Origin of the sequence: Microbacterium sp. (assembly GCF_051860965.1) — a bacterium.
In the GTDB taxonomy this organism is placed as follows: domain Bacteria; phylum Actinomycetota; class Actinomycetes; order Actinomycetales; family Microbacteriaceae; genus Microbacterium.
On record NZ_JBIMKU010000007.1, the window covers coordinates 1 to 111098 of the forward strand.

110 protein-coding genes and 1 tRNA gene (1 of these 111 running past the window's edge) are annotated in these 111098 nt (G+C 69.8%); 54 read left to right on the plus strand and 57 right to left on the minus strand.

Translation table 11 applies throughout. The features are described from left to right. Positions 1 to 1259: FAD-dependent oxidoreductase (locus ACTIFV_RS13805; RefSeq protein WP_439593368.1), on the minus strand; the 1259-nt coding region annotated here is incomplete at its 3' end. An 86-nt stretch (positions 1260 to 1345) separates the two neighbouring features. On the opposite strand from ACTIFV_RS13805, the gene ACTIFV_RS13810 reads away from it, so the two are divergent. The 3 genes from ACTIFV_RS13810 to ACTIFV_RS13820 all read left to right on the plus strand — a co-directional run bounded on the left by ACTIFV_RS13810 (position 1346) and on the right by ACTIFV_RS13820 (position 4221). Continuing rightward, positions 1346 to 1696: a metalloregulator ArsR/SmtB family transcription factor gene (locus ACTIFV_RS13810; RefSeq protein WP_439593369.1), complete on the plus strand. Its 351-nt coding sequence runs from the start codon at positions 1346 to 1348 to the stop codon at positions 1694 to 1696. A gap of 133 nt (positions 1697 to 1829) precedes the next feature. Next, the gene (locus ACTIFV_RS13815) at positions 1830 to 2603 is read left to right on the plus strand and encodes a hypothetical protein (RefSeq protein WP_439593370.1); all 774 of its coding nucleotides are present in this window, start codon (positions 1830 to 1832) and stop codon (positions 2601 to 2603) included. 73 nt (positions 2604 to 2676) lie between these two features. Then, entirely contained in the window at positions 2677 to 4221 is a 1545-nt protein-coding gene (locus tag ACTIFV_RS13820) for a molybdopterin-dependent oxidoreductase (RefSeq protein ID WP_439593371.1), read from the plus strand. Between the two features lie 7 nt (positions 4222 to 4228). Here ACTIFV_RS13820 and ACTIFV_RS13825 read toward each other — a convergent pair whose 3' ends face one another. Then, a complete protein-coding gene (locus ACTIFV_RS13825) occupies positions 4229 to 4936 on the minus strand; it encodes a hypothetical protein (protein ID WP_439593372.1) in 708 nt (235 codons plus the stop codon). A gap of 36 nt (positions 4937 to 4972) precedes the next feature. Next, entirely contained in the window at positions 4973 to 5701 is a 729-nt protein-coding gene (locus ACTIFV_RS13830; RefSeq protein ID WP_439593373.1) for a VIT1/CCC1 transporter family protein, read from the minus strand. Between the two features lie 147 nt (positions 5702 to 5848). Between ACTIFV_RS13830 and ACTIFV_RS13835 the strand changes: the two genes are divergently transcribed. Genes ACTIFV_RS13835 through ACTIFV_RS13845 form a run of 3 tightly spaced genes read left to right on the plus strand, consistent with a single transcriptional unit; the run spans position 5849 to position 8618 of the window. Next, positions 5849 to 7285, plus strand: coding sequence for a ferredoxin reductase family protein (locus tag ACTIFV_RS13835; RefSeq protein WP_439593374.1), 1437 nt, complete (start codon positions 5849 to 5851; stop codon positions 7283 to 7285). Between the two features lie 14 nt (positions 7286 to 7299). Next, positions 7300 to 7818, plus strand: a complete 519-nt coding sequence (locus tag ACTIFV_RS13840; protein WP_439593375.1) for an FMN-binding protein — start codon at positions 7300 to 7302, stop codon at positions 7816 to 7818. Beyond that, positions 7818 to 8618, plus strand: coding sequence for an FAD:protein FMN transferase (locus ACTIFV_RS13845; RefSeq protein ID WP_439593376.1), 801 nt, complete (start codon positions 7818 to 7820; stop codon positions 8616 to 8618). The genes ACTIFV_RS13840 and ACTIFV_RS13845 overlap by 1 nt, the downstream gene beginning before the upstream one ends. Before the next feature lies 1 nt (position 8619). Here ACTIFV_RS13845 and ACTIFV_RS13850 read toward each other — a convergent pair whose 3' ends face one another. Both ACTIFV_RS13850 and ACTIFV_RS13855 read right to left on the minus strand, forming a co-directional pair. After that, positions 8620 to 9594 (minus strand): sensor histidine kinase, encoded by a 975-nt coding sequence (locus ACTIFV_RS13850; protein ID WP_439593377.1) that lies wholly within the window; start codon positions 9592 to 9594, stop codon positions 8620 to 8622. Beyond that, entirely contained in the window at positions 9591 to 10271 is a 681-nt protein-coding gene (locus ACTIFV_RS13855) for a response regulator transcription factor (protein ID WP_439593378.1), read from the minus strand. The genes ACTIFV_RS13850 and ACTIFV_RS13855 overlap by 4 nt, the downstream gene beginning before the upstream one ends. Positions 10272 to 10451: 180 nt before the next feature. Here ACTIFV_RS13855 and ACTIFV_RS13860 point away from each other — a divergent pair, with 180 nt between their 5' ends. Beyond that, complete coding sequence (locus ACTIFV_RS13860) at positions 10452 to 11789, plus strand: D-alanyl-D-alanine carboxypeptidase family protein (RefSeq protein ID WP_439593379.1); 1338 nt, start codon at positions 10452 to 10454, stop codon at positions 11787 to 11789. On the opposite strand, the gene ACTIFV_RS13865 is transcribed toward ACTIFV_RS13860, so the two are convergent. Beyond that, positions 11786 to 13183: an alanine--tRNA ligase-related protein gene (locus tag ACTIFV_RS13865; protein WP_439593380.1), complete on the minus strand. Its 1398-nt coding sequence runs from the start codon at positions 13181 to 13183 to the stop codon at positions 11786 to 11788. The genes ACTIFV_RS13860 and ACTIFV_RS13865 overlap by 4 nt on opposite strands. 184 nt (positions 13184 to 13367) lie before the next feature. Here ACTIFV_RS13865 and ACTIFV_RS13870 point away from each other — a divergent pair, with 184 nt between their 5' ends. Next, on the plus strand, positions 13368 to 13847 hold the full coding sequence (locus ACTIFV_RS13870) for a hypothetical protein (protein ID WP_439593381.1): 480 nt from the start codon (positions 13368 to 13370) through the stop codon (positions 13845 to 13847). Here ACTIFV_RS13870 and ACTIFV_RS13875 read toward each other — a convergent pair whose 3' ends face one another. Further along, a complete protein-coding gene (locus ACTIFV_RS13875; RefSeq protein ID WP_439593382.1) occupies positions 13848 to 14684 on the minus strand; it encodes a serine protein kinase RIO in 837 nt (278 codons plus the stop codon). 230 nt (positions 14685 to 14914) lie between these two features. On the opposite strand from ACTIFV_RS13875, the gene ACTIFV_RS13880 reads away from it, so the two are divergent. The 5 genes from ACTIFV_RS13880 (at position 14915) to ACTIFV_RS13900 (ending at position 18433) form a co-directional block, all read left to right on the plus strand. Beyond that, positions 14915 to 15940, plus strand: coding sequence for an LLM class flavin-dependent oxidoreductase (locus ACTIFV_RS13880; protein ID WP_439593383.1), 1026 nt, complete (start codon positions 14915 to 14917; stop codon positions 15938 to 15940). A gap of 88 nt (positions 15941 to 16028) precedes the next feature. Then, on the plus strand, positions 16029 to 16316 hold the full coding sequence (locus tag ACTIFV_RS13885) for a DUF6412 domain-containing protein (RefSeq protein ID WP_439593384.1): 288 nt from the start codon (positions 16029 to 16031) through the stop codon (positions 16314 to 16316). 90 nt (positions 16317 to 16406) lie between these two features. After that, positions 16407 to 17162, plus strand: coding sequence for a YidC/Oxa1 family membrane protein insertase (locus ACTIFV_RS13890; RefSeq protein ID WP_439593385.1), 756 nt, complete (start codon positions 16407 to 16409; stop codon positions 17160 to 17162). Positions 17163 to 17294: 132 nt separating this feature from the next. Next, on the plus strand, positions 17295 to 17783 hold the full coding sequence (locus ACTIFV_RS13895) for an FBP domain-containing protein (protein ID WP_439593386.1): 489 nt from the start codon (positions 17295 to 17297) through the stop codon (positions 17781 to 17783). A 23-nt stretch (positions 17784 to 17806) separates the two neighbouring features. After that, positions 17807 to 18433, plus strand: coding sequence for a M23 family metallopeptidase (locus ACTIFV_RS13900; RefSeq protein ID WP_439593387.1), 627 nt, complete (start codon positions 17807 to 17809; stop codon positions 18431 to 18433). Between the two features lie 3 nt (positions 18434 to 18436). Here ACTIFV_RS13900 and ACTIFV_RS13905 read toward each other — a convergent pair whose 3' ends face one another. Further along, on the minus strand, positions 18437 to 18661 hold the full coding sequence (locus ACTIFV_RS13905) for a hypothetical protein (RefSeq protein WP_439593388.1): 225 nt from the start codon (positions 18659 to 18661) through the stop codon (positions 18437 to 18439). A 53-nt stretch (positions 18662 to 18714) separates the two neighbouring features. Continuing rightward, complete coding sequence (locus tag ACTIFV_RS13910; protein ID WP_439593389.1) at positions 18715 to 19404, minus strand: NUDIX hydrolase; 690 nt, start codon at positions 19402 to 19404, stop codon at positions 18715 to 18717. Between the two features lie 268 nt (positions 19405 to 19672). Between ACTIFV_RS13910 and ACTIFV_RS13915 the strand changes: the two genes are divergently transcribed. Then, entirely contained in the window at positions 19673 to 20605 is a 933-nt protein-coding gene (locus tag ACTIFV_RS13915; protein WP_439593390.1) for a lytic transglycosylase domain-containing protein, read from the plus strand. Positions 20606 to 20619: 14 nt separating this feature from the next. Here ACTIFV_RS13915 and ACTIFV_RS13920 read toward each other — a convergent pair whose 3' ends face one another. Continuing rightward, complete coding sequence (locus ACTIFV_RS13920) at positions 20620 to 21195, minus strand: helix-turn-helix domain-containing protein (RefSeq protein WP_439593391.1); 576 nt, start codon at positions 21193 to 21195, stop codon at positions 20620 to 20622. A 29-nt stretch (positions 21196 to 21224) separates the two neighbouring features. On the opposite strand from ACTIFV_RS13920, the gene ACTIFV_RS13925 reads away from it, so the two are divergent. Both ACTIFV_RS13925 and ACTIFV_RS13930 read left to right on the plus strand, forming a co-directional pair. Further along, a complete protein-coding gene (locus tag ACTIFV_RS13925; RefSeq protein WP_439593392.1) occupies positions 21225 to 22142 on the plus strand; it encodes an NAD(P)/FAD-dependent oxidoreductase in 918 nt (305 codons plus the stop codon). 56 nt (positions 22143 to 22198) lie between these two features. Then, positions 22199 to 23401 (plus strand): MFS transporter, encoded by a 1203-nt coding sequence (locus tag ACTIFV_RS13930; RefSeq protein ID WP_439593393.1) that lies wholly within the window; start codon positions 22199 to 22201, stop codon positions 23399 to 23401. On the opposite strand, the gene ACTIFV_RS13935 is transcribed toward ACTIFV_RS13930, so the two are convergent. The 3 genes from ACTIFV_RS13935 to ACTIFV_RS13945 all read right to left on the minus strand — a co-directional run bounded on the left by ACTIFV_RS13935 (position 23402) and on the right by ACTIFV_RS13945 (position 26685). Next, positions 23402 to 25069, minus strand: coding sequence for an ABC1 kinase family protein (locus ACTIFV_RS13935; protein WP_439593394.1), 1668 nt, complete (start codon positions 25067 to 25069; stop codon positions 23402 to 23404). It lies immediately after the preceding gene. 120 nt (positions 25070 to 25189) lie between these two features. Continuing rightward, the gene (locus tag ACTIFV_RS13940) at positions 25190 to 25774 is read right to left on the minus strand and encodes a PadR family transcriptional regulator (protein WP_439593395.1); all 585 of its coding nucleotides are present in this window, start codon (positions 25772 to 25774) and stop codon (positions 25190 to 25192) included. A gap of 89 nt (positions 25775 to 25863) precedes the next feature. Beyond that, entirely contained in the window at positions 25864 to 26685 is an 822-nt protein-coding gene (locus tag ACTIFV_RS13945) for an SDR family NAD(P)-dependent oxidoreductase (protein ID WP_439593396.1), read from the minus strand. A gap of 61 nt (positions 26686 to 26746) precedes the next feature. On the opposite strand from ACTIFV_RS13945, the gene ACTIFV_RS13950 reads away from it, so the two are divergent. Continuing rightward, the gene (locus tag ACTIFV_RS13950) at positions 26747 to 27814 is read left to right on the plus strand and encodes a DNA polymerase IV (protein WP_439593397.1); all 1068 of its coding nucleotides are present in this window, start codon (positions 26747 to 26749) and stop codon (positions 27812 to 27814) included. 3 nt (positions 27815 to 27817) lie between these two features. On the opposite strand, the gene ACTIFV_RS13955 is transcribed toward ACTIFV_RS13950, so the two are convergent. Continuing rightward, positions 27818 to 28312, minus strand: coding sequence for a DUF427 domain-containing protein (locus ACTIFV_RS13955; protein ID WP_439593398.1), 495 nt, complete (start codon positions 28310 to 28312; stop codon positions 27818 to 27820). A gap of 90 nt (positions 28313 to 28402) precedes the next feature. Between ACTIFV_RS13955 and ACTIFV_RS13960 the strand changes: the two genes are divergently transcribed. After that, positions 28403 to 29104: an LON peptidase substrate-binding domain-containing protein gene (locus tag ACTIFV_RS13960; protein WP_439593399.1), complete on the plus strand. Its 702-nt coding sequence runs from the start codon at positions 28403 to 28405 to the stop codon at positions 29102 to 29104. Positions 29105 to 29111: 7 nt separating this feature from the next. Here ACTIFV_RS13960 and ACTIFV_RS13965 read toward each other — a convergent pair whose 3' ends face one another. Together ACTIFV_RS13965 and ACTIFV_RS13970 are read right to left on the minus strand one after the other, a co-directional pair. Then, a complete protein-coding gene (locus ACTIFV_RS13965; protein WP_439593400.1) occupies positions 29112 to 30203 on the minus strand; it encodes a DNA glycosylase AlkZ-like family protein in 1092 nt (363 codons plus the stop codon). A gap of 10 nt (positions 30204 to 30213) precedes the next feature. Further along, complete coding sequence (locus ACTIFV_RS13970; RefSeq protein ID WP_439593401.1) at positions 30214 to 31629, minus strand: dihydrolipoyl dehydrogenase family protein; 1416 nt, start codon at positions 31627 to 31629, stop codon at positions 30214 to 30216. 143 nt (positions 31630 to 31772) lie between these two features. Here ACTIFV_RS13970 and ACTIFV_RS13975 point away from each other — a divergent pair, with 143 nt between their 5' ends. The 5 genes from ACTIFV_RS13975 to ACTIFV_RS13995 are packed head-to-tail and all read left to right on the plus strand — an operon-like array spanning position 31773 to position 35295. Continuing rightward, positions 31773 to 32597, plus strand: coding sequence for an ABC transporter ATP-binding protein (locus ACTIFV_RS13975; protein ID WP_439593402.1), 825 nt, complete (start codon positions 31773 to 31775; stop codon positions 32595 to 32597). 13 nt (positions 32598 to 32610) lie between these two features. Beyond that, on the plus strand, positions 32611 to 33282 hold the full coding sequence (locus ACTIFV_RS13980; protein WP_439593403.1) for an ABC transporter permease: 672 nt from the start codon (positions 32611 to 32613) through the stop codon (positions 33280 to 33282). After that, positions 33279 to 34007, plus strand: a complete 729-nt coding sequence (locus ACTIFV_RS13985; protein WP_439593404.1) for an ABC transporter permease — start codon at positions 33279 to 33281, stop codon at positions 34005 to 34007. Before ACTIFV_RS13980 ends, ACTIFV_RS13985 begins: the two co-directional genes overlap by 4 nt. Before the next feature lie 37 nt (positions 34008 to 34044). Beyond that, positions 34045 to 34959 (plus strand): ABC transporter substrate-binding protein, encoded by a 915-nt coding sequence (locus ACTIFV_RS13990; RefSeq protein WP_439593405.1) that lies wholly within the window; start codon positions 34045 to 34047, stop codon positions 34957 to 34959. 33 nt (positions 34960 to 34992) lie between these two features. Further along, entirely contained in the window at positions 34993 to 35295 is a 303-nt protein-coding gene (locus ACTIFV_RS13995; protein ID WP_439593406.1) for a DUF427 domain-containing protein, read from the plus strand. 157 nt (positions 35296 to 35452) lie between these two features. On the opposite strand, the gene fdhD is transcribed toward ACTIFV_RS13995, so the two are convergent. Further along, positions 35453 to 36304: a formate dehydrogenase accessory sulfurtransferase FdhD gene (fdhD, locus tag ACTIFV_RS14000; protein WP_439593407.1), complete on the minus strand. Its 852-nt coding sequence runs from the start codon at positions 36302 to 36304 to the stop codon at positions 35453 to 35455. A gap of 1 nt (position 36305) precedes the next feature. Then, positions 36306 to 37367, minus strand: a complete 1062-nt coding sequence (gene moaA, locus ACTIFV_RS14005) for a GTP 3',8-cyclase MoaA (protein ID WP_439593408.1) — start codon at positions 37365 to 37367, stop codon at positions 36306 to 36308. 216 nt (positions 37368 to 37583) lie between these two features. On the opposite strand from moaA, the gene ACTIFV_RS14010 reads away from it, so the two are divergent. The 4 genes from ACTIFV_RS14010 (at position 37584) to cydC (ending at position 43514) form a co-directional block, all read left to right on the plus strand. Next, positions 37584 to 39029, plus strand: a complete 1446-nt coding sequence (locus ACTIFV_RS14010) for a cytochrome ubiquinol oxidase subunit I (protein WP_439593409.1) — start codon at positions 37584 to 37586, stop codon at positions 39027 to 39029. Positions 39030 to 39039: 10 nt separating this feature from the next. Continuing rightward, on the plus strand, positions 39040 to 40077 hold the full coding sequence (gene cydB / locus ACTIFV_RS14015; RefSeq protein WP_439593410.1) for a cytochrome d ubiquinol oxidase subunit II: 1038 nt from the start codon (positions 39040 to 39042) through the stop codon (positions 40075 to 40077). A gap of 69 nt (positions 40078 to 40146) precedes the next feature. Beyond that, positions 40147 to 41826, plus strand: a complete 1680-nt coding sequence (cydD, locus tag ACTIFV_RS14020; RefSeq protein WP_439593411.1) for a thiol reductant ABC exporter subunit CydD — start codon at positions 40147 to 40149, stop codon at positions 41824 to 41826. 32 nt (positions 41827 to 41858) lie between these two features. Next, entirely contained in the window at positions 41859 to 43514 is a 1656-nt protein-coding gene (gene cydC / locus ACTIFV_RS14025) for a thiol reductant ABC exporter subunit CydC (RefSeq protein WP_439593614.1), read from the plus strand. On the opposite strand, the gene ACTIFV_RS14030 is transcribed toward cydC, so the two are convergent. The 5 genes from ACTIFV_RS14030 to ACTIFV_RS14050 form a co-directional block, all read right to left on the minus strand. Continuing rightward, a complete protein-coding gene (locus tag ACTIFV_RS14030; protein WP_439593412.1) occupies positions 43511 to 44107 on the minus strand; it encodes a GNAT family N-acetyltransferase in 597 nt (198 codons plus the stop codon). The genes cydC and ACTIFV_RS14030 overlap by 4 nt on opposite strands. 9 nt (positions 44108 to 44116) lie before the next feature. Next, positions 44117 to 46429, minus strand: coding sequence for an FdhF/YdeP family oxidoreductase (locus ACTIFV_RS14035; RefSeq protein WP_439593413.1), 2313 nt, complete (start codon positions 46427 to 46429; stop codon positions 44117 to 44119). Between the two features lie 9 nt (positions 46430 to 46438). Continuing rightward, on the minus strand, positions 46439 to 48013 hold the full coding sequence (locus ACTIFV_RS14040) for an SDR family oxidoreductase (RefSeq protein WP_439593414.1): 1575 nt from the start codon (positions 48011 to 48013) through the stop codon (positions 46439 to 46441). A gap of 47 nt (positions 48014 to 48060) precedes the next feature. Continuing rightward, complete coding sequence (locus tag ACTIFV_RS14045; RefSeq protein WP_439593415.1) at positions 48061 to 50004, minus strand: helicase HerA-like domain-containing protein; 1944 nt, start codon at positions 50002 to 50004, stop codon at positions 48061 to 48063. An 87-nt stretch (positions 50005 to 50091) separates the two neighbouring features. Continuing rightward, positions 50092 to 50766 carry a phosphatase PAP2 family protein gene (locus tag ACTIFV_RS14050; RefSeq protein ID WP_439593416.1) on the minus strand — a complete coding sequence of 225 codons (675 nt, stop codon included), beginning with the start codon at positions 50764 to 50766 and terminating at the stop codon, positions 50092 to 50094. 40 nt (positions 50767 to 50806) lie between these two features. Here ACTIFV_RS14050 and ACTIFV_RS14055 point away from each other — a divergent pair, with 40 nt between their 5' ends. Beyond that, the gene (locus tag ACTIFV_RS14055) at positions 50807 to 51295 is read left to right on the plus strand and encodes a nitroreductase family deazaflavin-dependent oxidoreductase (protein WP_439593417.1); all 489 of its coding nucleotides are present in this window, start codon (positions 50807 to 50809) and stop codon (positions 51293 to 51295) included. Continuing rightward, positions 51295 to 51768 (plus strand): nitroreductase family deazaflavin-dependent oxidoreductase, encoded by a 474-nt coding sequence (locus ACTIFV_RS14060; RefSeq protein WP_439593418.1) that lies wholly within the window; start codon positions 51295 to 51297, stop codon positions 51766 to 51768. The genes ACTIFV_RS14055 and ACTIFV_RS14060 overlap by 1 nt, the downstream gene beginning before the upstream one ends. A 3-nt stretch (positions 51769 to 51771) precedes the next feature. Here ACTIFV_RS14060 and ACTIFV_RS14065 read toward each other — a convergent pair whose 3' ends face one another. After that, the gene (locus tag ACTIFV_RS14065; RefSeq protein ID WP_439593419.1) at positions 51772 to 53136 is read right to left on the minus strand and encodes a multidrug effflux MFS transporter; all 1365 of its coding nucleotides are present in this window, start codon (positions 53134 to 53136) and stop codon (positions 51772 to 51774) included. A 265-nt stretch (positions 53137 to 53401) separates the two neighbouring features. On the opposite strand from ACTIFV_RS14065, the gene ACTIFV_RS14070 reads away from it, so the two are divergent. Genes ACTIFV_RS14070 through ACTIFV_RS14080 form a run of 3 tightly spaced genes read left to right on the plus strand, consistent with a single transcriptional unit; the run spans position 53402 to position 55253 of the window. Then, positions 53402 to 54124 carry a DUF3105 domain-containing protein gene (locus tag ACTIFV_RS14070; protein WP_439593420.1) on the plus strand — a complete coding sequence of 241 codons (723 nt, stop codon included), beginning with the start codon at positions 53402 to 53404 and terminating at the stop codon, positions 54122 to 54124. 9 nt (positions 54125 to 54133) lie between these two features. Beyond that, the gene (locus ACTIFV_RS14075; RefSeq protein ID WP_439593421.1) at positions 54134 to 54817 is read left to right on the plus strand and encodes a DUF305 domain-containing protein; all 684 of its coding nucleotides are present in this window, start codon (positions 54134 to 54136) and stop codon (positions 54815 to 54817) included. A gap of 16 nt (positions 54818 to 54833) precedes the next feature. After that, on the plus strand, positions 54834 to 55253 hold the full coding sequence (locus ACTIFV_RS14080) for a hypothetical protein (RefSeq protein WP_439593422.1): 420 nt from the start codon (positions 54834 to 54836) through the stop codon (positions 55251 to 55253). A gap of 118 nt (positions 55254 to 55371) precedes the next feature. Here the strand turns inward: ACTIFV_RS14080 and ACTIFV_RS14085 are convergent, their stop codons facing one another. Further along, positions 55372 to 57807, minus strand: a complete 2436-nt coding sequence (locus ACTIFV_RS14085) for an HAD-IC family P-type ATPase (protein WP_439593423.1) — start codon at positions 57805 to 57807, stop codon at positions 55372 to 55374. An 82-nt stretch (positions 57808 to 57889) separates the two neighbouring features. On the opposite strand from ACTIFV_RS14085, the gene ACTIFV_RS14090 reads away from it, so the two are divergent. Then, positions 57890 to 60133 carry an alpha-galactosidase gene (locus ACTIFV_RS14090; protein ID WP_439593424.1) on the plus strand — a complete coding sequence of 748 codons (2244 nt, stop codon included), beginning with the start codon at positions 57890 to 57892 and terminating at the stop codon, positions 60131 to 60133. A gap of 57 nt (positions 60134 to 60190) precedes the next feature. Here ACTIFV_RS14090 and ACTIFV_RS14095 read toward each other — a convergent pair whose 3' ends face one another. From ACTIFV_RS14095 to ACTIFV_RS14105, 3 genes are all read right to left on the minus strand, one after another. Beyond that, positions 60191 to 61141 (minus strand): carbohydrate ABC transporter permease, encoded by a 951-nt coding sequence (locus ACTIFV_RS14095; RefSeq protein ID WP_439593425.1) that lies wholly within the window; start codon positions 61139 to 61141, stop codon positions 60191 to 60193. Continuing rightward, the gene (locus ACTIFV_RS14100) at positions 61138 to 62133 is read right to left on the minus strand and encodes a carbohydrate ABC transporter permease (protein ID WP_439593426.1); all 996 of its coding nucleotides are present in this window, start codon (positions 62131 to 62133) and stop codon (positions 61138 to 61140) included. The genes ACTIFV_RS14095 and ACTIFV_RS14100 overlap by 4 nt, the downstream gene beginning before the upstream one ends. 94 nt (positions 62134 to 62227) lie before the next feature. After that, the gene (locus tag ACTIFV_RS14105) at positions 62228 to 63559 is read right to left on the minus strand and encodes an ABC transporter substrate-binding protein (protein WP_439593427.1); all 1332 of its coding nucleotides are present in this window, start codon (positions 63557 to 63559) and stop codon (positions 62228 to 62230) included. Between the two features lie 243 nt (positions 63560 to 63802). Here ACTIFV_RS14105 and ACTIFV_RS14110 point away from each other — a divergent pair, with 243 nt between their 5' ends. Beyond that, positions 63803 to 64861 carry a LacI family DNA-binding transcriptional regulator gene (locus ACTIFV_RS14110; protein WP_439593428.1) on the plus strand — a complete coding sequence of 353 codons (1059 nt, stop codon included), beginning with the start codon at positions 63803 to 63805 and terminating at the stop codon, positions 64859 to 64861. Positions 64862 to 64869: 8 nt separating this feature from the next. Beyond that, on the plus strand, positions 64870 to 65826 hold the full coding sequence (locus tag ACTIFV_RS14115) for a glycosyl hydrolase family 32 (protein WP_439593429.1): 957 nt from the start codon (positions 64870 to 64872) through the stop codon (positions 65824 to 65826). A 58-nt stretch (positions 65827 to 65884) separates the two neighbouring features. Here the strand turns inward: ACTIFV_RS14115 and rplL are convergent, their stop codons facing one another. From rplL to ACTIFV_RS14130, 3 genes are all read right to left on the minus strand, one after another. Continuing rightward, positions 65885 to 66271 carry a 50S ribosomal protein L7/L12 gene (rplL, locus tag ACTIFV_RS14120; protein WP_248152840.1) on the minus strand — a complete coding sequence of 129 codons (387 nt, stop codon included), beginning with the start codon at positions 66269 to 66271 and terminating at the stop codon, positions 65885 to 65887. A gap of 45 nt (positions 66272 to 66316) precedes the next feature. Next, the gene (gene rplJ / locus ACTIFV_RS14125; protein ID WP_439593430.1) at positions 66317 to 66832 is read right to left on the minus strand and encodes a 50S ribosomal protein L10; all 516 of its coding nucleotides are present in this window, start codon (positions 66830 to 66832) and stop codon (positions 66317 to 66319) included. 407 nt (positions 66833 to 67239) lie between these two features. After that, positions 67240 to 68235: a hypothetical protein gene (locus ACTIFV_RS14130; RefSeq protein WP_439593431.1), complete on the minus strand. Its 996-nt coding sequence runs from the start codon at positions 68233 to 68235 to the stop codon at positions 67240 to 67242. A gap of 288 nt (positions 68236 to 68523) precedes the next feature. On the opposite strand from ACTIFV_RS14130, the gene ACTIFV_RS14135 reads away from it, so the two are divergent. The 5 genes from ACTIFV_RS14135 to ACTIFV_RS14155 all read left to right on the plus strand — a co-directional run bounded on the left by ACTIFV_RS14135 (position 68524) and on the right by ACTIFV_RS14155 (position 72972). After that, positions 68524 to 69198 carry a YqaJ viral recombinase family protein gene (locus tag ACTIFV_RS14135; RefSeq protein ID WP_439593432.1) on the plus strand — a complete coding sequence of 225 codons (675 nt, stop codon included), beginning with the start codon at positions 68524 to 68526 and terminating at the stop codon, positions 69196 to 69198. A 9-nt stretch (positions 69199 to 69207) separates the two neighbouring features. Continuing rightward, positions 69208 to 69576, plus strand: coding sequence for a barstar family protein (locus tag ACTIFV_RS14140; RefSeq protein WP_439593433.1), 369 nt, complete (start codon positions 69208 to 69210; stop codon positions 69574 to 69576). An 89-nt stretch (positions 69577 to 69665) separates the two neighbouring features. After that, on the plus strand, positions 69666 to 71351 hold the full coding sequence (locus ACTIFV_RS14145; protein WP_439593434.1) for an MDR family MFS transporter: 1686 nt from the start codon (positions 69666 to 69668) through the stop codon (positions 71349 to 71351). An 11-nt stretch (positions 71352 to 71362) separates the two neighbouring features. Next, on the plus strand, positions 71363 to 71827 hold the full coding sequence (locus ACTIFV_RS14150) for a MarR family winged helix-turn-helix transcriptional regulator (protein ID WP_439593435.1): 465 nt from the start codon (positions 71363 to 71365) through the stop codon (positions 71825 to 71827). Between the two features lie 167 nt (positions 71828 to 71994). Then, positions 71995 to 72972, plus strand: a complete 978-nt coding sequence (locus ACTIFV_RS14155) for an NADP-dependent oxidoreductase (protein ID WP_439593436.1) — start codon at positions 71995 to 71997, stop codon at positions 72970 to 72972. Here the strand turns inward: ACTIFV_RS14155 and ACTIFV_RS14160 are convergent. Continuing rightward, positions 72959 to 73849, minus strand: a complete 891-nt coding sequence (locus ACTIFV_RS14160; RefSeq protein WP_439593437.1) for a LysR family transcriptional regulator ArgP — start codon at positions 73847 to 73849, stop codon at positions 72959 to 72961. The genes ACTIFV_RS14155 and ACTIFV_RS14160 overlap by 14 nt on opposite strands. Before the next feature lie 71 nt (positions 73850 to 73920). Between ACTIFV_RS14160 and ACTIFV_RS14165 the strand changes: the two genes are divergently transcribed. Next, positions 73921 to 74556 carry a LysE/ArgO family amino acid transporter gene (locus ACTIFV_RS14165; protein ID WP_439593438.1) on the plus strand — a complete coding sequence of 212 codons (636 nt, stop codon included), beginning with the start codon at positions 73921 to 73923 and terminating at the stop codon, positions 74554 to 74556. Here the strand turns inward: ACTIFV_RS14165 and ACTIFV_RS14170 are convergent, their stop codons facing one another. Further along, positions 74557 to 74910: an iron chaperone gene (locus ACTIFV_RS14170; RefSeq protein ID WP_439593439.1), complete on the minus strand. Its 354-nt coding sequence runs from the start codon at positions 74908 to 74910 to the stop codon at positions 74557 to 74559. Positions 74911 to 74935: 25 nt separating this feature from the next. On the opposite strand from ACTIFV_RS14170, the gene ACTIFV_RS14175 reads away from it, so the two are divergent. Continuing rightward, a complete protein-coding gene (locus ACTIFV_RS14175; protein WP_439593440.1) occupies positions 74936 to 75211 on the plus strand; it encodes an acylphosphatase in 276 nt (91 codons plus the stop codon). 11 nt (positions 75212 to 75222) lie between these two features. Here ACTIFV_RS14175 and ACTIFV_RS14180 read toward each other — a convergent pair whose 3' ends face one another. From ACTIFV_RS14180 to ACTIFV_RS14215, 8 genes are all read right to left on the minus strand, one after another. After that, the gene (locus ACTIFV_RS14180; protein WP_439593441.1) at positions 75223 to 76026 is read right to left on the minus strand and encodes an amino acid ABC transporter ATP-binding protein; all 804 of its coding nucleotides are present in this window, start codon (positions 76024 to 76026) and stop codon (positions 75223 to 75225) included. Continuing rightward, positions 76013 to 76675: an amino acid ABC transporter permease gene (locus ACTIFV_RS14185; protein WP_439593442.1), complete on the minus strand. Its 663-nt coding sequence runs from the start codon at positions 76673 to 76675 to the stop codon at positions 76013 to 76015. Before ACTIFV_RS14185 ends, ACTIFV_RS14180 begins: the two co-directional genes overlap by 14 nt. 21 nt (positions 76676 to 76696) lie before the next feature. Beyond that, entirely contained in the window at positions 76697 to 77509 is an 813-nt protein-coding gene (locus tag ACTIFV_RS14190; protein WP_439593443.1) for an amino acid ABC transporter substrate-binding protein, read from the minus strand. A 193-nt stretch (positions 77510 to 77702) separates the two neighbouring features. Continuing rightward, a complete protein-coding gene (rplA, locus tag ACTIFV_RS14195; protein ID WP_439593444.1) occupies positions 77703 to 78392 on the minus strand; it encodes a 50S ribosomal protein L1 in 690 nt (229 codons plus the stop codon). 14 nt (positions 78393 to 78406) lie between these two features. Beyond that, positions 78407 to 78838 (minus strand): 50S ribosomal protein L11, encoded by a 432-nt coding sequence (gene rplK / locus ACTIFV_RS14200; RefSeq protein WP_243074110.1) that lies wholly within the window; start codon positions 78836 to 78838, stop codon positions 78407 to 78409. Positions 78839 to 79033: 195 nt separating this feature from the next. After that, positions 79034 to 80185, minus strand: a complete 1152-nt coding sequence (gene nusG / locus ACTIFV_RS14205; protein WP_439593445.1) for a transcription termination/antitermination protein NusG — start codon at positions 80183 to 80185, stop codon at positions 79034 to 79036. Positions 80186 to 80244: 59 nt separating this feature from the next. Next, positions 80245 to 80508, minus strand: coding sequence for a preprotein translocase subunit SecE (gene secE / locus ACTIFV_RS14210; RefSeq protein WP_439593615.1), 264 nt, complete (start codon positions 80506 to 80508; stop codon positions 80245 to 80247). A 64-nt stretch (positions 80509 to 80572) separates the two neighbouring features. Further along, positions 80573 to 80645: transfer RNA gene (locus ACTIFV_RS14215), tRNA-Trp, on the minus strand. Positions 80646 to 80844: 199 nt separating this feature from the next. Between ACTIFV_RS14215 and ACTIFV_RS14220 the strand changes: the two genes are divergently transcribed. The 4 genes from ACTIFV_RS14220 (at position 80845) to ACTIFV_RS14235 (ending at position 84169) form a co-directional block, all read left to right on the plus strand. After that, complete coding sequence (locus tag ACTIFV_RS14220; RefSeq protein WP_439593446.1) at positions 80845 to 81462, plus strand: hypothetical protein; 618 nt, start codon at positions 80845 to 80847, stop codon at positions 81460 to 81462. 114 nt (positions 81463 to 81576) lie between these two features. Beyond that, entirely contained in the window at positions 81577 to 82341 is a 765-nt protein-coding gene (locus ACTIFV_RS14225; protein ID WP_439593447.1) for a 3-oxoacid CoA-transferase subunit A, read from the plus strand. Next, complete coding sequence (locus ACTIFV_RS14230) at positions 82338 to 82997, plus strand: 3-oxoacid CoA-transferase subunit B (protein ID WP_439593448.1); 660 nt, start codon at positions 82338 to 82340, stop codon at positions 82995 to 82997. Before ACTIFV_RS14225 ends, ACTIFV_RS14230 begins: the two co-directional genes overlap by 4 nt. Then, entirely contained in the window at positions 82994 to 84169 is a 1176-nt protein-coding gene (locus ACTIFV_RS14235; RefSeq protein WP_439593449.1) for a thiolase family protein, read from the plus strand. The genes ACTIFV_RS14230 and ACTIFV_RS14235 overlap by 4 nt, the downstream gene beginning before the upstream one ends. On the opposite strand, the gene ACTIFV_RS14240 is transcribed toward ACTIFV_RS14235, so the two are convergent. From ACTIFV_RS14240 to ACTIFV_RS14260, 5 genes are read right to left on the minus strand one after another with little or no spacing between them, the layout of a single operon-like run. After that, positions 84166 to 84657, minus strand: coding sequence for a nuclear transport factor 2 family protein (locus ACTIFV_RS14240; RefSeq protein ID WP_439593450.1), 492 nt, complete (start codon positions 84655 to 84657; stop codon positions 84166 to 84168). The two genes, ACTIFV_RS14235 and ACTIFV_RS14240, sit on opposite strands and share 4 nt — an antisense overlap. Continuing rightward, positions 84621 to 86147 (minus strand): aminomethyl-transferring glycine dehydrogenase subunit GcvPB, encoded by a 1527-nt coding sequence (gene gcvPB / locus ACTIFV_RS14245; RefSeq protein WP_439593451.1) that lies wholly within the window; start codon positions 86145 to 86147, stop codon positions 84621 to 84623. The genes ACTIFV_RS14240 and gcvPB overlap by 37 nt, the downstream gene beginning before the upstream one ends. After that, positions 86144 to 87544, minus strand: coding sequence for an aminomethyl-transferring glycine dehydrogenase subunit GcvPA (gcvPA, locus tag ACTIFV_RS14250; protein WP_439593452.1), 1401 nt, complete (start codon positions 87542 to 87544; stop codon positions 86144 to 86146). The genes gcvPB and gcvPA overlap by 4 nt, the downstream gene beginning before the upstream one ends. Before the next feature lie 37 nt (positions 87545 to 87581). Beyond that, entirely contained in the window at positions 87582 to 88697 is a 1116-nt protein-coding gene (locus ACTIFV_RS14255; protein WP_439593453.1) for an ATP-NAD kinase family protein, read from the minus strand. 8 nt (positions 88698 to 88705) lie between these two features. Then, on the minus strand, positions 88706 to 90076 hold the full coding sequence (locus ACTIFV_RS14260; protein WP_439593454.1) for an aminotransferase: 1371 nt from the start codon (positions 90074 to 90076) through the stop codon (positions 88706 to 88708). Positions 90077 to 90196: 120 nt separating this feature from the next. On the opposite strand from ACTIFV_RS14260, the gene ACTIFV_RS14265 reads away from it, so the two are divergent. From ACTIFV_RS14265 to ACTIFV_RS14275, 3 genes are read left to right on the plus strand one after another with little or no spacing between them, the layout of a single operon-like run. Further along, the gene (locus ACTIFV_RS14265; RefSeq protein WP_439593455.1) at positions 90197 to 91666 is read left to right on the plus strand and encodes an NAD-dependent succinate-semialdehyde dehydrogenase; all 1470 of its coding nucleotides are present in this window, start codon (positions 90197 to 90199) and stop codon (positions 91664 to 91666) included. Positions 91667 to 91700: 34 nt separating this feature from the next. Then, a complete protein-coding gene (locus ACTIFV_RS14270) occupies positions 91701 to 92498 on the plus strand; it encodes an IclR family transcriptional regulator domain-containing protein (protein ID WP_439593456.1) in 798 nt (265 codons plus the stop codon). 30 nt (positions 92499 to 92528) lie between these two features. Then, positions 92529 to 93611 (plus strand): NADH:flavin oxidoreductase/NADH oxidase, encoded by a 1083-nt coding sequence (locus tag ACTIFV_RS14275; protein ID WP_439593457.1) that lies wholly within the window; start codon positions 92529 to 92531, stop codon positions 93609 to 93611. 48 nt (positions 93612 to 93659) lie between these two features. Here ACTIFV_RS14275 and ACTIFV_RS14280 read toward each other — a convergent pair whose 3' ends face one another. The 7 genes from ACTIFV_RS14280 to ACTIFV_RS14310 form a co-directional block, all read right to left on the minus strand. Beyond that, a complete protein-coding gene (locus ACTIFV_RS14280) occupies positions 93660 to 93989 on the minus strand; it encodes a (2Fe-2S)-binding protein (protein WP_439593458.1) in 330 nt (109 codons plus the stop codon). Continuing rightward, positions 93986 to 94930 (minus strand): dihydrodipicolinate synthase family protein, encoded by a 945-nt coding sequence (locus ACTIFV_RS14285; protein WP_439593459.1) that lies wholly within the window; start codon positions 94928 to 94930, stop codon positions 93986 to 93988. The genes ACTIFV_RS14280 and ACTIFV_RS14285 overlap by 4 nt, the downstream gene beginning before the upstream one ends. A gap of 37 nt (positions 94931 to 94967) precedes the next feature. After that, positions 94968 to 97664: an FAD-dependent oxidoreductase gene (locus tag ACTIFV_RS14290; protein WP_439593460.1), complete on the minus strand. Its 2697-nt coding sequence runs from the start codon at positions 97662 to 97664 to the stop codon at positions 94968 to 94970. A 3-nt stretch (positions 97665 to 97667) separates the two neighbouring features. Further along, a complete protein-coding gene (locus ACTIFV_RS14295; protein WP_439593461.1) occupies positions 97668 to 98504 on the minus strand; it encodes a transporter substrate-binding domain-containing protein in 837 nt (278 codons plus the stop codon). An 88-nt stretch (positions 98505 to 98592) separates the two neighbouring features. Beyond that, positions 98593 to 99369 carry an amino acid ABC transporter permease gene (locus ACTIFV_RS14300; RefSeq protein WP_439593462.1) on the minus strand — a complete coding sequence of 259 codons (777 nt, stop codon included), beginning with the start codon at positions 99367 to 99369 and terminating at the stop codon, positions 98593 to 98595. Then, the gene (locus tag ACTIFV_RS14305; RefSeq protein ID WP_439593463.1) at positions 99369 to 100172 is read right to left on the minus strand and encodes an amino acid ABC transporter ATP-binding protein; all 804 of its coding nucleotides are present in this window, start codon (positions 100170 to 100172) and stop codon (positions 99369 to 99371) included. The genes ACTIFV_RS14300 and ACTIFV_RS14305 overlap by 1 nt, the downstream gene beginning before the upstream one ends. Next, positions 100169 to 101131: a VOC family protein gene (locus tag ACTIFV_RS14310; protein WP_439593464.1), complete on the minus strand. Its 963-nt coding sequence runs from the start codon at positions 101129 to 101131 to the stop codon at positions 100169 to 100171. The genes ACTIFV_RS14305 and ACTIFV_RS14310 overlap by 4 nt, the downstream gene beginning before the upstream one ends. Before the next feature lie 179 nt (positions 101132 to 101310). Between ACTIFV_RS14310 and ACTIFV_RS14315 the strand changes: the two genes are divergently transcribed. Genes ACTIFV_RS14315 through ACTIFV_RS14335 form a run of 5 tightly spaced genes read left to right on the plus strand, consistent with a single transcriptional unit; the run spans position 101311 to position 106425 of the window. Further along, positions 101311 to 102096: an SDR family NAD(P)-dependent oxidoreductase gene (locus ACTIFV_RS14315; RefSeq protein WP_439593465.1), complete on the plus strand. Its 786-nt coding sequence runs from the start codon at positions 101311 to 101313 to the stop codon at positions 102094 to 102096. A gap of 10 nt (positions 102097 to 102106) precedes the next feature. After that, the gene (locus ACTIFV_RS14320) at positions 102107 to 102865 is read left to right on the plus strand and encodes an SDR family NAD(P)-dependent oxidoreductase (protein ID WP_439593466.1); all 759 of its coding nucleotides are present in this window, start codon (positions 102107 to 102109) and stop codon (positions 102863 to 102865) included. 49 nt (positions 102866 to 102914) lie between these two features. After that, positions 102915 to 103931, plus strand: a complete 1017-nt coding sequence (locus tag ACTIFV_RS14325; RefSeq protein ID WP_439593467.1) for a 3-hydroxyacyl-CoA dehydrogenase — start codon at positions 102915 to 102917, stop codon at positions 103929 to 103931. A gap of 59 nt (positions 103932 to 103990) precedes the next feature. Then, complete coding sequence (locus tag ACTIFV_RS14330) at positions 103991 to 104752, plus strand: HpcH/HpaI aldolase family protein (protein ID WP_439593468.1); 762 nt, start codon at positions 103991 to 103993, stop codon at positions 104750 to 104752. Next, on the plus strand, positions 104749 to 106425 hold the full coding sequence (locus tag ACTIFV_RS14335; RefSeq protein ID WP_439593469.1) for a DUF885 domain-containing protein: 1677 nt from the start codon (positions 104749 to 104751) through the stop codon (positions 106423 to 106425). The genes ACTIFV_RS14330 and ACTIFV_RS14335 overlap by 4 nt, the downstream gene beginning before the upstream one ends. A gap of 1 nt (position 106426) precedes the next feature. On the opposite strand, the gene ACTIFV_RS14340 is transcribed toward ACTIFV_RS14335, so the two are convergent. The 4 genes in view from ACTIFV_RS14340 to ACTIFV_RS14355 are tightly spaced (at most 27 nt apart) and all read right to left on the minus strand, a layout consistent with a single transcriptional unit that may run on beyond the window. After that, positions 106427 to 107455 (minus strand): ABC transporter ATP-binding protein, encoded by a 1029-nt coding sequence (locus ACTIFV_RS14340; protein WP_439593470.1) that lies wholly within the window; start codon positions 107453 to 107455, stop codon positions 106427 to 106429. Further along, a complete protein-coding gene (locus ACTIFV_RS14345; RefSeq protein ID WP_439593471.1) occupies positions 107452 to 109017 on the minus strand; it encodes an ABC transporter permease in 1566 nt (521 codons plus the stop codon). Before ACTIFV_RS14345 ends, ACTIFV_RS14340 begins: the two co-directional genes overlap by 4 nt. Before the next feature lie 8 nt (positions 109018 to 109025). Further along, the gene (locus tag ACTIFV_RS14350; protein ID WP_439593472.1) at positions 109026 to 110072 is read right to left on the minus strand and encodes an extracellular solute-binding protein; all 1047 of its coding nucleotides are present in this window, start codon (positions 110070 to 110072) and stop codon (positions 109026 to 109028) included. Positions 110073 to 110099: 27 nt separating this feature from the next. Further along, positions 110100 to 111098, minus strand: the 3' end of a protein-coding gene (locus ACTIFV_RS14355; protein ID WP_439593473.1) for a hypothetical protein. The gene runs 2172 nt beyond the window's last position; the window shows 999 of its 3171 coding nt (coding positions 2173–3171); its start codon lies off the right edge, out of view — the gene reads right to left on this strand; the stop codon is at positions 110100 to 110102.

Consider the following 111098-nt stretch of genomic DNA (forward strand, 5'->3'; position numbering starts at 1 on the left):
AGCACGAGATCCACCTTCGACGCGGAGGCCATGTCGCCCGCGAGCCACGCCGTCACGGAGCGGACCTGCTCGTAGCCGGTCGCCAGCAGGAAGGTGGGCGCCCGGCCGTAGGACTTCATGCCGACGATGAAGAAGCCCGGCTCGGGGTGGGTGAGCTCACGGAACCCGTGGGGTTCGACCGTGCCGCACGAGTGCAGGTTCGGGTCGATGAGCGGGGCGAGCCGCTTGGGGGCCTCGACGATCTCGTCGAGCTCGAGCCGGATCTCACGGAGCATCCCGAGGTCGGGGCGGAAGCCGGTCGCGTTCACCACGACGTCGGTCTGGTGGGTGATGACCTCGCCGCGCCGCTGCCCGACGAGTTCGACGCCGCCTGTCGTGCGGTGGCCGCGGATGATCTCGAATCCGTCGACGAGGGCGATGGTGCCGGATGCGACGGCCTGATCGACCCGTCCGCCGAGTCGTGCGCGATCGGCGAGCTCGTCGTCGGCCGAGGACGACACCCGCACGGCCTGTGCATTCCGGATGAGCCAGGTGACGCTCGTGCCGGGCTCCTCGCGCAGCAGTTGAACCAGCGCGAGCAGCGTGTTCGCTGCGGAGTGTCCAGCGCCGACGACGGTCACGCGACGACCCGCGAAGACATCGCGGTCGCGCCCGAGAACGTCCGGCAGGGCGGGAGTGACGCGGTCGGCGATATCGCTCATCCCGAGCAGCTCGAGACCGCTCGACGACAGCGAGTTCGGCGACAGGTAGGTGCCCGATGCATCGATCACGGCGCGCGCCGCGACATCCTCAACGGATCCGTTGGCCGTCCGCACGCGGACGCTGAACGGCGTCGCCGCGCGTCCGGCGGTGCGGGTGCGATCCATGCCCTCGCGCGTCACGGCCTCGACGTGCACGCCCGTGCGGATGCGGGATGCGATCGCATCGACGGCGGCGAGCGGCGCGACGTAATCCTCCATGAGCTCCGCGCCCGTCGGAGCGCGCTCCGGCTCTGGCAGTTCCCAGCCCTGCGCCTCCAACAGCCGACGAGACGCCGGATCGACCAGGTGCTTCCACGGCGAGAACAGTCGCGTGTGCCCCCACGACCGAACGCTCGCTGCGACCTCCGCACCCGACTCGAACACGATGAAGTCGATACCGCGCTCCACGAGGTTCGCCGCGGCAGCCAGTCCGATGGGGCCGGCCCCGATGATCACGACCGGCAGTGTCGCGATCCGCGCGCTGGTGGTGACACGGGGCGTCAGGCCGAGAAGTGTCACTGCATCCTCCCGCAGATATCGATGAACGTCGATGCCCGATTCTGCTCGATCTATCGACAACTGTCAATATCGACTACTGTCGATGTATGCCCCTTGCGCTCGAGGTGACGGATGTCACGGCCGGAACGTGCTGCGCGCCGCTCGTGCGCGAGCCCCTCACCGCCGTAGAGGCGGAACGGCTCGCGGCGACGATGAAGGCCCTCGCGGATCCCACACGCCTGCGGCTGCTGTCGATCGTCGCCGCGTCGGAAGGATCCGAAGCCTGCGTGTGCGACCTGATCGAGCCTGTCGGGCTCAGCCAGCCGACCGTCTCGCATCACTTGAAGATCCTCACGACAGCGGGGTTCCTCACGCGCAGCAAGCGCGGCACCTGGGCGTACTACACGCTCGTCCCCGGCGCTCTCGACCGCGTCTCGCAGCTCCTCGTCGCGCACTGAATTCGCACGCGCACCGCGGCGGTCGTCGGCCGCGTGCGGGCCCGCTCGGCGCGTTCGCCGGACGCGCCGACAGTCGAGCACACGCGCGTGCATACGTTAGGACCCCCGCTCCGGCATGAGACGATGCGTCACGATGCACCACACCGACGACGCCACTCAGGATGAACTCCGCGCGCTCCGGGTACGCGCATACGGCCCGGCCGCCGACATCCATCGAGATCCCTCCGCCGCCGAGCGACTTCGCGAACTCGAGTCGCGAGCGGCAGCGGCGGTCGCGGTCGAGGTGCCTGTGCAGGAAGCGATGGATGCCACGCCCCCCGCACAGCCGGCGGACTCCCCGCCGTCCACGCCGGTCGCCGAGCCTGATGCGACACCCGCGGTGACCGATCCCGCGCCTGCGCGCACCCCCCGCCTGACTCGCGTGCTCTGGGCGCTCTCGGTGGTGCTCGCCGCCGCCGTCGCTGCGGCGATCACGTTCTCGCTGACCTTCGTCGCACCTGTCTCGGACTCCGGCGGCGCGACGCAGATCGCGTCGCTCGAACCGACGGCGACGGCGGTCGTACCGGTCGGATACATGGGAGCGGGACCCAGTTCTCGATCGTTCGAGTTCTACGGCTACACGATCTTCGAGACGGCGGGCGGCTTCTCGTATCTCGGCTCACAGGGATCGAACTGCTTCGCCATGGTCCCGACCGACCGCATCCCCGAGGACTACGACGACCAGCAGGGCTACTCGATCGACTTCACCGTCTACTCGGGGTGCGGGGCGGGCGCGTTCCCCGCCATCGCGCAGTTCACGGTCGGCGCCTCCTCCACCGAGGAGCTGCGCGCGCAGTTCCCCGACGACGCCGCGCTGCGGATCGCGTTCGACGGCGACCGCGTCGGAGTCTTCCTCGCGCAGGAGTAGTCGGTCGGAGCCGGCATCCATCCGTTCCGCCATCGCCTCCGAATAGATCGTGACCCGACGGCAGGAGACCCTCGTGACCACGAAGCGCAGCCGCTGGAAGTTCCTCAGCCTTGCGGCGATCGCCGGCATCGTGAGCGGGGCGGTGTTCCTCGCGACCGCCGAGCTCCTCGCCCTGCTCGTCGCGAGGGACGCCAGTCCGGTGCTCGCCGTCGGCTCGTTCGTCATCGACATCGTGCCGCAGCCGTTCAAGGAGTTCGCGATCGCGACCTTCGGCGAGTACGACAAGATCGCCCTGCTCGCCGGGCTCGGGCTGGCGGTCGTCATCGCCTCGGCGATCGCCGGCGTCCTGCAGTTCGTGAGACCGCCGCTCGGCGTCATCGCGCTGGGGATCGCAGGCGTGCTCTCGATCGCCGCGATCGTGACCCGGGCCGGCGTCACGCCGCTGTCGTTCCTGCCGCCCGTGGTCGGGACGGTCGCGGGATCCGTCATCCTGATCCTCCTCAGCCGTCGCCTGCACGGGTGGCGAGACGAGGGGGCGTCGGACACGAAGATCGATCGCCGACGCTTCTTCGTCGTCGCGGGGATCGCGGGCGCCTCGGCGATCATCGTCGGCGTCACGGCCCGTGCGATCAGCATGGCGACGTCGTCCGTCGACGCGGTGCGTCGGGCGCTCGACCTGCCCGCTCCGCGATCGACGGTGACGGTGCCGGATAGAGCCGAACTGGACATCGAGGGCATCAGCCCCCTGTTCACGCCCAACGCCGACTTCTATCGCGTCGACACGGCGCTCACGGTGCCGTCCATCGATCCCGCCACCTGGCGGCTCGTCATCGACGGGATGGTCGATCAGCGCGTCGAGCTGAGCTTCGACGACCTGGTCGCGATGGGACTCGACGAGTATGCGATCACCCTCACCTGCGTCTCGAACGAGGTGGGCGGCGAGCTCGTGGGCAACGCGAAGTGGCTCGGTGTGCCGATCCGCGACATCCTGAGCATGGCCGGTCCGCAGTCGGGTGCAGACATGGTGCTCTCGCGGAGCGTCGACGGATACACCGCGAGCACTCCGCTGTCGGCCCTCACGGATGACGGACTCGACGCGATCCTCGCCGTCGCCATGAACGGCGAGCCGCTCCCCCTCGAGCACGGCTTCCCGGTGCGCATGGTGGTGCCCGGACTCTACGGCTACGTCTCGGCGACGAAGTGGCTCACCGAGCTGAAGGTCACGACCTTCGCGCAGGACGAGGCGTACTGGACGCCGCGGGGCTACAGTGCCGAGGCGCCCATCAAGTTCTCGTCACGCGTGGACACTCCCAAGATCGGCAAGCCCGTGGCCGCCGGACGCATCCCGATCGCGGGCGTCGCGTGGGCGCAGTCGGTGGGCATCGAGCGCGTCGAGGTGCGCATCGACGAGGGCGAATGGATGCCGGCCACCCTCTCGACCCCGATCAACGAGGACACCTGGGTGCAGTGGGTCATGGAGTGGGATGCCACGCCCGGCACCCACTACGTCGCCGTGCGCGCGGTGAACAAAAACGGCGACCTGCAGATCGAGGAGCGTGCGCCCATCGCGCCGAACGGCTCGTCGGGGTGGCAGAGGTCACTCATCTCAGTGACGTGACCGGCCGTCAGTCGGCGTCGGAGAAGACCCCGAGGCGTTCGCCGTCGAGGACGAACTCCAGCGCCGTGCCGACCGGGAACCGCACGATGAGCTCCGTCGGCATCCCGGCCTGGATGAGCACGGGCACCCGCGGTGGGAAGGCCCCCGCCCCGCAGCCGTAGAACGACGGCCCCTCGTACGAATCGGTCGGCGAGCGCAGCGGACCGGTCTCGAAGATCATGACGCACTCCGTGTCGCCCTGTCCGAAGACGCTGCCGCCCTGCCGGAGTGCGGTGAGGCCGTAGAAGTCCTCGTAGACGACCGAGTCGCTCTGGGGCTCACCGAACATCGGTGGCCACCCGGCGGATTCGTCGATCTCGATCGTGCCCACGAGGCGCGCGTCCGGCGGCCGGGGCACGCTGATGATCGGTGTGGTCGCGGCGGTGACGGCGACGGCGACGGCCGCGGTCGCGACGAGGGATGCCACCCACAGCGCCCGCGTGCGCAGGCCGTCGCGCGCGGGCGGGGACGGCTCGGGGGGCGCATCGGGCTCCTGCACGCGCGGCTCATCGACCGTCGAGACCTCTGGGTCCTCTGCCTCGCCCACCGAGACGGGCGAGGGTTTCTCGGTCCGCTGCGACGTGCGCGCGAGCTCCTCGAGCTCGCTCAGCCGACTCAGCGCCGCGGGATCCTCGTGGATGTCGGACGACGGCCCGAACGCCCGGGCCCGCAGCATCCGGAGCTCGTCACGCTGGTCCGCGTCCATGCTCAGCTAGACCACCCCCGACGCGCCCAGAAGAGACCCGATCCCGTAGGTCGCGACGAGCGCCGCCGCACCCCCGATCACGACGCGCAGGATCGCCTTGCGCTTCGAACTGCCGCCGATCCACGCCGAGATCCAGCCCGTGAGGGCGAGCGCGACGAGGACGGCGACGAAGGTCACGGGGACCCGCCATCCCGCAGGCGGAAGCAGGATCGCCAGCATCGGCAGGATCGCGCCGACGGTGAAGGCGAGGGCGGACGCGCCGGCGGCATGCCAGGCGCTGACCACGTCGTTCTCGTCGATGTTGAGCTCGGCCGACAGGTGGGCGGCGACCGCGTCATGCGCCGTGAGCTCGATGGCGACCTGACGGGCCGTCGCGGGCTGGAGTCCTTTCGCCTCGTACAGCCCTGCGAGCTCGTCGAGCTCCTGCTCGGGCATCTCCTGCAGCTCGCGTTTCTCCTTCGCGATGAGCGCGTGCTCGCTGTCGCTCTGGCTGCTCACCGAGACGTACTCGCCGAGCGCCATCGAGATCGCTCCGCCGACGAGACCCGCGACGCCCGCCGTCAGGATGGGGGCGAGCTCGCTCGTCGCACCGGCGACACCCACCACGATGGCCGCGACCGAGACGATCCCGTCGTTGGCGCCCAGCACGCCTGCGCGCAGCCAGTTCAGACGTTGGGCGAGTCCCTGCTGGTGGGGTTCGCCGGCATGCGGACCGGGCACGGGCAGCGTCGACATGAACACACCCAATCACGCGACGACCATTGCGGCCAGCGCTCCGCCGACCGGCGCGGAAACCCGCGGCGACCTACGCGTCAGCTATGAGGTCGCTGTGGGCGGCCGTTTCTTAGATCTCTCTCAGAACGACGCCTCGACCATGGCGACATGACCACCGTGGCCGCTCGCTCCGCAGCATCCCCCGCGCCGGCATCATCCGCGCCGGCACCCTCGGCGCTCGCGCCCCGACACCCCCGTACGGCGCTGTGGCGCGCAGGGGCGACGACGGTGATCTGGCTGACGAGCCTGTTCGTCGTCGCGCTGTGGGTGTCGGGAGGCGGCGTCACCGCCGCCCTCGGCTTCACACCCGAGACGCTGACGACCCTGGGCCGCCTCACCGGGCTCATCTCGGCGAATCTGCTGCTGTATCAGGTGCTGCTCATGGCGCGCATCCCGCTCTTCGAGCACGGCTTCGGGCGCGAAGGGATCACGCGGATGCATCGGTTCGTCGGCTTCTGGTCGTTCTGGCTGCTGCTGGCCCACATCGCCCTGCTGGTCGCCGGGTATGCGGCATCCGCCGGGATCAACCCGCTCGTGCAGCTGTGGCAGTTCATCTGGGACTACCCGGGGATGCTGCTCGCGACCGTCGGCACGCTGCTCATCGTCCTCGTCGTCGTGTCGTCCATCCGCCGGGCGCGCCGGCGCCTGCGCTACGAGTCGTGGCACCTGCTGCACCTGTACGCCTACCTCGGTGTCGGGCTCGCGCTCCCCCACCAGCTGTGGACCGGTGCGGACTTCCTATCGTCGCCCGCGGCCACGGTGTACTGGTGGACGCTGTGGGCTGTCGCCGCGGCATCCATCGTCGTCTTCCGCATCGCCGTGCCGCTCATCCGGTCGTCCCGCCACGTGGTGCGGGTCTCGCGGATCGAAGCCGATGGAACGAAGGGCGTCACCGTCCACATGCGCGGACGAGCTCTTCACCGCCTCGGCGCACGTGCCGGACAGTTCTTCGTCTGGCGGTTCCTCGACGGGCCGGGCTGGACCCGCGGAAACCCCTTCTCGCTCTCGAGCGCACCGAGCGCCGACGGACTGTCGATCACGGCCCGGTTCGCCGGTGAGGGCACCCAGCGCCTCGCGCGCCTGCGTCCGGGGACGAAGGTGCTCATCGAGGGGCCGTTCGGCCACATGACGGGAGCCGCTCGGACAGGCGCCAAGCTGCTGATGATCGGAGCGGGAGCCGGCGTCGCTCCGCTCGTGGCCCTGCTCGAGGCGGAGCCCTACGCGCCGGGAGGCGCGACCCTCGTGACGCGAGACAGCGTCCCCGAGGAGGGGCTCCGCCGACGCGAGATCGCAGGGCTCGAGGCATCCCGCGGTCTCCGTCACGTCGACCTTCCGGGCTCGCGCGCGCAGGGCACGTCGTCGTGGATCCCCCGCAGTCACGAGGCCTGGCGGGGCGCCGACCTGGTGCGGTATCTCGCGCCCGATGTCGAGGAGTACGACGTGTACGTGTGCGGCCCGTCGCCGTGGATGGCCTCGGTCATCGGCGACCTGCGCCGCGCGGGCTTCCCTGCCGACCGCATCCATTCCGAATCGTTCACCGTCTGAGACCGGAGTACGCCATGAAGAAGATCATCTACGCCGTGCTGGCCACGCTGAGCGGACTGGTCCTGCTGTTCAGCTACCGCACCTCGCTCGAGGCCGTGCAGCCCACCGTCGTCGAGCCGGCGTCGACGGGCTCCACGTCCGGCCAGACGTCGTCCGGCACGGCCTCGGGGTCGACGACGGGATCCTCGACGAGCGGATCGTCCTCGACGCAGTCGAGCGGCACCTCGTCGAGCGCCACGACGACGTCATCCCTCACCGACGGCACCTACACCGGCGACTCCGCGAACACGCGCTACGGTCCGGTCCAGGTGCAGATCACCGTGTCGCAGGGCGCGATCTCGGACGTCACGGTCGTGGACTACCCCGACAGCAACGGCCGCGACCGCGCGATCAACCAGAGCGCGCTCCCGCGTCTGGTCAGCGAGACGATCGCCGCGCAGAGCGCCGAGATCGACATGGTCTCGGGAGCGACGTACACGAGCGACGGATATCTGACGTCGCTGCAGAGCGCGATCGATCAGGCGCAGAGCTGATGGGCGCGCGCAGGCCGCCGCGGCACGTGTGGGTCGAAGAGATCATGGGGATGCCGGTGAGCGTGCATGTGAGGTCGACACGTGCGACCCCGGGCCCGGGCACCGAACAGGCCGTCCAGGACTGCTTCAGCGAGCTGCGCGAGATCGATCGGCTCTTCTCGACGTATCGCCGGGACTCCGACGTCTCGCGGATCGGCCGCGGCGAGCTCACCGTGCGCGATGCCGACCCGCTCATCGCGGTCGTCGAGTCGGCGTGCCGTGTCGCGCAGGAGGAGACGCACGGACTCTTCTCCGCCCACTGGCGGGGGACATTCGACCCGACGGGATACGTCAAGGGGTGGGCCGTCGAGCGAACCGCGCGGCGCCACCTCGCGGCCCTCGTCGAGCACGAGATCGCCGTCGGCATCAATGCCGGCGGCGACCTGCAGTTGTTCACCGCGGCCGACGCCGACTGGCAGTGGAACGTGGGGATCGCCGACCCGCAGCGCCCCGGAGCCGCGACCGCGACGCTCGGCATCCGCGACGGCGCCGTCGCGACATCGGGTCACGCGGAGCGGGGCGCGCACATCATCGACCCGCGGAGCGGACGGGCGGCCATCGGCGTCGCGTCGGCCACGGTGGTGGCCGACGGGCTGACGCAGGCAGACGTCTGGGCGACGGCGGCCGTCGTCGCGGGCTTCGACGACCGCGCGTGGATCGCGACGGCCGGCACGCGCACCGGCATCCTCCTCGCCGACGACGGGCGCGTCGCGCGCTGGCTCGGGCCGACGCAGATCGACATCGTGGCGGCCGCCGCCTGACTCAGTCGACGAGCGGGAGCCTCAGCAGGAAGGTCGTGCCCTGGTGCGAGGTGCGCTCGACCTCGATCGTGCCGCCCGCGCGCTGAGCGACATCGCGCACGAGCGAGAGTCCCAGCCCGAAGCCCCGGCGACGACCGCTCTCGGCCGAACGGGCGAACCGGTCGAAGACGCGCTCCACATCGATGCCGACGATGCCGGCGCCCTGGTCCGTGACGCGGATCGCGACGCCGTCGTCCTCGACGTCGGTCGCCACGTCCACCGACGCGCCTGCGGGAGAGTGCTGGATCGCGTTGTCCAGCAGCGCGACGAGGACCCGCGTGAGCGTGACCGCGGGAACGGCGACCTGCGCGGGCGTGCCGTGCGCGACGGCGAGGGTGACGCCCGCGTCGTCGGCGATCGGCCCGAGCGACTGCACTGCGGCATCGACGGCGGCCGACACGTCGGTGACGTCGGATCCGGATGCGGCGGCCCCCTCCGCCGCGAGGAGCAGGTCGTTGAGCACGTCGCTCATCGTCGCGGCGTCGGCGCGCAGATCGGCGATCGTGTCGTCGATCGGCTCTCCCCGCTCATGCCGCCGCTGCAGCAGCTGGATGCGACTCGTGACCGTCGTGAGCGGCGTGCGCAGCTCGTGGCTGGCGTCGGCGACGAAGCGGCGCTGCGCCCGCAGCGCGTCGCCCAGCGGCCGGACCGATCTGCGCGCGGCGAACCATGCGATGACGCTCAGCAGCACGACCCCGACGGCGCCCAGGACGATGACGGCGGGCAGCACCCTGTCGAGGTCGACGACCAGGTCGTCGCGCGGGCCGCCGCCCGGCCGCAGGCCGCCATGCTCCTCCCCCTCGGCGCGGGATGTCGAGACGATCACGGCGACGAGGATGCCGACACCGCCGGAGATGACGAGCGCCGACGCGATCGCGACGTAGCTCCCCACCGAGCGGGCCGCCCGGCGCACGCGCTCCGCATCCTGGTCGCTCATGTCGGGCTCCCCGCCCGGTACCCGCTCCCGCGGACGGTCTCGATCACTTCGGGCACCGACTTTCGCCTGATGTAGTGCACGTACGTGTCCACCGAGCTGGTGGTGTCGCCGGCGCCGAACACCGCTGCGAGGATCTCCGCCCGCGAGAAGACGTGCTCGGGGCTCGCACTGAGCAGCTCGAGCAGGGCGTTCTCGGTCGCGGTCAGGGCGATGCGATAGCCCGTCGGGTCGTACAGGGCGTTCGACTGCGGCGTGAAGACCCAGTCGCCCAGCATCCTCCTCTCGCCGTCGGCCCGGAAGGCGCGGCGCAGAGAGCGCAGCCGTGCGAGCAGCTCCTCGTAGTCGAACGGCTTGACGAGGTAGTCGTTGGCTCCGCCGTCCAGTCCGCTCACACGATCGTCGACCGTTCCGAGCGCCGTGAGCATGAGGATCGGCGTGGTGATCCGCGCCGTGCGCACCGCGCGGACGAAGTCGACACCGTCCATTCCGGGGAGGCGCCGATCGACGACCATCACGTCGTACCTTCCCGCGAGGGCGAGGCGCAGTGCACCCTCGGCGTCGTCGGCGTGGGCGACGTCGTACGCGTCCGCGAGCATCTCGATCGTCATCGCCGCGATCTCGGGGTCGTCCTCGACGTAGAGCAGTCGGGCGCGACCGGCGTCGCTGTTCGTCGTCACGCCTCACCTCCCGGTCGGATCACGGCACAGCCTATGCGCTCGCGCGCCACCGATCGTCGGCGGTCGCTGCGGCCCACCTCTCGCGGATGTCCGGACCGTTCTCCACAGATCCTGTACCGCTGGTCCGTCGGCGACCAGGGTGCGGCACGATGGTCGTCGGGGGCGGGAGAACGGAGCCGGATGACACTCCACGACGACTCGCGTGAAGAGTTCGCCGAACTCGACGAGCTCATGACATCCTCCGCCCCCGTCGCCGCCGTCGACCCCGAGATCCGCCGCGCGCGCCGCACCCGAGCACTCATCTCGACCGGCGTCGTGCTCGCGGTCGTGCTGGCATCCATCGGCGGCTACGTCGCCTGGGCGCTCACCGCTCCCCTGCCTGCGCCCGAGGTGTCGACGTCGACGCCAGCCGACCGCGCGCTCGGTGCGGCGGCGATCCCGCTTCCCGTCGACGGCGCGACGGCCGTCAGCGTCTCGGGCGCAGACGAGTATCTCGGTGAGAGCGCGAGCGGCATCTGGCTGACGAGCGGCACCTCCGAACCCCGCCCGATCGCGAGCATCACCAAGATCGTGGCGGCGCTCGTGATCCTCGACGCCCACCCCCTCGCCGATGGCGACAACGGACCGACGCTCGTCTTCGACAAAGCCGATCACGATCTCTACGACAAGTACTACGTCATGGGCGCGACGATCGCTCCCATGCCCACCGGCACGTCGATGCCTCTGCGCACGGCACTCGCCGCCATGATCGTCCCGTCGGCGTGCAATTACGCCGAGGCCGTCGCGAAGTGGGCGTTCGGCTCGCAGAGCGGGTTCGCTCGAGCGGCGCGCGACTGGCTCGCCGCCCACGGTCTCACCGGCACGACGATCGTCGAGCCGACGGGCGTCAGCCGAGAGAACACGAGCACGCCGGGAGATCTGATCGCGATCGGCAAGCTCGCAGCAGCCGATCCCGTGATCGCCCGGATCGCCGCGAGCCCGACCGTGGCACAGCTGGGCGGGATGCCGACGACCAACTCGCTCCTCGGCACCGCGGGGATCACGGGACTCAAGACCGGCAATCTCGGAGAAGGCAGCTACAACTTCCTGTACACGGCGACCGTCGATGTGGGCATCGACGCGCCGCTCCACGTGACGGGTGTCACGCTCGGCGGCTGGTCGCGCTCGAGTGTGAACGAGGGCGTGCTGGGGGTGCTGGGCGGCATCCGCGCCGGCTTCCAGCGGCTGCCCGTGGCATCAGACGGTGACGAGGTCGGCACCTTCACGACGCCGTGGGGCTCTTCGGCGCGCATGGTCGTCGGAGAGAGCGCGGCGATCCTGGTCTGGTCAGACACGGTGGCGACCGCGACGATGACGACGACGACACCGAAGGAGTACGCCGACGGCGAGGTCATCGGCGAGATCACCTGGACGGCTGGTCCGAACACCGTGCGCGTCCCGGTCGTGATCGAAGGGTCGATCGAACCGCCGACCGAGTGGTGGCGCCTGACCCATCCGGGCGAGCTGGGCGAGCGCTAGCCCGGCTGCAGCATCGATCGCTGCGACCGGGCGCGCTGCTCGGCCAGCTGTTCGTCGAACTCCGCACGCCAGTCCTCGCTGAGCGGGATGCCCTGGCGCTCGACCTCTTCGGTCGAGAGCTCGACCGGGAAGCCGTAGGTGTCCGACAGGACGAAGAGCTCGCGGCCGGTGACACCGTCCGCGGCATAGGCCTTCAGCTGCTTGAGCCCCTTGCGGAGCGTCCGTCGGAACGACTGCTCCTCCTTCGCGAGGATCGCCTCGACCTCTTCGGCGTGCTGGGCGACCTCGGGGAAGTGCTCCTCGTAGATGCCCGCGATCGTGGGGATGATCTGGGGGAAGAAGTTCTCTTCCAGGCCGAGATCGAACGCGAAACGCACCGCCCGGCGGATCAGTCGGCGCATGACATACCCCTGCGCCTTGTTGCCGGGCCGCACGCCGTCCACGGCGAGGAACGTCGCGCCGCGCAGGTGGTCGGCGATGACGCGCATCGCGCGCGTCTCGTCTTCGTAGGTCCTGCCCGACAGCTCCTGGAGTCGCTCGATGATGGGCCACAGCAGATCGATCTTGAAGACGTCCGGGCTGTCGATCGCGGCCGCGGCGATGCGCGCGAGCCCGCCACCGTAATCGACGTTGCGGCGCGGCAGAGGCTCGAACCCGTTCTCGGTGCGGCGGTACTCCATGAACACCGAGTTGCCGAGCTCGATGAAGCGCCCGCAGTCGCAGTTCTGGTGGCAGTGCGCGCCGTACGCGGGATCGTGTTCGACCGAGGGGAAGAGGTAGAACATCTCGGTGTCGGGCCCACCCGGCTCGCCGACGGGCATGTCCTCGGCCTTGCCGCCCCGGCACCACCAGTTCTTCTTACCGTAGAACGCGATGCGCGCACCGGCCGTGCCGACCTCGGCCGCGTGCTCCTCGGTCCCGACATCGACCTGCCCGGCCGAGATCCCGGCCGCCTCGAAGAGCCCCGTCCAGATCCCGGCCGCCTCTTCGTCCTTCGGTATGCCGTTCTCGGGGTCGCCGCTGAAGCACGACACGTAGATCCGGTCGGGGTCGAGCCCGACCTTCTCGGTCAGGAACGTCCAGACCTGCGGGATCTGCTCCTGCTTGAAGTAGTCGCCGAGGCTCCAGTTGCCGAGCATCTCGAAGAACGTCGTGTGGCGGTTGTCGCCGACTTCCTCGACATCCTGCACGCGCAGGCACGTCTGGCTGTCGGCGAGGCGCGTGCCGGCGGGATGCTCGGCGCCGAGCAGATACGGGAGCAGCGGCTGCATCCCGCTGCCGGTGAAGAGCGTGGTCGGGTCATCCTTGGGGATGAGCGGCGCCCTCGGGATGATCGCGTGGCCGCGCTCGGCCATGTACTCGAGGAAGATGCGGCGGATCTCGTCAGCGGTCATCGGTCGACGCGCCGGTGGGCTCGGTTTCGTGGCGCGCACCCCCTTCGAGCACTTGTCTATCACTTACGTCCGCCGTTACACTCGGTCACTTCGGGGGATGCGCACATGAGGCGCCCTGTCAGGTGCGATTCCTGAGTCCTCCACCACAGTCGATACGCGATCCCGCAGGCGATAGCCTGCGCGGATGGGCTTCGCATCCGACCTCCTCGCCGCCGAGCCGGCATCCCACGAACTCGAGCTCTTCGCGCCGTTCATCGGCAGTTGGCGGGTGCGCAACAGCCTGTACTCCGAGGCGACCCGCGAATGGACCAAGAGCGAACTCGACTGGTCGTTCTCGTGGATCATCGGCGGCCGCGGTGTGCAGGACGTTCTCGCGGATGACGACGGCGAGGCGATCGGCACGACGGTGCGGACCTGGGATGCACGTGTGGGCTGGCGGGTCGTGTGGTTCTGCCCTCGCGCGGCCGAGCACGTCGTGCTGAGCGCGGAGGCCGACGGGGAGGACATCCGCCTGCAGGGCGTCCAGGCCGACGGCCGGATGGTGACCTGGATGTTCCACGACGTCACGTCGGAGTCGTTCGAATGGGACGGCTGGTGCTCGAACGACGGCGGCGACACCTGGTGGCACGAGCAGCACATGGACGCCCACCTTCTGGAGCGGTGATCACCACATCTCCGCGAGGGCTTCGGCGAACATCTGCTCGGCATCCACGTCGTATCCGCGCCTCGTGAACCACGTGCACACGTTCACGACGTCGCGGTAGAGGAAGTCGGCGCCGGCCGGGTTGAACGACAGATCGACGACCTGAGGCAGATCGATCACGATGACGCGGTCGTTGTGCAGCAGGAGGTTGTAGGCCGAGAGGTCGCCGTGCGCGAAACCTCCGCGGGCGAAGGAGAACAGGATGTCGCGTACCTGGGCGAACGGCTCGGCGAGCGCGTCACCGCGCAGCTTCGTCTGAGCGAGCCGGGGCGCGGCCGTGCGATCGTCGCCGAGGAACTCCATGAGCACCTCGGTGCCCGTGATCTGCACGGGGTAGGGCACAGGTACGCCCGCGTGCCAGGCGCGGGTGAGAGCGTCGAACTCCGCGAGCGCCCAGTGGGCGGCGGCGACCGAGCGCCCGTACGCGGACTTCTTCTGCACGGCGCGGAAGTCGCGCGAGCTCTCCATGCGCCTGCCCTCCTCGTACCGCCCCGAGCGGTGGAAGTCGCTGCGGTCGGTGCCGCGATAGCGCTTCGCGGCGAGCAGCACCCCGGATTCGCCGGGCACAGCGCGCTCGATCAGGAAGACATCCGCCTCCTTGCCCGTCTTCACGATGCCCAGCTCGGTGTCCCATGCGGCGGAAGCCGTCACGAGCCAGTCGGGATGCGGCAGCGGACCGCGCTCCGTGGGTGCACTCGACGGCCAGGTCGACCATCGCTGGTCGGGTCCCGGCTCGTCGGGCATCTCGAGCAGGCCGAAGTACTCTTCGAACGCCTGCGAAGGTCGTCGATCGTTCATGGTGGTTGATCTCCAGGAGGGGAGGTCATCCACACTGCGTCAGTGAATGACCTCGGAAAGAAGGTGGTCGTGGGAGTGAACGGCAGGCACGACAAAGACTGTCGACATCATTCCTCCCTCCTGACGGGGCACCGACGGTGCGATCGAGCCATCACAGTACAGGGTGCCCGCCCGGCACGGATTGATCCATTCACCGGAATGGATGCCACGGCGCTACCGTTGCACTCGACATGCAGCGCTTCGGAACACTCTCCTTCGGCCATTACGGCCCTCTCGGCGGCGGGCGACAGCTCACGGCCGGCGACTCGATGCTCCAGGCGATCGACCTCGCGCAGGGTATGGACGACCTCGGCGTCAACGGCGCCTACTTCCGCGTGCACCACTTCGCGCGGCAGCAGTCCTCGCCGATGCCGCTCCTCGCTGCGATCGCGGCGCGGACGAAGCGCATCGAGGTCGGCACGGGCGTCATCGACATGAGGTACGAGAACCCTCTGTATCTCGCCGAGGAGGCGGCATCCGTCGACCTCATCTCCGGCGGCAGGCTCGCACTCGGCGTCTCGCGAGGCTCACCCGAGTCGGTCGTGAGCGGGTACGAGGCGTTCGGCTACACGGGCTCGAAGGATCCCCGCGGAGCCGACCTCGCTCGCGAGCACTTCGATCTGTTCCTGCGCGCGATCGACGGCGAAGGCCTCGCGGAGCGGGACGCCCAGTCGCCGTTCGGCGGCGGCTCCGGACTGCAGCGCATCGAGCCGCACTCCCCCGGCCTGCGCTCGCGCGTGTGGTGGGGCGCCGGCAACCGCGACTCCGCAGAGTGGGCAGGGCGTGTCGGGGTCAACCTGATGTCGTCGACGCTGCTGACCTCCGCCGACGGGCGGCCGTTCGACATCCTGCAGGCCGAGCAGATCGACGCGTTCCGGGCGTCATGGCGCGAAGCGGGTCATGCGGGCGAGCCGCGCGTCTCGGTGAGCCGCTCGATCTTCCCGCTCGTGACGGCCGAGGATCACATGTACTTCGGCGGCCGCCAGGACGGCGATCAGATCGGGATCATCGACGGCATGCGATCGACGTTCGGCAAGACCTACGCCGCCGAGCCCGACGAGCTCATCGAGCAGCTGCAGCAGGATGCCGCGATCCAGACCGCGGACACGCTCATGCTCACGATCCCCTCGCAGCTCGGCGTCGCCTTCAACCTGCGGGTGGTCGAGACGTTCGCGAAGCACGTCGCCCCGGCGCTCGGCTGGCAGCCCACCGCCTGAGCTCGATGTCACGGGTCGCGGTTCTGCCGTGCGCGAAACCGCGGTCCGTGGACTCCGAACCGATCGCTCGAGCGGTAGCGTGAGCGGCGTGTTCGATTCGCTGAACGCCGCGCTGCATCTGCTGCTCGCGACAGTGCACCTCGCCGCGACGCCCGACGTCGCCGCCTTCGGTGCGCTCGGCATCGCGATCGCACTCGTCGCCGCGACGGTCGTCGTCGCCACGATCCTCGCCGTCGCCGTCCCGCATACGGAGAGCGCGTCACCCGCGCACCCCGCGCGCGCCATCGACGTCTCCTCCCCGCTCGCGCAGAGCGATCCGGACGCCTCGGGCCACCCCCGCCCTCGAGCTCCCGGATCCGCGGTCTCGGCCGCGTAGCCCGAGTCCGCGCGTCACCCCTCGAGGGTGGGCTGCGGCATCCCTTCGTGGTCGATCGAATCCCTGATCGCTTCCACGAACGGACACCCATTGGACCTCTTCGCCTTCCCTCCCATCGCCTTCATCCTCGACCTCGCCTACTCGGGGCTCGTCGCGCTCAGCGCCCTCCTGTCACCACTCACCACGGCATCCGGCGCCCTCGCCATCGTCCTCGTCACGCTCCTCGTGCGTGCCGCCCTCATCCCCGCCGGAATCTCGCAGGCGAAGGCCGAACAGACCCGCGCCCGGCTCGCGCCGAAGCTTCGCGACCTGCAGAAGCGGTGGAAGAAGAACCCCGAACGCCTGCAGCGCGAGACGATGCAGCTCTACCGGGACGAGAACACGTCGCCCGTCGCGGGCTGCCTGCCGATCCTCATCCAGGCGCCGATCGTCGGTGTGCTGTATGCGATCTTCCTGCATCCGATGATCGCCGGGCATCCGAACGCGCTGCTCAGCGAGACGCTCTTCGGAGTACCGCTCGGCTCGAGTCTCGCCGGCACGATCGCAGGAGGGGCGATGGATGCCGGGGCCCTCGCCGTCTTCGCCGTGCTCGTTCTGCTCATCGCCGCCGTCGGCGAGCTCACCCGCCGCCTGCTCCGGCCCGAGCCCGTGCCGCCCGTCGAGGGGTCGCCGATCCCCGCGATCCCCCTGGGCCTGCTCGGCGTGCTGCAGTTCGCCACTGCCGTGGTCGCGATCTTCGTCCCGCTCGCCGCAGGGCTCTACCTGCTCGTGACCGTCGCGTGGACGCTGGGGCAGCGTCTCGTGCTGCGCCGGGCGTATCCGCCCGCGCCCGCGAAGGCGGCGTAAACTCGTCGTCGTGAACGATCGTGCGAGGCCCGCGGGCGTGAGGAGGCTGTCGACGCGCTCTGCGTCGACAGCGAAGCGAGCCTGAGGCTCGGCTCCCTTCTCCTTCATTCTTCGCACCCAGAAAGCTCTCTCATGCGTCCCATCGACGACGCCCGCATCCGGGCATCCTTTCTCAACGCCTCCCAGCGCGAACGCGCACAGCTCACCCTTCCCGACCTCGACGCGCTCGACTGGGACACGCTCCAGTTCCTGGGCTGGCGGGATCCGAAGTTCGACAACCTCGGCTACGTCGTGCTCGAACTCGACGGAGTCCTCGCGGGAGTGATCCTGCGTCGGTTCTCGCGCGCTCCGAACTCGCGGGCGCAGTGCTCGTGGTGCAACGACATCGAGCTGCCGAACGAGGTGGTGCTGTTCAACACGAAGCGGACGGGGGATGCCGGACGCAAGGGAGACACCGTCGGCACCCTGGTCTGCGCGAACTTCGAGTGCAATCGGAATGCGCGCAAGCGCCCGCGCGAGGCCTACCTGGGCTTCGACGTGGAGGCGGCTCGGCAGCGGCGCATCGACACGATGCGCGAGAACGTCGAGCGCTTCGTGCGCGGGATACGCGACGGCGTGTAGCCCTCAGGAGTACGGTGGGCGCCATGACCGCGCCGGTGCTGTTGTCATTCCCGTTCACGGGACGGTGGATGGCGCAGAACAGCCCCGCCGACGGCGTGCCGAGCCATGGGACCGAACTGTTCGCCACGGCCTACGCGATCGATTTCGTCGCGGTCGACGAGCGGGGCCGCACCGCGCCCCGCTCGTGGCGATCCGCGTTCGGCACGGAGGCGCCGGACATCTTCCTGGCGTTCGGCGTCGACGTGCTCGCGCCCCTCGCGGGCACCGTCGTATCCATCCACGACGGCGAGGAGGACCACGCCGCGCGGCGGTCTCCCTTCGCCCTCGCGGCCTACGCCCTGACGCAGTGGGAGCGCGTGCGTGGCGGCGCGGGCGCGATCGCCGGCAACCATGTGGTGATCGCGGACTCCGGGCGCTACGTGCTCGTGGCCCACCTGCGCCGGGGATCGATCGACGTCCGCAGGGGCGAACACGTCGACGTCGGAAGACGCATCGCCGCGTGCGGCAACTCGGGCAACAGCACCGAGCCCCACGTGCATCTGCAGGCGATGGATGCCGCAGACCCCGCGGTCGCGCGCGGCATCCCGATCGCCTTCACGACGGCCGACGGACCTGTGCTCCCGCGCAGCAGAGAGCCGTTCACGGTCTGACCGTCACTGGAGGTCGTCGGCGATGTCCTGCTGAGTCTCGCTCGTCTTCTTCACCACGTCGGACAGCGTCTGGAACGCCTTGCCCCGCTGTTCCATGGCCGCCTGCAGGCGCATCGAGTCGAGTTCGGCGACGTCGGAGACATGGTCGCGGCGGCCCACCAGGGCGTCGTGCGCCGCCGCGATCTCGTCGGCGCCACCCGGCTCGTTCGTGCCCTCGCGCTCGGTCATACAGCGAACCTACTCTCACGGCGACGAAAGCGGCGCGGGCCCGGCGCCCGCCCTCACAGTGCCGGCAGCGGAAGCTCCCGCAGGTCGTCCCACGGCTCGGTCCACCCCAGACGATCGAAGAGACCGTCCAGGAGCATGCCGGTGAATCCCCATACGAGCTGATGACCCGTGCCCTCGGGAACGAGGAAGCCCGGTCCGCGGTACTCCTGCCCCCCGCGGCGGATGACGATCGAGCCGCGATTGGCGGGATTCAGCAGATCGGCCACGGGGGTGCGGAAGACGGCCGACGATTCGGCCACGTCGACGACGCGCACGGGTGATGGATGCCGCCACCATCCGACGATCGGCGTCACGAGGTGTCGCGAATAGTCGAGCGGGATGTCGTCGAGAGCGCCGAGCACCTCTACTCCGGCCGGGTCGAGTCCGGTCTCCTCGCGCGCTTCGCGCAGCGCCGCCGCCACGACGTCCGCATCTCCCGGGTCGACACGTCCGCCGGGGAACGCGACCTGGCCCGGGTGCGAGCGCAGGGTCGTGGCTCGCGCCAGCAGGAGAACGTCGAGATCGCGGGAGACCGCGGCATCCATCGCCTCGTGACCGCTCTCGATCGAGTCGAGCACGCCGAAGAGCATGAGCACGGCCGCCGGCCGGGCGTTCGTGGGTGGACCGTCGTACGCGCGCGGACTGCTCGCGACCGCGGCGAGCTGCGACCGCGCCGTGGCGGCGACGTTCGACGGGGAGGGCATCCGATCAGGCTACGCGGGGGTTCGGACCCGCGGGTCGCGCGATGCGGAGAATGTCGTCGATCGAGCGCCCTTCGCGTCGAGAAGTCGCGGTGCACAGGGTCGGTCGGAACGCGCCGAGCGTGCGTGCGCTCCCACCGTTCGCCCAGGAAACGCACCCGAACCGTCCAGACTCGACGGGCAGAGTCGGTGACTTGTGTCCGCCCGAACGGACGCGAGCGCGCCTGCCCGAGGCGCGGCCTACGATACGGAACCAGACTCCATGCGCTCGATGACGCCTTTCATTCCTGCCCGCCGCACCCTGCGACTCGCCGCGCGACGCGCGCGTCGTCGCCCCGCGATCGTCGCGGGCGGCCTCGCCGTCGGACTGCTCGCGACGCTCGGCGTCACGACCGCGATCCCGGTCTCGGGGGCCGAGGCATCCGGTATCGGATCGTACGTGTACGCGTCGTACGCCGCTCCCCTGCCGTCGGCGACGTCGGAGGCCGAGGCCGCCGTCTCCGAGGACGGCGAGACCGCCGTCACCGCAGCGGAGACCTCGCTCGCCGCGGCGGCGTCGATCACCGCCGACATCACGGCGTCCGGTCTCGACCTCGGGGTGGGCGACACGTCGGTCGACACGACCCAGCTCGCTGACGTCTCGTCGCGGCTGTCGGTCGCCGTCGACGGCGACCAGCCCGACCTGATCATCGACGCCCTCACCCTCCAGGTGACCGATCTCATCTCGCCCGTCGACGAGCGCGTCGCGTCGCTGCGGGGCAGCCTCGATGCCGCCGTCGCCCTCAAGGCGAAGCAGGAGGCCGAAGCGGCTGCAGCGGCAGCCGCCGCTCAAGCCGCCGCGGCCGCAGCCGCGCGCCCCTCGCCCGTCTACGCCACCGGCGGCGTGGCCGGCGACAACAGCCCCGCAGGGGCCCAGGCATCAGCCCACGCGATGCTGCCCGGCTACGGCTGGGGCGAAGACCAGTTCAGCTGCCTCGTCGCGCTGTGGAACAAGGAGTCGGGCTGGAACTACCAGGCCTACAACGCCTCGAGCGGTGCTGCGGGCATCCCGCAGGCGCTCCCGGGCAGCAAGATGGCGAGCGCCGGCGCCGACTGGCAGACCAACGCGGCCACCCAGGTCGCCTGGGGCCTCGGCTACATCGCAGGTCGATACGGTTCGCCGTGCGGCGCCTGGTCGCACTCGCAGTCGGTCGGCTGGTACTGACCGGCAGACGGCCTTCACACGCCGCCCCGTGTGTGCATCCGCTCGCCGTCGGCGTTGAAGATGCTGAGCACCTCCACCGGCTGCGCGCCGGCCGCGCTCATGGCGTGCGGCGTTCGGGTGTCGAACTCCGCCGCCTCTCCCGGCTCGAGCACGAGGTCCTGATCGCCCAGGCGCAGACGCATCCGTCCGCTCAGCACGTACAGCCACTCGTAGCCGTCGTGCACGCGCAGCTCGGGCAGCTCCGTATCGGCCGGATAGGTGATCTTGAACGTGCTCACCGGCGAGTCCTCGAGCGTGAGCGGAGCGATGACGACGCCTCCGCGACGACGTGCGGGTCGACGCACACGAGGGTCTGCCGCATCGGGACGCACGAGATCGTCGAGCCGGATGCCGAGCAGACGCGTGAGCGGCACGAGCAGCTCGAGGCTCGCCTGCCGCTTGCCGGACTCGAGTCGCGAGAGCGTGCTCACCGACATGCCCGCCTTCGCCGCGACGTCCTCGAGCGTGAGCCCTCGATCCTGACGCGCGACGCGCAGGCGCCCTCCCACTCGCGCGACGTCACTTGCTGTTCTCGCAAACTCGTCTGCCATCGAGGAATCATTTCACGCACGCTGGAGTCATGGAACCCTGGGATGCCATCATCATCGGAGGCGGCGCGGCCGGCCTGAGCGCCGCTCAGATGCTCGGCCGATCACGCCGACGCACTCTCGTCGTCGACGCGGGCTCGCCCCGCAACCGCTTCGCCGCGCACATGCACGGCGTGCTCGGCCAGGACGGCACCGCCCCGCTCGACCTGATCGCACGCGGGCGCGAGGAGCTCGCCGCATACGGCGTCGCGTGGCTCGAGGCATCCGTCCGTCGCGTCGACGAGCACGCTGCCGGGGTCGCCGTCGCTCTCGACGACGGCTCGATCGAGCACGCGCGCGCTCTCGTCGTCGCGACGGGGATCACCGACGAGCTGCCCGACGTCCCCGGGCTCGCGGAGCGCTGGGGCACGAGCGTCCTGCACTGCCCCTACTGCCACGGGTGGGAGGTGCGCGACCGCCGGCTCGGGGTGCTGCTCGTCTCACCGCACCAGATGCATCAGGCGCAGCTCCTGCGCCAGTGGAGCGAAGACGTCGTCGTCTTCGCCGCCATCCCGCTCGAGCACGCGTTCGAGCGCCGGCTGCGAGCGCGCGGCGTCGAGATCGTGACGGATGCCGTCGCCGAGGTGCGGGGCGACGGCGCAACTCTCACAGAGGTCCGGCTCGAGAACGGGACCGTGCACGCCGTCGATGCCCTCTTCACGATGGGAGCGGCGCGTCCGCACGACGACTTCCTCGCGCACCTGGGGCTCGACCGCACCGACACACCCGTGGGCTCGTTCCTCGCCGTCGACCCGACCGGCCGTACGAGCTCGCCGCGCATCTGGGCGGCGGGCAACGTCGTGAACCCGATGGCCAACGTGCCCCTGTCGATGGGCGCGGGGGCGATGGTGGGCGGCGCCGTCAACGGCGCGCTCGTCGACGAGGACTTCGCGAACGCCTCGTCCATGTGAGCGACGACGAAGGGTCGTGATGGTGCGTCGCATCCATCGTCGCTAGCGTCGGCGTCATGACGAACGCGACCACGCGCGCGGTGCCGGCCGCCACGGGATTCTGGATCGTCGCGGTGGTCTTCCTCACGGCGATGGCGTACTCGACGATCCCGACGCCGCTGTACACGCTCTACCAGCAGCGCGACGGCTTCGAGGTCTGGGTCATCACGATGATCTTCGCCGCGTACGCGGTCGGCGTCGTGTTGAGTCTCTTCTTCGCGGGGCACCTGAGCGACGTCTTCGGACGGCGACGGATGCTGGTGATCGCCGTGCTCGTCTCCGCCGTCTCGGCGGTCATGTTCCTGGTGTGGAACGACGTCGCCGGCCTGCTCGCGGCACGGCTCGTCAACGGCGTGAGCATCGGCATCCTCACCGCCACCGCGACCGCGCACCTGGCCGAGCTGCGTGGTCGGTCGAAGCCCGACGAGAACCCCGTCGTCGCGGCGTCCGTCGCGGGGGCCGCGAATCTGGGTGGTCTCGCGCTCGGCCCGCTGATCGGCGGCTTCTTCGTGGAGTTCCTGCCGCTCCCCCTCGTACTCCCGCACGCGGTGTTCCTGGTCCTGCTGCTCGCCGCAGCGGTCGCCCTCCTCCCGGTACCCGAGACCGTCGTCCCCGCCAAGCCGAGGCCGTCGTACCGCCCGCAGCGCCTCGCGTTCCCGCCGGGATCGCGTCCCGCGTTCGTCGCGGCGGGCCTGGGCGCCTTCGCCTCCTTCGCCCTCTTCGGGCTCTTCACATCGCTCGCGCCGACGTTCCTCGTCGATGCGTTCCGCGCGCCGAGCCACCTGCTCGCCGGCGCGACGCCGTTCGCCGTGTTCGCCTCCGCGGCGATCGCGCAGGTCCTGCTCGCGCGCGTGGCTCTGCGGCGTCAGCTGACGATCGCGATCGTCAGCTGCGCCGTCGGGCTGGTGGCGATCGCCGCCGGGGCGGTGGCCCCATCTCTCGCACTCTTCCTGCTGGGCGGGATCATCGGCGGCGTGGGCGTCGGCATCCTGTTCCGATCCGCCATCGCGACGGCCGCCGGGCTCGCCGCGCCCGGCCAGCGGGGCGAGACGCTCGCACTGATCTTCCTGATCGCCTACTGCGGTCTCGCACTGCCGGTGATCGCGGTGGGGGTCAGCCTTCTGTTCTTCAGCGAGACGACGGTGCTGCTGGTCTTCACGGCACTCGTGCTCGTCGCGACGGTGTCTGCGGGCATCGTCATGCGGCGTCGTGACGCCTGATCAGCGGCGCGTCGCCCAGCCTGCGAACAGGGCGTACAACAGCGGCAGCGCCGACACTGCCATCAGCACGGTGCCGAACACGGCGTCCTGGGAGCGCAGGAGGACGCCGCCGATGAGCAGGCCGGCGAAGACGACACCGGCGAGGATGCGACGACCGATGCGTTCGAGACTGCGGATGCGGGCATCCAGCCGCGGCGTCTCGACGGCGAGCTTGCCGCTCTCGAGACGCGTGAGCACGTCATCCACCCGCCGGGGCAGACGCGCGGCGATCCCCGCGACGGTCACCGCCTCGCGTGCGAAAGCCTGCACGACGTTGCCGCGCTCGTCGCGCAGGAGACCGTCGGCGTAGGGCTCGACGGCGTCCCAGATGTTGAAGGCGGGGTCCAGGCCGCTGCACACGCCCGAGGTGAGCGAGACGGCCCGGATGATGAGCAGGAAGTTCTCGGGCAGCTGGAACGGCATCGCGCGCACGACGTCGCCGAACTCCGTCGCGAAGTCCTGGAACTCCCGGGGATCGACGCGCTGCAGCTCGGCGAAGCCCATGCCGCCGAATCGTGCGAACAGCGCCGTCATCGCTCGTTCCAGCTCGGCCGTGTCGGCCGACGGCAGCAGCACGCCGACCTGGCGGATCGCCTCGACGAGCTGGGGTCCGTTGCGGGATGCCGCGGCGATGATGAGCCGGCGCAGACCTTCGCGCAGGCGCTCGGGAACCTCGCCCATCATCCCGAAGTCGATGAACGTGAACGTCCAGTCGTCACCCGAGGGCGTCACGAAGATGTTGCCGGGATGCGGATCGGCGTGGAAGAAGCCGTGGAGGAAGAGCTGATCGAACATGACCGCCGCGAACCGCTTCGCGACCTCGGACGGATCGATCCCGGCGGTGCGGAGCCCCTCGACGTCGTTGATCTTGATCGCCGTGACGTCCTCGAGCGTCAGCACGCGGCGCGTCGTGCGCTCCCACGCGATCTCGGGCACCGCGACCCGGTCGTCACCCCGGAACGACTCGGCGAAGCGCTCCGAGTTCGCCGCCTCGTGGAGGTAGTCGATCTCCTCCATGCTCGTGTCGGCGAACTCCTCGATGAGCACGGGCAGATCGACATGATCCGACACGATGCGCACGCGATCGAGCCAGCCCGAGACACGACGCAGCGCTTTGAGGTCGACGGCGACGATGTCGTCGATGCCCGGACGCTGCACCTTCACGACGACGTCTTCGAATCCGGCGTCGCTCGCGTCACGGGGCAGCAGGCGGGCGCGGTGCGCCTGGCCGAGGGATGCCGCGGCCACCGGATCCGGGTCGACCCACGCGTACGCGCGGTCGAGCGGCATCCCGAGCTCCGCCTCGGCGAGCATGCGGATCGCGGGGAACGCCACCGGCGGCACTTCGTCCTGGAGCCCTTCGAGCTCCTTCGTGATCTCGGGCGGAAGCACATCCAGCCGCGACGACATGAACTGCCCGACCTTGATCATGAGCCCGCCGAGCGACACCGCCAGCCGGTGGAAGTTCTTCGCGATGCGCTGCAGGCGCCGCGAACGACCGCGCGCCGCGAGACGCCCGAGCCCGATGCGCGGCAGGAACAGCTCGAACCACCATGCCTGCGCCATGTAGCGCGCGGCGAACCGCAGGATGCGGCGATAGCGGGCGCGCGATGCGTAGGCGCCTGTCATCGAGTCTCCTTGAGGCCGGCGTCCGGCATCGGGTCGTCGTGCCGCTGGTGCGGCATCGTGTCACTGCGCGGCCGGGGTCCCGGCGTCCGATAGACGGGACGCCGGGAATCCGGCACGCGGTCAGTCCTGCGCGAGGATCGAGTAGAGCCTACGCCGGGCCTCGGCGAGCACGTCCGTCGCCTGACCGATCTGCTCGGGGGTGCCGGAGCGCCCCACCTGCGCCGCCGCCTGAGCGAGTTCGATCCCGGCCTTCGCGAGAGCGCCGGAGCGATTGCCCTCCTTCGCGGGGCCGGACTCCCACGGCGCTGCCTTCGGAGCGTCGGCATCGACGACGGCACGACCTTCGACAGTGAGCGAGTAGGTCTTGCGGCCGTCGGACTCCGACGCCGTGATGAGCCCCTCGTCGGTGAGGAGCTGCAGCGTCGGGTAGACCGAGCCGGGGCTCGGCTTCCACGAGCCGCCGCTGCGCTCCTCGATCTCGCGGATGATCTGGTAGCCGTGCATGGGGGCCTCGGCCAGCAGCGTCAGCACCGCCGCGCGCACGTCGCCCTTCGCCATGCGGGAGCCGCCGGTCTTCTGTTCGAACTGGCCTTTCAGCTGGTCGAACGCCTCCCACAGGTTGTTCATCGGCCACGGCTGCCCGCTGCCTGCGGCGCCGCCCCGGTTGCGGGCGCCGAACATGTCGCCCAGGAATGAATCGCTCATGACGAGTCCCCTCACTGCCGAGTCCGATCGACTCAGCGATACACAACGATATATCGCTCAGGAGGTGCGGAGCCGCGCTCGCAGGGAGTTCACAGGCCCACCATCTGCGCACTCTCGTCCCAGAGCCGGGCGGCGATCGCGGCGTCGTCCGCGACAGGACTCGTGCGCGCGATACGGTCCTTCGCGTAGTACTCACCGGGCTGCCACGTGCCCCCGGGCACGCCCAGGGCGAGCCACGTGAGGTGCGCACCCCCGGCATCCGCCGACACCAGCATCTTCTTGGCGATCGGGTTCGTGTACAGGAACCGCCAGGCACCCTGCGAGCCCGCCGCGAAGCTCGTCGCGACGGCGCCCGGATGGAACGCGACGGCCGAGATGCCCTCGCCGCCGTAGCGACGGTCGAGTTCCTTCGTGAAGAGGATGTTCGCGAGCTTCGCGTTGCCGTAGGCGCGGCTGGCGGAGTACGAGCGCGCGCCCTGCAGGTCGTCGATGTCGAACCTCGAGAATCTCCGGGCGGCGAGACTCGATGTCTGGATCACGCTCGCCTCGCTCTCGATGAGCAGATCGAGCAGCAGATTCGTGAGCAGGAAGCCCCCGAGGTGGTTGACCTGGAAGGTCGTCTCGAAGCCGTCGACGGTCAGCGACCGATCGCCGAAGACTCCCCCCGCGTTGTTGGCGAGGATGTCGATGCGCGGATGGTTCGCCCGCAGGTCCGCCGCGAGTCCTCGCACCTCGGCGAGGACGCCGTAGTCGGCGGTGTACGACACGACGTCGAGCTCGTGCGCGATGGCGGCCGTCTTGCGCGGATCGCGTCCCACGAGGACGACCTCCTCGCCCGCCCCGTGCAGCTGACGAGCGGCGGCGGCACCGATGCCGTCGCTGGCTCCGGTGATGACGATGGTGCGGGGCACGATTCCTCCGATGATCGAGAGCGTCACCCTATTCAACGCCCGATCCCGGCACACTGGACGCATGACGAGCTGGGTGCTGCACGTCGACCTCGATCAGTTCATCGCGGCCGTGGAGATCCTGCGGCGTCCCGAGCTCGCGGGACTGCCGGTGATCGTGGGCGGGCGGGGAGACCCGACCGAACGCGCCGTCGTGTCGACGGCGTCGTACGAGGCGCGAGAGTTCGGTGTCGGATCGGGGATGCCGCTGCGGATCGCAGCACGGAAGATCCCGGATGCCGTCATCCTGCCCGTCGACGCCCCCGCATACACGGCGGCGTCCGAAGAGGTCATGCAGACGCTGCGCTCTCAGCCGGGCGCCGTCGTGCAGGTGCTCGGGTGGGACGAGGCCTTCGTCGGTGTGGACACGGACGATCCCGAGGCGTATGCCCGCGGCATCCAGCACGCCGTCCTCGAGCGCACCGGGCTGCACTGCAGCGTCGGCATCGGCGACACGCTCGTGCGCGCGAAGAACGCGACCGACTTCGGCAAGCCGCGCGGGACGTTCCGCCTGACCGCCGAGAACTGGCTCGAGGTCATGGGCCACCTTCCCACCATCGCCCTGTGGGGCGTCGGATCGAAGATCTCGAAGCGCCTCGCCGCGCTCGGCGTCGATACAGTCGAACAGCTCGCTCGGGCCGACCTCGACGCCCTTGCGGCCGAGTTCGGGCCGAAGATGGGTCCCTGGTACCGCCAGCTCGGCCGCGGCGACGGGGTGAACGTGGTCGACGACACCCCCTGGGTCGCGCGCGGACACGGCCGCGAGACGACGTTCCAGGAGAACATCGTCGAACCCGCCGAGATCGAGCGGGCAGCGCGAGACCTGCTCGCCCAGGTGCTCGAGGACGTCGCGAAGGAGGGCCGACCCGTCGTGGGGGTCGGGCTCAAGGTGCGCTACGCGCCGTTCCTCACCAAGACCTTCACACGCAAGGTCGCGACCACCTACGACCGCGATGCGGTGCTCGCAGAGGTCCTGGTGCTCGTCGCGAAGATCGAGCCCGACCGGCCGCTGCGACTGCTCGGCGTCCGTGCCGAGATGGAGATGCCCGACGATGCCCGCGAGGGGCACACGCCGACGCGCGGCGGTTGGTGATCCCTACCAGCCGTTCGTGCCCGGTCCGCCCTTGAAGGGGCCGACGATCTCCGGCGTGATCCACCCGCCGTAGAACCCTCCCGGCTGCGGTTCGACCTCGACGCCGTCGACCGTGCACCGGTCCATCACACCCGGGTACACGGCCACGCGCCCCCGGAGCACCTCGAAGCCGGGTGAGGGTTGCGGGTAGGTCCAGCCCGCGCGGGCCCGGCTGGTGCCGCCGCCGTGCACGTCGAAGTAGCGGGCGCCGCCCTTGTACTCGCAGAACGACGCCCCTTCGCCCGGAGTCAGCGTCCCCTCGGCGAAGGCGTCGATCGGCAGGTAGTAGACCGGCGGATGACTCGTCTCGAGCACGCGCACGACGTCGTCGGTGTCGACGATCGCCTGACCGCCGAGCTCGATGCGCACCCGCTTGGCGACGCTCTCCACGCGAGGCGGGCGCGGGTAGTCCCACACGGATTCCTGGCCGGAGGCAGGTCGTTCGGGTACGGGTCTCATGCGCCCAGGCTACGCACGCCGACGCCGATCGAGCCTGTGCAGTATCTGAGGATCGGCCCCGGCACCTCGCCCTGGTGCTTGACTGACGGCATGAGCGCGTCGCCGATGTTCCCGCTGGGTTCGGTGCTGTTCCCCCACACTCCGCTGCCGCTGCGCATCTTCGAGCCCCGCTACCTCGTCATGCTGGGCGAGCTCCTCGAGGATCCGCATCCGGAGTTCGGCGTCGTGCTCATCGAGCGCGGCCATGAGGCCGGGGGCGGTGATCAGCGTCTCGACGTCGGGACCATGGCCCGAGTCGTGCGCGTCGTCGCCGGCGAGGAGGACATCCAGCTCGTCGCGATCGGCCGCCGCCGCGTCACGGTGACGGAGTGGCTCGACGACGATCCCTACCCGCGCGCGGTCCTCGAGACGCTCCCCGAACTCGAGTGGAACGACGACTACGCGCCCCTGCTCGAGCAGGCCGAGCGCGTCGTACGGCGCGTGCTCGCCCGCGCAGGTGAGTACGGCGAGACGAGATGGGATGCCGACACCGACGTCTCCGACGACCCGATCGAGGCGTCGTGGCAGCTCGCGGCGATCGCGCCGCTCGCGGAGTGGGACCAGTTCCGACTCCTGCGCGCTCGCACCGCCGGCGAGCTGCTGGCCTCCCTCATCGATCTGACGCTCGCGGCCGAACCCGGGCTGACAGCGGCCCCGCTCGGCGACGACTTCGACCGAGGGCTCGAGGAGCTGCTGCGGAGCGCCGAATCGCCGCCCGACGAGCCCGAGGAACCGGAGACCGAGCGCGACTGAACGCGCCTCAGACAGTCGCGACCGATACGCCCAGCCATTCCGCGAGCTCGGCGATCTCGGCACGCACCATCTCGTGCTCCTCGGGCTCGAACGGCAGGAACTCGTGCACCGCGTTCACACGGAGCACGTCACGCGAGCGGTCGAGCTCGGCATCCAGCATCCCCACGAAGCGATCGCCCATGAGGATCGGATGCGCGAAGTAGCCGTACCGCCGCTGCGGCTTCGGCTTGAACTGCTCGAGCACGTAGTCGAACTCGAAGAGCTCGCGCAGCCGCCCGCGATCGAACAGGAGGCTGTCGTACGGGTTGAGGAAGGCGACGCGACCGCCGTCGTCGTCCTCCTCGAGCGCAGCGAGCGCTTCGGGGTCGACGCGGAGCTTCCACGTGCTGCCCTCGACGACCGCCGCCTGGCCTGATGTCTTGCCCACGCCGTTCCACCACCAGTGGGGTTTCGCGACGCCGGCCGCCTGCAGCATCCGCTCGCCCAGAAGCTCCGCAGCCTCGTCCTCGCCGTACTCGGGAAGATCGGCGGGGTAGACCCGCTCGGCGAGGTCCCAGCGCCGGTGTCGCTGCTCGCGACCGACGATCGCGACCTTGCCCTGGCGCAGCAGGAAGTCGAGCATGATCGGCACCTGGTTCGAGCCGCTCCAGCCGTCGGGTGCGCGGCTCACCTGGGCGGTGTCGGGGATGTCGGATGCCAGGAGCGGCCCGTCCGCTTTCAACCGCGCCAGGATGTCGCGCGCGAACCGATCGTTCGCGTCGAGCCACTGCTTCGTCTTCTCGCGCTCGGGCCACCGCCGCATCTTCGGCATCATCAGCGGCAGCAGGCTCATGGGCCGGAACGCACCGTCGAACTCGAAGAGCTGGCGATCGATCTCGGCCGCCTTCTGCAGCTGCCCGGGTTCGTACGACCAGCCGATCCGGGACCACAGCACGGTGTGCTCGCACGGCGCGATCGTCGCGGTGGGGTCGATCTTCACGTAGCCCAGCTGCTCGGCGACCTCGACGACGTCGCCGGGGCGACCGGCATCCAGCAGCTGCGCGCGCACGATGATGCGCCGCGCCTGGTCTCTCGTGAGCTCGTGCACCACGTCTCGCATACCGGGAGCGTCAGCGGCCGTAGGACTCGAGCCAGCGCAGCCAGACCTCGCTCACCGTGGGGTACGACGGCACGGCGTGCCAGAGGCGCTCGATCGGCACCTCGCCCACGATCGCGATCGTCGCCGACTGCAGCAGCTCCGCGATGTCCGGACCCACGAAGGTCGCTCCGATGAGCACGCCGCGCTCTTCGTCGACGATCGCCCGCGCGCGGCCGGTGTAGTGGTCGGCGTGCGTGCTGGCGCCCGCGACCCACGAGAGGTCGTAGTCGAGGACCCGGATGCCGATGCCGGCCTTCCGGGCGGATGCCTCGGTGTATCCGACCGCAGCGACCTCGGGGTCGGTGAAGACGACCTGCGGCACCGCGTGGTGATCGGCCGTCGCGACATGACGGCCCCACGGGGCATCCTCCACCTCGCCACCGGAGGCGCGCGCCGCGATGACGTCGCCCGCGGCGCGAGCCTGGTACTTGCCCTGGTGCGTCAGGAGCGCCCGGTGGTTGACGTCGCCGACGGCGTAGAGCCAGTCGGATCCCGTCACGCGCATCGTGTCGTCGACATCGAGCCACGACCCGGGCGCGAGGCCCACGGCATCGAGCCCGATGTCGTCGGTGCGGGGAGCGCGACCCGTCGCGACGAGGATCTCGGCCGCGCGGACCTCCGAGCCGTCCGAGAGGGTCACGACGACTCCCTCGCCGTCACGGGAGACCGCGTCGATCCCCGCCCCGGAGCGGATCGTGACACCGGCTTCGCGCAGAGCGTCGCCGACGAGCTCCCCCGCGAACGGCTCGAGCGTCGTGAGCAGACCCGAGCGGGCGACCACGGTGACGTCGGTGCCGAAGGATGCGAACGCCGTCGCCATCTCGACGCCCACGACGCCGCCGCCGAGGATCACGAGCGATGCGGGCACGATCTCGACGCTCGTGGCTTCGCGGCTCGTCCAGGGCGAAGCCTCGGCGAGTCCCGGGATGGCGGGGATCGCAGCATCCGTCCCCGTGCAGACGGCCACGGCGTGACGTGCCGTCAGCACGACCGTCGATCCGTCGGGTGCCTCGACCGTCACTTCGCGCTCCCCGCTCAGCCGCGCGTGCCCGCGCACGAGCTCGATGTTCGCCTTGTTCAGCCACGTCACCTGGGACTCGTCGCTCCACTCGTGCACGATGTCGTCGCGCCGCTGCAGCGTCGCCGCGACGTCGAGTCCGCCCGTCACCGCCTCGCGGGCCCCTGCGATGTCGCGCGCGGCGCGCAGGGCGGCTCCCCCGCGCAGCAGCGCTTTGGACGGCATGCACGCCCAATACGAGCACTCGCCGCCGACGAGCTCGCTCTCGACGATGACTGCGGTGAGGCCGCCCTGCACGGCGCGGTCCGCGACGTTCTCGCCGACGGGCCCCGCTCCGATGACGACGAGGTCGTACTCGCGTGTGGTCATGGCGCCTACGCTACGCCCGCCCGCGATCCGGAGGCCGGACGACACCGAAATGCCATAGATGACGCTATGGGTCAAGGGTCAGCCCGTTTCCGACCCGGTGTCCGCCACCTGTGGTTGGCTGGAATCCCGCCCGAGAGGACAGCATGGCGATCGAGTTCCGCGGTGTGACCAAGCGCTTCCCCGACGGCACCGTCGCGGTCGACGACTTCGATCTGGTCATCCCCGCCCACAAGACGACGGTCTTCGTCGGTTCGTCCGGCTGCGGCAAGACGACGCTGCTGCGCATGATCAACCGGCTCGTCGAGCCGACGGGCGGCGAGATCTCGATCGACGGCGAGCCGATCTCGCAGAAGGACCCCGTTCAGTTGCGGCGCGGTATCGGCTACGTCCTGCAGAACGCCGGGCTCCTGCCCCATTTCTCGGTCGTCGACAACATCGCGACGGTCCCGGTGCTGAAAGGGGTTCCGAAGAAGCAGGCGCGGGAGCGCGCCCTCGAGCTGATGGATGTCGTGGGCCTCGATCGCGCGTTCGCGAACCGCTACCCGAGCCAGCTGTCCGGCGGCCAGCAGCAGCGTGTCGGCGTCGCGCGCGGGCTCGCCGTCGACCCCAACATCCTCCTGATGGACGAGCCCTTCGGCGCCGTCGACCCCATCGTGCGCAAGGAGCTGCAGGCCGAGACGATCCGCCTGCAGCGCGACCTCGACAAGACCATCGTCTTCGTCACGCACGACATCGACGAGGCGTTCCTGCTCGGCGACCAGGTGGTGATCCTCGAGAAGGGCGCGCACATCGCCCAGATCGGCACCCCCGACGAGATCATCGAGAACCCCGCGAGCGATTTCGTCGCGAGCTTCATCGGCGCCGACCGCGGCGCACGCGCCCTGCGCGAGAAGAAGACCGCGCGCGGCACCGTGCTCGTCGACGCCGACGGTCGCACGCAGGGCGTGCTGGTGAAGGGCCCTCAGTGAAGCGGACGACACAGTGAACTGGGTCGTCAACAACTTCGACCTGATCCTGCAGCTCTCGGTGCAGCACCTGCGCCAGAGCGCGATCGCCATCGTGCTCGGGTTCGTCATCGCGCTGCCCATCGGGTGGGTCGCGTTCCGCTACACGCCGTTCCGGGGCCCGGTGCTGACCACGATCGGCCTCCTGTACACCGTGCCGTCGTTCGCGCTGTTCGCGATCCTCTCGCTCTTCGGCGTTCCCTATCTGTCCGAGATCAACCTCGTGATCGCGCTGACGATCTACGCCGTCGCGATCATGACGCGCTCCGTCACCGACGGACTCGCGTCGGTCGATCCCGTCACCCGCAGCGCGGCGATCGCCGTGGGCTTCGGTCCGTGGCGGCGGTTCTGGACGGTCGACTTCCCCTTGGCCGGGCCCGTCATCCTGGCGGGGCTGCGGGTGACCGCCGTCTCGACGATCTCGCTCGCGACCGTCGGCGCGCTGATCGGCGTGCAGAACCTCGGCTACCTGTTCACGAACGGCGCGCAGCGGCACATCGTCGGCGAGATCCTCGCCGGCGTCGTCGCCGTCGTGGTCATCGCCCTCCTCATCGATCTGGTGCTGCTGCTGATCGGCCGCGCGCTCATGCCGTGGACGCGGCGCACTCCGGGCCGGACGGCCTTCTCGAGCAAGGCGGCCGTCGCATGAACCTGCTCCTCGAGGCGTTCGCCTGGATCTTCTCTCCCGACCGGCTGACCGGATCGGTGCCTCTGCCGACCGCGATCGCCCAGCACCTCGCGTTCACGTTCGGGTCGGTGCTCATCGCCGCCCTCATCGCGATCCCGTGGGGGTGGGCGATCGGCCACACCGGCCGCGGACGCGAGGTCGCCGTCTTCCTGTCGGGTGCCGCGCGCGCCCTCCCCGCGCTCGGCGTCGTGGCGCTCCTGCTCGAACTCATCCCGGTCTCGTACAAGACCTTCGCCGCCGTCGTCGCGTTCGTGCTCCTCGCGATCCCCTCGATCCTCGCGGGCGCGTACTCGGGCTTCGAGGCGATCGACCGGACGGTGATCGGCGCAGGTCGCGCCGTCGGCATGACCGAGTGGCAGATCCTCTTCAAGATCGAGGTCCCCCTCGGGCTCTCGCTCCTCATCAACGGCCTGCGGTCCGCGACGCTGCAGGTGGTGGCCACCGTCACGATCGCCGCGTACTTCGGACTCGGCGGCCTCGGCTTCTACATCATGCAGGGCCTCGCGAACCGCGACTTCGTGCAGATCCTCGGCGCCTCGATCATCATCATCGCGCTCGCCCTCATCCTCGACGGCCTGTTCGCGCTGCTCGCGCGCTATGCCGTGCCCCGCACCGAGGCGCGGCGGCCCCGACGTCCGGCTCCGGCGCCGATCAGCACCAACGTCGGCTACGCACCGTCCCTCTGACTTCCCCCTACCCCCTTCACAACACCCGGAGGATCACATGAAAATCACACGCACCCGTCTGTCCGTCCTGCTCGCCGGCACCGCTGTCGCGGCGCTCGCCCTCGCGGGCTGCGCCTCGGGCGGCGATCCGCTCGACGGCGGCAGCGAGAGCGGCGGCTCGGGCGACTCCGAGACGATCGTCATCGGCTCGCAGACGTACTACTCGAACGAGATCATCGCCGAGATCTACGCACAGGCCCTCGAGGGCGCCGGCTTCACGGTCGAGCGCAAGTTCAACAGCGGACAGCGGGATGCCTACATCCCGTCGCTCGAAGACGGCTCGATCGACCTGATCCCCGAGTACACCGGCAACCTGCTGCAGTTCTTCGACCCGTCCGCGACGGCGACGACGGCCGACGAGGTGTACGCACAGCTGCAGGAGGCCGTGCCCGAGGGCCTCACGGTGCTCGACCAGTCGTCGGCGACCGACCAGGACTCGTACAACGTCACGGCGGCGTTCGCCGAGGAGAACAGCCTCGTGACGATCGGCGACCTCGCCGGCATCACGCCGCTCGTGCTCGGCGGAGCGCCCGAGCTCGAGACGCGTCCGTACGGTCCCGAGGGCCTCAAGGAGGTCTACGGCGTCGATGTGACGTTCAACCCCACCGCCGACACGACGGTGGCCGAGCTCGTGGCCGGCAACATCCAGGTCGCGAACGTCTACAGCGCCGACCCCGCGATCGGCATCAACGACCTCGTGACGCTCGAGGACCCGGACGGACTGCTCCTGGCATCCAACGTCGTCCCGCTCGTGAACGCCGACATCGCCGACGAGATCGCCGACGTCATCAACGCCGTCAACGCTGCGCTGACCCCCGAGGGTCTCGTCGCGCTGAACGTCGAATCGACCGTCGACGAGCGCTCGTCGGCCGATATCGCGGCAGACTGGCTGAAGGACAACGGGCTCGACTGAGCACGCTCCCGAGAGCAGAACGGAGAAGGATCAATGAAGGCAGTCGCGAACGGCACGGTCATCGCCGAGGCCGACAAGGACGACCTGATCTCGATCGAGGGCAACTGGTACTTCCCGCCCGCGAGCGTGAAGTGGAGCGAGCTCGAAGAGAGCGCGACGCCCTACACGTGCCCGTGGAAGGGCGAGGCCCAGTACTACTCCGTGAAGACCGCTGACGGCGTTCTCGAGGATCGCGCGTGGTCGTACCCGACTCCGTATCCGACCGCGTTCGATCGCGTCGGCAAGGACTTCTCGGGCTACGTCGCATTCTGGAAAGAGGTCGACGTCACGGAGTGATCCGTGACGAGCGAACGGGGTCCGGCGTCGCGCCGGGCCCCGTTTCGCATGCGTCGCGGAGTCCGCGAGCGGCTGCGACCCGTCGCCCCGGATCCTCGCGGCCCCGCGTTCGAGCATGCACGCGTCGATCCGCGGCACGACAGGAGGGTCCGCGCGGTTACACCCGGGTCGTGATGCGGTCGGGGCGGCTGTAGACGTTCATCGTCGTGCCGCGCAGGAAGCCGACGAGCGTGAGTCCGGACGCCGCGGCCAGCTCGACCGCAAGCGACGACGGCGCCGACACCGCGGCGAGGATCGGGATGCCCGCCATGACCGCCTTCTGGACGAGCTCGAAGCTCGCGCGCCCGGAGACCTGGAGGACCGTGCCCGTCAGCGGCAGGCGATCCTCGAGGACGGCCCAGCCGACGACCTTGTCGACCGCATTGTGGCGCCCCACGTCCTCGCGCAGCACGAGCAGTTCGCCGGTCGTCGCATCGAACAGGCCCGCGGCGTGCAGCCCGCCGGTCTTGTCGAACACCGCCTGCCGCGCACGCAGCTCGCCGGGGAATCCCGTGAGGGCGAGCGCCGAGACCTCGACGGGATCGGATGCGACGTCGTGATGCGAGACGGTCTCGACGGCATCGATCGACGCTTTGCCGCATACGCCGCATGAGCTCGTCGCGTAGAAGTTGCGGTTCGGCACGGGCGCGGCGACACCGGGCGCGAGCGCGACATCGAGCACGTTGTACGTGTTCTGGGCTCCGGCGCCGGAAGTGCCCGGCCCGCCGCAGTGGATCGCGGAGCGGAACTCGCCGCCGTGCGCGACGACGCCCTCCGAGACGAGGAAGCCCGCGGCCAGCTCCACATCGTGACCGGGCGTGCGCATCGTGACGGCGAGAGGAGTCCCGGCGACGCGGATCTCGAGCGGCTCCTCGACGGCGAGCGCGTCGGGGCGGCGGGTCGCGGCATCCACTCCGTCCTCGCCCACGGTGATGCGCGTGACCGGGCGCCGCGCCGTGAGGCGGCCCACCTCAGCCGCCGATCGCGTTCATGCCGCGTGCGGGCTGGAGGAAGGACGGGTCGTTGATCGCGTGTCCGGGCAGCTTGCCGTGAACGCAGGAGCGCAGCATGGCATCGACGTCGCCGTCGTCCCCGCCGCCGCGCAGGACCGGGACGAGGTCGTACTCGGTGGTCGAGAAGAGGCAGTTGCGCAGCTGCCCGTCTGCGGTGAGCCGCAGGCGGTCGCAGTCGCCGCAGAACGGAGCCGTGACCGAGGCGATGACCCCGACCGTGTGCGTGCCGCCGTCGAGCGTCCAGCGCTCGGCGGGTGCGCCGCCGCGTCCCGGTACGGGCGTGAGGGTCCACCGTTCGCCGAGCCGGGCGAGGATCTCATCGCGCGTGACCATGCGGGCGCGATCCCACGTGTGGCCCGCGTCGAGCGGCATCTGCTCGATGAAGCGCAGCTGTGCGCCGTGACCGATCGCGAACTCCACGAGGTCGACGAGTTCATCGTCGTTGACGTCGCGCATCGCGACGGCGTTGAGCTTGAGGGGCTGCAGGCCGGATGCCGCGGCCGCCGCGATCCCGTCGAGCACATCGTCCAGGCGATCACGGCGGGTCAGGTCGCGGAACCGGTCGCGGTCGAGGGTGTCGATCGAGATGTTGAGGCGGGCGAGGCCCGCGGCCTCGAGGTCGGGAAGGACCTCGCGCAGACGGATGCCGTTCGTCGTCATCGCGATCTGCACAGGCCCGCCGTCCGCTGTGCGGATCCGCGCCAGGCGCCGCACGATGTCGACGATGTCGGCGCGCAGCAGCGGCTCGCCCCCCGTGAGGCGGAAGGTCGAGATGCCGGCGGACGCGGCGACCCGGGCGATCCTGACGATCTCGTCGGTGGAGAGGATGCTCGTGCGCGCGAGCCACTCGTTGCCCTGCTCGGGCATGCAGTACGTGCAGCGCAGCGAGCAGCGGTCGGTGAGCGAGATGCGCAGGTCGCGGTGCACGCGGCCGTGGGTGTCGACGAGCGGGTCGCCGGGGGCACCGGATGCGTCGACCCGCGGCATCCGGGTCCCGATCGTGACCGGCACCGCCGTCACGAGGTCATCCCGTCCATACGCCGAGCGTAATCGCGATGCGGGATGCCGGGACCGAACTGCGCCCTATTCACGGCATGAGCCTTCCTCACCCGGGCGATCCGGTTGTACCGTGTCGGGCAGATGCGGCACGAGAGATGCGTGTGGTCTGACCACATGCTACGGTGTGGTCAGACCACATGAGCACCGCCCCTGACGGTTGAGCGATCGGAGACCTCCGTGGACTGGCTGGATCCCCTTCTCCTGGCGCGATGGCAGTTCGGCCTGACGACGCTGTATCACTTCCTCTTCGTGCCCCTGACGCTCGGCATGGCGCTCACCGTCGCGATCTTCCAGACGGCGTGGGTGCGCACGGGCGCGCTCAAGTGGCTGCACCTCACCCGCTTCTTCGGCAAGATCTTCCTGATCAACTTCGCCATGGGCGTCGTGACGGGCATCGTCCAGGAGTTCCAGTTCGGGATGAACTGGTCGTCCTACTCGAGGTTCGTCGGCGACGTCTTCGGTGCGCCACTCGCCTTCGAGGGCCTCATGGCGTTCTTCTTCGAAGCGACCTTCATCGGACTGTGGATCTTCGGGTGGGACAAGCTCCCCCGGGGGCTGCACCTCGCCAGCATCTGGATCGCGACGGCCGGCGCGTGGTTCTCGGCGTACTTCATCCTCGCGGCGAACGCGTTCATGCAGAATCCGGTCGGCTACCAGATGTCGGCCGACGGCGGACGAGCCGAGATGAACGACTTCTTCGCCGTGCTCACGAATCCGGTGGCACTCGCTGCCCTGCCGCACACGCTGTTCGCGGCGTTCATGATGACGGCCGGTGTGATCATCTCGATCTCGGCCTGGCATCTGCTGCGGGGGCAGAACGTCGAGATGATGCGCTCTTCGCTGAAGTACGGCCTGTGGGGCATGATCATCGCCTTCGCGGGCGTCGCGCTCTCGGGCGACCAGTTGAGCCTCGTCATGGTCTCGACGCAGCCCATGAAGATGGCGGCGGCCGAGGCGATGTTCGACAGTGCGTGCGGAGCGGATGCCTCGTTCTCGATCTTCACCCTGGGCACGCCCGACGGCACGAGCGAGCTGTTCTCGATCCGGGTGCCCTATCTCCTGGCGCTGCTGTCGACCCACTCGTTCGACGGTTGCGTCGAGGGGATCAACGATCTCAACGCGATGTACACCACCGAGATGTTCCCGCAGTTCGCCGACCAGGTCGGCGGCAGCTTCGCCCCCGTGCTGTGGGTCACGTACTGGTCGTTCCGCTGGATGATCGGTCTCGGCGGGGTGGCCGCGCTGACGGCGGTCGTCGGTCTCTGGCTCACGCGCAAGAAGGCCAAGCGCGAGGTCCCGGCGTGGGCGTGGAGGCTCGCCATCTGGGCGTGGCCGGCATCCCTCTTCGCCATCCTCGTCGGATGGGTCTTCACCGAGATGGGACGCCAGCCGTGGATCGTCTTCGGACTGATGCTCACGGAGGACGGGGTCTCGCCGAGCGTGCCCGGCTGGACCGTGCTGATCTCGCTCATCGCGTTCACGGCCATCTACGCCGCCCTCGCGGTCGTCGAGGTGGGCCTGATCATGAAGACCGCGAAGAAGGGCCCCCAGCCGCTTCCCGGACCCGACGACCCCCCACCGGCGGAGCTGTCGATCGAAGACACCCCGACGACGGTCTACTGAGGAGCCCGCCATGGATCTCGCATACCTCTGGTTCTTCATCGTCGGCGTGCTGTTCGTCGGCTACTTCGTACTGGACGGCTTCGACTTCGGTGTCGGCATGTCGCTCCCGTTCCTCGGCAAGGACGACATCTCGCGGCGCCAGATCATCAACACGATCGGCCCCGTCTGGGACCTCAATGAGACGTGGGTCATCGTCGCCGGCGCGTGCCTGTTCGCCGCCTTCCCCGAGTGGTACGCGACGCTGTTCAGCGGCTTCTACCTCGCGCTGCTGCTCATCCTGCTCGCACTCATCCTGCGCGGCGTCTCGTTCGAGTACCGCCATCAGCGCGACAGCGTGCGGTGGCGTCGCAACTTCGACCGCATGATCGTGATCGGCTCCGCCGTGCCGGCCCTCCTGTGGGGCGTCGCCGTGGGCAACATCGTGCAGGGCGTGCCGCTCGACGTCGATCACGAGTTCACGGGATCGTTCCTCACGCTCCTGAACCCGTACGGCCTGTGGGTCGGCGCCACGACACTGCTGCTGTTCTGGCTGCACGGCGTCTACTTCATCGCGCTCAAGACCGACGGTCAGGTGCAAGCGGACGCCCACCGTCTCGCGAAACGCCTCGCCATCCCCGCGATCGTCTTCGCTGCCGGATGCGTCGTGTGGACCATCGGCATCGCGGCGGGGCGCGACGCTCCCCTGCTCTGGGCCGTCATCGCCTGCGGCCTCGTCGCGGCGGTCTCGCTCGTCTCCTCGGCGGTCGCCAATGCGCGTGCGCGCGACGGCTGGGCGTTCACGGCCGGCGCGATCACGATCGTGTTCGCCGTGCTGACGCTCTGGCTCGCGCTGTTCCCCTACGTCATGCCGTCGACGGTCGATCCTGCGACGAACAGCCTCACGATCGAGAACGCCTCGAGCACCGACTACACCCTCACGATCATGTCGTGGGCGGCGCTCGTCTTCCTCCCGCTCGTACTCGCGTATCAGGGCTGGACGTACTGGGTGTTCCGCAAGCGCGTCTCGCGCAGCCGCATCGAGAAGGCGGCCGAGACCGTCGCGCACTGACCGCCCCCGCCCGGTGAGCGAGCGAACCGAGACCGAGCGGCACGTACGGATCGATAGGGTCGAAGAGCCATGACTGAGACCGCCGCGGCTCCCCCGCGCACGAGCGGACGGCCCGTCGATCCCCGGCTGCTCACGTACGCCCGCGCATCGCGAGGGTTCTTCGTCGCGATCGGCGCCATCGCCGTGCTCCACACGGCCGTCATCATCGCGTTCGCGTGGCTGCTCACCCGCGCGATCGTGGGAGCGATCGACGGGATGCCGTGGCCCGAGCTCTCACAGACCCTCGTGGCCCTCGCCGTCGTCGTCGCGGTACGTGCGGTCCTGCTCTGGGCGCGCGACGCCGTCGCCGCACGCGCGGCCGTGCGGGTGCAGACGCAGCTGCGCGTCGCTCTCCTCCGCGCCGTCGGCGAGCTCGGACCGGATTGGCTCGCGGCCCGCCATTCCGCGCAGCTGGCCGTCACGGCGGGTCGCGGGCTCGATGCGCTCGAGGCCTACTTCGGCCGCTATCTGCCGCAGCTCGTGCAGACCGTCGTCGCGACCCCGCTCATCATCGCGGTCATGTGGTGGCAGGACTGGATCTCCGGTCTCACGGTCGTCCTCACCCTGCCGCTCATCCCCGTCTTCATGGTGCTCATCGGGCTCGCGACGCGCGCCGTGCAGCAGAAGCAGTGGAAGACCCTGCAGCACCTCGCGGCGCGCTTCGCCGACACCGTGCAGGGTCTCTCGACGCTCAAGGTGTTCGGCCGCCAGCATCGGGCCGCGGCATCAATCGAACTCGTCACGCAGGACTACCGGCGCGAGACGATGAAGGTCCTGCGGATCTCGTTCCTCTCCGGGTTCGCGCTGGAGTTCCTCGCGAGCATCTCGGTCGCGATCATCGCGGTGTCGATCGGGTTCCGCCTCATCGACGGCTCGCTCGCTCTCGCCGTCGGGCTCTTCGTGCTTCTGCTCGCGCCCGAGGCGTATCTCCCGCTGCGCCAGGTCGGCGTGCAGTTCCACGCGGCGTCCGAGGGGGTCGCGGCGACGGACGACGTCTTCGATGCGCTGGATGCCGCGCGCTCCGCGTCTCGGCGTGTCGGGCGCGTGACCGAGGCGAACGGGATCGTGCGCGGCGACCGCACGCTCGAGCTGCGCGACCTGCGGGTGCGGCGCGGGGACCGCATCCTGCCACCCGTGACCCTCACCGCGCCGCCCGGCACCGTCACGCTCCTCGAGGGGCCGAGCGGTTCGGGCAAATCGAGCGTCTTCGCCGCGCTGCGCGGTGTCGCGCCTTTCGACGGCAGCGCGGAGCTCGGCGGAGGCAGGGTGCGCGATCTCGCCGCGGCGGACTGGCTCGCGTGGGCCGGCCAGGAGCCCGGTCTCGTCGCCGGGACGATCTCGTCGAACGTGACGCTCGGCGACGCGACGCCCGATCCCGCGCTCGTCGAGCGGGCTCTCGCTCTCGCATGCGTCACCGACCTCTCGCCCGACCTGGAGCTCGGCGTGCAGGGCGCGGGCGTCTCGGGCGGGCAGGCGCAGCGCATCGCCGTCGCGCGTGCCTTCTACCGCCGACTGCGCGGGCGCGCGGAGTTCGTCGCGCTCGACGAGCCGAGTGCCGCGCTCGACTCCGAGACGGAGGCGCGACTGTGGCAGGGCGTCCGCGCCCTCGCCGACGACGGCGCCGGCGTGCTGCTGATCTCGCACCGCGCGAGCGCCCGCGCGATCGCCGACGCCATCGTGCGGATCGAGCCGAGCGAGGTGGTCGCGTGAGGCTCGAGCGCGCGCAGCGAGCGGGCGGAGGGATGGATGCCGCGACCGCGGCCGTGCTGCACGGGGCGCTTCCTCCGGCGAAGCGCCTGTGGCCGGCGCTCGCTGCGGGATTCGCTTCGGAGGCCTCCGCGGTCGCCCTGCTCGCGACGAGCGCGTGGCTGATCGTGCGGGCGAGCGAGATGCCCCCCGTGCTGTACCTCTCGTTCGCCGTCGTCGGGGTGCGCTTCTTCGCACTCTCGCGGGCGGTGTTCCGCTATCTCGAGCGGCTCGCCGGTCACGACGCGGCGCTGCGCCAGCTCGCGACCACCCGTGCGACGCTCGTGCGTCGGCTCGTGCCGCTCGCGCCGGATGGACTCGCGCGGACCCGCCGCGGCTCGGTGCTCGGCGCCCTCGTCGACGATGTGGACGAGCTGCAGAACCTGCCCCTGCGCGTCGTGCAGCCGCTCGTGTCCTCAGCCGCGGTCGCCGTCGCGGCGGTGGTGTTCCTCGCTTTCGTGTGGTGGCCGGCATCCCTCACCCTCCTCGCCTGCCTGATCATCGCGGGCGTCGTGGCGACGGGGTGGGGCTGGATCGCGGGCGGCCGCGCGGAGCGCGCGATCGCTCCCCTGCGTGGCCGCCTCGCCGACGCCGTGCTCGATCACCTCGGCAGCCTCGACGTGCTCCTCGCCTACGGAGCCGAGCACGAGAGCCTCGCACGCATCGAGCGTGCGGACGCCGACCTGCACCGCGCGATCGTGCGACGCGCCTACGCGCAGGCCGCGACCGCCGCCATCGTGTCGCTCCTCGCCGGCGCGGCCTCGATCGCCGCCGTGCTGGTGTCGGCGCCGGCCGACCTCGCGGGCCCGACCCTCGCGATCGTCGTGCTCGTGCCGATGGCCGTGTTCGAGGTGTTCGCGTCTGTCCCGCTCGCGGCATCGGCGTGGCGTCAGGTGCGCTCGTCGGCTGCCCGAATCGCGGCATCCGTCCCCGCCGGACTTCCCGACGGACTCGTGCACGAGACGATCGCCGCCACCGGCGACGGACCCGCCCTGGGTGACGGCCTGCGGCTATCCGGTGCCTCCGTGCGCTGGCCGGGCGCCGCCGCACCGGCGCTGCGCGACATCGACCTGCACGTCGCGCCCGGCGAGCGTCTGCTCGTGGTCGGTTCGAGCGGCGCGGGGAAGTCGACGCTCGCCCACGCCCTCGTGCGGTTCCTCGAGATCGACGGCGACTATTCGATCGGCTCCGCGTCGGCGCACGATCTCGCCGGCGACGACGTGCGGCGCACGATCGGCCTGTGCGAGCAGCGGCCGATGCTCTTCGACGAGGACATCCGCCAGAACCTGCTCTTCGCGCGAGACGACGCGACCGACGCCGACCTGGAGGGCGCGCTCGAGCGCGTGGGCCTCGGCCCCTGGCTGCGCGAACGCGGAGGTCTCGGCGCACGCGTCGGCGAGCGCGGCGCCCTCGTCTCGGGCGGCCAGGCGCAGCGCATCGCCCTGGCCCGCGCGCTGCTGCGCGGATTCCCCGTGCTCGTGCTCGACGAGCCGACGGCGGGCGTGGACCCCGAGGCGTCCGACGCTCTGCTCACCGACCTGCTGTCGGCGACGTCGCCCGATCAGGCGGTGGTGCTCATCTCGCACGTCGCGGTGCCCGACGGGCTCATCGACCGCACCGTGCGGATCGAAGAAGGGCGCATCGTCGCCTAGAGCCGCATTCCGAAGGCCTGCACGCCGGGGTGGGACTCCAGCGGACGGAAGCCGACGCGGGGATAGAAGGCGAGCGCTCCCTCGTTCTCTGAGGCCGCCGCGAGATGCAGCCCGGTGACGCCCCTCGCGCGCAGCGCCGCCACGAGCGTCTCGATGAGCCGACGACCCCAGCCTTCTCCCTGGAGCTCCGGCAGCAGGTCGATGTGCAGGTGCGCGGGATACTCGTCGCCATACGGCTCCGCTCCTCCGCGCCGACCATAGGCGTAGATGAGCGTGCCGTCCTGCCGCGAACGCTCCGCCGCGGGCAGCGGCCACGCGGCGCCGCGCTCCGGCCACCACTCGTCGTGGAACCAGTCCTCGAACGCGTGCGTGTCGGGCGCGCCGACGATGTACCCCGCCACGCGACCGTCGTCGGTCTCGACGACGAACGCGAGATCCGGGTGGCGCGCGACATACGGCAGGACGAAGATCTCCGCCCAGACGCGATCGTCGTCGAAGACCCCCGTCGCATCGTGCCCGGCATCCGCCGTCTTCAGGCAGATGTCGGCGAGCGCCGGCTCGTCGCCGGGGCGGAAGGGTCGGATGCGGGCCACCGGCCGAGTCTACGAGACCGGCTCCGTGCGGCGGGGTTCCTCGAGGCGATGCTCCAATCGGACGACGACGGACTTCGAGGTGGGCGTCCCGCTCACGTCGGCGACCGAGTCCAGCGGCACGAGGACGTTCGTCTCGGGATAGTAGGCGGCCGCGTTGCCGCGCGGAGTGGGATACGCCACGATCCGGAACGCCTCGGCTCGGCGCTCCTCGCGCATCCCATCGACGCTCTGCCATTCGGACACGAGATCGACGATCTCGCCGTCTGCGAATCCGAGAGCGACGATGTCCTTCGCGTTCACGAACACGACCCGTCGCCCGCCGTGGATGCCGCGATAGCGGTCGTCCTTGCCGTAGACCGTGGTGTTGTACTGATCGTGCGAGCGGAGTGTCTGCAGCAGCAGGCGACCGTGCGGGATGCGGGGATACCCGAGCGGATTGACGGTGAAGCGCGCCCGGCCGTCGACCGTCGCGAAGCGCCGCTCATCCCGCGGGCCGTTCGGCAGGCTCAGCGTGCGTCCCCTGTCGATGCGCTCCTCGAAGTCGTCGAAGCCCGGGACGACGCGCGCGATGTGACGACGGATGCCGGCGTAGTCGCGCTCGAGCTCCGCCCAATCGGCCTGCGGCGATCCCGTCCGTTCCCCGAACACGAGCGCGCACAGCCGCGCGACGATCGCGACTTCGCTCAGCAGCTCGTCCGACGGCGGCGCGAGGCGCCCGCGCGACGCGTGCACGGCGCCCATCGAGTCCTCGACCGTGACGCGCTGCTCGCGGTCGCGATCGGTGCGACCGAGGGTCGGGAGGATGAGCGCGCGTCGCCCGGTGACGACGTGGGAGCGATTGAGCTTCGTCGACACCTGAACCGTCAGATCGACCTGCCTCATGGCCGCTTCGACGACGGCGGTGTCGGGCGTCGCCGACACGAAGTTGCCGCCCATGCCCAGGAAGAAGCGCACGCGTCCGTCGCGCATCGCGCGGATCGCCTGGACGGTGTCGAACCCGTGCGCTCGCGGCGCGGAGAACGCGAACTCGGCGTCGAGCGCATCCAGGAAGGCCGGCGACGGCTTCTCGTAGATGCCGACCGTGCGGTCGCCCTGCACGTTCGAGTGGCCGCGGACGGGGCAGACCCCGGCACCCCGGCGGCCGATGTTGCCCTGGACGAGCAGCGCGTTCACGATCTCGCGGATCATCGGCACCGAGTGCTTGTGCTGCGTGAGCCCCATCGCCCAGCACACGATCGTCGCCTTCGAGGTGCGCACCGCTTCGGCCACGCGCCGCAGGCCGGACTCGGGGATGCCCGTCGCCGCGACGAGATCGGGCCACGCGGCATCCCTCATCGCCTGCGCGTACGCCTCGAAGCCGCTCGTGTGCGCGCGTACGAAGTCGTGGTCGACGGCGCCGTTCTCGACGAGGTGCTTGCCGATCGCCTGGAAGAGCGCCTGGTCGCCGCCGAGCCGGATCTGGACGAACTCATCGGCGAGCTTCGACCCGCCGAACGCGACGCCCCGGACGGTCTGCGGGTTCTCGAACCGCACGAGTCCGGCTTCGGGAAGCGGATTGACCGCGATGATCCGCGCGCCGTTGCGCTTGGCCTTCTCGAGCGCCGAGAGCATGCGCGGGTGGTTCGTGCCGGGGTTCTGCCCGGCGACGATGATGAGCTCGGCGTCGTGGATGTCGTCGATCGAGACGGTGCCCTTGCCGATCCCGATCGTCTCGGTGAGCGCGGATCCCGAGGACTCATGGCACATGTTCGAGCAGTCGGGGAGGTTGTTCGTGCCGACTCCGCGGACGAGCAGCTGGTACAGGAAGGCCGCCTCGTTCGAGGTGCGACCCGACGTGTAGAAGACGGCGTCGTCCGGGTCGTCGAGATCGCGCAGAGCCTGGGCGACGAGTCGGAGCGCGTCGTCCCACGCGATCGGCCGGTAGTGCGTCGCGCCGTCGTCGAGGAGCATGGGGTGCGTCAGCCGCCCCTGCTGGCCGAGCCACCACTCGTCGTGTCCCGCGAGGTCGGCGAGGGAAGGCTCGGCGAAGAACTCCGGTCCGACGCGGCGCAGCGTCGCCTCTTCGGCGACGGCCTTCGCGCCGTTCTCGCAGAACTCGGCGACATGCCGCTTGTCCTCCTCGGGCCACGCGCAGCCCGGGCAGTCGAAGCCGTCCTTCTGGTTCACCTGCACGAGCGTCTGGACCGAACGCACGAGCCCCATCTGCTCGGTCGCGATCTGCAGAGCGTGCACGACCGCCGGCACCCCGACTGCGACCTTCTTCGGCCGCGTGACGCGGATGCGCGTCTCGTCGATGTCGTTGCGCGGGGGCTTCGTCGCCATGCGCCCAGGCTAGGCCGTTCGGGCGGTGGGCAGCGCGTCCGGATGCGATGTCTCGACGATCTCCGTCTCGGCCGTCGCCGCGATCCGGCGCGCCATGCCGCTGAAGATGAAGCCGTGGAACGGCAGCACCGCGAGCCAGTACAGCCGACCCGCGAGGCCGTGCGGGAAGAACACCGCCCTCTGGTCGTAGCGGGAGCCTGCGGCATCCGGAGTCACGCGCATCTCGAGCCACGCGAGCCCCGGCACCTTCATCTCGGCGCGCAGGCGCAGGAACGATCCGGGCTCGATCGTCTCGACGCGCCAGAAGTCCAGCGCATCGCCGACCGCCAGCCGAGCCCGGCTGCGGCGTCCGCGCGCGAGTCCGATTCCGCCCACGAGGCGATCCATGATGCCGCGGACGGTCCACAGGAACCGCGAGGAGTACCACCCGTTGTCGCCGCCGATCCCCTGGATGACGCGCCAGAGCGCTTCGGGCGATGCGGTCGTGACCGCCGAGCGCACGTCGGTGAACACGATTCGGCCGGCCCATTCCGGATCGCTCGGCAGCGGATCGCTCGGGACGCCCGAGATCTCACCGTCCTGCCAGCTCGTCTCGATCGTGTCATCGCCCTCGCGGGCGAGCGCGAGTCGCACCGCGCGGCGGTAGGGCGTGAGTCCGTCGTGCGGCCGCGGGATGAGCGCGTCCACGTCGTGGTCCTTCACGACGCACTCGTTCTGCAGGGACTCCACGAGCGGGCGGGCGATGGATGCCGGAATCGGCGTGACGAGCCCGACCCAGTGCGAGGCGAGCCCGGGGGTGAGCACCGGCAGCGCCGCGATCGCACGCTGCGGGAGGCCTGCCTCGACGGCGTAGCCGTTCATCATCTGGCCGTACCGCAGCACGTCCGGCCCGCCGATGTCGACCGCGCGGTTCGCGTCCGCCGGGACCCGGGCCGCGCCCAGCAGGTAGTGCAGCACGTCGCGGACGGCGATCGGCTGGATGTGATTGCGCACCCACTTCGGCGCGGGCATGTAGGGCAGCACCTCGGTGAGGTGTCGCACCATCTCGAACGACGCCGATCCCGAGCCGATCACGACGCCGGCCTGCAGGACGAGCGTCGGCACACCCGAGGCGAGGAGGATCTCACCGACCTCGACGCGAGACCGAAGGTGCGGCGAGAGCTTCGCATCGTCTGGGTGGAGCCCGCCGAGGTACACGATGCGGTGCACGCCTGCGTCGGCGGCGGCGCCCGCGACGGTCCGCGCCGCGCGGCGGTCGGTGTCTTCGAACCCCTTGCCGGCCGACATCGAGTGGATCAGGTAGTACAGCACGTCGACGTCGGCGACCGCTCGGGCGACGGCATCCGGATCCGTCGCGTCGCCCTCGACCACCTCGACGTCGCCGCCCCACGAGAACGCCCCGAGGCGCCCCGCGTCCCGCGCGACGACCCTCACGCGGTAGCCCGCCGCGAGCAGGCGCGGCACCAGGCGGCCGCCGATGTAGCCCGTCGCTCCGAACACGAGCGCGCGCGGCGCCGTGCCGTCCTCGCGCGGCTCTGCCGTCAGCTCGGGCTCGCGCCCCGTGGGTGCTGTGAGATCGTCCATCGCCGCCACGCTACGCCGCGCGCCGGATGTCGGTCAGGGGTTGACAGCTAGCGCCTGCCGGTGCCGAAGAGTCCGCGGATGACGCCGTTGAGGATCGTCTGCGTCGACTTCGAGTTGAGCACCTGCTCGATCCCCGACTTCGGCGCACGGCTCGACGTGCGGGAGGTTCCCGCCGTCTTCTTGAGCAGACGCTCGTACTCGGCCTGAGCCTTCTTGTCGGCCGCGGCCTGGGCCTTGTCGATCGCCGCCTGCTGCTTGGCGAACTCGGCGTCGGCCTTCGCCTTCGCCAGCGCAGCTTCCTGAGCCGCGGCCGCGTCATCCGCCGCCTTCATCTTCGCCGTCAGGATCTCGCGCGCCGACTCGCGGTCGATCGCCGTGCCGTACTTCGCCAGGAGGAGGGATGCCTTGACCGCCGCGTCGATCGCGGGGTCGGGCGTCGGCGACATGAGCCCCTGCGGTGCGCGCAGGCGCGTCCAGGCCACCGGCGTCGGCGCGCCCTTCTCGCTCATGACCGTGACGATCGCCTCGCCCGTGCCGAGCTCCTGCAGCGTGCGCTCGAGGTCGTAGCCGGACTTCGGGTACGTGCCGACCGTCGCGCGGAGGGCCTTCGCGTCATCCGGGGTGAAGGCGCGCAGCGCGTGCTGCACGCGCGAGCCGAGCTGCGCGAGCACGTCGGAGGGCACGTCCTTCGGCGTCTGCGTCACGAAGAAGACGCCGACGCCCTTCGAGCGGATGAGGCGGACGGTCTGCGTGATCGCCGAGAGGAAGTCCTTCGAGGCGTCCTTGAAGAGCAGGTGGGCCTCGTCGAAGAAGAACACGAGCTTCGGCTTGTCGAGGTCGCCGACCTCGGGGAGGATCTCGAACAGCTCGGCCAGGAGGTACATGAGGAACGTCGAGAAGAGCGCGGGCTTGTCGGCGATGCCCGGCACCTCGAGCAGGCTGATGATGCCGCGCCCGTCGGGCGCCGTCCGCAGGAAGTCGGTCACCTCGAACTCGGGCTCGCCGAAGAAGACGTCGGCGCCCTCGTCGGCGAAGGTGATGAGCTCGCGCAGGATGACGCCCGCGGTCGCCGCGGAGAGTCCGCCGAGCTCCTTGAGCTCGGCCTTGCCCTCGTCGCCCGTGAGGTAGGTGAGCACGGCACGGAGGTCCGAGAGGTCCACGAGCGCGAGCCCGTTGGCGTCGGCGTAGTGGAACACGAGCCCGAGACTCGACTCCTGCGTCGCGTTGAGGCCGAGGACCTTGCTCAGCAGCAGCGGACCGAAGCCGCTGACGGTCGCGCGCACCGGCACCCCCTTGCCGATGCCGCCGAGCGCGAAGTACTCGGTGACCGATGCCTCGGGCTTCCACTCCTGCCCGATCGCCGCCGTCCGGGCGAGGAGCTTCTCGCTCGGCTCGCCCGGCGTCGCGACGCCCGAGAGGTCGCCCTTGATGTCGGCCGCGAAGACGGGCACGCCCTTGCTCGCGAGCTGCTCGGCGAGTCCCTGCAGCGTGCGGGTCTTGCCCGTGCCGGTCGCGCCGGCGACGAGACCGTGGCGGTTCATCATGCCCAGCGGGATGCGGATCTGGGCGGCGGCGACGGGCTCGGTGTTCATGAGTGCGCCGAGGTCCAGAGTCGTGCCCTCGAAGGTGTACCCCTTCACGACCGCGGCGATCTCTTCGGCGTCGAGCGGGCCCGAGGACGCTTCCACGGGCTCCGCGACGGAGGCCGGTGCGGAGGCGTTCGTATCGCTCGATCCGGCGTCTTCGTGGGGGGATTCCGCCCCGAGCGGCGCATTCGCCGGCGACTCCCCCTCAGCGGACCGATTCTCCTCATCAGCCGCAGGCGAGGGCGCGGATGCCGCGATCCCCGCCTTCGCCTTGGCCGCGTCGGCTTCGGCGGCGGCGAGCGCAGCCTTGGCTTGCGCGGCCTTGAGCAGGGCTTCAGCCGCTTCGGCCTCTGCGCGCAGACGTGCGAGTTCGGCTTCGGCGGCAGCGACGGCGGGGTCGGTCATGCGCTCAGCCTAGCCACGGGCACACGCGGGGCAGAAGGCACCCGCCGACCGTGAGGAGTCACCCGCTCGCAGGGGACGAGCGGAGTGTCAGAGCGAGAGCGACTTCTCCTGGGGAGAGAGCTCTCGCGAGAGGAGACGCGCGAAGGCGGCTGCCACGACGAGCGCCGCGCCCGCGCCCGCGAGCGCCCCGCCGAGCGTGTCGCTGAGCCAGTGCGCGTGCAGGTAGGTGCGGCTGAACGCCATGAGCAGCACCCAGGCGGCGCCGATGATGAGCACACCGAGACGCGGGAACAGGATGACGAAGACGGTCGCGAGCGTCGCCGCGCCGGCGACGTGCCCGGACGGGTACGAGCCGTAGTCCGAGTGCACCAGGATCTCCTCGGGACGAGCTCGCCCGAACGTCGTCTTGAGCAGCTGCACGAGCCCGGCGGAGATCGCCTGCGCCGCGATGAAGTAGGTCGCCGACCACGGCCGCCGCAGCAGCGCGAGCACGACCGCCCCGCCGATCGGCACGACCAGGACCGCGAACCACCCCCCGCCCAGGAAGTTCATCACGAGCGAGAACCCGCCGAGGATGGGCGACCAGCCCGACGCGAGCAGCGAGTTCCACCACACGTCGATCGCGAAGGCGGCGTTGCCTCGCGAGAAGAGCCACCAGCCGAGTCCGGCCGACAGCAGGATCAGCACGATGCCCGTCACCAGGATCGGCGCGACGCGCAGGGGGGATGCCGCCGCATCCCTCTCTCGTCGATTCGCCGCCATCCGCCCATTCTGCCGTGCGCGCGTGCGGGATGATGGCGCTATGACACGCGTCGTCGATGTGGTACGCGCCACGATCGCCCCCTTGACCCGCACACGGGCTTTCCGCCGTGCGGGGCCGTGGCTCATGCCGCGGCTGGAGCGGGTCTTCGCGGCCTTGACGGGAGGCAGGGTGCCGCTCAGCGGCCTGCTCGTGCCGTCGCTCGTGCTGCACACGACGGGGGCGAAGTCGGGCGAGCCGCGCGACGCGGCGCTCATGTACACCCCCGACGGTCAGGGCCGGGCGATCGTCGCCGGGACGAACTTCGCCGGCGGGCATCACCCGGCGTGGACGACGAATCTTCTCGCGCACCCGGATGCCGGGATCACGGTGCGCGGCCGGTTCATGCCGGTGCGGGCATCCCTCATCCCCGACGACGAGCGCGACGCCGCGTGGGCGCGCATCGAGCACCAGTGGCCCGGCTACCGCGACTACGAGAGGGCATCGGGACGCACCGTGAAGCTCTTCCGCCTCCAGCCGGTGCGCGCCTGATGCGCCTCCTCCGCACGATCACCGCGCCCCTCTCGCGGACGCCGTGGTTCCGGCGCTTCGCCGTCACGGCGCTTCCGCCGATGGAGCGCTGGACGTCGAGGGTGTCGGGTGGGCGCATCCAGCTCACCGCGTTCCTGGTGCCGTCCCTCGTCCTGCACACGATCGGCGCCAAGAGCGGCGAGCCGCGGGACGCGCCGCTCATGTACACGGCCGACGGCAAGGGCCGGGCGTACGTCGCCGGCACGAACTGGGCGGGGGCGACGCATCCCGCGTGGACGAACAACCTGCTGGCCCATCCCGACGCCGCCATCACGGTGCGCGGGAGGCGCATGAAGGTGCATGCGACTCTCGTGCCCGACGAGGAGCGCGACGCCGTCTGGGCGGTCCTCGAGCGTCAGTGGCCCGACTATCGCGAATACGAGCGCGACTCGGGGCGCGACGCCCGCATCTTCCTCCTGCAGCCCGTCCGCTGACCCCTACGGCGCGAGGCGCTCGACGGTGCGCGGCTGAACGACGAACCAGAGCGCGATCGCCCCGATGTTCGCGCAGCCGACCATGACGGTCGCCATCGTCGTCGCAGTGATGCCGGCATCCTTCGCGATCCACCCCACGAGCGGCGAGATGATGCCCGCGACCCCGAAGTTCGTCGCGCCGATGATCGACTGCGCGGTGCCGGCCGCCTTGCCGTGCCGGTCGAGCGCGAGCACCTGCACGCACGGGAAGGTGAACCCGCACGCCGTCATGAAGACGAAGAGCGGCACGACGGTGCCCCACAGGCCGAGACCGAGCTGGTCGGTGACGATGATGGATGCCGAGGCCAGCACGAGCACCCCGGTCGAGAACGCCATCACCCACTGAGGGCCGAATCGGGCGGCGAGCCGCGACGCGACCTGCACGCCGACGACGACGCCGAGCGAGTTGGCGGCGAACAGCATGCCGTACTGCTGCGCGTTGAAGCCGTACGAGATCTGGAAGAGGAACGACGACGACGAGAGGTACGAGAACAGCCCGCTGAAGGTCATGCCCCCGATGATGAGCACGCCGATGAAGACGCGGTCGCTGAAGACGCTCTTGTAGCGCTGCCAGATGGTCGTGCCGCCCTTCGCTCCGCGACGCGCGGGAGGCAGCGTCTCGGGCAGGAGGAAGAGGGATGCGGCGAGCATGACGGCGCCGTAGACCGCGAGCACGACGAAGACGCCGCGCCACGGCATGACGAGCAGCAGCGCGGACCCCACGAGCGGCGCGAGCACGGGCGCCACGCCGGAGACGAGGGCCAGCCGCGAGAGCATCGTCACGAGCCGCCGGCCGCCGAACAGGTCGCGCACCATGGCGGCGGCCACGACTCCTCCCGCCGCGGCGCCGGCGCCCTGGAAGAATCGCGCGACCATGAGCAGCTCGAGACTCGGGGCGAGGGCCGCGAAGATGCTCGCGAGCACGTGGACCGCCGTGACGGCGAGCAGCGGGACCCGGCGGCCGACCTTGTCGCTGAGGGGGCCTACGACGAGCTGGCCGATGGCGAAACCGACCATCGTGCCCGTGAGCGTCAGCTGGATCGCGGCGGCCGTCGTGTCGAAGTCCGCCTCGAGCACGGGGAACGCGGGAAGGTACAGGTCGATCGTGAACGGCCCGAGAGCCGTCAGCGCACCGAGCAGGATGATGTAGAGGACGCGCCGGCGGTTCGAGATCGAGTCGCCGGGGTGGAGCATGATCGGCGCCGTGGCCGGGTTCGGCCCGAGCGTGCGGATCGCGCCCGTTGCGGGCGGGATGCGGATCGAGCCCGTGGCGGTCGAGGGCTGCTCGCGTGCGGGCGGCGTGACGGGAACAGGAGCGGTATCGAGCACAGAGGTTTCGTTTCGGCGACGAGGCGGGAGCGTCGACGCCGGGGTCACCGGCTCAGGCGCGAGGAGGCGAATCGCAGGATCGAAGACGGACCGAATCGATTCGACACCCATGATACCGGATACTTCCCCCTTCCCGCGAGGGTCGATGCACCGACTCGAGTCCTCGGAGGTCGGGTACGGCCGGTTCCCAGCCAGTTGATCATTCAGCCGCATAGGCTGGAGGCGCCGATTCCGGCGAGACAGCAGCTCATCGACACGAGGCCTCATGACCCCGAGCACGACTCCCCCGCCTGCCGACAAGCGCACGAGCGGCCACCCGGCCAAGCAGGCCGAGATCAATCTGACCGTCAAGCAGCAGCGCGAGCAGAAGCGCCAGGAGAAGCTGGCCGAGTACCAGAAGCAGCTCGCGAAGCGACGCCGCGGCAAGATCGTGTGGTGGACCGTCGGCTCGGCGGCAGCGGTCATCGTGGTCGGGGCGATCGTGGCATCCATCGTCTTCCAGCCCGCTCCTCCGGCGTCGTACGAGGCCGGCGGCGGCACGGGTGCGGTGATCGAGGGCGTCGAGACGTTCGACAACGAGACGCAGCACGTCGAGGGCACCGTGGACTACCCGCAGAACCCGCCCGCGGGTGGCCCGCACAACGCCGTCTGGCTCAACTGCGGCATCTACGACCAGCCGCAGCAGAACGAGAACGCCGTGCACGCGCTCGAGCACGGCGCCGTGTGGGTCACCTACGACCCGGCCGTCATCTCGGGCGATGCGCTCGCGACGCTCAAGTCGGTGCTGCCGTCGACGTACGTCATCCTCTCGCCGTACGAGGGAATGGACACTCCCATCGCGGTGAGCAACTGGAACCACCAGCTCAAGGTCGACTCGGCCGACGACCCGCGCATCGCGGAGTTCTTCACCGAGTACTGGCGCTCGAACGACGTCCCCGAGCCCGGCGCGCTGTGCACGGGCGCGATCGACGGTCCCGGCAAGCAGTAGGTCCTGCCCGTGAGCGAGAGCGGTGAGACACCGGTCGCCGGCTGGCGCCGGTGGCTGCTGATCGCCGTCGTCGCGCTCGGCGTCGCGGGTCTCGCGTTCGCGATCGGCCGCTTCTCGACCTTCGGCGCAAACTCGTCGGTGGTGACCCCCTCGACGGACTCGGCGGATGCCGGGTTCGCGCGCGACATGCAGATCCACCATGCGCAGGCGATCGACATGGCGATGGAGATCTACCGCAAGACGGACGATCAGGAGCTCCGCATCCTGGCCTACGACATCGCGACATCGCAGGCCGAGCAGAAGGGCCAGATGTACGACTGGCTCGTCAAGTGGGGGCTGTCGCAGTCCGGCGGCCCGCTCATGTCGTGGATGACGACGGCGGACGGCGGTCACGCCCACGGCGGAACCACGACGGGCGAGACGCCCACAGACGAGGAGCTCCGCGTCGCGATGGGCATGGCCTCCGCCGATGAGCTCGCCGCGCTGCAGGCGGCGAGCGGTCGAGAAGCCGACTGCCTCTTCCTCTCGCTCATGATCCGGCACCACCAGGCGGCGATCCCCATGGCCGAAGCGCTGCTCGAACTCGGCTCCGACCCGCGCGCACATGCCGTCGCCGAGGCCATGAAGAACGGTCAGACGGCCGAGATCGATGCGATGGAGTCGATGCAATCGCGCCTGCAGTGCAGCGGCTGAGCGCTAACCTGGGCCCGTGAGCGAGGCATCCGTCGACACCGTCAGACGACCCGTGGTCGTCACCATCGCGATCGTGCTGGTGTACATCACCGCCTTCACGAGCATCGCGCTCGGCATCCTCGTGCTCCTGAGCCGCTACGACGTGCCGCGCGACGAGGTCCTGACGGTCTCTCTGCTGGGCGCGGCGGTCATCCTGCTCGGGCTGCTCATGATCGCGGTCGCCTCGGGCCTCGCGCGCGGCAGCCGCTTCTCACGTCTGCTCATCACGATCTACCTCGTGATCTCCCTCGCCCTCCACGTCACGACGATCGTCACCACGGACGGCTGGCAGGGGTCGGCGATCACGCAGGGCGTCATCGAGATCGCCGTCCTGTGCGTGCTCTGGCTGCCGCCCGGCTCACGGTTCTTCGCGGCCACGACCCAGGTCACGGCCTAGCAGCGACGCATCCCCTCGCCGAACCCACGCACTTTCTTCGAACCCACTCGATTTCGTCGACGGAAGTACGTGGGTTCACGCAAAGCGAGTGGTTCGCGCAGGCTGCGGGTCAGCGGGCTCAGCGCGTGCCCGCGGCGCCGAGCGACTTCGCGACGTACCGGCGGTGGAAGAACCGCACGATCTCGATGCCGCCGATCGTCACGATCGTGATGCCCGCGATGAGCCACGCGCACTCCTGGCCGGGGTCGACGAGCTGGAAGAACTCGGTGGCGATCGGGATGCTGAACACCAGCACGAGGCCGATGAACATCGCCCCGATCACGAGCGCCTTGACGCGGGTGACGGGTCGCGAGAGCACCGTGAGCACCCAGATGCCGACGATCGCGAGGATGATCGTCGACCCCGTGCGCAGTTCGGGCTCGGGCACCTGCAACGCCATGGCGAGACGCGTGTAGACCGTGAGGGCGATCGCGATGATGATGCCGGAAGGGATCGCGAAGCTCAGCGAGCGGCGCAGGAATCCGGGCACGTAGCGCTGGGCGTTCGGCAGGAGGGCGAGGAAGAACGCCGGGATGCCGATCGTCAGACCGTCGGTGATCGAGAGCTGCCTGGGCAGGAACGGGAACTCCAGCACCATGACGCCGAAGAGGATCGCCAGGCCCGTCGCATACGCCGTCTTCGTCAGGAACAGCATCGAGACGCGCTCGATGTTGGCGATCACCTGGCGACCCTCGGCGACGACATCGGGCAGATGAGAGAACTGGCCGTCGAGCAGCACGAGTCGTGCGACGGCCTTGGTGGCGGCGGAGCCGGAGTTCATCGCGATGCCGATGTCCGCCGTCTTGATCGCGAGAGCGTCGTTGACCCCGTCGCCGGTCATGGCGACCGTGTGCCCGCGCGACTGCAGCGCGACGACCATGCGCTTCTTCTGCTCCGGTGTGACGCGGCCGAAGACGAGGTTCTCCTCGAGCACGCGACCGAGCTCGGCGTCGTCCTCGGGCAGTTTTCGTGCGTCGAATCCCTGGGGAGCGTCGAGTCCGACCTCGCGGGCGATCGCGGCGACCGTGCGCGGGTTGTCGCCGGAGATGACGCGGATGCCGACCCCCTGCTCGCCGAAGTAGGCGAGCGTCTGCGCGGCATCCGGTCTCACCTGCTCGCGGAAGGTCAGGACGACCGCGGGGACGACGTCGTGCGGCAGTCGCTCGGCCGCGACGTCCGCCTCGTCGATCGCCGTGGACGAATGCGCGAGCACGAGTGTGCGTCGGCCGGTCGAGGCGAGCTCGGTCACGACGCGACCCAGCGGGGTGGTCGCGTCGGTCGCGGCATCCCCGAACACCATCTCGGGTGCCCCGAGCACCCAGGTCCCGGGCTCTCCCGAGGCGAACGAGACAGCGCTCCACTTGCGTGCGGACGAGAACGGGATGTACGCCGAGACGTCGAGCGGCGCGGCGACCGGGTACGGCACGCGCAGGCACTTGGCGGTCGCGTTCGCGTCGGGCGCCGACCCGTACCAGGCGAGCACGTCCTCGAAGCCCGACGATCCCCCCTCGAGCGGGTGGGCTCCGTCGAAGTCGATGTCCCCCGCCGTGAGCGTGCCTGTCTTGTCGAGGCAGATGATGTCGACCCGCGCGAGCCCCTCGACGGCAGGCAGCTCGTTGACGAGCACCTTGCGGTTGGCGAGCTTCGCGGCGCCGACGGCGAATGCGATGCTCGTCATGAGCACGAGACCCAGCGGGATCATCGCCGTGAGCGACGCGATGGTGTTGACGACCGCCTGAACCCAGGTGCCGGTCTCCCAGGCCGTCACCCAGCCGCCCGCGACCATCATCTGCGCGTTGAGCACGAGCAGACCGATCGGGCCGATCCCCCACCCCACCCACTTCAGCACCCGGTTGACCGAGGTGCGCAGCTCCGACGACACGAGCGAGAAGCGCTTCGCCTCGCCCGCGAACTGGTTGGCGTACGAATCCGCGCCGACGCGGTCGACCTGGGCGGCGCCCTCGCCGGCCACGACGATCGATCCCGAGAGCGCCTCGTCGCCGGGCTTCTTGTCGACGGCATCGGACTCGCCGGTGAGCATGGACTCGTCGATCTGCAGCGCCCGCGACTCCGAGACCACGGCGTCGGCGGGCACCTCATCGCCCGCGCGCAGCACGAGGATGTCGTCCAGCACGACCTCGCTCGGAGCCAGATCGACCTCGACGCCGTCGCGGCGCACGCGCGCGGCCGAAGCGTTGAGCAGCGCGAGCTTGTCGAGTGCCGCCTTCGCGCGGAACTCCTGCCAGCAGCCGATGATCGAGTTCGCGAACGCCGCGAGGCCGAAGATCGCATCCTGCCAGCGGCCGAGCAGCAGCAGCACGAAGAAGCATGCGAAGACGATCCCGTTGAACAGCGTGAAGACGTTGGCGCGGACGATGCTCCACACGCCGCGGCTCGTGTCGGCCTTGTACGCGTTGGTGCGGCCCGCCGCGATGCGCTCCGCGACGTCGGCGGCGGTCAGGCCCGCAGCGGGATCGACGGATCGTGACGAGGTCGCGGCGGGAGCGGCATCCATGGACTCACCCTAGTGACGCGCGGGAGCGCGGCACACGAAGCGCACGGACGCAATCACTGCGGGCTGCCCGCCGGAGGGAAGAATGGATGCCGTGAGCACCGCATCCTCCGTCATCCATCTCTCCGCCGCCGGCGTCTCGGTCGTCGTCGATGCGCGGGACGGGCGCCTCCCCGCGATCGTGCACTGGGGACGCCCGCTCGCCTCCCTCGACGCCGCTGCCGCCGAGGGCCTGTGCGACGCCGCCGTCCCGGTGATCGGATCGAACACCCCCGAGGTGCCGCTGCGGCTCGCCGTGCTGCCCGAGCACCACGCCGGCTGGATCGGTCGGCCGGGACTCTCGGGGTCGTTCGCGGGTGCGGGCTGGTCGCCCCGCTTCGTCGTGCGCCGCATCGAGCTCGACGGCGAGGCGGTGGACGGATTCGCTCAGGGGACCGCGGCAGAGCTCGTCTTCCACGCCGTGGACGACTCGGCTCGTCTCGACCTGCGCCTGGTGGTCGAGCTCCTCCCGACCGGACTTCTGCGCTCGCGCGCGACCGTGACGAATCTCGCCGCCGCGCCGTACACGCTCGACGACCTCTCGCTCGCCTTCCCGATCCCCTCGGAGGCCACCGAGCTGCTCGACTTCACGGGACAGCACAACGGCGAGCGCACGCCGCAGCGCACTCCGCTGCGCGACGGCATCCACCTCCGCGAGAACCGCCGCGGCCGCACCGGTGCCGACAGCGCGTTCGTGCTGCACGCGGGCGTTCCCGGGTTCGGTTTCGCGGCGGGGCCGGTATGGGCGGTGCACACGGCGTGGAGCGGCAACCACCGCCACTACGCCGAGCGTGTCTTCACAGGCGAGCAGGTTCTCGGCGGCGGCGAAGTCCTGCTGCCCTGCGAGATCGTCCTCGCCCCCGGCGGCTCGTACGAGAGCCCGTGGTTCTACGGTGCCTACGGTGAGGGGATGGATGCCGTCGCCCACCGCTTCCACGCGCACCTGCGCGGCCGCGCGGACGCGCCGGGGCCCGACCGGCCCGTGACGCTGAACGTCTGGGAGGCGGTCTACTTCCGCCACGATGCCGAGGAGCTCATCGCGCTGGCCGACAAGGCCGCAGCGATCGGCATCGAGCGCTTCGTGCTCGACGACGGCTGGTTCGGCGCGCGCCGCCACGACCGCGCGGGGCTCGGCGACTGGATCGTCTCCGCCGACGTCTGGCCCGAAGGCCTGCATCCGCTCATCGACCACGTGCACGCGCGCGGCATGCAGTTCGGGCTGTGGTTCGAGCCCGAGATGATCAGCCTCGACAGCGACCTCGCTCGCGCGCACCCCGAGTGGATCATGGCCGCGCGCGACGATCTGCCGATCGAATCGCGATTCCAGCACGTACTGAACCTCGCTCATCCCGGCGCCTACGGGCACGTCAAGAGCCAGATGCTCGCGCTCCTCGGCGAGTACACGATCGACTACATCAAGTGGGACCACAATCGCGACCTGATCGAGGCGGGCGACCGCACCGACGAGGGCAGACCGATCGTGCACGCGCAGACGCTCGCCTTCTACCGGCTGCTGCGCGAACTGCGCGACGCGCACCCCGACCTCGAGATCGAGTCGTGCTCGTCGGGCGGTGGCCGCGTCGATCTCGGCGTGCTGGAGCTCACCGATCGCGTGTGGGTCTCGGACAACAGCGATCCGCACGACAGGCAGTCGATGAACCGATGGACGGCGCAGCTCGTCCCGCCCGAGTACCTCGGCGTCCACATCGCCTCGGAGCGCTCGCACACCACGGGTCGTCGCATGGACCTGTCGTTCCGCGCCGGCACCGCGCTCTTCGGACACTTCGGCATCGAATGGAACCTCGCCGAGGCCACGGACGCCGAGCTCGACACCCTCGCCGACTGGATCGCGTTCTTCCGGAAGGAGCGCGGCCTGCTCCTCGGCGGCGACATCGTGCGCGTGGACTCCGCCGACCCGCGGGTCGTCGCGCACGGCGTCGTCGCACCGGACCGCGGGGCGGCCCTCTTCAGCGTCGCGGTGCTGGACAGCATCCATCCCGATCCTCCGGCCCGTCTGCGCCTGCGCGGCCTCGATCCGGCGCGGCGCTACCGTGTGGCGCCGCTCTTCATCGGCGTGCTGCCGTCAGGGCTCATCGCCCCGGCGTGGTGGGGCGAGCCGAGCGACGCCGAGCAGCTCGCTGCGCAGGAGTACTGGGATCGACACGAGCGGGCCGACGTGAGGTTCGACGGCGCGGTCTTCCGGGGCGATCTGCTGCAGGACGCGGGAGTCACCGCACCGCGCGTGCATCCCGATCAGCTCGTGATCTACCGCGTCACGGCGATCGACTGAGCGCACGAAGGAGGGCGCGGCATCCCCCCGGCGCCGCGCCCTCCGTCGCTTCCCCAGCTACTTGACCGAGCCCGCCGTCAGTCCGCGGACGAAGTACCGCTGCAGTGCGAAGAAGATGACCAGCGGCACGACGAGGGTGATGAACGACCCTGCCGCGACGCGCTGCCACCCCTGTCCGTACTGTCCCAGCAGCGTGTACAGCCCCTGAGTCAGCACGGCGTTCGGTCCCGACTGGATGAAGATGTACGCCACGAGGAAGTCGTTCCACACCCACAGGAACTGGAAGATCGCGAACGACGCCAGCGCGGGCACCGACATCGGCACGACGAGTCGCCAGAAGATCTGGAAGTGGCTCGCCCCGTCGACGCGCGCCGCCTCGATCAGCGCGTTCGGGAGGGTCTGCATGTAGTTGCGCAGGATGTAGATCGCCAGCGGCAGCGCGAACGTCGAGTGCACGATCCAGGCTGCGGGGTACTGCCCGATGATCTGGATGCCGGTCGTGTTGCCGAACCACACGAACAGCTGGAGGATCGGGATGATCGCGAGCTGGATCGGCACGACCATGAGGCCGAGCACGATGGCGAAGTAGATCTCCTTGCCGCGGAACTGGAAGAACGTGAACGCGTATGCCGCCATCGCGGCGACCATGATCGGCAGGATCGTCGCCGGGATGGTGACGGCGAGCGAGTTCCAGAACGACACCTCGACGTTGAGCGAGTCCCATGCCTGCGAGAAGCCGTCGAGCGTCCAGCCCGCGTTGAGCGGGTCGGTGAAGACCGTCCACCACCCGGTCGAGTCGGCCGCCGTCTTCGTGCGGAAGCTCGTGATGAGCAGGCCGAGGAGCGGGACGAGCCACGCGACGGAGATCACGCCCATGATGATCGTGACGAGGACGCGAGGCTTCGAGCGGTCGCCCTCGGCGGGACGCCTGCGCGACCGCTTGCCCTCGGTGACGATCGTCCGGGTGTTGTTGTCCTCGTCGACGACGGGGGTCGGGATGACACTCATCGGAGTTCCTCCTGCGACTTGTAGCTGCGGACTTGGTAGACGATGAGGGGGATGACGGCGATCATCAGCACGATGACGACAGCGGCAGCCTTCCCCGGGTTCTGGAAGCTGAACAGCTGCGTGTAGAACTCGACGGCGAGGACGCTGGTCTGGTACTGGCCGCCCGTCATGGCGTAGATGATGTCGAAGATCTTCATCACGAAGATGACGACGGTGACGAAGACGGCGATGATCGTGCCGCGGATCTGCGGGACGACCACACCGAAGAACAGCCGGCGCTCGCTTGCTCCGTCGATCCGTGCCGCCTCGAGGGTCTCTTCGGGCACGCCCTTGATCGCGGCCGAGAGCAGCACCATCGCGAACCCGACCTGCAGCCAGATGCCGATGAACATGATGAGGAAGCTGTTGAGGCGACCCGCGTCGATCGTGAGCCACGGCACGGGGTCACCACCGGTGATGCTGGTCCAGATCTCGTTGAGCAGGTAGATCTGCGGGTTGCCGGGCGGGGCGTAGAAGTAGATGAACCTCCACGTCACGGCGGCGGCGATGCCCGAGAGGGCCATCGGCAGGAAGATCATCGCCTTGAACGACGACTCGCGTCGCTTGCCGAGCTTGTCGGTGAGGGTCGCGACCAGCAGCCCGATGATGACGGCAGCGGCCGGGACCACGAGCACCCACAGCAGATTGTTGAGGAGCACGCCGAGGAAGTTCGGATCCGTGAACAGATCGACGTAGTTGTCGAAGCCGACGAACGTCGCCGCCTCGCCGCGCCGCTGGCTCTGCTGCATGAAGCTGTCGACGACCGTCCGCAGCGCCGGGTACAGCAGGAAGATCGAGACGAGCACGATCACCGGGAAGAGGAAGACGTAGGGCAGCAGCCGGGCCTTGGTCTTGTCGGGGGTCTTCTCCGTGAGCCAGTTGAGGCCCCAGAAGATCAGGAATGAGACTCCGAGCCCCAGGGCCACGGAGATGAATGCGCTGAGTATGGCCATCGTTGCCGCCTGACGTCGTTGTAGGGGTGGTGATGTCGGGTGGACTCACGCGGTGCCGGGGTTCCCACCCCGGCACCGCGTGGGTCAGGATTGCTTACCGGGGCCAGGAGGCGTCGATCGCCTCGAAGGCCTGTTCCATCGTCTTCTGACCGGCGAACCAGCTCGTGAGCTCGGTCCACTCGGTGCCGGAGCCGACTTCACCCGGCATCTGGTCGGAGGCGTCGAACCCGAACAGCGTGGATGCCGCGAGGAGCTCCTGCGCCTTCTTCTGGAACTCCGTCGTGTAGTTGGAGGTGTCGAAGTCGTTGTGCGGCGAGAGGAAGATGGCCTGGCTGGCGTAGCCGTTCGTGCCGAAGTCCTTGCCGGTGATGTACTCCACGACCGCCTTGGTGTTCTCGTTGTTCGTGAACGCGCCGACGAGGTCGCCACCGCCGAGCATCGCCGATTCGGTGCCCTCGGGCGACGGCAGCTGGAAGAAGTCGATGTTCGTCAGGTCGTTGTCGGCGATCTGCGCCTTGATGTCGTCGGGGAAGAAGTCCGCGATGAACGATCCCTGCCGCATCATGAAGCACTGACCGTTCTCTTTGCCCGAGACGAACAGCTGGTTGCCCGCGGTCTGGAACGACGTCGTCGCCGCTGCGGCTCCTCCGCCGTTGATCTTGTCGGGCTGGAGCAGCTCGTCGGCGACCTTGTCACCGGCCTCGGTCACGACATCGCTCGTGAACAGCGTGTCTCCCGCGATCCACGAGTTGTACTCGTCGAGACCGCCGTAGCGCAGCACGTACTCCTCGAGCCAGTCGGTCGCGGGCCATCCCGTCGCCGCACCGGATTCGAGTCCGACGCACCACGGGTAGCCGAGACCGTCGGAGATGATCTTCTCCTGCAGGGCGGTCATCTCAGCGTCCGTCGTGGGCACGGTGAGACCCGCCGCCTCGAAGGCCGCCGGGTTGTACCAGACGAGCGACTTGACGTTGATCGAGTACGGCAGACCGAACGTGCCGTCCTCGGTGGCGGCGATGGTGCCGAGGCCGTTCGCCTCGTCGGCGGTGATCGCCTCGACGTCGATGCCGAGATCCTCAAGCGGGAAGAGCGTGTTCGTCTGGCTTTTCAGCACGCCCGGCTGCGGGTAGATCGCGATGTCGGGCGGGTTGCCTGCGGTGGCACGCGCCACGACCGCGGTCTGGAAGTCGGTGTTGCCGTCGTACGTGACGGTGATGCCGCTCGTCTCGCCCCACTTGTCGAGATCGGCCTGGAAAGCAGCTGCCTGCGCGTCGGTGAACGCGCCCATGATCGTGACGGTTCCGCCGGCGTCACCGCCGCCTCCGTTGTCTCCGCCTCCCCCGCCGGTGCAGCCGGCGAGTGCCAATCCGACGATGCCGATCCCGACGACCGGGATCAGGAGCCGTCGTTGCTGTGACATGCCCATGTGTTTCTCCTCTTCGAGTCACCTGACGATTCCATCGGGAACCGTTCCCACACACGGTATGGGATTCTCCCCACTTTGCACAACCAGTCAACCCTTCCGCCCCCGCGGAAGGCGGATTAGAGCCAGATCAGCGTCACTTTATTGACTTCGAGTAGGTAGGCGGATTCATGGAACCGTTCCCATATCTCGCTTCCCCTGACTATGCTGGGTCCCGATCACCTCGCGGAAAGGGCTGACTGACGCATGAGCGGCATCGCGGAGGTCGCACGCAGAGCCGGCGTGTCGAAGTCGACCGCCAGCCGCGCGCTCGGCGGCACCGGCTACGTGTCGGACGACACACGAAGCCGCGTCGAAGCCGCCGCGGCGGAGATCGGCTACGTGCCCTCGACGAACGCCGTCAGCCTCGCGACGGGCAAGACCCAGAACATCGGCGTCGTGATGCCCTACCTCAACCGCTGGTTCTTCGCCGAAGTGCTCGAGGGCATCCAGGAGGTGCTCCTCGAACGCGGTCTCGACCTCACGCTCTACGATGCCAAGCCGGCGAGCCCCGGGCGCGCCCGCATCTTCGGCGACTACCTCGCGCGGAGCCGTTTCGACGGCCTCATCGCGGTGGGTCTCGAGCCGGATCACCACGAACTCGAGCAGCTCGTCAAGATCGGGCGCCCGGTCGTCAGCGTCGTCGGCTCGGGCGACGCGACCTCCGTCGTCGAGATCGACGACGACTACGCCGCCCGCCGTGCGACGGATCACCTCATCGCGCTCGGGCATCGACGGATCGCGTTCCTCGGCGGGCAGACGGATCGCCATTGGGCGCAGGTCGACCGACGGCGATTCGGCGGCTACCAGGCGGCGATGATGGATGCCGGGCTCGGCGATGCCATCCGCCACATCGAATCCGATGTCACTCTTCCGGGCGGCTACGCGGCCGCTGTCGACGCGCTGAGCGATACCCACAACCCCTGCACGGCCGTGGTCGCATCGTGCGACGAGGTCGCGATCGGCGCGATCATCGCCGCGCGCCGACTCGGCGTTCAGGTTCCCGCTCAGCTCAGCGTCATCGGGATCGACGACCACGAGTACGCCGAGATGTTCTCCCTCACGACGCTCCAGCAGTCGCCGCGCGAACAGGGTCGGGTCGCGGTGGAGCTGCTGCTGGCGCAGATCGCCGATCCCGACGGACCCCGCAGTGCCGTGCGCATGAAAGCGCGGCTCATCGTGCGCTCGTCCACGGCGGCGATCGATGCCCGCGCCTCGACCGCCGCCACCGACGGCGGTCTCGACATCCCGTCGTTCACCGGCTGATCGTCGCCATGCTCGATCTTCCCGACTCCTGGGTGTGGGACTTCTGGTTCGCGGACGACGGCGAGCGCTATCACGCGTTCTTCCTCTACGCGTCCCGCGCGCTGCAGGACCCCGAGCTGCGCCACGAGCGTGCGTCGATCGGCCACGCCGTCTCGGACGACCTCGTGCACTGGACGCGCGTCGCCGACGCGCTCGTGCGGGGCGAGGCATCCGGCTACGACTCCCTCGCGACGTGGACGGGATGCACCGTCCGCGCGGACGACGGGACGTGGATGCTGTTCTACACGGGCGTCGAGCGGGGCGCCGACGGCGCATTCGTGCAACGCGTGGCATCCGCGACGTCGACCGATCTCGAGACCTGGACGCGCACGCCCGAGAGTCCGCTGCTGTCCGCCGACCCCCGCTGGTACGAGCCTCACGGCTCCCGCCCGCCGTGGGCGGACGAGCACTGGCGTGATCCCTGGGTGTTCCGCGATCCGCTCGGCGACGGCTGGCACATGCTCGTGACGGCGCGCGCCAGGGAGGGCGACCCGGATTCGCGCGGGGTCGTCGGACACGCGCTCTCGCGCGATCTGCGGTCGTGGCGGGCCGCTCCCCCTCTGAGCGAGCCGCTCGCGGGCGGTTTCGGTCAGCTCGAGGTCATGCAGGTCGCGATCGTCGAAGGACTCCCGGTGCTGATCTTCTCGTGCCTCGCCGCCCAGGCTTCGCCGGAGCGACGCCGCGAGCACCCGCGGGGAGCGGTCTGGGCCGTGTCGGCTGATTCGATCACCGGCCCTTTCCGCATCGACGAGGCGTATCCGCTCGTCGAGGACGACCTCTACGTGGGGCGGTTGCTGCAGCGCCGCGAGGACGGCACCTGGCTCTTCTTCGCGTTCCGCAACCTCGACCAGGATGGCCGGTTCCTGGGCGGGATCACCGACCCGATGCCCGTGCACCGTGACGGCGACCGGCTCGTCGTCGGCTGAGAAGACGAAGACCCCCGGATGCCGGAGCATCCGAGGGTCTTCGAGCGTGGTGCTGAGATTACTTGAGCGTAACCGTCGCGCCGGCCTCTTCGAGAGCGGCCTTCGCCTTGTCGGCGGTCTCCTTGTTGGCGCCCTCGAGGACGGCCTTGGGAGCACCGTCGACGACGGCCTTCGCCTCACCGAGGCCGAGCGAGGTGAGCTCGCGGACGACCTTGATGACCTGGATCTTCTTGTCGCCGGCGGCCTCGAGGACGACGTCGAACGAGTCCTTCTCCTCGACCTCTTCGGCCGGGGCGCCTGCGCCGGCGCCGGCCGCGGCAACGGCGACGGGGGCGGCAGCGGTGACGTCGAAGGTCTCCTCGAACGCCTTGACGAACTCGGAGAGCTCGATGAGGGTGAGCTCCTTGAACGCGTCGAGCAGCTGCTCAGTGCTGAGCTTTGCCATGATGATTCTCCTTGTAGTGGGGTTTTGCTATGCCGAAGCCCGGTGTCAGGCCGCGGACTCCTGCTTCTCGCGCAGTGCGTCGACCGTGCGAACGGCCTTCGACGGCAGTGCGTTGAAGACGTAGGCCGCCTTCGTCAGCGAGGCCTTCATCGCACCGGCGAGCTTCGCCAGCAGGACTTCACGGCTCTCGAGATCGGCGAGCTTGTTGACCTCATCCGCGGTCAGGGGGTTCCCGTCGAAGAAACCGCCCTTGATCACGAGAAGAGGGTGTGCCTTGGCGAAGGTGCGCAGACCCTTCGCGACGGAGACCGGGTCACCGTGCACGAAAGCGATGGCCGACGGACCCTTGAGTTCGTCGTCCAGCGAAGAGATCCCGGCCTTGTTGGCCGCGATCTTCGTCAGCGTGTTCTTCACCACGGCGTATTCCGCGTCCTGACGAATGCTGTTGCGCAGCTCCTTGAGCTGGGCAACCGTCAGACCGCGGTACTCGGTCAGCAGAACGGCGGTCGAGTCCTCGAATTGCTTCGTGAGCTCGGCGACCGATGCATCCTTCTGCGCCATGGCCACTCCTTGTGTGTACGAGACGCTCCGCGATGGCGGGGCGTCGGCCAGAGGCATCCGGTCGTCTGATCTCGCTCAGGAATGACGAAAGCTCCGGCGCAAGCGCACGGAGCTTCGAGAAGAGTTCGTGACACCTGCGCGGGCCCCTGCATTCGCAGTGCTTCGATCACGTTCGCTTGCGCGCACGTCGATGACCGGCGGTCTTTGGCTCCCCCCAGGGTACGCGATGCCGTGGTCCTCGCCAAATCGGCTGCGACGGCGGTCATAACCCAGTCCCGTCTCCTCCCCAGGCAAGCACCGCGCCGTCATCCCTCACCGAAAGCACTTCGCCCGCACGAGGGAATCTTGCAATTCCGCGCGCAGCCAGCACTGTGGTGCGTTCGAAGTACTTTCGATCGCGGCGATGGTCACGGGAGCCGAGGCGGATGGATGCCGAACGCGGTAAGCCGCGCAGCGAGCGTCGCGGCATCGCGCACATGCTGGTCCGACACGCGTACGAGACCCCATCCCGTCCGACCTCGAATCCAGTCCTCGCGCTCCTTCTCGTCGAGAAGCACCTGCTCGAGTGGCACGCCTCGCGTCATCGCGATGTCGAGGTACTTGCCCTTGCCGTCGAACTCGACGAACACCCGCCGGTCGTCGAGAGCGAGGTCGACCCAGTACTGCCCGCCGTTGGGCGCCGCTATCGGGACCTGCACTCGGGGCGCGGCGAAGCCCAGGCGGTGCAGCTGGAGCCTGGTCACGCTCTCACCGGGCAGATGAGCGCGGCCGTCTGCGCTCTCGATCGTGGCGAGGGCGGACCTCACGCCTCGAGTTCCCCTCGCGAGCAGCACTCGAGCACGCATCCGCTCGCGCCAGGCGTCCGCACGAGCAGCATCCTGCGTGAACCCGTCGCTGACGGCTTCGCGGCGCAGCCCCGCGTCCGCGCAGCCCAGAGCGGTCTCTCGGCCGGTCGTTCGGGCGACATCGAAGATCGTCCGCTCAAGAGATGTGCAGCGGATGCCGTGCACCATCTCGATGTCGGAACGGGTGATCGAATCGCGGTGGCGGAAGACTCCGCCTGCCGGAGTGGAACTCACTCTCGCTGCGATCGTGGTGTGCACATGCGCCGGACGGTGCCGGTAGAGCGGCAGCCCGTGGAGAGCGGCGGCCGATGCGTGGGAGATGACTCCGGCCCCGCCCCGCATCTCCGCTGCCGCCGCCACCACCTCGGCGAGGTGCTGCGACTCGTTCCAGAGATCGCGCCAGAGCGGACCGTCGAGATACTGGTTCCGCCGCACCCGATGCAGCTCGCCGCTCGCAACAGCACGCTCGATGTCGCGAACATGCCACCCATCGTCGAGGAGTTCAGCGCGGGTGCGGAGTCGCGCGTGCAGCTCCGCCGGTGAGACGTTTCTCGGCATGCCCCAGGGTGACGATCGGCTGTCATCCGTTGCGAGCCGAACGGCGACCCGGTGGACAACGTGCGCGCAACAGACAGGTGTGGAGGATCCCCCGACCCGCGAGAGTACGTCCCCCGCACGAGAGTGCGGTGTGCACACTGACGCGGAGAGGCCCCTCGTGCGCGCGAAGTACTTTCGGGGGGCGTGCCGGGCGGGGAGCTGCGTACCGGACGCGCGTGACCGGTCGACGGCGGCGCAGGTCCGCGTGCCGAGCATCATCAGTCGGCGGTGCGGCGTATCGTCGGAGGCGTGACTCCCGAACTCGCCGCACGATCGCCGCAGCTCGCGGCTCGGATCGTCGCCGACTCGCGGGATCGGGTCGCGTGGGTGCGAGCGCGCTCGCGCGGGATCACGGCGACGGATGTCGCGACCCTGACGTCCACGAACGCGATCCCCCGTGCGGCCGACGCGAAGCTCATGGGGTCCGGCTTCTCGGGCAACGCCTACACGCAGCACGGTCGCGTGCGCGAACCCGAGATCGCGCGCTGGGTCGCCGCGACCCACGGCATCCTGCCCTCGTCGGCGCTCTTCCACGCCGTCGTCGAGAAGCGGCACCTCGCGACCCCCGACGGGATCGCGGTCGACACCGACGGACGCGTGACCCTCGCCGAGATCAAGACGACGAACAAGTCGTGGCGCAGCATCCCGCGCGGGTACCTGCGACAGGTGTGGTGGCAGCAGCACGTCCTCGGCGCGGAGCGCACGCTCGTCGCGTGGGAGGAGCACGACGGGTTCGTGCCGATCGGCGATGAGCCGAAATGCGCGTGGGTCGACCGCGACGAGGTCGAGATCGGCAAGCTCGTGCGGCTCGCGACCTCGCTGATCGACGAGCTGCATCGGCGGCACCTCCTGAGTCGTCCGCAGCCCGAGCGCGCGCCCGAGCCTCCGCGCCAGCCCTTCCGCGCACTCGCCCTCGCCGACTGACCGCCGACCGTGCAGGTCTTCGTGATCGACGGCTCGGCGGTGCGCGGCATCCCTTCGCTCTACGACGAGTTCAACCGCGTCTTCATGGCCGACGCGGAATGGCGGATGGGCGAGAGTCTGGACGCGCTCAACGACGTGCTCTACGGGGTCCACGGCGGTCGGGTCGTCTGGCGGGACCACGAGGACAGCCGTCGAGCGCTCGGGCCCGAGACCACCGCGGAGTACTACCGGGAGAAGCTGCGGCATCCCGAGATCTTCAACGAGGCGATGTTCCGCGAGCGTCTCGCCGCCGTGGAGGCGGGCGCCGGACCGACGTATTTCGACATCGTCCTCGATGTGTTCGCCGACCATCCGGAGATCGAGCTGCGTTTTAGTTGACGTTTGTCAACAATCGGCATATAGTTGACTTTTGTCAATCTTCTGCGCCATCGACGTCGCGTTCCACCTCTCGACCGGAAGGACGGCCCATGGCCACCTCCACTCCCGCACTCACCGAGTCGGGCATGACGCGCCGCCAGGTGCTCGAGGCACTCTCGGGCCTCCTGCTCGGCATGTTCGTCTCGATGCTCGCCTCGACCGTCGTGTCCACCTCGCTGCCCGTCATCGTCCACGACCTCGGCGGCGACCAGGCGGCATTCACCTGGGTCGTCACGGCCACCCTGTTGACGACGGCGATCTCCACCCCGATCTGGGGCAAACTGGCCGATCTCTTCAACCGCAAACTGCTCATCCAGCTTGCGATCGCGATCTTCGTGCTCGCGACGGCAGCGGCCGGCTTCGCCCAGGATCCCGGCACGCTCATCGCCTTCCGCGCCGTGCAGGGCATCGGCGCCGGTGGCCTCGCCGCCCTCAGCCAGATCATCATGGCCGACATCATCAGCCCGCGTGAGCGCGGCCGGTACATGGGGCTGTTCGGCGCCGTCATGGCGCTCGCGACGGTCGGCGGCCCGCTCCTCGGCGGTGTCATCACCGACTCGTTCGGCTGGCGCTGGAACTTCTACATCTCGATCCCGTTCGCGATCCTCGCGCTGATCCTGCTGCAGGTCACGCTCCACGTGAAGCGCACGAAGCGCGATGTCCGCATCGACTACCTCGGCATCGTGTTCCTCTCGGTCGCCGTCTCGCTGCTGCTGATCTGGATCACCAACGCGGGCAAGGACTACGACTGGTGGAGCCTCACGACCGTCCTCATGGTCGGCGGCGCGCTCGTCTCGACGGCGCTGTTCATCATCACCGAGCTCCGGTCGAAGGAGCCCCTCATCCCGCTGCGCATGTTCCGCAACCGCACGTTCACCCTCGCGGTGCTCGCCTCGATCGCGACCGGCATCGCGATGTTCGGCGCGTCGGTCTTCCTGAGCCAGTACATGCAGCTCGCTCGTGGCGCGACGCCCACCGAGGCCGGCCTCATGACGATCCCGATGATCGGCGGGCTGCTCGTGGCATCCATCGTCGTCGGACAGCTCATCAGCCGCTTCGGCAAGTGGAAGAGCTACCTCGTGGTCGGCTCCGTGCTGCTGATCGCCGGCCTCTACCTGCTGACGACGATCCAGTACGACACCAACTTCGTCCTGGTCTCGATCTACATGTTCCTCATGGGCGCCGGCGTCGGCATGACGATGCAGAACCTCGTGCTCGTCGTGCAGAACACCGCACGCCCCGAGGAGATCGGCGTGGGGACGTCGGGTGTGACGTTCTTCCGCAGCCTCGGCGGCACGATCGGCGTCTCGGTCATGGGCGCGGCGCTCGCGACCAGCGTCACGAACCTGTTCGTGTCGAGCAAGGATGCGCTCACCGAGGCGATCATGGGCCTCGGTGCCGACGGCGCCGCCGTCGCGGAGCAGCTGAACTCGGGCACGCTCCCCGCCGTGCACACCCTGCCCGAGACGGTGCGCGTCATCGTCGAGGACATCTACGCCCAGGGCATCGCCCACTCGTTCCTGATCGCGGTGCCGTTCGCGATCATGAGCCTCATCGCGGTCATCTTCCTGCCGAACAAGCCCCTCACCCGCATGACGACGGGCGAGCGCCTGGCGGCGAGCGAAGCCGACCTCGCCACGGTCAGCGCACCGCAGGCGATGGAGACTCTCGCCGCGACGGGCTCCGTGAAGACGGTGACGGATGCCTCGTCCGAGGCATCCCGCGACGCCCGATAGTGTCGGACCCGATGACGACCGACTCGGCCCCGGAGGCGCGCACCCGTGCGGTGCGCGCCCTCGAGGCCGAGTTCGGCGAACTCTTCACGCGGGTACGGCAGCTGCTCGCCGACAGCGCGCATCGGATGAGCCCCGGCATGCTCCCCGGGGCATACAAGGCGTTCACCACCATCGTGCGCCGCGAGGTCATCACCCTCTCGGCCCTCGCCGAGAGCCTCATGGCCGACAAGGGCCAGGTCAGTCGCACGGTCCGCGACCTCGAACAGCTCGGCTTCGTGCAGCGCACGCCCGATCCCGACGACGGGCGCTCGAGCCTGCTCTCGGCGACGCCGCTCGGGCTCGAGAGGCTCGCGGAGGTCCGCAGGCCGCAGAGCAGCACCCTCCTCACCGCCCTCGACGAGTGGTCGATCGACGACGTGCAGGAGCTCACACGCCTGCTGCACGCGCTCAGCACGGGTGTGCCTCCGCGCTCCTGAAGCTTCAAGCGTCCGTCTCACCCACGTAACACGGTCGAGACATCGGCGCGGTTGACTGTCTTCACGAGGCACGAGTGCTGCCGAGGACGACACGCACGCGGAGGTGGCGAAACATGAGATTCCGACCGTTGCGATCGGCCTCTGCTCCCGAGTCGGATCTGCCCCCGATGCCCGAGCCTCCGACCGCGATGCGCGCCGTCGTCTTCGACGAGCCGGGCACGCCGAGCGTGCTGCGCGAAGCATCCGTTCCCGTGCCCTCGCCCGTCCTGAGCGAGCTGCTCGTGCGCGTCGTCGCGGCGGGCATCAACCCGATCGACGCGAAGACGCGCTCCGGCGCCGGCGTCTCGGCGCAGATCCACGAGTTCCCCGCGACGCTGGGCTACGACTTCAGCGGCATCGTCGTGAAGGCCCCGTACGAGTCGCACCCCCTGCAGCCGGGCACCCCGGTCTTCGGGATGGTCCCGTTCCCGCGCTCCGGGGGCACGTACGCCGAGTACGCCGTCGTCCCGTCGCTGTCGGTCGCCAAGCGACCGGCGACGCTCTCCCACGTCGAGGCCGCCGGCGTCCCGCTGGCCGCTCTCACCGCGTGGGGGCTCGTCGTCGAGACGGCGCACGCCCACGAGGGGCAGCGCGTGCTCATCCACGCGGGCAGCGGAGGCGTCGGCCACTTCGCCGTGCAGATCGCCGCCTACTTCGGCGCCCACGTCACCGCGACCGCATCCGGAGCCAACGCCGCGTGGCTGCGGGATCTCGGGGCGTCCGTCGTCATCGACTACACGACGACGCGATTCGACGACGTGATCGCCGACGTCGACGTCGTGATCGACCTCGTGGGCAACGTGCACGGCGACACCGGCACGCGCTCTCTGCGCGTGCTGCGCCCCGGAGGCCTGTACGTCCTGGTGCCGACGGGTTCGTGGCCCGGCTTCGCCGAGGCGGCGGAAGACGCCGGCGTGCGCGCGACGTCGTACAAGGTCGTGCCCGACGGCGGGGCTCTCGCGACGATCGGTCGCCTGCTCGACTCCGGTGCCGTGCAGGTGTACATCGACAAGGTCTTCGACCTCGCCGATGCGGCATCGGCTCATGGGTCGCTCGAAGAGGGGCACACGCGCGGCAAGATCGTGCTGCGCGTCAGCGACGACTGAGCACCCGGCGCCCTTCCGCGACGATCTCGTCGGCGATCGCGTCGAGCAGCGGGGAACGCAGATTCCACTGCTGCCAGTACAGCGGCACGTCGACGGGCCGGCCGCCCAGGCGTACGAGCTCCCCGTTCGCAAGGCCCTCCGCCGACTGGAACGTCGGCAGGAGCGCCCACCCGAGTCCGAGCTTCGTCGCGGTCGCGAAGTCGTTCGACGCCGGGACGTAGTGGCGCGGAGGCAGTGCAGGATCCACCCCCATCGCCTCGAGCCACTGCGTCTGCAGGTCGTCGCGCCGATCGAAGTCCACGAGGGGAGCGAGGGAGAGGGATGCCGCATCCGCTCCCTCCCCGAGCCATCGCGCCAGATAGGCAGGGGTCGCGACCGCTTCGTAGCGCATCGCTCCGAGCTCGCTGACGCGGCAGCCGGCGACGGGCACAGCGCGGGACGTGACGGCACCCATGACCGTGCCCGACTCGAGAAGTCCCGCCGTGAAGTCCTGATCGTCGCGGTGGAGCTCGAAGACGACGGGATGCCGCTGCGACAGCCGCGCGAGCGGCGCGAGGAACCACGTCGCGAGGGAGTCGGCGTTGACCGCCAGGGAGACGGAGGTGCGACCGCCCTCGTCGTCCGCGCCCAGCTCACCGAGCGTGTCGTGCTCGAGCAGAGCGACCTGACGGGCGAGGCGCACGACCGCGGCACCGGCTTCGGTCGTGCGCACCGGCTTCGACCGCACGAGCACCACGCGCCCGAGCAGGTCCTCGAGGGCACGGATGCGCTGGCTCACCGCGGAGGGAGTGACGTGCAGGCGTCGGGCCGCGGCATCCAGAGTCCCCTCGTCGACGACGACGGCGAGGGTCTCGGCGAGCTCGAACGGAAACCGCATAGTAAGCCACGCTAATGCATCGAAAGAATCCTGAGCTGTACTTGATCCGCGGGCGAATCTATCGTCGGAGAGTGCTCACCTCGCTGTTCGCCGGCCTCGGACTCGGCTTCTCGCTCATCGTCGCCATCGGCGCGCAGAACCTCTTCGTGCTGCGCCAGGGCCTGCGACGCGAGCACGTGCTGGTGGTCGCCGCGATCTGCGCCGCGTCGGACGCGGCTCTCATCGCGGTGGGCGTCTCGGGCGTCGGGCTCGTGCTGCACGCCGTGCCGTGGCTCATCGACGTCGTCCGCTGGGCCGGCGCGGTCTTCCTGGTCGTGTACGGACTGCTCGCCGCGAAGCGCGCGTGGCGCCCGAGCGGGCAGGCGCTCCAGGTGTCTTCGAGCGAGGGGGCACCGGCGTCGCGTGTCACGACCGCGACTCGTCTCGCGCCCGTCGTGCTCACGGTCCTCGCGCTGACGTGGCTCAATCCGCACGTCTATCTCGACACCGTCTTCCTGCTCGGCACCGTCGCCAACACGCACGGCGACACCCGCTGGTGGTTCGCGCTGGGGGCGATGGTCGCCAGCGTCGTGTGGTTCTTCGGTCTCGCGACCGGCGCGCGGTATCTCAGCCGCTGGCTCGCGACTCCGCGCGCGTGGCGCATCCTCGATGGCGTCATCGCGGTCGTCATGATCGCGCTGGGGATCTCACTGGTCCTCCCCCGCTGATCAGCCCTCGATCTGCTCCTTGCGGGCGATCACGAGCGCCCGCAGCACGTCATCGGGCAGGGGATGCTCGGGCTGAAAGCGGATCGTGCCCTTGTCGAGCCCCGTCTGCGACACGGCCGCGACCGCGTCCGCGACGGCCGACACGGCGTCCGGGCTGAACGGATAGACCCCGATGTGCTTCTTCGCCCGCATCACCGACACGAGCGGCTTGCCGCGATGGAGGAGCGCCGGCATCCCGTATCCGAGCCCCTGCTCGGCGTCGGGCACCTCGGCGCGGGCGATCGCGTACACACGCGCGATCGCTTCGCGGTCTGCCGGTTCGAGCCCTGCGAGGTAGTCATCGACGGTGCCCATGACGGCATCCTGGCACGATGGACGCATGAGACGGGTGCATGTCGTGGTGCGGGGCGTGGTGCAGGGCGTCGGCTACCGCTACACGATGCGCATGATCGCACGCGAGGCGGGCGTGACGGGCTGGGTGCGGAACCTCCGCGACGGCTCGGTCGAGGCCGAGGTCGAGGGCACCGACGCACAGGTCGACGAGGTGCTCGCATGGATGGCGGAGGGCCCGCCCGGTTCGCGGGTGGATGCGGCGACGGTGACGGGTGCCGCGCCCGTCGCCGAGGCGTCGTTCGACGTGCGCCCGGACGGGTGACGCCGCGCGTCTCAGTCGAGCGGACGCAGGATGCGGTCGAGGAATCTCCGGGTGCGCTCCTCGCGCGGCGCCGTGAAGATCTGGGACGGATGCCCCTCCTCGACGACCGCGCCGTGGTCGAGGAACAGCACGACATCGGCGGCCTGGCGCGCGAAGGCGATCTCGTGCGTCACGAGCACCATCGTCCAGCCCTCCTCCGCGAGCTCCTTGATGACCTTGAGCACTTCGCCCACGAGTTCGGGATCGAGGGCGCTCGTCGGCTCGTCGAAGAGGAGCAGGTCGGGCTTGAGCGCGAGCGCGCGCACGATGCCCACCCGCTGCTGCTGGCCTCCCGAGAGCTGATGCGGGTAGGCATCGCGCTTGTCGGCCAGGCCCACGCGCTCGAGCAGGGCGACGGCTTCCTCCGTCGCCTGCGCCTTCGGGATCCTCTGCACCTGCACCGGACCCTCGATCACGTTCTGCAGGACCGTCTTGTGCGGGAAGAGGTTGTGATGCTGGAAGACCATCGCCGACCGGTCGCGCAGAGCGAAGCGATCGCCTTTGCGCACGGGCTGCGCGAAATCGATGGACGGGCCACCGTCCACCTCGATCGTTCCGGCATCCGGGGTCTCGAGGCCGTTCAGCGAGCGCAGCACCGTCGTCTTGCCCGAGCCGCTCGGACCGATGAGCACGACGACCTGACCGCGGTGCAGATCGAGATCGATGCCGCGCAGGACTTCGTGGTCGCCGAAGGACTTCCGGATGCCGCGCGCGGCCAGGAGCGTCGAGCCGGGCGTCACGGGCGGCGGAGCGAGTGGATCGTCAGTGTGCGACATAGCGATCGAGCCGCCTTTCGATGAGCCCCTGGCCGCTGCCCAGGACGAGACAGAAGATCCAGTAGATGAGCGCGGCCTCGAGGTAGATGACCATGAACTCGAGGCTGAAGGCCGCGATCTCCTCCGCCTTGCGGAAGAGCTCGGTCACGAGGATGAGCGAGGCGAGCGAGGTGTCCTTGACGAGTGAGATGAACGTGTTCGACAGGGGCGGCACCGACACGCGCGCCGCCTGAGGCAGGATGATGCGCACGAGCGACTGGCCCGGAGACATCCCCGCCGTGTAGGCCGCCTCCCACTGGCCCTTGGGCACCGAGAGGATCGCGGCGCGGATGACCTCCGCTCCGTAACCGCCGACATTGAGGGAGAACGCGATGATCGCGCTCGGCCAGGGGTCGACCACGAGCCCGATCGAGGGCAGTCCGTAGAAGATCACGAACAGCTGCACGAGGAGCGGCGTGCCGCGGATCACCGAGATGTAGAACCGCGCGATGCCCGAGAGCACGGGGTTCTTCGAGATCCGCAGCAGCGCCATGCCGAGCGCGATCACGAGTCCGATCGCGAACGACGAGATCGCGAGCGGGATCGTGCCGGTCAGGCCCGCCAGCGTGATGGGCCAGAACGAGGTGAGGAAGAGCTGCCAGACGTCCATGCGGACCTCCGATCGAAGGGATTACTGCGAGACGTCGACGCCGAAGTACTTCTCGCTGATCTCGGCCAGCACTCCCTCTTCGCGGAGCTCGGCGAGTGCCGCGTCGATCGCGGCGACAAGAGCAGTCTTGTCCTTCGTGAGCGCGAACGCATTCAATGCGGGGTCATCGGTCTCGGCGGCGATCTTCAGCCCGGTCGGCCCGTTGGTCGTCTCGTAGTCGAGGAACGTGAGATTGTCGTTGATCGTGGCGTCCACGCGTCCCTGCTGCAGGAGTGCGACGGCCTGTGCCCAGCCCTCGACGGCCTCGACCTGAGCGCCGGACTCCTGAGCGAGCTCGTACCAGTTGCTCGTCAGCGACTGGGCGGTCGTCTTGCCGGCGAGGTCGTCGAAGCTCGAGATCGAGTCGTCGTCCTCCTTCACGACGATGACACCCGGCGAGACGGTGTACGGCTCGCTGAAGAGGTACTTCTCCTCGCGCTCGGGGTTGATCGAGACCTGGTTGGCGATGACGTCGAAGCGACCGGCATCCAATCCCGCGAAGATCGCGTCCCACTGGGTCTCTTCGAACTTCACCTCGAGGTCGAGCTTCTCGGCCACCGCCTCGATGATCTCGACGTCGTAGCCCGTGAGGTCGCCCGAGCCCTCCGCGTGGAACGAGAACGGCCGGTACGTGCCCTCGGTCGCGACCGTGAGCACGCCGGGAGTGCCGAGTCCGTAGTCGTCGGCCGCTCCGCTCGAGGAGGTCGACGGGGCGGCGGCTCCGCCGCTGCAGGCGACGAGGGGCGCGGCGAGCGCGGCGATGACGGCGAGGGTGAGGATGCGGCGACGGGACATGAGGGTGACTCCTGGTGCGGTGATTCCGCTCGCGGGTCTCGCAGACGGAAGCTCCTACGCTAACCCCGCGAGCGCCGATCGCCGATTCGGCCGTAGCCGAGCGTCATACGAGCGCCCGTCGAGTCACGCGGGGCGCTCGCCGCGCACGACGAAGGGGCCCTGTCCGAAGACAGAGCCCCTTCGTGCGAGAGCCTTACAGCGCGTTGACGTCCAGCGGGATGCCGGGGCCGAACGTGGTCGACACGGCGCCCTTCTGGATGTAGCGGCCCTTCGAGCTCGACGGCTTCAGGCGGATGATCTCTTCGAGAGCAGCCTTGAAGTTGTCATCGAGCTGCTCGGCCGAGAACGACGCCTTGCCCACGATGAAGTGGACGTTGGCGTGCTTGTCGACGCGGAACTCGATCTTGCCGCCCTTGATCTCCTCGACGGCCTTGGCCGGGTTGGGGGTCACGGTGCCGGTCTTGGGGTTCGGCATGAGGCCTCGGGGACCGAGGACCTTGCCGAGTCGACCGACCTGGCCCATGAGCTCGGGCGTCGAGACGGCCGCGTCGAACGCGGTCCATCCACCGGCGACCTTCTCGATGAGCTCGGCGCCGCCGACCTCATCCGCGCCCGCGGCGATCGCGGCCTCGGCGGCCGGACCCGTCGCGAACACGATGACGCGGGCGGTCTTGCCCGTGCCGTGCGGGAGCATGACGGTGCCACGCACCATCTGGTCGGCCTTGCGAGGGTCGACGGCGAGCTTGAGCGCGACCTCGACGGTCGAGTCGAACTTCGCCGACCCCGTCTCCTTCGCGAGCACGACGGCCTCGGTGGGCGTGTAGAACGTGTCGGCCGCGATCTTCGCGGCGGCGGCCTGGTAGGCCTTGGACTTAGCAGCCATTTTCTCTAATCCCCTCAGCCCTCGACCGTGATGCCCATGGAACGGGCGGTGCCGGCGATGATCAGCGAGGCGGCCTCGATGTCGTTCGCGTTCAGGTCGGGCATCTTCGTCTCGGCGATCTGGCGGACCTGCTCCTTGGTGAGCTTCGCGACCTTGACCGTGTGGGGCGTCTTCGAGCCCTTGGCCACGCCGGCGGCCTTCTTGATGAGCTCCGCGGCGGGCGGGGTCTTCAGGATGAACGTGAAGCTGCGGTCCTCGTAGACGGTGATCTCGACGGGGATGACGTTGCCGCGCTGCGACTCGGTCGCGGCGTTGTACGCCTTGCAGAACTCCATGATGTTGACGCCATGCTGACCGAGCGCGGGGCCGATCGGCGGCGCCGGGTTGGCTGCACCGGCGTTGATCTGAAGCTTGATCAGGCCGGTCACCTTCTTCTTCGGTGCCATTCTTGTTTCCTTTCGATCGAACGGATGCCGTGGCATCCCGTTCTCCCGCGCATCCGGCATCTCCGGATCGCGGTCGTCTGCAGGCACGCCGAAGCGGACCGCAAACCAAGCAAGTCTACCGCATGGCACGAGCCGTCAGAGACGCGAGAACGCCCCGGCCGGCGGACCGGGCGGGGCGTTCTCGAGAGGACGTGCCTACTGCTTGGTGACCTGGTCGAACGAGAGCTCGACGGGGGTCTCGCGCTCGAAGAGCGACACGAGGACCGTGAGCTTGCCGCTCTCGGGCTTGATCTCGCTGATCGAGCCGGGAAGACCCGCGAACGAGCCCTCCTTGATCGTGATCGTCTCGCCGATCTCGAAGTCGACCTCGGTGATGACGCTGCGCGCCTGCGTCGCGGAGCCCTTCGCCGTCGTCTTGGCGGGAGCGGTCTCCTTGATCTCGACGAGCGACTTCAGCATGTTGAAGGCCTCTTCGAAGCGGAGCGGGGTCGGGTTGTGGGCGTTGCCCACGAAGCCCGTGACGCCCGGCGTGTGGCGCACGACCGACCAAGTGTCCTCGTTGAGCTCCATGCGCACGAGCACGTAGCCCGGGATCCGGACGCGCGTGACCATCTTGCGCTGACCGTTCTTGATCTCGACGACGTCCTCCATCGGGACCTCGATCTGGTAGATGTCGTCCTCGACCTCGAGCGTCGACTTGCGCTGCTCGATGTTGGCCTTCACCTTGCGCTCGAAGCCGGCGTACGAGTGGATGACGTACCACTTGCCGGGAAGCATGCGCAGGTCGGCGCGGAACGCGTCGTAGGGGTCGATGTCCTCGTCATCCGCGGACTCGTCGTCCGCAGCGTCGAGGTCGACGGGCGCCTCGGCGGCGTCGGCGGCTGAGACGGTGGCCTCCACCTCGTCGACGACGGATGCCGCGGCATCCACCTCCGAGGTGAACTCCTCGTCCAGCACGGGCTCATCCTCGTCGCCGTTGATGTCGGGACCGTCGTAGGGGGTCACGTCGTCCGCGTGCGCGGCGACGTAATCGGCCTCTTCCTCGGCGATCGACTCGTTGAGAGCCTCGGCCGCGGCTTCCGCCTCAGCGGCCTCGTCGATGTTGAGTGCGTCGTTCACGATGGCGTCCGCCTCCGGGTCGTCGATGTCGTCGATGTCTTCGAGGTCCGACTCGTTCTCCTCGTCGTCCTCGTCCGGGTCGTCGACGATGTGCAGCGCGACGTGCTCGGCGGGAGTGACCGACCACTCCTCGGCGGCGAGCTGGTTGCCCTCCTGCGCTTCGTCGTCCTCGGAGGACTGCTCGGCCGCGGTCGCCCAGTCGGCGTCGTCGGTGAATCTTTCAGACACTTGTGCTTCTTCCGTTCCGCGGGATGGATGCGTCATCCATCGCCGCGTCGTAGATCAGGTCAGGCCGGTACGCCGAAGACGGTGCCGGCGAGCCACGTGAACAGGAGGTCGAGGCTGTAGACGATCGCCATCATCACGACGACGAAGCCGAGCACGACGAGCGTGTACTTCAGCAGCTCCTGGCGGGTCGGGGTGATGACCTTGCGGAGTTCTGCGAAGACCTGACGAACGAACAGGGCGATGCGGGCGAAGAAGTTGGGCTTCTTCGTGCCGGGTGCGCCGCTCGCTGCGACGACCTCGCCGTTCGGCTCATCCTGAACCATCGATGCCACCTGAATACCTTCCGTGAGCCAGCGCCGGCCGGCGTGTGCCTGCTGCGCTGACGCGCAGGGCGGACAGGAATCGAACCTGCAACCTGCGGTTTTGGAGACCGCTGCTCTGCCAATTGAGCTACCGCCCTAGAGATCGTGCGATCTCGGATGAAACCCGATGCCCTGCGCCGCGACCTCTCCGAGGTGAACCCGCGAACGGCGGGCACGGCGAAAGAATGCAGATTTCAACTGCACTGCAAGTGTACGGCATGCCTCCGCGGCGGTCGAACCGCGACGGCCGCCCCGACGCAGGCGGCGGGTGCGCAGGGCACGGCTATCATTCCGGGCATGGCGATCCCGCAGTCCGAGCTCGATGCACTCTGGGACTTCTCCGATCCCTCCGGCTCGGAGGCTCGCCTGCGGGCTGCGGCCGGCACCGAGACGGATGCCGCGACCCGCGCCGAGCTCGTGACGCAGGTCGCTCGAGCCCTCGGCCTGCAGGAGCGCTTCGCGGAGGGGCATGCCGAGCTCGACGCGGTCGCGTCGGACGCGCCGGTGGTCGGGGTGCGGATCGCGCTCGAGCGCGGACGTCTGCGCAACTCGGGCGGCGATGCGGAGGGGGCGGTGGCCTTCTTCGAGGATGCCGCTCGGAAGGCCGCATCGGTCGGCCACACCTTCCTGCAGGTGGACGCCCTGCACATGATCGCGATCGCCGCGCCCGACCGCGCCGCGGATGCGACGACGGAGGCTCTCGCGGTGCTCGATCGCGTCGATGACCCGCGCACCCTCCGCTGGCGCGTCGCGCTGCACAACAACGCAGGGTGGACGCATTTCGACGCGGGCCGCTTCGCCGAGGCGATCACCGCTTTCCAGCACGCGCGCGACGCCGCCGAGCGCTGGGGCACCCCCCAGCAGGTGCAGTGGGCCGACGAGGCGCTGGCCGAGGCCCGGGCCGAACAGGGCTGATTCCGGCGAGGACACCGGCCGCATGCCTCTCCGCGGCCTCGATCGGACGTGTGCGCTATTCTGGTCGCACAGCGCACGACTGTACGTCCAACGAACAGAAGAGGAGTGCGGCGCATGATCGACAAGACGGTCGCCGATGCCGCCACCGCCGTCGCCGACATCGCCGACGGGTCCACCGTCATGATCGGCGGGTTCGGCCGTGCGGGGCAGCCGGTCGAGCTCATCGACGCGCTCATCGATCAGGGTGCGGGTGATCTCACGATCGTCAGCAACAACGCCGGCAACGGGGACGTCGGACTTGCACGTCTCCTGGCGCTCGGTCGCGCGCGCCGGATCATCTGCTCCTTTCCGCGCCAGCACGACTCGTGGGTCTTCGACCGCCTGTATCGCGCGGGTGAGATCGAGCTCACGATCGTCCCGCAGGGCAATCTCGCCGAGCGCATCCGCGCCGCCGGCGCAGGGATCGGAGCCTTCTTCAGTCCCACGGGCGCGGGTACGGAGCTCGCGGAGGGCAAGGAGGTGCGCGTCATCGACGGGCGCACGTATGTGCTCGAGTACCCGATCCACGCCGACGTCGCGCTGATCAGCGGGCTGGAAGGCGACCGCTGGGGCAACATCGTCTACCGCAAGACGGCGCGCAACTTCGGCCCGATCATGGCCACCGCCGCGCGCGTCTCCATCGTGCAGGTCGACCGGATCGCTCCTCTCGGCACGATCGACCCGGAGACGGTCGTGACGCCGGGAATCCACGTGGATCGCGTCGTCGCCGTGGCTCCGCGACCATGGGTGCAGGACGGTCGGTTCGTCGGCGGTGTCGACATCGACGGGCATCCGCTCGAGCCGGCCTCGACAAGCGACACGGACGGAGTGCGATCGTGACCACCCGCATCTCACGAGGCGAGCTTGCCGCCCGCATCGCCGCGGACATTCCCGAGGGGTCGTATGTGAACCTCGGGATCGGCGCCCCGACGCTCGTGGCCAACTACCTGCCCGACGACCTCGAGATCATCCTGCACACCGAGAACGGGCTGCTCGGCATGGGCCCTGCGCCGACCGAGGGCCTCATCGACCCGGACCTCATCAATGCCGGCAAGCAGCCGGTGACCGAGTTGCCGGGTGCCGCGTACTTCCACCACGCGGACTCGTTCGCGATGATGCGCGGCGGTCACCTCGATGTGTGCGTGCTGGGCGCGTTCCAGGTGTCGCAGCGGGGCGATCTCGCGAACTGGTCCACGGGAGCACCCGGGGCGATTCCCGCCGTGGGCGGTGCGATGGATCTCGCGATCGGCGCGAAGTCGGTCTACGTGATGACCGATCTGCTCACGAAGGAGGGTGCGTCGAAGCTCGTCGAGGACTGCACCTATCCGCTCACGGGCGTCGGCTGCGTCACTCGGGTGTACACCGATCACGCCGTCTTCGACGTGGTGGACGGAGGGTTCGCCGTGCGGGAGGTCTTCGGCGAGAACACGGTCGAGGAGATCTCGGAGCTGACGGGCCTCTCGTTCGTCGGCGACACGACGAAGGAGCACGGATGACCACGACATACGTCCACGACGCGGTGCGCACGCCGTTCGGCCGCGCTGGAGGGGCCCTGTCGGGCATCCGCCCCGATGATCTCGCCGCCCACGTCATGAAGGCGATCGTGCAGCGGAGCGACCTCGACCCCGCTCGCATCGCGGACGTCATCTTCGGCGACGCCAACCAGGCCGGTGAAGACAACCGCAATGTCGCGCGCTTCGGCGCCCTGCTCGCGGGGTTCCCCACCTCCGTCACCGGTGTGACGGTGAATCGCCTGTGCGCCTCGAGCGTCGAGGCCGTCGTGCAGGGTGCGCGCGCGATCGAGTCCGGCGACGCCGAGATCGTGCTCGCAGGCGGGGTGGAGTCGATGAGTCGGGCCCCCTACGTCGTGGAGAAGTCGCCGAAGGCATGGCCCGCCACCGGCAACCAGACGATGTGGAACACGGCGATCGGCCGGCGGATGACCAACCGATCGCTGCCGATCCCCTGGACGATCTCGAACGGGCAGGCCGCCGAGAAGATCGCGCGCGAGTGGGGCATCGGGCGCGACGCGCAGGACGAGTTCGCGGTGCGCTCCCATCGCCTGGCCGCGCGGGCCTGGGCCGACGGGGTGTACGACGCCGAGACGACGACGGTGCCGGGCACGGATCTCGCGCGCGACGAGGGCATCCGCGACGACACCTCGGTCGAGCGGCTCGCCACCCTCGGGGCGCTGTTCGCCACGGAGGGCAGCGGGACGGTGACCGCGGGCAACTCCTCACCGATCAACGACGGCGCGTCAGCGGTGCTGCTGGCCGGCGAAGGGGTTCTGCCGGGAGAGCCGCTCGCCCGCATCGCCGGACGCGCCGCGCACGGCGTCGACCCCGACGACTTCCCGATCGCCCCCATCGAGGCCGCGAACAAGGCCCTCGCTCGTGCCGGGCGGACGTGGGCGGATGTGGATCTGGTCGAGCTCAACGAGGCGTTCGCGTCCCAGTCGCTGGCCTGCGTGAAGGGCTGGCCGCAGCTCGATCCCGAGATCGTCAACATCCACGGCGGCGCGATCGCGATCGGCCACCCGCTCGGCGCGTCCGGCGGACGCATCATCGGCCACGCGGCGCACGAGCTGGCGCGCCGGGGATCGGGCGTCGCCGTCGTCGCCATCTGCATCGGCGTCGGCCAGGGTCTGGCCGTCGTGCTGGAGCGCTAAGCCGTCGGGATCACCTGATGCACGTAGCGCGCCTCGGTGATGATGCGCCGCCTCGTGAACACCCAGCGGCCACCCTCTCGCGCGTACTCGTCCTCGTACCGGATGAGGAAGTTGTGGCTCAGATCGAACGGCAGCCGCTGATTCTGGTGGAAGTCCTCGTACAGATGATGCGCGATGCAGTAGACCTCACCGGACGCTCTCTCGCCGTCGAGCACGATGCGCTGGGTCGTCACCGAGTGGAGGGTCTTCTGGTAGCGGGCGAGCTGATCCTCGGGAATGCGCAGGACGTCTTCGAGCCCTCGGACCGTTCCGCCGCTCTCGAACGCGATGTCGTCCGAGAACAGCGCCCGCCAGGCGGCGCGGTCGCCCTTGTCGAGAGCGACCGCGTACCGATGGGAGAGCTCGCGGATGCTCAGCTCGTCGAGCAGGGTCGACAGCGCGGGCTCGACCATCAGCGTGCCGCGTGCTTGCGCCGGTAGGCGGCCCACGTCACAGCCCACGTGTCGGGATCGTCGAGCCCCGACCCGTCGATCTGGGCGACGACCTGGTTGTGCGGTGCGGTCCGCACCATCTCGGGATCGCTGCGTCCCTCTTCGAGCACGTGCGCGAGCACCGCGATCCACTCGTCGAGATCCTCCTTCGACCACATCTCACCCGCTTCGGGAGTGAAGGGCTCGGGAATGATCCACGGCTCGTGGGCGAGCCAGTAGGCGTCGATGCCGAAGTCGGTCATGCGGTTCTGCACGTCGACCGTGGACAGCCCGGTCTCGGCCGCGTACTCCTCGAGCGAGTAGCGGGTCATCTCCATGCGCGGGAGCGCCTTGCCGGCGAACGACATGGTGACGCCCGGGAGCGCCATCAGCTGCTTCTCCATGTAGTTGTTGGCCAGCAGCGAGAGATCCGATGCCTCGCGCAGACCGTCCGTGCCCATCGCGAGGATCCACGAGTACGCCTTGACGAGCTGCTGCACGTTGCCGAGGAACTCCCGGACCCGCCCCACGCTCTCGACCGGTTCGATCAGGTCGTAGACATCGCCGTTCTTCACCACCCGCGGCCCCGGCAGGAAGCGGGCGAGCTCTTCGGAGCATCCGTACGCCCCCACCGAGGGCCCGTTGCCGCCCTTGGGGACCCCGAACGTCTTGTGCAGCATGTACATGCAGGCGTCGAACCCGAGGTCGCGGGCGCGCAGGCGCGTCATGACGCCGTTGAAGTTGGCGCTGTCGTAGAAGGCGAGGGCGCCCACGTCGTGGACGGCGGCGATGAACTCCTTGATGTGCGGGTTGTAGATGCCCATGTCGTCGGGGTTGTTCAGCATCAGCGCGGCCGTGTGCGGACCGATCACCGCCTGGAGTGCTTCGAGCGACGGGTAGCCGTCCTCTTCGACCGGCAGGGTGATGACCTCGAAGCCCGCGGCCTTCGCCGTCGCCGGGTTGCACGGGTGCGCCTGCGCGGTGGTCACGATCTGGGTGCGCTGGGCGAGCTCGCCGCGAGAGGCGTGGTAAGCCCGGGTGACCACGGTGTGGAGGTAGGCGGCATCCGCCCCACCGCCTGGCTGGAAGCTGAACGCGTCCATCCCCGAGAGGTTGCGCAGCTGCTCTTCGAGCCCGTGCACGATGCCGAGGAGGCCCTGATAGGTCGCCGGGTCCTGACGCGGGTGCACCGCGGCGACCTCGGAGCGCGCCGTGATCTGCTCGTTGACCGTCGGGTTGTGCTTCATCGTGCACGTGCCGAACAGGCTGATGCCCATCATGCCCATCGTCTGCTGCGACAGATGCGTGAAGTGACGTCGCACCTCGTACTCGGCGAGTTCGGGAAGATCGGCGTCATGGGCGCGGCGGAGGTCCGCGGGGAACAGCGCGTCCGACGGCGACGGCGCCCACGAGGCGGGCGGCACGACCCCGCGGCGGCCGGGCGCACCGAGCTCGTAGACGATCGGCTCGTCCCACGAGGCGGCGTGATACTTGCGGACGGCGCTCATGGCGCGACCACCTCCTCGAGGGCGGAGACCAATCGTCGGACGTCGTGCTCGGTGATGACCTCGGTGACGCTGTACAGCGCGCAGCCGTCGAGAGCCGGGTGGGTTCCCGTCAGGTCGTGGCCGCCCAGGATGCCGCGCTCGCGCAGCGCGGCATTGATCGCCTCGACCGACCGGCCGGTGGCCGAGAAGTCGACGACGAACTCCTTGAAGATGCGGTCGCCGTAGCGCACCGACACCCCCGGGACGGCGCCGACGAGCTCCGCGGTGCGACGCGCGTTCGCCGCGACCGTCTCGGACAGCTCGCGCATCCCCGCCGGACCGAGGAGCGCGAGATAGACCGCCGCCCGCACCGCCCAGAGGTAGACGGAGTTGCCCGTCCAGTCGTTGCCCAGCTCGCGCGAACCGTAGGAGCTCTGACCGAACAGCGTCATGCCGAAGGCGCGCTCCCCCTCGACGATGGTGGGGGCGATGCTCACCTGGAGCGTCGGGAACTGACGCGCGTAGCGCTCCTCGTCGCGGCTGGCGATGAATCCGCCGACGCCGCCGCCGGCGTTCAGGTGGATGCCGAGCGGCTGGATGGATCCGACCACGATGTCCGCGCCGAACGTCGCGGGCGAGGCGAGACCCCCGAGCGAGATGGGGTCGACGCCGACGATCACCTCGGCACCGACTCCGTGCGCAGCCTCGACGATCCGTGCGATGTCGTGCTCGATGACGCCCCACGAGTTGGGCGTCTCGACGTAGACCGCTGCGATGTCGTCTCCGAGCGCTGCTGTCAGCTCGTCGACCGACAGTGTTCCGGTCGCGGTGTCCAGCGGCAGTTCCCGCACCTCGAGCGACCCGCCGAGCTCGTGCGAGCCCGCGTACGTGTCGATGACGAGTCGCCGCTCGCGATCGAGGTTGTCGGGGACCAGCACGACACGACGCCCCGTCAAACGGGCCGCCATGCGCAGCGCGTGGCCGGCGGCGCAGCCCCAGCTGTAGACGGGGAGTCCGACGAACTCGAGATCGACGAGTGCTCCGAGCTGGGACGCGAACTCGAACCAGGCCTGGTTGCGGCCGTGATCCGAGCTGGGGGTGCCCCACACCGACGTCGAGATCTCGGGGCGGGCGGCGATCTCATCGCACAGCGCCGGGACGTGGTGCTTCCAGTAGCCGCCGCCCAGGAACGACACGTGCGAGTCGGTGGAGATCACGCCGCGCAGACGGTCCTCCATCAGGCGACGCAGCTCGTACTCGGAGCGGATGCCGGCGACCGGGCTGACAGCGTCGTCCGAGCGGTGGTCGGCCGGGATCTGCGCGAAGAGCTCCTCGACGTCCGCGATGCCGATGCCCTCGAGGAGCGCCTGCCGGCTCCCCTCTGCCGAGTTCGCCATGTACGGATGCGATGGACTCATGTGCTTCTCCTCTGGTGGATCATGAAGGTGGCGGGCGTCACGCGGCGGCGTCGATCACCCGGAGTACGGTGCTCTGTCGGGGGCCGGTGCGCACCCGGCGATATCCGAGCAGCGGGTGCGGTGCGCGGTCGGGATCCGGCTCGGCGTCGACGAGGAGGACGGGCGGGAACAGACCGCTCACCTTCTGCTCCGTCGCGAGGATGTGGATGCGATCGGTGCCGATCGACGAGATCACCCGCGCGCTGAGCTGCTGATTGCCGCGGCCCAGGAGGAACCCCTGTCCACCGACGACCCCGAGCACGAGCAGCGGCTGCTCGGCGGCGCGCACGATGGCGAACAGGCGCTCCTCGGTCACATCGGGCTCGGCCGTCCCATCGGGGTGCAGGACGTCGACCCCGCGCAGGGTCGCGGCCATCCCGAGTGCGGCGGCGACCGCTCCCGTCGTCGCGCCCGGTCCGACGATCCAGGTGGTGCGCGGCGGCGCGGCGGGAACGAGGCTCTCGGCGATCGCCCGGCCTACGACGGCAGATGCCGCCGGCGGGGCGACGGTCTTCGCCCCCTGCAGGGGCTCGTGCGACCGCGGGGCCCGCAGCATCCCGACGACGCCCGTCTCATCGGACGCCCCCACGTCGAGCACTTCGGCGGATTCGAACGTGGCCAGACCGCTGATCACCGCGTCGAGCAGTCGTCCGGCGGCCTCGGGCGAGCGCGAGAAGACCTCGGAGTGCATCTTGACGCCGGCAGGCACCCCGATGACCGGGAGGCTCTCGCCGATCGCCTCCGCCACGTCCGTGGCGGTGCCGTCGCCCCCCGCGAAGACGAGCAGGTCGATGCCCGACGCGATGAGGCGGCGGGCGGCGGCGATGGTGTCGGCCCGCGTCGTGCGAACAGGGTGGCCGGTGGTGCTCAGGCAGGTGTGCGGGATGCCGGCGGCGGTCAGCGCGTCGGAGCCCAGCACGCCGGGCGCGGCGACCAGCTCGAGATCGCCCCCCGGTGATCCCGGCCGATCGAGCGCCCGGACGAGCCGGGCTGCGGCACGCCCGGCCCGCACGGCGTCATCGAACCGATCGACCGGAAGCCCATCGGTTCCGTGCAGCGCGAGCGCGCCGCCGAAACCCGCGATCGGGTTCAGCAGCACGCCCGCACGCACCATCACGGCTCCTACGCGTCGCGCATCTCGGCGACGGCGCGATCGAGGCCCGCCCGCACACCGGCCACCATGCGCGAAAGCTCGTCGGGTGTGGTGACGAAGGGCGGCGAGAAGGACACGGTGTCGGCGGCGGGCAGAGCCCGCGTGATGACTCCCTCGGCGAGCGCGCCGCGCGTCACGGCGGCGGCGAACGCACCCTGCGGCGCGAAGGCCCGCAGGGGTTCGCGCGAGTCGACGAACTCGACCGCGGCCATCAGTCCGCGACCGCGGATCTCGGCGACGTTCGGGTGATCGGCGAAGGCCTCGTGGAGCATGCGGTGCAGCAGCGCGCCGTTCTCTGCGACCTGGGCGACGAGTCCGTCGCGCTCGATGATGTCGAGGTTCTTCATCGCCGCCGCCGCCGCGAGGGGGTGCGCCGAGTAGGTGTAGCCGTGACCGAAGCTCCCGTACTTGGCGGAACCCTCGATCAGGACCTCCCAGACCTTCCCGCTGACGAGCACGGCGGACAGCGGCACGTACGCCGACGTGATGCCCTTCGCGACGGTCATGAGGTCGGGCCGCATGTTGACCGAGTCGCTTCCGAACGGCACGCCGAGGCGCCCGAAGCCGTTGACGACCTCGTCCGCGATGAGGAGGACGTCGTACTTGTCGAGCACCTCCTGGATCTTGGGGAAGTAGGTGTCGGGCGGCACGATCACGCCGCCCGCCGCCATGACGGGCTCGGCGATCATCGCCGCGACGGTGTCGGGGCCCTCGTTGACGATGAAGCGGTCGAGTTCGAGCGCGAGGGCGGTGGCGAACTCGTCATCGGTCTGACCGGGTTCGCGCTCCCAGAGCCGATGGGGCGGTCGCACATGACGGATCATCGGCAGAGGCAGATCGAATCCGTCGTGGAGGTTCTTCAGGCCGGTGAGCCCGCCCGAGAGCACCGTGACGCCGTGATAGCCGCGCCGACGGGAGATGATCTTCTTCTTCTGCGGTCGGCCCAGCACGTTGTTGTAGTACCAGACGAGCTTGGCCTGGGTGTCGTTGGCGTCGGAGCCCGAGTTGCCGAAGAACACCTTGCTCATGGGGACGGGCGCCATCGCGATGAGGCGCTCCGACAGTCGCGCGGGAAGATCGGTGCCCATCGACGAGAACGCGTGGAAGTAGGGCAGCGTCAGCGCCTGCTCGCGCAGAGCGTCGGCCATCTCGGGGTGCGAGTAGCCGACGTTCACGCACCACAGCCCTGCCATCGCGTCGAGATACTCACGACCCGCGCGATCGGTGACCGTCGCACCCTTCCCCGAGACGATGGTCATGTGGGGCCCGCTCTCAGCGTGGGCCGCAAGGTTGGTCATCGGGTGGAACAGGAAGTTCCGATCGAGCTCCTCGACATTCATGTCGTATACCTTCGTTCGTTCGCATTACGCACTTATGGTCGCACTTCGCACATTACCCCGTATGCTGGACAACGTTCAAACCCCATTCTTCGTTCCTAGTCAGAAAGTTGAGGGCGACCCATGACGATCACCCGTTCCGAGCTCCTCGAGAGTGATCTCGTGCGCACGCAGCTCTATTTCGGCGGACAGTGGCGGGACGGGTCGACGGGCGAGAGCAAGCCCGTCACCGACCCCGCGACCGGCGACGAGATCGCCCGGGTCGCCGTCGCCACCGCCGATGACGTCGTCGCGGCGATCGAGGCCGCCTCGGACGCCTTCCGGTCCTGGTCGAAGGTGACCGCGCCGCAGCGGTCGCGCATCCTGCGCCGCTGGTACGACCTCGTCGTGGAGCGCGTCGACGACATCGCCGAGATCCTCACGGCCGAGCAGGGGAAGCCGCTCGCCGAGGCCAAGGCGGAGGTGCTCTACGGCGCCGGCTTCATCGAGTGGTTCGCCGAGGAGGCGAAGCGCCTGTACGGCGAGGTCATCCCCACGAACAATCCCAACCGGCGTATGCACACCACGCGCAGCGCGGTCGGCGTCACGGCGGCCATCACCCCGTGGAACTTCCCGGCCGCGATGATCCTCCGCAAGGCCGCGCCCGCACTCGCAGCGGGCTGCACGATGATCATCAAGCCTGCCAGCGAGACCCCGCTCACCGCCTTCGCCCTCGTCGCCCTCGCCGAAGAGGCCGGCATCCCTGCGGGCGTGCTCAGCGTGGTGAACGGCTCTGGCTCGGTCATCGGCGGCGTCCTCACCAGCCACGAGCTCGTGCGCACGATCAGCTTCACGGGATCGACGGAAGTCGGCCGCACGCTCATGGCGCAGTCGGCCGGCACGATCAAGCGCCTGGCGCTCGAACTCGGCGGCAACGCTCCTCTGATCGTGTTCGACGACGCCGACATCGACAACGCCGTCAAGGGCGCGATGGACTCGAAGTTCCGCAACGCCGGGCAGACCTGCGTCTGCGCGAACCGCATCATCGTGCAGGAGGGCATCCACGACGAATTCGTCGCCGCGCTCTCCCGCGAGGTCGCGAAGCTCCGCGTCGGCGACGGGCGCGACCCGCAGACGACGCAGGGGCCGCTCATCTCGCAGGCCGCCGTCGAGAAGGTGCAGTCGCACATCGCGGATGCGACGAGCAAGGGCGCTCGCGTGCTCAACGGCGGCGGCGTCAGCGAGCTCGGCGGCACCTTCTTCGAACCCACCCTGCTCGTCGGCGCGACGGCGGACATGCTGGTCGCGTCCGAGGAGACCTTCGGCCCCCTCGCCCCCGTCTTCACGTTCTCGACGGAGGAAGAGGCGATCGCACTCGCCAACGACACGGAGTTCGGTCTTGCGGGGTACTTCTTCAGCCGCGACATCGGTCGCATCACCCGCGTCGCGGAGGCCCTCGAGGTGGGCGTCGTCGGCGTGAACACGGGGCTCATCTCGTACGAGGGCGCGCCGTTCGGCGGCGTGAAGCAATCTGGCATCGGCCGCGAGGGCTCGCTCCACGGCATCGAGGAGTACACCGAGCTGAAGTACATCTGCATCGAAGGGATCCTGTGACGGCCAGCGCGGCCTGAAGAGGAGACGATCGGCGATGATCGACATCGAGAGCGACCGCAAGTCGGGCGAGTTCATCCAATCCCTCGACCGCGGGCTGGCCGTCATCCGCGCGTTCTCGAACGAGCGCGACCTGCTGTCCCTCGCCGACGTCGCGAAGATCACGTCGCTCAGCCGGGCATCCGTGCGCCGGGCCCTCCTGACGCTCGAGACGCTCGGCTACGTCGGCAGTCGCCAGAGCCGGTTCTATCTGCGTCCGCGTGTGCTCGACCTCGGGTACGCCTTCCTGTCGTCGTCGTCGAGCATCGACATCACGCAGGATCACCTGCGTCGACTCTCGGCGAGGATCGGCGAGTCCGTCTCGGCGTGCGAGTACGACGACGGCGACGTCGTCTACGTCGCGCGCGCCGCCGCGGAGACGATCATGCCGATCCGGCTCGGCATCGGCCGTCGCCTCCCCGCGTTCTGCACGTCGACCGGACGCGTGCTGCTGTCGGAGTTCGACGAACCGCGGCTCGACGCGTACTTCCGCAGCTACCCGCGCGAGAAGCTCTCGCCCGCCACGGTCACCGACGAGCATGAGCTGCGCGAGCGCATCGCCGAGGTGCGCGAGCAGGGCTGGTCGCTCAACAACCAGGAGGTCGACCTCGGCGCCCGATCCGTCGCGGCGCCCGTCGTGGGCGCGGACGGCCGCTATGTCAGCGCCGTCAACATCTCGGTCTCGACGTCCCGCGTCTCGGCCGAGCAGCTGCGCGAGGAGTATCTGCCGCAGCTGCTCGAAGCCACCGCGATGATCAGCGCCGACCTCTCGCTCCTGAGCCGTCGTCAGACCTGACCACCACCCGCACGACCGAAGGAACACCGAGTGCCCCGCCTCTCACCCCGCCTGTTCGAGCCGATCACACTCAACGGGCTGACGATCCCCCACCGACTCTGGGTCGCGCCCATGTGCCAGTACTCGTCGGTCGACGGCATGCCGAGCGACTGGCATCTCGTGCACCTCGGGTCCTTCGCCATCGGGCGCGCAGGCCTCATCATGACCGAGGCGACGGCCGTCTCGCCCGAGGGGCGCATCAGCCCCGACGACGTCGGCATCTGGAACGACGATCACACGGCGGGATGGCGGCGGGTGGTCGATTTCGTGCACGGGATGGACAGCCTCATCGGCATCCAGCTCTCGCACGCCGGGCGCAAGGCGGCGACGTATCCGCCGACCCGCGGCCGCGGCTCGGTGCCCGCCGAAGAGGGCGGCTGGATCACGGTCGGCCCATCCGACGTCGCCTACGGTCCGTTCACGACGCCCGTCGCGCTCGATGCCGCCGGCATCGCGAAGGTCGTCGAGGACTACGGGGATGCCGCGGCGAGGGCCGTCGAGGCGGGCTTCGACCTCGTCGAGATCCACGCCGCGCACGGCTACCTGCTGGGCCAGTTCCTCTCGCCCACCTCGAACCACCGCACCGACGAGTACGGCGGCGACGCCGCGAGCCGGGACCGTCTGCTGCACGAGGTGATCGCCGCCGTCCGCGCGCGCATCCCCGCCGACATGCCGCTCGTGCTGCGCATCTCGGCGACCGAATGGGTTCCGGGCGGGGTGACGCTCGCCGACACGATCGCGACGCTGCAGGGCATCGAGGGCATCGACCTCGTGAGCGTGTCCTCCGGCGGGAACAGCCCCGACCAGCAGATCCCCGCAGGCCCGGGATACCAGCAGCCGCTGTCGCGCGGCGTACGCGCCGCGATCGACGTGCCCGTCGGCGTCGCGGGCCTCATCACGACCCCCGAGCAGGCCGAAGCGGTGCTCGGCTCGGGCGATGCGGACGTCGTGTACGTCGCGCGTCAGTTCCTGCGCGAGCCCACCTTCGCGCTGCGCGCGGCGGCCGCCCTGCAGGGCGAGCTGGAGTGGGCGTGGCAGTACAACCGGGCCAAGTACATCGAGAGCATCCCCTGACCCGCAGGACGTGCGAGTCCCGGCGCGCGCACCGATCCGCGTGCCGGGTCAGTGCGCGCGCGGGGTATCGGCTGCGGCCGCGACCGACCCGGCCCCTCGCTGGTGCTCGACAGTCATGCCGTCTCGAACCCAGGTGACGCACGTGCGGGTCTGCGGCACGCCGTCGACGACCATGACGCAGTCGAAGCACACGCCCATGCCGCAGAAGTACCCGCGGGGATCGCCCTGCTCCGTCCTGCGCAGGGCGAGGCTGCGGTCGGCCATGACAGCCGCCGCGACGCTCTCTCCCTCGTACGCCTCGGCGGGCCGGCCGTCGATCACGATCTCGACGCGACGGCCGCGCTCGAGACCGTGTCCGGGCACCCTGCCCGCACTCATGCCGTCCCGCTCTCCTGCGGCAGCAGACCCTCCTCGACGAGCACGGCGCGCATGACCGCCAGGTCTGCGGCGTCCGTGATGGGGAGCCGCGGGCGACGCACCTCGCCCGCCGGCTGGCCGAGCATGTGCATGAGGGCTTTCAGCTGAGCCTGGTACGAGCCGTAGTGGCCGGCCCATCCTCCCGGCAGCCACAGCTTCGGGAAGAGCCGATCGACCTGCTCGGCGTACTCCTCCATGGGCGCGAACTCGCCGGCCCAGTAGTTCTCCCAGAACGCGGGATCGGGGCGTCCCGCGAGCGAGCCGCCGCCGATCGTGCCGTCTCCGCCTTCGGTGCGGAGCACCTCCACGCCCCGCGCCGACATATAGGGCCCGAAGACCCGCACGCGGTCGCGTACACGCCGTGACGTCTCGAAGAACTGGTCGGCATCCGGGGTGCTGTCCTTGATCGCGACGATCGCGTCGATGTCGGCGAGGCGGTCGGCGAGGTCGCTGTCGATGTCGATGCCGGTGCCGTGCGGCCAGTTGTAGACCACCAGCGGGCCGGTGACCCGAGCGCCGATGTCCTCGTACCAGGCCACCACCTCGTTCGGGAAGAGCTTGATGTAGGGCGGCGGAGAGGCGAGCACGCCATCGGCTCCCGCCCCGAGGGCGTGAGCGGCGAGCGCTTCGACGTTCCGCGCGGTGTTCGATGTGCAGCCCACGAGCACCCGCATCCGACCCGCTGCCGCCGCGACCGCCGTCTCGGCCACCGCAGCACGCTCGTCGACGCTCTGCGAGAACCACTCGCCGCAGGTGCCGTTCACGACGACACCGTGCATACCGCGATCGGCATACTGCTCGATCAGAGCGTGGAGGGTGTCGGTGTCGAGCTCGCCGGTCTCGGTGAACGGTGTGACGACCGCCGGGAAGTACCCGGCCCAGTCGACGTCGTTGCGGTCCATCAGTCAGTGCTCCTGTTCGTCATCGGGTTGTCGAGATTCAGGCGCGCGTGCGATCGACGGTGCGGTCGATCGCGAAGCGCTCGTCGAAGGGGGGCGCTCCGGCGGGATCGACGATCATGTCGGCGATCTGGCGAGCGTAGATCGGGGAGAAGGTGAACCCGGTCGACGCGACGCAGGAGAAATAGCCGGGCACCCGGACGGACTCCCCCACGATGGGCGAGTAGTCGTCGGTGAAGGCGATGACGCCCGACCACGTGCGGACGACGCGCACGTCCTCGAGCTGAGGGACGATGTCGAGCGCGACACGGAGATTGCCCGCCGCGCTGTTCCAGGTCGTGGGATAGCGGCGCGGGTAGCCCGAGAACGGCGTCGGCCAGCCCCCTCCGATGATGAAGGAGCCGTGATGCGTCTGCTTCAGAGTGAGCCGACGCCCGATGTGCTGCACCATCGAGGGCAGAAGCTCGCTCCTGGCCTCGGTGACGTTGACGTGCAGGCCCTCGCGCCTGATCGGGAATCGCAGCCCCACCATCGCTCCGAGCTCGCCCGCCCAGCCCCCCGCGCAGTTCACGATCCGGTGCGCCCGGATCGTCCCCGCACTGGTGCGCACCGTGAAGCGATGCGCCGCCGACGCGTCATCCACGTCGATGGAGAAGACCTCGACCCCGGTCCGCATGCGCGCACCGTGCTCGACGGCCCGCCGCGCGTACAGCGGCGCGACGATGAGCGGGTTCGCGTGGCCCTCGAGGCCGCAGTAGGTGGCCCCGATGACGCGGTCCGCGAAGTACGGGGCGCGATCTCGCAGGGCGGAACCCGTCAGCACCTCGGTCTCGATCCCGGCTTCGCGCTCGAGCACATGCTTCTCGTGCAGCAGCGCCAGCTGCTCGGGCGTCTCGGCCACCATCCATCCGCCGGTCTGGTGCAGTCCGATGTCCGCCCCGAGCTCGTCGCCGAGCGTCTTCCAGAGTCCGTAGGCCTCGACGCTCGCCCGCGCGTCGCTCAGGAGCCGTGACCGATCGGCATCCGTCCCGCGGCCTGACAGCTGATGGATCGCGAGCTGGAAGTGGAAGCTGCCGGCGTTCGTGCCCGAGGCCTCGCGATTGAGCTCGCCGCGCTCGACGAGCTCGACCTCGACACCCTGCTTGGCGAGGTAGTACGCCACGGCGGCGCCGGCGATGCCGCCCCCCATCACGAGCACGTCGGTGTCGGTGACCGTGCCGCCGGCGCGGGCGATCACCTCCGCCGGCACGACGTCCGTGCGCTCGGGTTCGACGGGCGCGTCGTCCTTCACGGCGAAGAGGCCGGGATCGATCACCTCCGCGTCGGCGACGGCGCCGATCGGCACAGGCCGCAACGGCATGCGGGGGGTCGCGGGAGCCACCTCGGCGATCGACACGCCCCGCTGTTCTGCGATCATCGCGGCGATGTGCCGACCGCACATGCGTCCTTGGCACGGGCCCATGCCGGCGCGCGTGAGCGCTTTCACCGCACTGACCTCCGGAGCGGTCTCGACGGCCGCGCGGACCTCGTCTTCGCGTACGCCCTCGCACCGGCAGACGATCGTCCCGGCTTCGGCGAGTCCGAACACGCCTTCGCCGACCCCGTACATGCGGCCCGTCGCTCGCGTGAGGGCGCGGCGACGGGCGACACGGCGCAGCAGCGGGCGCGCCTCGTCGGTCGCCGCCCGCTCGGTCAGGAGTCCCGCGTCGCACGCGGCGGCGAGCGCCGCGATGCGTCCTTCGTCCGCCGCGACGGCCGACCCCTCGACGCCCGCGCCGTCGCCGGCGGCGTAGATGCCGGGAGCATCCGTGCGGCCCCATCCGTCCTTGCGCACGACCGGGCCGCCGAGGTCTTCGTCGTTGTCGAACGCGCACCCGACGAGCCGGAGCAGTTCGGCGGTGGGTGTGAAGCCGTACCCCACGCACAGGACGTCCGCGGCGACGATCTCCTCGGTGCCGGGGATGACGCGCCACTGCGCGTCGACGCGCGCATGCACCACGCGCTCGACGCGCCCGTCGCCCTCCGCGCGCACGACGATGCGTCGATAGCGGAGGGGGATGCGGCGTGCGATGAGCGCGGCCTGATATCCGGCGGCGTCCATGAGGAGTCCCACGTTGCCGGGGGCGGATGCGGCGATCTTCACGAGGTCGCGGGGTGACGGTGCCGGGCCCGCCTCGAGAGCCGTCACGATGTTCGCACCGTATCCCGCCAGCTGTGCCGGGAACGCCAGAGCGACCGGCCCGGAGCCGGCGAACACGATGCGCTCACCGGGGATGAACGCCTGGGTCTTGGCGAGTGTCTGCAGGCCGCCGGCGGTGATGACGCCCGGAAGCGTCCAGCCGGGGAAGACCACGGGCCGATCGTGGGCCCCCGCCGCGACGATGACACGACGCGTGCGGATGGAGGTGACGGGATCGCCATCGGTCTGCACCATCGCGACCCAGCCGTCCTCGTCCGGCTCGAGGTCGAGGACGCTGGATCGGAGCCGCACGGTCGCCGCGCTCGCCTCGACCGCATCGATCAGGACGCGGCCCGCCAGGTACTGCGCGCCCATCGCCTTGGCATCGGTCACGCGCATGCCCGGCCCGGGCTGCTTGTACACCTGACCGCCGAGCGTCGGACGCTCGTCGATGAGCACGGTATCCAGTCCCGCGTCGGCCGCAGACGACGCCGCGGCCATTCCGGCCGGCCCTCCGCCGACGATCAGGACGTCGTACACGTGCTCATCGACGGGCATGTATCAGCAGCCGTCCGGCATCGCGGGCATCGTCGGCGCCATCCACTTGGTGTACAGCTCCTCGAGGGTTCCGTCGTTCTGAGCCTTGCACAGGAAGGCATCGAGCTTCTCGACGAGTGCGGAGTTGTCCTTCTGAACGCCCCACGCGCCGTAGTAGAGGCTCAGCGGCTCGCTCAGATCGAGCGCGGTGAGCTGTCCCGGGTTCGAGCGATCGTACTCCGCGAGGATGTAGTCCTCGACCACGACGGCGTCGGCGCGACCGCTCGCGACCTCGAGCAGCGCGGCGTTCTGGTCGGGGAAGCCGGCGACGGTCGCGTTCGGGAACGTGTCACGGACGAGCTGTTCGCCGGTCGAGCCCTGAAGGGCGGTGATCACGACCCCGGCCTTGTTGTAGTCCTCGATCGTCGAGCCCAGCTCCGACCCCGGCGCGACGCCGAGGATCGTGGCGTAGGGCACGTAGCCGCGGCTGAAGTCGATGACCTCCTTGCGCTCGTCCGTGGCGCCGAGTCCTACCGACACCATGTCGAACTGCTTGGCCTGCAGACCCGGGATGAGGCCGTTGAAGTCGAGATTCTGGATGTCGAGCTCGACGCCCATGTCGTCCGCGAGCCGGTTGAGCAGGTCGACGTCGTACCCGCTCGGGGTGTCGCCATCGAGGAACATCTGCGGCTTGTACTGCAGGTTCATGCCCACCACCAGCGTGCCGGGTGTCATGAGCCCGCTGTCGGCGGCAGCGTCGTCGGATCCTTCGGGGGCTGCTCCGCCCCCGCCGCTGCAGGCCGACAGCAGCAGCGCTGCGGCAGCCGCAGCGGCGACAAGAGGCACACGCAGTGCCTTCATGCTGAATCGTGCGTTCACGTCATTCTCCATTCGATGTGATTTCGGGATGTGCGGAGGTGGTGCTGGGCTCGAGGTGCGGGGGATGCGGTCATTTGGGCGTGTAGACGGTGCCCGTCGCCGGGGTGACCGCCTTGATGCGCGCGGCGATCGTCTCGATCGTCTGGCGCTGACGCGCACGCAGGGTGCGCCCGACGATGCCCAACGGCGGGCGGACATAGGCGCCCTCGATGAGCCGGAACACGCCGTCGATCGCGAAGGCGGCGAGCACGTAGATGATCGCGGCCGCGGTGTACAGGACGAACGGCTGGAAGGTCGTGGCGACCAGGTTCTGCGTGACGCGGACGACCTCGAGCAGTCCGATGACGGTGAAGGTCGACGTGTCCTTGACCATTCCGATGAACATGCTGCCGATGTTCGGCAGGGCGATCTTGATCGCCTGCGGCAGGGTCACCGAGAAGAAGATCTGCGACGAGCGCATGCCGAGCGCCCATCCGGCCTCGGTGTGCCCCGGCGGCACCGCCTGGAGGGCCGAGCGGAAGATCTCGGCGAAGAATGCGCTGTAGAGGAGCGACAGCGCGATGACACCGGCCTGGAACACGGTGAACCGCACACCGATCAGCAGCGCGACGCCGAAGTAGACCCAGATGACGCTCACGAGCGCGGGGACGCCTCGGAAGACGTTGATGTACGTCGAGGCGATCCAGTTGAGAGGTCGGGGTGCCGAACGCAGCACCGCGAGGAAGAGGCCGAAGACGAGCGAGACGGCCAGGCCGACGATCGCGACGGAGAAGGCCGTCCACAGGCCGGCGAGGAGTGCCTCGCGGTTGTCCCAGATGAGGCTCCAGTCGTAGTCGGTGATCGACATCACATCACCGCCCGGAGGAACTCACGGGCGCGATCGCTCGTGCAGTTGTCGTAGAACCCCCGGGGCCCGGACTCGACGATGCGTCCGTCCTCCATGAAGACATTGAGGTCGCCGACCTCCTTGGCGAAGCCGAGTTCGTGGGTGACGACGACCATCGTCATGCCGGTCTCGGCGACCTCTCGCATGGTCTTGAGCACCTCGCCCACCAGTTCCGGATCGAGTGCGGACGTGGGCTCGTCGAAGAGCATGACCTCGGGATCGAGCGCGAGCGCCCGCGCGATGGCCACACGCTGCTGCTGGCCGCCGCTGAGTTCGGCCGGGTAGTTCGCCGCCCGATCGATGAGACCCACCCGGCGGAGCGTGATCGCCGCCTTCTCGCGCGCCTTCTGCTTGCTCATCCGCTGCACCTTCCGGAGGGGGAGCGCCACGTTGTCGAGGGCGCACAGGTGCGGGAAGAGGTTGAACTGCTGGAACACCATCCCCACTCGACGGCGCAGCTCGAGACGGCCTCCGCGCTTGACGGGGGACGCTCCGGGAAGCCCCGGCCCGAACTCCACGCCGTCGACCTTGAGCGAGCCGGAGTCCGGCTCCGAGAGCAGGTTGATGCTGCGCAGCACCGTCGACTTGCCCGAGCCGGACGGCCCGAACAGCACGACGTGCTGCCCGCGCTCGATCGTGAGGTCGATGTCGAAGAGCACCTGCGTCTTGCCGTACGTCTTGTTGATGCCGTGCAGCTCGATGAGCGGCTCACCCGTACGCGCGGCGGGCGAAGCGCCCCGGGTCGCCGGAGCATGCCCGCTCATGCGCGCACCTCGGTGACGCTCACGTACAGCCCGTCAGGGTCGCGGAAGTAGGCGTAGCGCCAGCTGCGACCGCCGTCCATCAGGATCTCGTGCGGATCTCCGACGAGGTCGACGCCGATCGAGCCGAGGTAGGCGATGGCGAGGTCCAGATTACGCGCACCGATCGAGAACTCGAACGTGCCGAGGTGACCCCACTCGCCGCGCATGTCGGGGCCTGCGGGGGTCTGCTCGACGGGTTCGAGCGACCCCCCGTGCGGGCTCATCAGCAGCATCATGCGCTGACTGGGAGGCTGACGCCCCACGTCGAGGAACCACTCGTTCATCGGCTCGTTGACGCCGGCCATGTCGAAGAGCTTCGCGGTGAAGCCGAGCGACCGATAGAACGCCTCGGTGCGCTCGGAGCTGCCGATGCCGAAGGCGACGTGGTTCACACCCTGCGGGCCATCGGGGTAGGGCCACCCCGATTCGAGCGAACGCCACTCGATGAACTCGATCTTGGCGCCGTCGGGATCCTGCACGTACGACAGACCGCAGTGCGTGTCGTAGGGCTCGAGGATCTGATCGTTGGGCTCCATGAGAACGGTGTGTCCGGCGGCGACCAGGCGCGCGTGGAACTCCTCGTAGGACTTCACGTGGATGCACACTTCGCAGATGCCCGGCTCTCCGTAGGCGAACCCGTCGGGAAGCGGCGGCTGCGGGCGATTCGTGATCTGGACGAGCTTGATGCCGGAGCGTCCGAGCACGGTGGGGTTCGCGCTGCGCAGATAGACCACACGCGCCTCGGTCGCTTCGTGGCCCGTCACGTCCGCGATCCCGCCCAGTGGGCCCGTGTAGTCGAAGGCGACGTCGACGAAGCCGAGCTCGCCGTAGAAGCGCAGGGACGCGTCCATGTCGGAGACGCCGATGCCGATGTGGTCGAGACCCAGAAGGGTCCCGAATCGGAAGTCTGGTGCGTTCATGTCGTGGTCCTCGCAGCATCGCCGTTCGCGTGATTCGGGACACGCGCGGACAACCGTGGTCGTTGCATGAGATGTTTGCACAACGAACACTTGTCCGCAATACGCACACATGCGTTCGTATTGCGATGATCCGTTCGCATACCGTACATTTGCTGACAATCCACTCTGGAGGTGATCCCTTGTCCCACGACGATCCGACGACGGCGCCCGGTCCCGCGGCGACAGCGCGACCACTGCTGGACGGGCGGCGCTTCCTCGTCACCGGCGGTGCGCGCGGGATCGGCGCCGCGATCGTCGACACCCTCGCAGCCCACGGTGCGGACGTCGCGATCATCGACCTCCACCCCCCGACAGCGCCGTCGACCCGGCCGTTCGCCGCCGCCGATGTCGCGGACGAAGCCGCGATGGATGCCGCGGTGCGCGCGTTGACGCACGGCGGTCCGTTCGACGGGCTCGTCGCGGCCGCCGGCATCGTCCCGTCCTGGCACTCCCCCGTCGAGATCGATCTCGACGACTTCGCCCGCACGATGTCCGTCAACGTGCGCGGTGTCGTGACGGCGATCAAGGCCGTCGCCGGCGACATGCCCGCGGGCTCGACGATCGTCGCGATCGGGTCGCTGAACTCGTGGAAGGGCGACCCCCATCTCCTCTCCTATGTCGCGAGCAAGCACGCCGTTCTGGGCGTCGTGCGCTCCACCGCGCTCGCGCTCGGTCCCCGCGGCATCCGGGCGAACGCCGTCGCACCCGGCCCCGTCGCGACCGACGCCCTGCTGTCGCGCATCGACAGTCGCGTCTCGGTGACCGGGCTCGAGCGCGACGCCGCGCTGGAACGAGCGGCCGAAGCCACTGCCCTCCGCCGTCTCGCCACGGCGCAGGACGTCGCCGACGCCGTCCTCTTCCTCTCGTCGCCGCTCTCCGCGGCGATCTCCGGGCACCTGCTGCCCGTCGACGGCGGAATGCTCTGAAGGAGACCACATGACGGCACTCTCGGGACGCACAGCGCTCATCACCGGAGTCTCCGGCGCGATCGGCGGAGAGCTCGCGAGGGTCTTCGGCCGTGAGGGCGCCACCGTCGTCGGCACGTATCGGAGCCGGCGCGACGCGGCCGTGGCGGCGCTCGCCGACATCCCGGCCGAGCGCCGCATCCTCCTGCAGGCCGAGTTCGGCGGCGGCGACAGCGCGCGCGCGCTGTGGGCCGGCGCGCGCGACGCGGGGCCGGTCGACACCGTCGTCGTCAACGCCGCCGCGATGGCGCCGACACCGCTCGCCGGTGACGACGGCGAATGGGATGACGGGTGGCAGCGCTCCCTGCAGGTGAACGTCATCGCAGCCTCGACGCTCATGCGAGAAGCCGCGCGCGCATTCGCCGAACGGGGCTCCGGCTCGATCATCGCGATCTCGAGCTGGGCGGCGCTCCAGGGCAGCCGCATCCCGGATCTCGGCGCCTACGCGGCATCGAAGGCGGCCCTGCGCAGCTTCGCACAGACGCTGGCGCGCGCGTACGCACGCACGGGAGTGCGGGTCTACACGATCGCCCCGGGCGTCGTGGACGGAGGCATGGGCACCGCCGATCTCGATGCCGACGAGGTGCGTGCCGTCGCGGAGGGACTCACGATGGGTCGCCACGTCGCCGTCTCGGAGATCGCCGAGCTCGCCGCATTCCTCGCCTCGGATCGGTGTCCCAGCCTGACGGGATCGACCATCGACCTCAACGGGGCCTCGTACATCCGGTGATACCCACCGGATCGCCGCTCAGCACGACACATCGGATCGGACGCGCGTCATGACCTCACCCCCTCCGCTCGCACCGAGCGCCGCTCCGCACACGGCGGAGACCGTGGCGGTCGTCGGCGCAGGCAGCATCGGAATCGCCTGGGCGGTCGTCTTCGCTTCGGCGGGGGTGCGCGTGCGGATGCACGAGACCGATGTCCGCGTCCGCGACTGCGCGCTCGACGAGGTGGCATCGATGCTCACCGACCTGTCCGACGCCGGTCTGCTCTCGGAGGCCGTCGTGCGCGTCATGACGCGCGTGACGATCAGCACGACCCTCGAAGAGGCGGTCGACGGAGCCGACTTCGTGCAGGAGTGCGTCATCGAGGACATCGAGGTCAAGCGCGACCTCTTCGCACAGCTCGATCGGCTGACCGAACGCCGCGTCGTGCTGGCGAGCTCGACCTCGACGATCATCGCTTCTCTCTTCGCGGAGGATCTCCCCGGCCGCGAGCGATGCCTCGTCGTGCATCCCGCGAATCCGCCGTACTTCCTCCGCGTCGCCGAAGTCGTGCCGGCGCCCTTCACCTCGCCGGATGCCATCGCGAAGGCGACCGAGCTGCTGACCCGCGTGGACATCACCCCCATCGTGCTCCACCGCGAGATCGAGGGATTCGCGTTCAACCGGCTGCAGGGAGCCGTGCTGCGCGAGGCCTACCGCCTCGTCCGCGACGGTGTGATCTCGCCGGTCGATGTCGACACCCTCGTGCGCGAGGGTCTCGGCCTGCGCTGGTCGGTGATCGGGCCGTTCACGACGAGCGAGCTGAACACGCGCGGGGGCCTGCGCCGGCACGCCGAGGTCATCGGCCCGGTGTACGCGCGGATCGGCGTCGAGCGCGGCTCGGACAACCCCTGGACGACGGAGACGATCGAGAACGTGGCGTCGCACATCGAGCAGCGGCTGCCGCACGCGACGTGGGAGGAGAACGTGCATGAGCGCGACCGGGCGATGATCCGCCTGGCCTCGCTGCTGCGCCACTTCGACAACCCGCTCGCGGCACCGGCATCCGTCGCGACCTCACCTATGTAAGGTCAACAGGCGACTCGACCTGCCATAAGCAATCCCAGAGATCGCTAGACTGTTCACTTGTGAGCGAAACAAGGGATCCGGCCCTCCGGATCGCGGCCTGGTCGATGCTCGGCACTCCCGCCGCGGCCTCCCTCCTGTCGCACATCGGCGCGGATCTGCTCGTCCTCGACGCGCAGCACGGGCTCTTCGACGACGCCGCGCTGATCGCCGCGCTGCCGGCTGCATCGGCCGTGCCGGTCCACGTCCGCGTCGCGAGCAACTCGGCCGCCCTCATCGGCCGCGCGCTCGACGGGGGCGCGGCCGGAGTGATCGTGCCGATGGTGCAGGACGGGGACGAGGCGGCCGCCGCCGCCGCCGCGACGCGCTACCCGCCGCTCGGCGCGCGCTCGTGGGGGCCGCTCGCGGCGTATCGCGGCGAACCCACGACGCCGCCCGACGAAGCGAACGCCCGGGTCTCGTGCGCCGTCATGGTCGAGAGCGCTCGCGCGATCGCCGCCGTCGATGCCATCGCGAGCGTTCCCGGAGTCGACATGGTGTTCGTCGGACCGTTCGATCTGGCGATCGCCCTCGAGACGACCGTCACCGGGCTCCTCGCCGACCACTCCCCCGGAAACCCGCTCGACGCGGTCGTCGACGCCTGCCGACGTGCCGGCACGAGCGCGGGCGCCTTCGCGGGGGGCCTCGACGCGGCACGCGCGCTCGCCGAGCGCGGCTTCTCGATGCTCGCCGTGGCGGTCGACACGCAGCTGATCTCCGCCGCCGGAACCGCACTCGTCGACGCGGCCCGCGGCATCCCCTCCCCTCGACAGGAGCACGAATGAACACCGACGTCCGCGGCATCGCCGATGCCTACACTCGCGCACTCGCGTCACGCGAGCCTTTCGCCGCCCTGGCGCTCGGGAGCGAGAAGCCTGACCGGGCAGTCGCAGACCTCTCGCCCGAATGGCTCGAAGAGCGCTACGCCCTGCAGGGGAGGGTGCTCGACCAGCTCGCGGCCCTTCCCGCCGACGCCCCCGACGCCGTGCTGCGCGCGGCGCTCGTCGAGCGGCTGAGCGGGGATCGTGCGATGTTCGACACGGGCTTCACGATGCGGATGGCGGCGGGGCTCGCCAGCCCGATGCATCTCATCGTCGAGGGCGTGGAGGGTCTCGTGATCAGCGACGACGCGGGCGGCGTCGCGGTGCTCGAGCGGCTCGAGGCCGCCCCCGCTGCCGTGGACGAGTACAGGCGCTCCCTCGTGCGCGCTCGCGAATTGGGACGGCAGGGACGGTTCTCCGGCACGGGAGTCGCCTCGGTACGACAGATCGGGCTGCTCGCCGATCAGGCGCAGGGATGGGCCGACGACGACTACTTCGGCGGGATCGACCGCTCGGAGGGACTCTCGCCCGACCTCGCCGCACGCGCGGATGCCGCGGCCGTGGCCATGTCCGCAGCCCTCACCGATCTCGTCCGGTTCCTGCGCGACGATCTGCTGCCCGACGCACCCGCCGAGGACGCGATGGGAGAAGCGGTCTACGACACCATGGTCGCGAGCATGCTCGGGACTCCGGTCGACCTCGCCGAGGTCTATGCGTTCGGCTGGAGCGAACTCGAGCGCCTCGTCGATCTCTCGCGGGAGCTCGCCGGGCAGCTCGGCGGCTCGGGCGACGACCCCGTGCGATCGGCCGCCGCGCTCCTCGACGCCGACCCGCGGTACCGTCTGGAAGGCATCGACGAGATCGTCGCCTGGCTGCGAGCGCGCGTCGCCGAGAGCGCCGATGTGCTGGGTGCCGAGGCGTTCGCGCTGCCGTCGACGATCGACGACGTCGAGTGCGTCGTGTCGCAGGCGTCCTCCGGCGTCGTCTACTACACGCCGGCACCGCCCGACGGGTCGGTGCCGAGCCGCATCGTCTGGACGATCCCGAGCGGAGTGCCGCGGGCCGCGACGTGGCAGGAGGTCACGAGCGTGCACCACGAGGGGCTTCCGGGGCACCACCTCGAGCACACCGTCAATCGGGCGAACGCCGATCTGCACCCGTGGCAGCGCTACCTGTGCGAGGTCCACGGCTACGCCGAGGGATGGGCCCACTACGCCGAGGCGCTCTCCGATGAACTGGGGCTGATCCGCGATCCTGCCGAGCGCCTGGGCATGGTGCTCGGTCAGATCTGGCGATCCGTGCGGATCGTGGCCGACATCGGCATGCACACCGGGTGGCCGATCCCGCCGACGCCCCTCACGTCCGAGACCGTGTGGACCCCCGCGCTCGCTCGCACCTTCCTCGAGGACTACGCGATGGTCGAGCCCGATCTGGCGAGGTTCGAGGTCGACCGCTACCTGGGCATCCCGGGCCAGGCGCTCGCCTTCAAGGTGGGCGCGAAGCTCTGGATGGAGGCGCGGGATGCCTGGCGTGCGCGCCGCGGAGCCGACGCGCCGCTCTCGGACTTCCACCGCGAGGCGCTCGCCCTTGGTCCGATGGGGCTCGCCCCGCTGCGCGACCTCCTCCTCGCGGACTGACTCACCGGTCGCCGACCGGCACTGTCGCCACGACGCCCCGCACAGCCACGCGGACGCGATCGCCGACGCGACGGTCACGATCGCCGAGGGTCTCGACGATCGTGCCGTCGGCGAGTTCGATCCGCAGCAGCCGGTCGGCGCCGCGGAACGACGATCGCACGACGCGCCCCGCGATCCCGGTGCCGTCCGTGACGACGGCGATCGACTCCGGTCGCAGCACGGCGAGTCGATCGCCTGCGGGTGCGGCGGAGTCGACGGAGAGCTCTCCGAGCCTGCTTCGGGCGGTTCCGCGCTCCGTCACCTGCGCTTCGACGAGGACGGCGCGCCCGACGAAGGATGCCGTGAAGCGATCGACCGGATGCCGGTAGACGTCTTCGGGGGTCGCATCCTGATGGATCCTGCCGCGATTCATGACGATGACGCGGTCCGCGATCGCGAGCGCTTCGGCCTGATCGTGCGTCACCAGCAGCGCGGACGTACCCGTGTCCGCGATCGCCCGGAGCATCTCGTCGCGCACGTGCTCGCGCAGCGGAGCGTCGAGGTGCGCGAACGGCTCGTCCAGCAGCACGAGGGAGGGCCGGGGCGCGAGTGTGCGAGCGAGTGCCGCGCGCTGCTGCTCGCCGCCACTCAGCTCGTGCGGCATGCGCCGGGCGAGCCCTGCGATGCCGAGCAGCCCCAGCATCCTCTCGGCGTCCGCTCTCCTCGTCGCGCCGCGCAGACCGTAGGCGACGTTGGCGCCGACGTCGAGGTGCGGGAAGAGCACGCCCTCCTGGAAGACGAGTCCGACCCCGCGCGCCTCGGGTGGAACGGGAGTCGCCCCGCCGCTCACCCGGACGCCGTCGATGTCGATCGTGCCCTCGCCGTGATCGAGTCCCGCGATGAGCCGCAGCGTCGTCGTCTTGCCGCACCCCGACGGCCCCAGCAGCGCCACGATGCTCCCGCGCGGCACGGCGACATCGGCTCCGTCGACCGCGGCGACCGCGCCGTAGCGGCGCACCAGGCCGCGCGCGTCCAGCACGAGGTCCGTCATGCGGCCACCGCCTCGCGCACCGTCGCTCGCGCGTGCAGGCCCAGGAGCGGCACGCTGATGGCGACCATGAGAAGAGCCGCGATGCTCGCCGTCGTGTACTGACCCTCCACCATCGCCCCCCAGAGTCTCACGGCGAGCGTCTCCGCACCGGTCGGGCGCAGCAGCAGTGTCGCGGGCAGCTCGTGGAACGCCGCGAAGAAGACGAGCACGGCTCCCGTGAGGGCGGCCGGCAGCGCCAGGGGCAGCACGATCCGCCCGAGCGTCGCGGCGTCGGATCCGCCCAGCACGCGCGAGGCATCAAGAAGCCGTTCGTCGATGCGGCGCAGGGCGACGCTCAGCGGCGCGACCGCGAGAGGCAGGAAGAGCACCGCGTAGGCGAGCACGAGCGCCGTCGTGGACTGATAGAGCACGGGGGGTCCGCGCAGCGCGAGCACGAGGATCGCGAGCCCGACGGCGAGGTGCGGGAGGGAGTGCGTGATCCAGGGCACCGCCTCGATGACGCGTCCGAATCGCGTGCGGCGGCGGGCCGCGAGCGCGATCGGCACGGCGAGGACGGTCGTCACGATGCTCGCGAGCAGGCCGTACAGAAGCGCGTTACCCGCCTCGACCAGCACGGGACCCGGCTGCGCGCCGGCCCCGAGACCCCGCAGCGTCCACGTCGCGAGCGTCGCGATCGGCAGGATGCTGGATGCCGTCACGACGGCGCACAGGAGCACCACCGCGGCGATCCGGGCCGGGGCGCCCCACCGACGGGGCGCTGCGGGTCGGGCGTTCGCCGCCGCCGCGTGCTCGCGCCCCCGCAGGACGACCTGGCCGATGACGAAGACGGCGGCCACCATCACGAGGATCGAGCAGAGCGCGAAGGCGGGGGCGAGGTCGACCCGTCCGCGGAACTGGGCGTAGACGGCGCGCGTGAAGGTGTCGTACCGCAGCATCGAGACGGCGCCGAAGTCCGAGACGACGTAGAGCGCGATGACGCACGCGCCGAGCGCGAGGGTGCCGCGCAGCTGCGGCAGGACGACCCTCGCGAAGGCACGCGCGGGCGGATCGCCGAGCAGGCGTGCGGTCTCCTCGAGCGCGGGATCCAGTCGTGCGAGCGCAGCGGAGACGAGCGCGTGCACGACCGGCACGCCGACGATCGTGAGGCATGCCGTCGCTGCCCAGAGCCCGACCGCGGGAGGGAGTCGATCGATGCCGAGCGGAGCCAGCCACTGCGAGAGCGTGCCGCCACCGCCGAGCATGCCCGACAGTGCGACGGCGATCACGTAGGCGGGCAGGACGAGCGGCACGGTGACGAGCGTCGACCACACCCGCCGCCCGCGCAGGGTGGAGCGCTGAGTGATGACGGCCGTCGCGGTGCCGATCACGAGAGAGAAGCCGACGACGAGCGCCGAGAGCAGAAGCGTGTTGCCCAGCAGCTGCAGCAGACGCTCGGGGGTCACCGTCTGCGCGTCGCGCCCGTGCACGCCCTGGACCGCCAGCACGACGAGCGGCGGCACGCTCAGCAGCGCGACGATCATCACGGCGAGGACGGTCGCCGCGCGCTGGGTCCTCGCCGCCACAGCCGCGCCTAGATGAGACCGGATCGGGCGATCAGGTCGGTGGCGATATCGAGGTTCACCGCCACCTCGGCGAGCTTCATGTCGCCGATGAGCTCCGCATCGAGAGGTCGCTCGCCCTCCGGTGTGCCGACGCCGTCCCGCAGCGGGTACTCTCCGACCTCCTCGAGGAAGTGCCGCTGCGACGGCTCCGACAGCAGGAAGCGCACGAAATCGAGCGCGGTCTCGGTGTGATCGGCCGAGGCGAGCATCCCGATCGTCGTCGGCATGAGGACGTCGCCCGCATCGCCGGGGTCGAACGAGTGGTTGCGCACCGGGAAGGCGGGGTCCTCCGCGAGGAGGCGATGCACGTAGTAGTGGTTGACGAGCCCGACGTCCAGATCGCCGGCGGCGATCGCGCGGAGCTGCTCCTCGTTGCCGTCGAAGATCTGCGGTTCGTTGTCGGCGATCGCCTCGAGCCACGCGAGAGTCTCGTCCTCGCCGTGCATCGCGACGAGCGCGGCGACGAACGAGACGAACGAGCTGTGCGTCGGGGCGAGTCCGATCCGTCCCGCCCACTCGGGGGTCGTGAGGTCGAACACCGACTGCGGCAGCTGCGCCTCGGGCGTGCGAGCGGGGTCGTAGGCCAGCACTCGCCTCCGCGCGGTCACCCCGACCCAGTCGTCGTCGGCGCCGGTGATCCCCTCCGGAACGAGCTCGAGGATGTCGGCGGGCAGGGGGCCCAGCAGACCCGCCTCGGAGATCGCGCCCATGTAGGCGGGGTCCTGCGTGAAGAAGAGGTCGGCGGGCGAGCTCCCGCCCTCCTGGAGGATCGTCGTCGCGAGCTCGCCGGTGCTGCCGTAGCGCGCGTCGACCGTGAGTCCGGTCTCGTCCTCGAAGCGCTCCACGAGCGGTCGCACGTGGTCCTCGTTGCGGCCGACGTAGATGACGAGGTCGGCGCCCCCGTCACCGCCCGCGCCCGGGTCGGCACCGCCGCCCGTTTCCGGCGATCCGGTGGCGCAGCCCGTCAGGGCGAGGACGGCGGCGAGGGCGAGGACGACGAGGCGAGGCGTGCGCATGGGTGTGAGGTGACTTTCCGACGGGGGCTAGCGGGGCGCGATGAGGGGGATGCCGGGGTCGGCGCGGAGCGCGTCTTCGATCTCGGGGAACGTGCGGTCGCGGACGTCTGCGAGTCGGGCGAGCGCTTCGTCGGCTTCGGCCTCGAATCGATCGAGCACCTCGTAGACGCCCGGCACGGGTCGCGTGTCCGAGAGCTCGACCACGATCTCGGGGAGGAGCACGATCTTCTGCTCGAGTCCCGCGGCCATCTTGAGAGCGTCGTTGTGGTCCTTCATGTCGGGATTCGTCAGCACGCGGCGCGCGGCGTCGATCTCCGCGAGCACCGAGGCGACGCGCGTGGCGACCATGCCGCCCGCGAGGCGAGCGCCCAGCGCCTCGAGCGCGTCATGCGCCGCGCCCGACCAGCCGATCCCATCGGCCACGCGCTGCAGCAGGTCGCGGATGCGCACGAGCAGCCGGTGCTGCTCTGCGAGGTCGTCGTCGGTCGCGATGCCGCGCGGGTCGCGCTCGACCCGCACCTCCTGCGTCTGCGTCGCGCCCAGCGCAGCGAGCTCGACGACGTACCGCCCCGGGGCCACGCGCGGCCCCGGGTACACGATCGCCCGCGATGAGCCGTCGCGCGGCGATGTGAGCGCGGGTTCGATGCGCAGATCCCAGAGGAACGCGTGGGTGCCGGCATCCGTCCGAGGCAGCTCGTCCGCCGACAGCTCGCGATCGTCCGACGCCGTGGATCGGAAGGTGCGCAGCACGCTGCCCTCTCCGTCCCGGATCGTGATGGTCACCTCGTCGGCCTTCGACGGCAGCCGATACATCAGCTGCACGCCGTTCGGGGGGTTCTTCCCGCCGTCGAGCCACACCGTCTCACGCGTGCCGTCGGGTCGTGCGCGTCGCGTGAAGGTCGCTCCGCCCAGGGGCACGCCGGGGAATCCGCCGACCCATGACCCCTCGCCCGGCATGTCGAATCCGTCGGGCGTCGGATACCGGTAGGCCGGCGGCGGTGTGAAGATGACGGGCGTCGTCCCGTC

Coding starts and splice junctions, on each gene's coding strand:
- ACTIFV_RS14335 (WP_439593469.1), top strand. CDS start 104,749: ATGAACACCGACGTCCGCGGCATCGCCGATGCCTACACTCGCGCACTC.
- ACTIFV_RS13900 (WP_439593387.1), top strand. CDS start 17,807: ATGACCGCGCCGGTGCTGTTGTCATTCCCGTTCACGGGACGGTGGATG.
- ACTIFV_RS14305 (WP_439593463.1), bottom strand. CDS start 100,172: ATGAGCGGGCATGCTCCGGCGACCCGGGGCGCTTCGCCCGCCGCGCGT.
- ACTIFV_RS13950 (WP_439593397.1), top strand. CDS start 26,747: ATGACGAGCTGGGTGCTGCACGTCGACCTCGATCAGTTCATCGCGGCC.
- ACTIFV_RS13870 (WP_439593381.1), top strand. CDS start 13,368: ATGGGCTTCGCATCCGACCTCCTCGCCGCCGAGCCGGCATCCCACGAA.
- ACTIFV_RS13825 (WP_439593372.1), bottom strand. CDS start 4,936: ATGCTGCGGGCCCGGGCGTTCGGGCCGTCGTCCGACATCCACGAGGAT.
- ACTIFV_RS14155 (WP_439593436.1), top strand. CDS start 71,995: ATGCCCGAGCCTCCGACCGCGATGCGCGCCGTCGTCTTCGACGAGCCG.
- ACTIFV_RS14285 (WP_439593459.1), bottom strand. CDS start 94,930: ATGGACCGCAACGACGTCGACTGGGCCGGGTACTTCCCGGCGGTCGTC.
- ACTIFV_RS14220 (WP_439593446.1), top strand. CDS start 80,845: ATGGCGATCCCGCAGTCCGAGCTCGATGCACTCTGGGACTTCTCCGAT.
- ACTIFV_RS13965 (WP_439593400.1), bottom strand. CDS start 30,203: ATGCGAGACGTGGTGCACGAGCTCACGAGAGACCAGGCGCGGCGCATC.
- ACTIFV_RS13895 (WP_439593386.1), top strand. CDS start 17,295: ATGCGTCCCATCGACGACGCCCGCATCCGGGCATCCTTTCTCAACGCC.
- ACTIFV_RS13835 (WP_439593374.1), top strand. CDS start 5,849: ATGACCACCGTGGCCGCTCGCTCCGCAGCATCCCCCGCGCCGGCATCA.
- ACTIFV_RS13865 (WP_439593380.1), bottom strand. CDS start 13,183: ATGACCGCTGACGAGATCCGCCGCATCTTCCTCGAGTACATGGCCGAG.
- ACTIFV_RS13995 (WP_439593406.1), top strand. CDS start 34,993: ATGAAGGCAGTCGCGAACGGCACGGTCATCGCCGAGGCCGACAAGGAC.
- ACTIFV_RS14255 (WP_439593453.1), bottom strand. CDS start 88,697: ATGGTGCGTGCGGGCGTGCTGCTGAACCCGATCGCGGGTTTCGGCGGC.
- ACTIFV_RS14225 (WP_439593447.1), top strand. CDS start 81,577: ATGATCGACAAGACGGTCGCCGATGCCGCCACCGCCGTCGCCGACATC.
- ACTIFV_RS14265 (WP_439593455.1), top strand. CDS start 90,197: ATGACGATCACCCGTTCCGAGCTCCTCGAGAGTGATCTCGTGCGCACG.
- ACTIFV_RS13930 (WP_439593393.1), top strand. CDS start 22,199: ATGACGAACGCGACCACGCGCGCGGTGCCGGCCGCCACGGGATTCTGG.
- cydD (WP_439593411.1), top strand. CDS start 40,147: ATGACTGAGACCGCCGCGGCTCCCCCGCGCACGAGCGGACGGCCCGTC.
- ACTIFV_RS13830 (WP_439593373.1), bottom strand. CDS start 5,701: ATGTCGACGCTGCCCGTGCCCGGTCCGCATGCCGGCGAACCCCACCAG.
- ACTIFV_RS14090 (WP_439593424.1), top strand. CDS start 57,890: ATGGATGCCGTGAGCACCGCATCCTCCGTCATCCATCTCTCCGCCGCC.
- ACTIFV_RS14350 (WP_439593472.1), bottom strand. CDS start 110,072: ATGCGCACGCCTCGCCTCGTCGTCCTCGCCCTCGCCGCCGTCCTCGCC.
- ACTIFV_RS13925 (WP_439593392.1), top strand. CDS start 21,225: ATGGAACCCTGGGATGCCATCATCATCGGAGGCGGCGCGGCCGGCCTG.
- ACTIFV_RS14115 (WP_439593429.1), top strand. CDS start 64,870: ATGCTCGATCTTCCCGACTCCTGGGTGTGGGACTTCTGGTTCGCGGAC.
- ACTIFV_RS14300 (WP_439593462.1), bottom strand. CDS start 99,369: ATGTCGATCACCGACTACGACTGGAGCCTCATCTGGGACAACCGCGAG.
- ACTIFV_RS13905 (WP_439593388.1), bottom strand. CDS start 18,661: ATGACCGAGCGCGAGGGCACGAACGAGCCGGGTGGCGCCGACGAGATC.
- ACTIFV_RS13850 (WP_439593377.1), bottom strand. CDS start 9,594: ATGAGCGACCAGGATGCGGAGCGCGTGCGCCGGGCGGCCCGCTCGGTG.
- ACTIFV_RS13955 (WP_439593398.1), bottom strand. CDS start 28,312: ATGAGACCCGTACCCGAACGACCTGCCTCCGGCCAGGAATCCGTGTGG.
- gcvPB (WP_439593451.1), bottom strand. CDS start 86,147: ATGAGCGCCGTCCGCAAGTATCACGCCGCCTCGTGGGACGAGCCGATC.
- ACTIFV_RS13935 (WP_439593394.1), bottom strand. CDS start 25,069: ATGACAGGCGCCTACGCATCGCGCGCCCGCTATCGCCGCATCCTGCGG.
- ACTIFV_RS13990 (WP_439593405.1), top strand. CDS start 34,045: ATGAAAATCACACGCACCCGTCTGTCCGTCCTGCTCGCCGGCACCGCT.
- ACTIFV_RS14050 (WP_439593416.1), bottom strand. CDS start 50,766: ATGGCGGCGAATCGACGAGAGAGGGATGCGGCGGCATCCCCCCTGCGC.
- ACTIFV_RS13845 (WP_439593376.1), top strand. CDS start 7,818: ATGGGCGCGCGCAGGCCGCCGCGGCACGTGTGGGTCGAAGAGATCATG.
- ACTIFV_RS14105 (WP_439593427.1), bottom strand. CDS start 63,559: ATGGGCATGTCACAGCAACGACGGCTCCTGATCCCGGTCGTCGGGATC.
- ACTIFV_RS14185 (WP_439593442.1), bottom strand. CDS start 76,675: ATGGACGTCTGGCAGCTCTTCCTCACCTCGTTCTGGCCCATCACGCTG.
- ACTIFV_RS14045 (WP_439593415.1), bottom strand. CDS start 50,004: ATGACCGACCCCGCCGTCGCTGCCGCCGAAGCCGAACTCGCACGTCTG.
- ACTIFV_RS13985 (WP_439593404.1), top strand. CDS start 33,279: ATGAACCTGCTCCTCGAGGCGTTCGCCTGGATCTTCTCTCCCGACCGG.
- cydC (WP_439593614.1), top strand. CDS start 41,859: ATGGATGCCGCGACCGCGGCCGTGCTGCACGGGGCGCTTCCTCCGGCG.
- ACTIFV_RS14270 (WP_439593456.1), top strand. CDS start 91,701: ATGATCGACATCGAGAGCGACCGCAAGTCGGGCGAGTTCATCCAATCC.
- ACTIFV_RS14295 (WP_439593461.1), bottom strand. CDS start 98,504: ATGAAGGCACTGCGTGTGCCTCTTGTCGCCGCTGCGGCTGCCGCAGCG.
- ACTIFV_RS13940 (WP_439593395.1), bottom strand. CDS start 25,774: ATGAGCGATTCATTCCTGGGCGACATGTTCGGCGCCCGCAACCGGGGC.
- ACTIFV_RS13860 (WP_439593379.1), top strand. CDS start 10,452: ATGACACTCCACGACGACTCGCGTGAAGAGTTCGCCGAACTCGACGAG.
- ACTIFV_RS14130 (WP_439593431.1), bottom strand. CDS start 68,235: ATGCCGAGAAACGTCTCACCGGCGGAGCTGCACGCGCGACTCCGCACC.
- rplJ (WP_439593430.1), bottom strand. CDS start 66,832: ATGGCGCAGAAGGATGCATCGGTCGCCGAGCTCACGAAGCAATTCGAG.
- ACTIFV_RS14035 (WP_439593413.1), bottom strand. CDS start 46,429: ATGGCGACGAAGCCCCCGCGCAACGACATCGACGAGACGCGCATCCGC.
- ACTIFV_RS14320 (WP_439593466.1), top strand. CDS start 102,107: ATGACGGCACTCTCGGGACGCACAGCGCTCATCACCGGAGTCTCCGGC.
- rplL (WP_248152840.1), bottom strand. CDS start 66,271: ATGGCAAAGCTCAGCACTGAGCAGCTGCTCGACGCGTTCAAGGAGCTC.
- ACTIFV_RS14180 (WP_439593441.1), bottom strand. CDS start 76,026: ATGTCGCACACTGACGATCCACTCGCTCCGCCGCCCGTGACGCCCGGC.
- ACTIFV_RS14060 (WP_439593418.1), top strand. CDS start 51,295: ATGCGCCTCCTCCGCACGATCACCGCGCCCCTCTCGCGGACGCCGTGG.
- ACTIFV_RS14260 (WP_439593454.1), bottom strand. CDS start 90,076: ATGAATGTCGAGGAGCTCGATCGGAACTTCCTGTTCCACCCGATGACC.
- ACTIFV_RS14170 (WP_439593439.1), bottom strand. CDS start 74,910: ATGGGCACCGTCGATGACTACCTCGCAGGGCTCGAACCGGCAGACCGC.
- ACTIFV_RS13875 (WP_439593382.1), bottom strand. CDS start 14,684: ATGAACGATCGACGACCTTCGCAGGCGTTCGAAGAGTACTTCGGCCTG.
- ACTIFV_RS14190 (WP_439593443.1), bottom strand. CDS start 77,509: ATGTCCCGTCGCCGCATCCTCACCCTCGCCGTCATCGCCGCGCTCGCC.
- ACTIFV_RS14100 (WP_439593426.1), bottom strand. CDS start 62,133: ATGGCCATACTCAGCGCATTCATCTCCGTGGCCCTGGGGCTCGGAGTC.
- ACTIFV_RS13960 (WP_439593399.1), top strand. CDS start 28,403: ATGAGCGCGTCGCCGATGTTCCCGCTGGGTTCGGTGCTGTTCCCCCAC.
- ACTIFV_RS14070 (WP_439593420.1), top strand. CDS start 53,402: ATGACCCCGAGCACGACTCCCCCGCCTGCCGACAAGCGCACGAGCGGC.
- ACTIFV_RS14310 (WP_439593464.1), bottom strand. CDS start 101,131: ATGAACGCACCAGACTTCCGATTCGGGACCCTTCTGGGTCTCGACCAC.
- cydB (WP_439593410.1), top strand. CDS start 39,040: ATGGATCTCGCATACCTCTGGTTCTTCATCGTCGGCGTGCTGTTCGTC.
- gcvPA (WP_439593452.1), bottom strand. CDS start 87,544: ATGAGTCCATCGCATCCGTACATGGCGAACTCGGCAGAGGGGAGCCGG.
- rplK (WP_243074110.1), bottom strand. CDS start 78,838: ATGGCACCGAAGAAGAAGGTGACCGGCCTGATCAAGCTTCAGATCAAC.
- ACTIFV_RS14145 (WP_439593434.1), top strand. CDS start 69,666: ATGGCCACCTCCACTCCCGCACTCACCGAGTCGGGCATGACGCGCCGC.
- ACTIFV_RS13915 (WP_439593390.1), top strand. CDS start 19,673: ATGACGCCTTTCATTCCTGCCCGCCGCACCCTGCGACTCGCCGCGCGA.
- ACTIFV_RS13910 (WP_439593389.1), bottom strand. CDS start 19,404: ATGCCCTCCCCGTCGAACGTCGCCGCCACGGCGCGGTCGCAGCTCGCC.
- ACTIFV_RS13815 (WP_439593370.1), top strand. CDS start 1,830: ATGCACCACACCGACGACGCCACTCAGGATGAACTCCGCGCGCTCCGG.
- ACTIFV_RS14160 (WP_439593437.1), bottom strand. CDS start 73,849: ATGCGGTTTCCGTTCGAGCTCGCCGAGACCCTCGCCGTCGTCGTCGAC.
- ACTIFV_RS14085 (WP_439593423.1), bottom strand. CDS start 57,807: ATGGATGCCGCTCCCGCCGCGACCTCGTCACGATCCGTCGATCCCGCT.
- ACTIFV_RS13970 (WP_439593401.1), bottom strand. CDS start 31,629: ATGACCACACGCGAGTACGACCTCGTCGTCATCGGAGCGGGGCCCGTC.
- ACTIFV_RS14055 (WP_439593417.1), top strand. CDS start 50,807: ATGACACGCGTCGTCGATGTGGTACGCGCCACGATCGCCCCCTTGACC.
- ACTIFV_RS14290 (WP_439593460.1), bottom strand. CDS start 97,664: ATGCCCGTCGATGAGCACGTGTACGACGTCCTGATCGTCGGCGGAGGG.
- ACTIFV_RS14175 (WP_439593440.1), top strand. CDS start 74,936: ATGAGACGGGTGCATGTCGTGGTGCGGGGCGTGGTGCAGGGCGTCGGC.
- ACTIFV_RS13975 (WP_439593402.1), top strand. CDS start 31,773: ATGGCGATCGAGTTCCGCGGTGTGACCAAGCGCTTCCCCGACGGCACC.
- secE (WP_439593615.1), bottom strand. CDS start 80,508: ATGGTTCAGGATGAGCCGAACGGCGAGGTCGTCGCAGCGAGCGGCGCA.
- ACTIFV_RS14040 (WP_439593414.1), bottom strand. CDS start 48,013: ATGGACGATCTCACAGCACCCACGGGGCGCGAGCCCGAGCTGACGGCA.
- ACTIFV_RS13920 (WP_439593391.1), bottom strand. CDS start 21,195: ATGGCAGACGAGTTTGCGAGAACAGCAAGTGACGTCGCGCGAGTGGGA.
- ACTIFV_RS14110 (WP_439593428.1), top strand. CDS start 63,803: ATGAGCGGCATCGCGGAGGTCGCACGCAGAGCCGGCGTGTCGAAGTCG.
- rplA (WP_439593444.1), bottom strand. CDS start 78,392: ATGGCTGCTAAGTCCAAGGCCTACCAGGCCGCCGCCGCGAAGATCGCG.
- ACTIFV_RS13880 (WP_439593383.1), top strand. CDS start 14,915: ATGCAGCGCTTCGGAACACTCTCCTTCGGCCATTACGGCCCTCTCGGC.
- ACTIFV_RS13840 (WP_439593375.1), top strand. CDS start 7,300: ATGAAGAAGATCATCTACGCCGTGCTGGCCACGCTGAGCGGACTGGTC.
- ACTIFV_RS14095 (WP_439593425.1), bottom strand. CDS start 61,141: ATGAGTGTCATCCCGACCCCCGTCGTCGACGAGGACAACAACACCCGG.
- ACTIFV_RS14235 (WP_439593449.1), top strand. CDS start 82,994: ATGACCACGACATACGTCCACGACGCGGTGCGCACGCCGTTCGGCCGC.
- ACTIFV_RS14325 (WP_439593467.1), top strand. CDS start 102,915: ATGACCTCACCCCCTCCGCTCGCACCGAGCGCCGCTCCGCACACGGCG.
- ACTIFV_RS13810 (WP_439593369.1), top strand. CDS start 1,346: ATGCCCCTTGCGCTCGAGGTGACGGATGTCACGGCCGGAACGTGCTGC.
- ACTIFV_RS14150 (WP_439593435.1), top strand. CDS start 71,363: ATGACGACCGACTCGGCCCCGGAGGCGCGCACCCGTGCGGTGCGCGCC.
- ACTIFV_RS14340 (WP_439593470.1), bottom strand. CDS start 107,455: ATGACGGACCTCGTGCTGGACGCGCGCGGCCTGGTGCGCCGCTACGGC.
- ACTIFV_RS14280 (WP_439593458.1), bottom strand. CDS start 93,989: ATGAGTGCGGGCAGGGTGCCCGGACACGGTCTCGAGCGCGGCCGTCGC.